This is a genomic window from Streptomyces sp. NPDC045431 (assembly GCF_040646655.1).
Classification (GTDB): Bacteria; Actinomycetota; Actinomycetes; order Streptomycetales; family Streptomycetaceae; genus Streptomyces.
Genome location: NZ_JBEZAQ010000001.1, coordinates 115343 through 227973, shown reverse-complemented (window position 1 = coordinate 227973; position 112631 = coordinate 115343). Strand labels below are relative to the sequence as shown.

At 72.1% G+C, this 112631-nt stretch carries 107 protein-coding genes and 2 tRNA genes (2 of these 109 running past the window's edge); 30 read left to right on the top strand and 79 right to left on the bottom strand.

Going from position 1 to position 112631, the window contains the following annotated elements:
- Nucleotides 1-1240, bottom strand: the 5' portion of a protein-coding gene (locus AB0A69_RS00975; RefSeq protein ID WP_361415128.1) for an ABC transporter ATP-binding protein. It extends 494 nt beyond the left edge of the window; 1240 of the gene's 1734 nt are visible here — the first part of the coding sequence; it begins with the start codon at nt 1238-1240; its stop codon lies beyond the left edge, outside the window.
- A gap of 14 nt (nt 1241-1254) precedes the next feature.
- A complete protein-coding gene (locus AB0A69_RS00970) occupies nt 1255-1848 on the bottom strand; it encodes an NAD(P)H-dependent oxidoreductase (RefSeq protein WP_361413831.1) in 594 nt (197 codons plus the stop codon).
- A 246-nt stretch (nt 1849-2094) separates the two neighbouring features.
- Between AB0A69_RS00970 and AB0A69_RS00965 the strand changes: the two genes are divergently transcribed.
- Together AB0A69_RS00965 and AB0A69_RS00960 are read left to right on the top strand one after the other, a co-directional pair.
- Nucleotides 2095-2757: a hypothetical protein gene (locus AB0A69_RS00965; RefSeq protein ID WP_361413828.1), complete on the top strand. Its 663-nt coding sequence runs from the start codon at nt 2095-2097 to the stop codon at nt 2755-2757.
- Nucleotides 2758-2859: 102 nt separating this feature from the next.
- Nucleotides 2860-3597 (top strand): class F sortase, encoded by a 738-nt coding sequence (locus AB0A69_RS00960; protein WP_361413825.1) that lies wholly within the window; start codon nt 2860-2862, stop codon nt 3595-3597.
- Here the strand turns inward: AB0A69_RS00960 and AB0A69_RS00955 are convergent.
- The 4 genes from AB0A69_RS00955 to AB0A69_RS00940 all read right to left on the bottom strand — a co-directional run bounded on the left by AB0A69_RS00955 (nt 3581) and on the right by AB0A69_RS00940 (nt 6138).
- The gene (locus tag AB0A69_RS00955) at nt 3581-4171 is read right to left on the bottom strand and encodes a dihydrofolate reductase family protein (protein ID WP_361413822.1); all 591 of its coding nucleotides are present in this window, start codon (nt 4169-4171) and stop codon (nt 3581-3583) included. The genes AB0A69_RS00960 and AB0A69_RS00955 overlap by 17 nt on opposite strands.
- A 148-nt stretch (nt 4172-4319) precedes the next feature.
- On the bottom strand, nt 4320-4814 hold the full coding sequence (locus AB0A69_RS00950; RefSeq protein ID WP_361413819.1) for a DUF1772 domain-containing protein: 495 nt from the start codon (nt 4812-4814) through the stop codon (nt 4320-4322).
- Nucleotides 4811-5212 (bottom strand): VOC family protein, encoded by a 402-nt coding sequence (locus tag AB0A69_RS00945; RefSeq protein WP_361413816.1) that lies wholly within the window; start codon nt 5210-5212, stop codon nt 4811-4813. Before AB0A69_RS00945 ends, AB0A69_RS00950 begins: the two co-directional genes overlap by 4 nt.
- Nucleotides 5213-5355: 143 nt before the next feature.
- Nucleotides 5356-6138, bottom strand: coding sequence for a TSUP family transporter (locus AB0A69_RS00940; protein WP_361413814.1), 783 nt, complete (start codon nt 6136-6138; stop codon nt 5356-5358).
- A 217-nt stretch (nt 6139-6355) separates the two neighbouring features.
- Between AB0A69_RS00940 and AB0A69_RS00935 the strand changes: the two genes are divergently transcribed.
- From AB0A69_RS00935 to AB0A69_RS00915, 5 genes are all read left to right on the top strand, one after another.
- Nucleotides 6356-7537 (top strand): FAD-dependent oxidoreductase, encoded by a 1182-nt coding sequence (locus tag AB0A69_RS00935; protein WP_361413811.1) that lies wholly within the window; start codon nt 6356-6358, stop codon nt 7535-7537.
- A 1-nt stretch (nt 7538) separates the two neighbouring features.
- Nucleotides 7539-10061, top strand: a complete 2523-nt coding sequence (gene nirB, locus AB0A69_RS00930; RefSeq protein ID WP_361413808.1) for a nitrite reductase large subunit NirB — start codon at nt 7539-7541, stop codon at nt 10059-10061.
- Nucleotides 10058-10399: a nitrite reductase small subunit NirD gene (nirD, locus tag AB0A69_RS00925; protein ID WP_361413805.1), complete on the top strand. Its 342-nt coding sequence runs from the start codon at nt 10058-10060 to the stop codon at nt 10397-10399. The genes nirB and nirD overlap by 4 nt, the downstream gene beginning before the upstream one ends.
- A gap of 33 nt (nt 10400-10432) precedes the next feature.
- Nucleotides 10433-11017: a TetR family transcriptional regulator gene (locus AB0A69_RS00920; RefSeq protein ID WP_361413802.1), complete on the top strand. Its 585-nt coding sequence runs from the start codon at nt 10433-10435 to the stop codon at nt 11015-11017.
- 122 nt (nt 11018-11139) lie between these two features.
- Entirely contained in the window at nt 11140-11898 is a 759-nt protein-coding gene (locus tag AB0A69_RS00915; RefSeq protein WP_361413799.1) for an SDR family oxidoreductase, read from the top strand.
- Between the two features lie 16 nt (nt 11899-11914).
- On the opposite strand, the gene AB0A69_RS00910 is transcribed toward AB0A69_RS00915, so the two are convergent.
- Entirely contained in the window at nt 11915-12319 is a 405-nt protein-coding gene (locus tag AB0A69_RS00910; protein WP_361413796.1) for a VOC family protein, read from the bottom strand.
- Between the two features lie 183 nt (nt 12320-12502).
- Here AB0A69_RS00910 and AB0A69_RS00905 point away from each other — a divergent pair, with 183 nt between their 5' ends.
- Together AB0A69_RS00905 and AB0A69_RS00900 are read left to right on the top strand one after the other, a co-directional pair.
- Nucleotides 12503-13087 carry a hypothetical protein gene (locus AB0A69_RS00905; protein ID WP_361413793.1) on the top strand — a complete coding sequence of 195 codons (585 nt, stop codon included), beginning with the start codon at nt 12503-12505 and terminating at the stop codon, nt 13085-13087.
- 296 nt (nt 13088-13383) lie between these two features.
- Nucleotides 13384-14544, top strand: a complete 1161-nt coding sequence (locus AB0A69_RS00900; protein WP_361413790.1) for an alkaline phosphatase PhoX — start codon at nt 13384-13386, stop codon at nt 14542-14544.
- Here the strand turns inward: AB0A69_RS00900 and AB0A69_RS00895 are convergent.
- The 6 genes from AB0A69_RS00895 to AB0A69_RS00870 form a co-directional block, all read right to left on the bottom strand.
- Nucleotides 14514-15569 carry a winged helix-turn-helix domain-containing protein gene (locus AB0A69_RS00895; protein ID WP_361413787.1) on the bottom strand — a complete coding sequence of 352 codons (1056 nt, stop codon included), beginning with the start codon at nt 15567-15569 and terminating at the stop codon, nt 14514-14516. The two genes, AB0A69_RS00900 and AB0A69_RS00895, sit on opposite strands and share 31 nt — an antisense overlap.
- Before the next feature lie 675 nt (nt 15570-16244).
- On the bottom strand, nt 16245-18956 hold the full coding sequence (gene ppdK, locus AB0A69_RS00890) for a pyruvate, phosphate dikinase (protein WP_361413784.1): 2712 nt from the start codon (nt 18954-18956) through the stop codon (nt 16245-16247).
- A gap of 669 nt (nt 18957-19625) precedes the next feature.
- Complete coding sequence (dusB, locus tag AB0A69_RS00885; RefSeq protein WP_361413781.1) at nt 19626-20765, bottom strand: tRNA dihydrouridine synthase DusB; 1140 nt, start codon at nt 20763-20765, stop codon at nt 19626-19628.
- Between the two features lie 194 nt (nt 20766-20959).
- Nucleotides 20960-21139, bottom strand: coding sequence for a DUF6243 family protein (locus tag AB0A69_RS00880; protein ID WP_355355851.1), 180 nt, complete (start codon nt 21137-21139; stop codon nt 20960-20962).
- A 113-nt stretch (nt 21140-21252) separates the two neighbouring features.
- Entirely contained in the window at nt 21253-23397 is a 2145-nt protein-coding gene (mrdA, locus tag AB0A69_RS00875) for a penicillin-binding protein 2 (RefSeq protein WP_361413777.1), read from the bottom strand.
- A 160-nt stretch (nt 23398-23557) separates the two neighbouring features.
- Nucleotides 23558-24940, bottom strand: a complete 1383-nt coding sequence (locus AB0A69_RS00870) for a glycine--tRNA ligase (protein ID WP_361413774.1) — start codon at nt 24938-24940, stop codon at nt 23558-23560.
- A gap of 143 nt (nt 24941-25083) precedes the next feature.
- On the opposite strand from AB0A69_RS00870, the gene AB0A69_RS00865 reads away from it, so the two are divergent.
- From AB0A69_RS00865 to AB0A69_RS00850, 4 genes are all read left to right on the top strand, one after another.
- Nucleotides 25084-26079, top strand: coding sequence for a metal ABC transporter substrate-binding protein (locus AB0A69_RS00865; RefSeq protein ID WP_361413771.1), 996 nt, complete (start codon nt 25084-25086; stop codon nt 26077-26079).
- Between the two features lie 37 nt (nt 26080-26116).
- Nucleotides 26117-26923, top strand: coding sequence for a metal ABC transporter ATP-binding protein (locus tag AB0A69_RS00860; RefSeq protein WP_361413768.1), 807 nt, complete (start codon nt 26117-26119; stop codon nt 26921-26923).
- Nucleotides 26920-27828 carry a metal ABC transporter permease gene (locus AB0A69_RS00855; protein WP_361415126.1) on the top strand — a complete coding sequence of 303 codons (909 nt, stop codon included), beginning with the start codon at nt 26920-26922 and terminating at the stop codon, nt 27826-27828. Before AB0A69_RS00860 ends, AB0A69_RS00855 begins: the two co-directional genes overlap by 4 nt.
- A gap of 91 nt (nt 27829-27919) precedes the next feature.
- The gene (locus AB0A69_RS00850) at nt 27920-28348 is read left to right on the top strand and encodes a transcriptional repressor (RefSeq protein WP_361413765.1); all 429 of its coding nucleotides are present in this window, start codon (nt 27920-27922) and stop codon (nt 28346-28348) included.
- A gap of 75 nt (nt 28349-28423) precedes the next feature.
- Here AB0A69_RS00850 and AB0A69_RS00845 read toward each other — a convergent pair whose 3' ends face one another.
- From AB0A69_RS00845 to AB0A69_RS00810, 8 genes are all read right to left on the bottom strand, one after another.
- A complete protein-coding gene (locus AB0A69_RS00845; protein ID WP_361413762.1) occupies nt 28424-28762 on the bottom strand; it encodes a hypothetical protein in 339 nt (112 codons plus the stop codon).
- Nucleotides 28759-29619, bottom strand: coding sequence for an isoprenyl transferase (locus AB0A69_RS00840; RefSeq protein WP_361413759.1), 861 nt, complete (start codon nt 29617-29619; stop codon nt 28759-28761). Before AB0A69_RS00840 ends, AB0A69_RS00845 begins: the two co-directional genes overlap by 4 nt.
- Nucleotides 29620-29644: 25 nt before the next feature.
- Nucleotides 29645-30391: a DNA repair protein RecO gene (recO, locus tag AB0A69_RS00835; protein ID WP_361413756.1), complete on the bottom strand. Its 747-nt coding sequence runs from the start codon at nt 30389-30391 to the stop codon at nt 29645-29647.
- A gap of 100 nt (nt 30392-30491) precedes the next feature.
- The gene (locus AB0A69_RS00830; RefSeq protein ID WP_361413752.1) at nt 30492-30707 is read right to left on the bottom strand and encodes a hypothetical protein; all 216 of its coding nucleotides are present in this window, start codon (nt 30705-30707) and stop codon (nt 30492-30494) included.
- Between the two features lie 342 nt (nt 30708-31049).
- Nucleotides 31050-31328: an SDR family oxidoreductase gene (locus AB0A69_RS00825; protein WP_361413750.1), complete on the bottom strand. Its 279-nt coding sequence runs from the start codon at nt 31326-31328 to the stop codon at nt 31050-31052.
- The gene (locus tag AB0A69_RS00820) at nt 31217-31498 is read right to left on the bottom strand and encodes a hypothetical protein (protein WP_361415124.1); all 282 of its coding nucleotides are present in this window, start codon (nt 31496-31498) and stop codon (nt 31217-31219) included. The genes AB0A69_RS00825 and AB0A69_RS00820 overlap by 112 nt, the downstream gene beginning before the upstream one ends.
- A 47-nt stretch (nt 31499-31545) precedes the next feature.
- The gene (locus AB0A69_RS00815) at nt 31546-32550 is read right to left on the bottom strand and encodes an alpha/beta hydrolase (protein ID WP_361413747.1); all 1005 of its coding nucleotides are present in this window, start codon (nt 32548-32550) and stop codon (nt 31546-31548) included.
- Nucleotides 32547-33467, bottom strand: coding sequence for a zinc-binding dehydrogenase (locus AB0A69_RS00810; protein ID WP_361413744.1), 921 nt, complete (start codon nt 33465-33467; stop codon nt 32547-32549). The genes AB0A69_RS00815 and AB0A69_RS00810 overlap by 4 nt, the downstream gene beginning before the upstream one ends.
- Nucleotides 33468-33556: 89 nt before the next feature.
- Between AB0A69_RS00810 and AB0A69_RS00805 the strand changes: the two genes are divergently transcribed.
- The gene (locus AB0A69_RS00805; protein ID WP_361413741.1) at nt 33557-34486 is read left to right on the top strand and encodes a LysR family transcriptional regulator; all 930 of its coding nucleotides are present in this window, start codon (nt 33557-33559) and stop codon (nt 34484-34486) included.
- A gap of 90 nt (nt 34487-34576) precedes the next feature.
- Here AB0A69_RS00805 and map read toward each other — a convergent pair whose 3' ends face one another.
- A complete protein-coding gene (gene map, locus AB0A69_RS00800) occupies nt 34577-35344 on the bottom strand; it encodes a type I methionyl aminopeptidase (RefSeq protein ID WP_361413739.1) in 768 nt (255 codons plus the stop codon).
- Nucleotides 35345-35394: 50 nt separating this feature from the next.
- Between map and AB0A69_RS00795 the strand changes: the two genes are divergently transcribed.
- Nucleotides 35395-35679 (top strand): helix-turn-helix transcriptional regulator, encoded by a 285-nt coding sequence (locus AB0A69_RS00795; RefSeq protein WP_361413735.1) that lies wholly within the window; start codon nt 35395-35397, stop codon nt 35677-35679.
- 27 nt (nt 35680-35706) lie between these two features.
- Here the strand turns inward: AB0A69_RS00795 and AB0A69_RS00790 are convergent, their stop codons facing one another.
- Nucleotides 35707-36498, bottom strand: coding sequence for a hypothetical protein (locus AB0A69_RS00790; RefSeq protein ID WP_361413732.1), 792 nt, complete (start codon nt 36496-36498; stop codon nt 35707-35709).
- Nucleotides 36499-36670: 172 nt separating this feature from the next.
- On the opposite strand from AB0A69_RS00790, the gene AB0A69_RS00785 reads away from it, so the two are divergent.
- On the top strand, nt 36671-38032 hold the full coding sequence (locus AB0A69_RS00785; RefSeq protein ID WP_361413729.1) for an FAD-dependent oxidoreductase: 1362 nt from the start codon (nt 36671-36673) through the stop codon (nt 38030-38032).
- A 58-nt stretch (nt 38033-38090) separates the two neighbouring features.
- Here AB0A69_RS00785 and AB0A69_RS00780 read toward each other — a convergent pair whose 3' ends face one another.
- The 3 genes from AB0A69_RS00780 to AB0A69_RS00770 all read right to left on the bottom strand — a co-directional run bounded on the left by AB0A69_RS00780 (nt 38091) and on the right by AB0A69_RS00770 (nt 41665).
- Entirely contained in the window at nt 38091-38927 is an 837-nt protein-coding gene (locus tag AB0A69_RS00780) for a nitroreductase/quinone reductase family protein (RefSeq protein ID WP_361413726.1), read from the bottom strand.
- Between the two features lie 211 nt (nt 38928-39138).
- Nucleotides 39139-40248, bottom strand: coding sequence for an ornithine cyclodeaminase family protein (locus AB0A69_RS00775; protein WP_361413723.1), 1110 nt, complete (start codon nt 40246-40248; stop codon nt 39139-39141).
- 79 nt (nt 40249-40327) lie between these two features.
- A complete protein-coding gene (locus tag AB0A69_RS00770; RefSeq protein ID WP_361413720.1) occupies nt 40328-41665 on the bottom strand; it encodes a penicillin-binding transpeptidase domain-containing protein in 1338 nt (445 codons plus the stop codon).
- A gap of 183 nt (nt 41666-41848) precedes the next feature.
- Here AB0A69_RS00770 and AB0A69_RS00765 point away from each other — a divergent pair, with 183 nt between their 5' ends.
- Nucleotides 41849-42343 carry an SUKH-3 domain-containing protein gene (locus AB0A69_RS00765; protein ID WP_361413717.1) on the top strand — a complete coding sequence of 165 codons (495 nt, stop codon included), beginning with the start codon at nt 41849-41851 and terminating at the stop codon, nt 42341-42343.
- A gap of 26 nt (nt 42344-42369) precedes the next feature.
- On the opposite strand, the gene AB0A69_RS00760 is transcribed toward AB0A69_RS00765, so the two are convergent.
- Nucleotides 42370-43065 carry a TerB family tellurite resistance protein gene (locus tag AB0A69_RS00760; protein ID WP_361413715.1) on the bottom strand — a complete coding sequence of 232 codons (696 nt, stop codon included), beginning with the start codon at nt 43063-43065 and terminating at the stop codon, nt 42370-42372.
- A gap of 160 nt (nt 43066-43225) precedes the next feature.
- Nucleotides 43226-44998, bottom strand: a complete 1773-nt coding sequence (gene leuA, locus AB0A69_RS00755) for a 2-isopropylmalate synthase (RefSeq protein ID WP_361413712.1) — start codon at nt 44996-44998, stop codon at nt 43226-43228.
- A gap of 324 nt (nt 44999-45322) precedes the next feature.
- On the opposite strand from leuA, the gene AB0A69_RS00750 reads away from it, so the two are divergent.
- Both AB0A69_RS00750 and AB0A69_RS00745 read left to right on the top strand, forming a co-directional pair.
- Complete coding sequence (locus AB0A69_RS00750) at nt 45323-46423, top strand: M4 family metallopeptidase (RefSeq protein WP_361413709.1); 1101 nt, start codon at nt 45323-45325, stop codon at nt 46421-46423.
- Between the two features lie 9 nt (nt 46424-46432).
- Nucleotides 46433-46699 carry a protealysin inhibitor emfourin gene (locus AB0A69_RS00745; RefSeq protein ID WP_361413706.1) on the top strand — a complete coding sequence of 89 codons (267 nt, stop codon included), beginning with the start codon at nt 46433-46435 and terminating at the stop codon, nt 46697-46699.
- Here the strand turns inward: AB0A69_RS00745 and AB0A69_RS00740 are convergent.
- Nucleotides 46683-47339, bottom strand: a complete 657-nt coding sequence (locus AB0A69_RS00740) for a TetR/AcrR family transcriptional regulator (RefSeq protein WP_361413703.1) — start codon at nt 47337-47339, stop codon at nt 46683-46685. The two genes, AB0A69_RS00745 and AB0A69_RS00740, sit on opposite strands and share 17 nt — an antisense overlap.
- A gap of 37 nt (nt 47340-47376) precedes the next feature.
- On the opposite strand from AB0A69_RS00740, the gene AB0A69_RS00735 reads away from it, so the two are divergent.
- Entirely contained in the window at nt 47377-48171 is a 795-nt protein-coding gene (locus tag AB0A69_RS00735) for an SGNH/GDSL hydrolase family protein (protein ID WP_361413701.1), read from the top strand.
- Between the two features lie 78 nt (nt 48172-48249).
- Here the strand turns inward: AB0A69_RS00735 and era are convergent, their stop codons facing one another.
- From era to AB0A69_RS00690, 9 genes are all read right to left on the bottom strand, one after another.
- Nucleotides 48250-49191 carry a GTPase Era gene (gene era, locus AB0A69_RS00730; protein WP_361413698.1) on the bottom strand — a complete coding sequence of 314 codons (942 nt, stop codon included), beginning with the start codon at nt 49189-49191 and terminating at the stop codon, nt 48250-48252.
- A gap of 29 nt (nt 49192-49220) precedes the next feature.
- Nucleotides 49221-49631 (bottom strand): hypothetical protein, encoded by a 411-nt coding sequence (locus AB0A69_RS00725; protein ID WP_361413695.1) that lies wholly within the window; start codon nt 49629-49631, stop codon nt 49221-49223.
- A complete protein-coding gene (locus AB0A69_RS00720; RefSeq protein ID WP_361413693.1) occupies nt 49631-49987 on the bottom strand; it encodes a cytidine deaminase in 357 nt (118 codons plus the stop codon). Before AB0A69_RS00720 ends, AB0A69_RS00725 begins: the two co-directional genes overlap by 1 nt.
- A gap of 27 nt (nt 49988-50014) precedes the next feature.
- Nucleotides 50015-50740 carry a hypothetical protein gene (locus AB0A69_RS00715; protein WP_361413690.1) on the bottom strand — a complete coding sequence of 242 codons (726 nt, stop codon included), beginning with the start codon at nt 50738-50740 and terminating at the stop codon, nt 50015-50017.
- Nucleotides 50741-50884: 144 nt separating this feature from the next.
- A complete protein-coding gene (locus AB0A69_RS00710; RefSeq protein ID WP_361413688.1) occupies nt 50885-51238 on the bottom strand; it encodes an MmcQ/YjbR family DNA-binding protein in 354 nt (117 codons plus the stop codon).
- Nucleotides 51235-52533, bottom strand: a complete 1299-nt coding sequence (locus tag AB0A69_RS00705; protein ID WP_361413685.1) for a hemolysin family protein — start codon at nt 52531-52533, stop codon at nt 51235-51237. Before AB0A69_RS00705 ends, AB0A69_RS00710 begins: the two co-directional genes overlap by 4 nt.
- On the bottom strand, nt 52530-53027 hold the full coding sequence (gene ybeY, locus AB0A69_RS00700) for an rRNA maturation RNase YbeY (RefSeq protein ID WP_361413683.1): 498 nt from the start codon (nt 53025-53027) through the stop codon (nt 52530-52532). Before ybeY ends, AB0A69_RS00705 begins: the two co-directional genes overlap by 4 nt.
- Nucleotides 53028-53039: 12 nt before the next feature.
- Nucleotides 53040-54041, bottom strand: coding sequence for a PhoH family protein (locus AB0A69_RS00695; protein ID WP_361413680.1), 1002 nt, complete (start codon nt 54039-54041; stop codon nt 53040-53042).
- Nucleotides 54042-54228: 187 nt separating this feature from the next.
- Nucleotides 54229-55356 carry a PfkB family carbohydrate kinase gene (locus AB0A69_RS00690; RefSeq protein ID WP_361413678.1) on the bottom strand — a complete coding sequence of 376 codons (1128 nt, stop codon included), beginning with the start codon at nt 55354-55356 and terminating at the stop codon, nt 54229-54231.
- Nucleotides 55357-55701: 345 nt separating this feature from the next.
- Between AB0A69_RS00690 and AB0A69_RS00685 the strand changes: the two genes are divergently transcribed.
- Nucleotides 55702-57075 carry an MFS transporter gene (locus AB0A69_RS00685; protein WP_361413675.1) on the top strand — a complete coding sequence of 458 codons (1374 nt, stop codon included), beginning with the start codon at nt 55702-55704 and terminating at the stop codon, nt 57073-57075.
- Here the strand turns inward: AB0A69_RS00685 and AB0A69_RS00680 are convergent.
- The 11 genes from AB0A69_RS00680 to hrcA all read right to left on the bottom strand — a co-directional run bounded on the left by AB0A69_RS00680 (nt 57000) and on the right by hrcA (nt 66418).
- Nucleotides 57000-58034 (bottom strand): adenosine deaminase, encoded by a 1035-nt coding sequence (locus AB0A69_RS00680; RefSeq protein WP_361413672.1) that lies wholly within the window; start codon nt 58032-58034, stop codon nt 57000-57002. The two genes, AB0A69_RS00685 and AB0A69_RS00680, sit on opposite strands and share 76 nt — an antisense overlap.
- Before the next feature lie 285 nt (nt 58035-58319).
- Nucleotides 58320-58985 (bottom strand): hypothetical protein, encoded by a 666-nt coding sequence (locus AB0A69_RS00675; RefSeq protein WP_361413669.1) that lies wholly within the window; start codon nt 58983-58985, stop codon nt 58320-58322.
- Nucleotides 58982-59323 carry a hypothetical protein gene (locus AB0A69_RS00670; RefSeq protein WP_361413667.1) on the bottom strand — a complete coding sequence of 114 codons (342 nt, stop codon included), beginning with the start codon at nt 59321-59323 and terminating at the stop codon, nt 58982-58984. The genes AB0A69_RS00675 and AB0A69_RS00670 overlap by 4 nt, the downstream gene beginning before the upstream one ends.
- Complete coding sequence (locus AB0A69_RS00665) at nt 59299-59787, bottom strand: hypothetical protein (protein ID WP_361413665.1); 489 nt, start codon at nt 59785-59787, stop codon at nt 59299-59301. The genes AB0A69_RS00670 and AB0A69_RS00665 overlap by 25 nt, the downstream gene beginning before the upstream one ends.
- Nucleotides 59784-60359 (bottom strand): ATP-binding cassette domain-containing protein, encoded by a 576-nt coding sequence (locus AB0A69_RS00660; RefSeq protein WP_361415122.1) that lies wholly within the window; start codon nt 60357-60359, stop codon nt 59784-59786. The genes AB0A69_RS00665 and AB0A69_RS00660 overlap by 4 nt, the downstream gene beginning before the upstream one ends.
- 512 nt (nt 60360-60871) lie before the next feature.
- Nucleotides 60872-61774, bottom strand: coding sequence for a ribonuclease Z (locus tag AB0A69_RS00655; RefSeq protein ID WP_361413662.1), 903 nt, complete (start codon nt 61772-61774; stop codon nt 60872-60874).
- 9 nt (nt 61775-61783) lie between these two features.
- Nucleotides 61784-62143 carry a histidine triad nucleotide-binding protein gene (locus AB0A69_RS00650; protein WP_361413659.1) on the bottom strand — a complete coding sequence of 120 codons (360 nt, stop codon included), beginning with the start codon at nt 62141-62143 and terminating at the stop codon, nt 61784-61786.
- 71 nt (nt 62144-62214) lie between these two features.
- Nucleotides 62215-62958 (bottom strand): 16S rRNA (uracil(1498)-N(3))-methyltransferase, encoded by a 744-nt coding sequence (locus AB0A69_RS00645; protein WP_361413656.1) that lies wholly within the window; start codon nt 62956-62958, stop codon nt 62215-62217.
- The gene (locus AB0A69_RS00640) at nt 62955-64028 is read right to left on the bottom strand and encodes a nitronate monooxygenase (RefSeq protein ID WP_361413653.1); all 1074 of its coding nucleotides are present in this window, start codon (nt 64026-64028) and stop codon (nt 62955-62957) included. The genes AB0A69_RS00645 and AB0A69_RS00640 overlap by 4 nt, the downstream gene beginning before the upstream one ends.
- 234 nt (nt 64029-64262) lie before the next feature.
- Entirely contained in the window at nt 64263-65402 is a 1140-nt protein-coding gene (gene dnaJ / locus AB0A69_RS00635) for a molecular chaperone DnaJ (RefSeq protein WP_361413650.1), read from the bottom strand.
- Entirely contained in the window at nt 65402-66418 is a 1017-nt protein-coding gene (hrcA, locus tag AB0A69_RS00630; protein WP_361413647.1) for a heat-inducible transcriptional repressor HrcA, read from the bottom strand. The genes dnaJ and hrcA overlap by 1 nt, the downstream gene beginning before the upstream one ends.
- 145 nt (nt 66419-66563) lie before the next feature.
- Here hrcA and AB0A69_RS00625 point away from each other — a divergent pair, with 145 nt between their 5' ends.
- Nucleotides 66564-67289 (top strand): MBL fold metallo-hydrolase, encoded by a 726-nt coding sequence (locus tag AB0A69_RS00625; protein WP_361413644.1) that lies wholly within the window; start codon nt 66564-66566, stop codon nt 67287-67289.
- 10 nt (nt 67290-67299) lie between these two features.
- The gene (locus AB0A69_RS00620) at nt 67300-68106 is read left to right on the top strand and encodes a DUF3097 domain-containing protein (protein WP_361413642.1); all 807 of its coding nucleotides are present in this window, start codon (nt 67300-67302) and stop codon (nt 68104-68106) included.
- A 25-nt stretch (nt 68107-68131) separates the two neighbouring features.
- On the opposite strand, the gene hemW is transcribed toward AB0A69_RS00620, so the two are convergent.
- The 3 genes from hemW to AB0A69_RS00605 all read right to left on the bottom strand — a co-directional run bounded on the left by hemW (nt 68132) and on the right by AB0A69_RS00605 (nt 72236).
- Entirely contained in the window at nt 68132-69364 is a 1233-nt protein-coding gene (gene hemW / locus AB0A69_RS00615) for a radical SAM family heme chaperone HemW (protein ID WP_361413639.1), read from the bottom strand.
- A 15-nt stretch (nt 69365-69379) separates the two neighbouring features.
- Nucleotides 69380-71281, bottom strand: a complete 1902-nt coding sequence (locus AB0A69_RS00610) for an ATP-binding SpoIIE family protein phosphatase (RefSeq protein WP_361415120.1) — start codon at nt 71279-71281, stop codon at nt 69380-69382.
- 319 nt (nt 71282-71600) lie between these two features.
- On the bottom strand, nt 71601-72236 hold the full coding sequence (locus AB0A69_RS00605) for a TetR/AcrR family transcriptional regulator (protein ID WP_361413637.1): 636 nt from the start codon (nt 72234-72236) through the stop codon (nt 71601-71603).
- A 155-nt stretch (nt 72237-72391) separates the two neighbouring features.
- On the opposite strand from AB0A69_RS00605, the gene AB0A69_RS00600 reads away from it, so the two are divergent.
- Complete coding sequence (locus AB0A69_RS00600) at nt 72392-73888, top strand: amidase (RefSeq protein ID WP_361413635.1); 1497 nt, start codon at nt 72392-72394, stop codon at nt 73886-73888.
- Nucleotides 73889-73964: 76 nt separating this feature from the next.
- On the opposite strand, the gene AB0A69_RS00595 is transcribed toward AB0A69_RS00600, so the two are convergent.
- The gene (locus tag AB0A69_RS00595) at nt 73965-75854 is read right to left on the bottom strand and encodes a long-chain fatty acid--CoA ligase (protein WP_361413632.1); all 1890 of its coding nucleotides are present in this window, start codon (nt 75852-75854) and stop codon (nt 73965-73967) included.
- 257 nt (nt 75855-76111) lie between these two features.
- Nucleotides 76112-77983, bottom strand: a complete 1872-nt coding sequence (gene lepA, locus AB0A69_RS00590; protein WP_361413629.1) for a translation elongation factor 4 — start codon at nt 77981-77983, stop codon at nt 76112-76114.
- Nucleotides 77984-78190: 207 nt separating this feature from the next.
- Between lepA and rpsT the strand changes: the two genes are divergently transcribed.
- Nucleotides 78191-78457 (top strand): 30S ribosomal protein S20, encoded by a 267-nt coding sequence (gene rpsT / locus AB0A69_RS00585; protein ID WP_355355943.1) that lies wholly within the window; start codon nt 78191-78193, stop codon nt 78455-78457.
- Nucleotides 78458-78707: 250 nt separating this feature from the next.
- Here the strand turns inward: rpsT and AB0A69_RS00580 are convergent, their stop codons facing one another.
- Entirely contained in the window at nt 78708-79370 is a 663-nt protein-coding gene (locus tag AB0A69_RS00580) for a response regulator transcription factor (RefSeq protein ID WP_361413626.1), read from the bottom strand.
- Nucleotides 79367-80518: a sensor histidine kinase gene (locus AB0A69_RS00575; RefSeq protein ID WP_361413623.1), complete on the bottom strand. Its 1152-nt coding sequence runs from the start codon at nt 80516-80518 to the stop codon at nt 79367-79369. The genes AB0A69_RS00580 and AB0A69_RS00575 overlap by 4 nt, the downstream gene beginning before the upstream one ends.
- 217 nt (nt 80519-80735) lie before the next feature.
- On the opposite strand from AB0A69_RS00575, the gene AB0A69_RS00570 reads away from it, so the two are divergent.
- Nucleotides 80736-81176, top strand: coding sequence for a DUF6223 family protein (locus tag AB0A69_RS00570; RefSeq protein ID WP_361413620.1), 441 nt, complete (start codon nt 80736-80738; stop codon nt 81174-81176).
- Between the two features lie 34 nt (nt 81177-81210).
- On the opposite strand, the gene holA is transcribed toward AB0A69_RS00570, so the two are convergent.
- The 7 genes from holA to leuS all read right to left on the bottom strand — a co-directional run bounded on the left by holA (nt 81211) and on the right by leuS (nt 91050).
- The gene (gene holA / locus AB0A69_RS00565) at nt 81211-82203 is read right to left on the bottom strand and encodes a DNA polymerase III subunit delta (RefSeq protein WP_361413618.1); all 993 of its coding nucleotides are present in this window, start codon (nt 82201-82203) and stop codon (nt 81211-81213) included.
- A 124-nt stretch (nt 82204-82327) separates the two neighbouring features.
- Nucleotides 82328-82573, bottom strand: coding sequence for a hypothetical protein (locus AB0A69_RS00560; RefSeq protein WP_361413614.1), 246 nt, complete (start codon nt 82571-82573; stop codon nt 82328-82330).
- 11 nt (nt 82574-82584) lie between these two features.
- On the bottom strand, nt 82585-85095 hold the full coding sequence (locus AB0A69_RS00555; protein ID WP_361413611.1) for a ComEC/Rec2 family competence protein: 2511 nt from the start codon (nt 85093-85095) through the stop codon (nt 82585-82587).
- Nucleotides 85092-86120, bottom strand: a complete 1029-nt coding sequence (locus AB0A69_RS00550; RefSeq protein WP_361413609.1) for a ComEA family DNA-binding protein — start codon at nt 86118-86120, stop codon at nt 85092-85094. Before AB0A69_RS00550 ends, AB0A69_RS00555 begins: the two co-directional genes overlap by 4 nt.
- Nucleotides 86121-86295: 175 nt before the next feature.
- Complete coding sequence (locus AB0A69_RS00545) at nt 86296-87141, bottom strand: DegV family protein (RefSeq protein ID WP_361413606.1); 846 nt, start codon at nt 87139-87141, stop codon at nt 86296-86298.
- A 67-nt stretch (nt 87142-87208) separates the two neighbouring features.
- On the bottom strand, nt 87209-88000 hold the full coding sequence (locus AB0A69_RS00540) for a hypothetical protein (protein WP_361413603.1): 792 nt from the start codon (nt 87998-88000) through the stop codon (nt 87209-87211).
- A gap of 137 nt (nt 88001-88137) precedes the next feature.
- Nucleotides 88138-91050 (bottom strand): leucine--tRNA ligase, encoded by a 2913-nt coding sequence (gene leuS / locus AB0A69_RS00535; RefSeq protein ID WP_361413600.1) that lies wholly within the window; start codon nt 91048-91050, stop codon nt 88138-88140.
- A gap of 650 nt (nt 91051-91700) precedes the next feature.
- Here leuS and AB0A69_RS00530 point away from each other — a divergent pair.
- A complete protein-coding gene (locus AB0A69_RS00530) occupies nt 91701-93041 on the top strand; it encodes a hypothetical protein (protein WP_361413597.1) in 1341 nt (446 codons plus the stop codon).
- The gene (locus AB0A69_RS00525) at nt 93038-94630 is read left to right on the top strand and encodes an NADH-ubiquinone oxidoreductase-F iron-sulfur binding region domain-containing protein (protein ID WP_361413593.1); all 1593 of its coding nucleotides are present in this window, start codon (nt 93038-93040) and stop codon (nt 94628-94630) included. The genes AB0A69_RS00530 and AB0A69_RS00525 overlap by 4 nt, the downstream gene beginning before the upstream one ends.
- Nucleotides 94631-94683: 53 nt before the next feature.
- Here AB0A69_RS00525 and AB0A69_RS00520 read toward each other — a convergent pair.
- Nucleotides 94684-94756, bottom strand: a tRNA-Ala gene (locus AB0A69_RS00520).
- A gap of 134 nt (nt 94757-94890) precedes the next feature.
- Here AB0A69_RS00520 and AB0A69_RS00515 point away from each other — a divergent pair.
- Nucleotides 94891-96174 (top strand): glycosyltransferase 87 family protein, encoded by a 1284-nt coding sequence (locus AB0A69_RS00515; protein WP_361413591.1) that lies wholly within the window; start codon nt 94891-94893, stop codon nt 96172-96174.
- Here AB0A69_RS00515 and AB0A69_RS00510 read toward each other — a convergent pair.
- From AB0A69_RS00510 to AB0A69_RS00480, 7 genes are all read right to left on the bottom strand, one after another.
- Nucleotides 96153-96386 (bottom strand): hypothetical protein, encoded by a 234-nt coding sequence (locus tag AB0A69_RS00510; protein WP_010468484.1) that lies wholly within the window; start codon nt 96384-96386, stop codon nt 96153-96155. The genes AB0A69_RS00515 and AB0A69_RS00510 overlap by 22 nt on opposite strands.
- Before the next feature lie 574 nt (nt 96387-96960).
- A tRNA-Ala gene (locus tag AB0A69_RS00505) sits at nt 96961-97033 on the bottom strand.
- Nucleotides 97034-97151: 118 nt separating this feature from the next.
- Entirely contained in the window at nt 97152-97805 is a 654-nt protein-coding gene (locus AB0A69_RS00500) for a histidine phosphatase family protein (protein ID WP_361415118.1), read from the bottom strand.
- Nucleotides 97802-98239, bottom strand: coding sequence for a ribosome silencing factor (rsfS, locus tag AB0A69_RS00495; RefSeq protein WP_361413588.1), 438 nt, complete (start codon nt 98237-98239; stop codon nt 97802-97804). The genes AB0A69_RS00500 and rsfS overlap by 4 nt, the downstream gene beginning before the upstream one ends.
- An 82-nt stretch (nt 98240-98321) precedes the next feature.
- Nucleotides 98322-100079: an LCP family protein gene (locus AB0A69_RS00490; RefSeq protein WP_361413585.1), complete on the bottom strand. Its 1758-nt coding sequence runs from the start codon at nt 100077-100079 to the stop codon at nt 98322-98324.
- Between the two features lie 19 nt (nt 100080-100098).
- Nucleotides 100099-100719 carry a nicotinate-nucleotide adenylyltransferase gene (gene nadD, locus AB0A69_RS00485; RefSeq protein ID WP_361413582.1) on the bottom strand — a complete coding sequence of 207 codons (621 nt, stop codon included), beginning with the start codon at nt 100717-100719 and terminating at the stop codon, nt 100099-100101.
- A 52-nt stretch (nt 100720-100771) separates the two neighbouring features.
- Nucleotides 100772-100933 carry a hypothetical protein gene (locus AB0A69_RS00480; RefSeq protein WP_361413579.1) on the bottom strand — a complete coding sequence of 54 codons (162 nt, stop codon included), beginning with the start codon at nt 100931-100933 and terminating at the stop codon, nt 100772-100774.
- A gap of 224 nt (nt 100934-101157) precedes the next feature.
- On the opposite strand from AB0A69_RS00480, the gene AB0A69_RS00475 reads away from it, so the two are divergent.
- The gene (locus AB0A69_RS00475; protein WP_361413577.1) at nt 101158-102255 is read left to right on the top strand and encodes a M48 family metallopeptidase; all 1098 of its coding nucleotides are present in this window, start codon (nt 101158-101160) and stop codon (nt 102253-102255) included.
- A 14-nt stretch (nt 102256-102269) separates the two neighbouring features.
- Here AB0A69_RS00475 and AB0A69_RS00470 read toward each other — a convergent pair whose 3' ends face one another.
- The 8 genes from AB0A69_RS00470 to AB0A69_RS00435 form a co-directional block, all read right to left on the bottom strand.
- Nucleotides 102270-103343: a hypothetical protein gene (locus tag AB0A69_RS00470; RefSeq protein WP_361413575.1), complete on the bottom strand. Its 1074-nt coding sequence runs from the start codon at nt 103341-103343 to the stop codon at nt 102270-102272.
- Between the two features lie 63 nt (nt 103344-103406).
- Nucleotides 103407-104000, bottom strand: coding sequence for a hypothetical protein (locus AB0A69_RS00465; RefSeq protein ID WP_361413572.1), 594 nt, complete (start codon nt 103998-104000; stop codon nt 103407-103409).
- Between the two features lie 68 nt (nt 104001-104068).
- On the bottom strand, nt 104069-105373 hold the full coding sequence (locus tag AB0A69_RS00460) for a glutamate-5-semialdehyde dehydrogenase (protein WP_361413569.1): 1305 nt from the start codon (nt 105371-105373) through the stop codon (nt 104069-104071).
- Nucleotides 105374-105635: 262 nt separating this feature from the next.
- Nucleotides 105636-106139: a hypothetical protein gene (locus AB0A69_RS00455; protein WP_361413567.1), complete on the bottom strand. Its 504-nt coding sequence runs from the start codon at nt 106137-106139 to the stop codon at nt 105636-105638.
- Between the two features lie 123 nt (nt 106140-106262).
- On the bottom strand, nt 106263-107456 hold the full coding sequence (gene proB, locus AB0A69_RS00450) for a glutamate 5-kinase (RefSeq protein WP_361413564.1): 1194 nt from the start codon (nt 107454-107456) through the stop codon (nt 106263-106265).
- A gap of 371 nt (nt 107457-107827) precedes the next feature.
- Nucleotides 107828-109111 (bottom strand): glycosyltransferase family 2 protein, encoded by a 1284-nt coding sequence (locus tag AB0A69_RS00445; protein WP_361413561.1) that lies wholly within the window; start codon nt 109109-109111, stop codon nt 107828-107830.
- Between the two features lie 240 nt (nt 109112-109351).
- Complete coding sequence (locus tag AB0A69_RS00440) at nt 109352-111502, bottom strand: hypothetical protein (protein WP_361413559.1); 2151 nt, start codon at nt 111500-111502, stop codon at nt 109352-109354.
- Between the two features lie 213 nt (nt 111503-111715).
- Nucleotides 111716-112631, bottom strand: partial view of a bifunctional cytidylyltransferase/SDR family oxidoreductase gene (locus AB0A69_RS00435; protein WP_361413556.1) — the 3' portion only. The gene runs 584 nt beyond the window's last position; the window shows 916 of its 1500 coding nt (coding positions 585-1500); its start codon lies beyond the right edge, outside the window — the gene reads right to left on this strand; it ends in the stop codon at nt 111716-111718.

The window sequence follows — 112631 nt, the reverse complement described above, 5'->3', positions numbered from 1 at the left end:
CGAGCCCGACCGTCCGCGCCAGCGCCTCGGGATCCAGGTCGCGGACGTCGACGCCGCCGACGCGGACTTCGCCGCCGGTCGCGTCGAAGAGCCGGGGCACCAGGTTGAGCAGGGTGCTCTTGCCGCTGCCGGTGGAGCCGATGACGGCGGTGGTACGGCCCGGCCGGGCGACCAGGTCCACGCCGCGCAGCACCGGTTCCTCGGCGCCCGGGTAGCTGAAGTCGGCCGCGCGGATGTCGAGATGGGCGGGGCCGCGCAGCGCGTGGACGGGTGCGAGGGGCGGGGCGACGGACGGGGCGGTGGCGAGCACCTCCTGGATGCGTTCGGCGCTGACCTCGGCGCGCGGCAGCTGCATCATCAGGAACATCGTCATCATCACGGCCATCAGGATCTGCATCAGGTAGCCGAGGAAGGCGATCAGCGAACCGGCCTGCAGGGAGCCTGAGTCGAGTCGCAGCCCGCCGAACCAGATGACGGCCACGGTGGCCGCCTCCCAGACCAGCAGCACCGTCGGGAACATCAGCGCCATGAGCCGCCCGGCGCGCAGCGCGACGTTCATCAGCTCGGCGTTGGCGCCGGCGAAGCGGTACTGCTCGTGCCGGTCGCGGACGAAGGCGCGGATGACGCGGGTGCCGGTGATCTGCTCGCGCAACACCCGGTTCACCGTGTCCAGCCGTTCCTGCAGGCTGCGGAACAGCGGCGGCAGGCGGCGGACGATGAGCCCGACGGAGCCGCCGAGCAGCGGTACGAAGAGGAGTAGGAGCAGCGCGAGCGGTACGTCCTGGCCGACGGCCATCGCGATGCCGCCGAGGCACATCAGGGGCGCGGCGACGAGCAGGGTGAGGGCGAGGACGGTGAACGTCTGCACCTGCGTGACGTCGTTGGTGGTGCGGGTGATCAGGGACGAGGCGCCGAAGCGCCCCATCTCCCGTACGGAGAAGTCCTGTACGCGGCGGAAGACGGCGGACCGCAGGTCGCGGCCGACGCCCATGGCGACGCGGGCGGCGCAGTACACGGCGGCGGCCGCGGCCGCGACCTGGAGCAGGGTGACGGCGAGCATGACGCCGCCGGTGGACAGGATGCGGTCGGTCTCGCCGCGCAGGACGCCGTTGTTGACGATGTCGGCGTTGAGGGTGGGCAGGTAGAGGGTGGCGAGGGACTGGGTCAGCTGGAGGAGGACGAGCAGCGCGATCGTCCGCCGGTACGGGCGCAGGCGGGCGCGCAGCAGTCGGGTCAGCACCATGGGGGCGCGCCTCAGCCGGCGTACGGGCGGACGGACTTGGCGTCGCGCAGGGCGTGGGCCCACCAGGCGAGCTGGTCGAGCATCGTCTTCGCGGCGGCGTCGGGGCCGGTGGGGTCCTTGTGCCGGCCGGTCTCGTCGAAGTGGCCGTGGGCGTTGTGGAAGGAGACGGTGTCGCGGATGGTGACGGCGTGCATCTCGGCGAAGACCTGGCGCAGTTGCTCGACGGCGCGCAGGCCGCCGGACATGCCGCCGTAGGAGATGAAGCCGACGGGCTTGGCCTGCCACTCGGTGAAGTGCCAGTCGATGAGGCTCTTGAGGGCGGCGGGGAAGGAGTGGTTGTACTCGGGGGTGAGGACGACGAACGCGTCGGCGTCGGCGAGCTTGGGGCTGACCTCGGCGAGTGCGGCGCGGGCCGCCGGGCCGGGTTCGCGGGAGAGGGCGGTGGGCAGGTCGGTGGCGGCGAGGTCGACGACGTCGACGGTGAAGTCGTCGCGCTCGGCGGTCCGGGAGAGGAACCAGTCGGCGATGACGGGCCCGAAGCGGCCCTCGCGGTTGCTGGCGATGATGACGGCGAGCTTCAGCGGCGTGGCGTTGGTGATGTCCATGCCGAGGAGCCTCCTACCTCAACCAAACTTGAGGTCAAGCCTCTCTTTCGCCGGTCGGGGTCACCCGTTCGGTGCGCGCGGCGCGGGCCGCGCCTCCTTCCCCCTCGGTGCCGTCCCGACCTGCGGAAACGCCCGTACGAAGTCGGCGCGGCGACCGGTAACCGAGCCGTCATCGGCATGCGGGCGCGGGGGTCGCGGCCTTACCCATGGGACAAGGACACCGCCCGCTCGCTCGGAGGACCCCTCATGCGCACCACCATCCGCCCGCTGACCGGTACCGTGCTGGCGGTCGCCTCGCTCGGCGGCATCGCCGTGGCCTCGCCGACCGCGTACGCCGGAGACCTCGGGCGGCTGGAGGTCTACCCGTCGAGCGCCGCACCGGGCCAGACCGTCACCGTCAACACCACCGCCTGCGGCAAGAACGGCAAGGGCGTCGGCGACGCGGGCTCCCTGGGCGCAGGCGAGTTCAAGCTGGCGCCCGGCACCCACCAAGAAGTGGTGATCGGGCAGTTCCGGGTGCCCGCGCACGCCAAGCCGGGCACGTACGCCATCAGCGTGGCGTGCCAGAACGGCAAGACGGCCACCGGCGACCTGACCGTCACGCAGGCCGCCGGCGGCGGCACCGGCGGCACAGGCGGGACCGACATCGGCGGCAAGGAGACCGGCGGCCACGCGCAGGAGCAGCCGCCGCAGCAGCAGCTGCCGGAACAGCCGCGGGAGCAGGCGCAGGAACAAGGGCACGCCAGCGGTGTCGGCCACGTTCCGAGCGGACCCGTCAAGACCGGTGTCGGGGGCAGCGTCGGCCCCGACACCGCCCAGATCGCGGCGGGTGCGGCCGTCCTGGCCGCGGCCGCCGTCGGCGGGGTCTGGCTCCTGCGCCGCCGGGCGAGCGGCGCGCAGGGCCACTGACCCGCCGCTCCGCTCCCCGCCCCCCCGCCGCGCGCGCCCCGAGGCCGCGGTGCGGGCGGGGAGCACCACGGGCACGCACGGCACAGGAGGCGGGAAAGCCCCATGAGCGCAGGCGGCAGCGGCGGCTATGGCTTCGGCTCCGGCAACGGCAGCGGCAGCGGCAGCGGCAGCTATGGCTTCGGCTCCGGCAGCTATGGCTCCGGCTCCGGCTCCGGCAGCGGGAGCCGCAGCGGCAAGGGATGGGGGGTGGTGATCGCCGCCGTCGTCGGCGTGTGGCTCGTCCAGAACGGCTCCGCCGACGTCACGCCGCCCGCGCCCTCCGCCGCCGAAGCCTTCGCCGCCGGCGGCCCGCACCAGCACACCGAGGCCGCCGCCGGCCCCCTGCCGCCCTCCGCACCCGTCCGCGTGCGCATCCCCGACATCGGCGTGGACGCACCCGTCATGCGCCTGGGCCTCGCCCCCGACCGCAGCCTGGAGGTCCCGCCCGTCGGCGACCCGAACATCGCCGGCTGGTTCCAGCACGGCACCCCGCCCGGGGCCAAGGGCACCGCGATCATCGCCGGTCACGTCGACAACGCCGACGGCCCCGCCGTCTTCTACGCCCTCGGCGCGCTCAGGAAGGGCCATCGCGTCGAGGTCACCCGCCTCGACGGCCGCACCGCCGTCTTCGCGGTCGACGCGGTCGAGGTGTACGACAACGACGACTTCCCCGACCACAAGGTCTACGGCGCCGCCCACCGCGCCGAACTCCGCCTGATCACCTGCGGGGGCGAGTTCGACGCGAGGGCCGGCTACCAGGGCAACGTCGTCGCGTACGCGCACCTCATCGGTCGTAGGTGAGGAAGAAGGCGCCGTTCTCCAGTGCGGTGTGGTCGGTGAGCTTCCAGCCCCGCGGGTCGAAGGCGGTGTCGCGGGAGAAGAGCGGGATGCCGTTGCCGATGGTGAGGGGGCTGAGCTTGACGATCAGCCGGTCGATCTCGGGGTAGAGGGCACCGGCCAACCCCGCGCCGCCGATCAGCCAGATGTCCTTGCCGCCGCTCTCCTGCTTCAGCTCCCGGACCTTCGCGGCGGGGTCGCCTGCGACGAGTTCCACGGCCGGGGCCGGCACCTCGGTGAGGGTGGTGGAGAAGACGAGGTGGCGCAGGTGCGGGTAGGCGTCCGGGACTCCGGCCGCCAGGCCGATCTCGTAACTCTTGCGGCCCTCGAGGACGGTGTCGAAGTGCGTGCCCTCGGCCGTGATGCCCAGCGCCTCGCGGGCCGGGCCGGGGAGGGTCTCGGGGTAGGTGGCGGACATGTGCTGGATGTAGTCCGGCGTGATCGGCCAGAAACCGTCGGGGCCCGTGGGGTCGGTGCCGTCGGGGCCGGCGATGAAGCCGTCGAGGGTGGAGGCGATGTAGTAGACGAGCTTGCGCATGGAGACCCTTCGTGGAGCGGACGTCGGTGGAGCGGATGACGCTGAAACGGAAGCCGGCGAGCAGATGGCGGCGGAGCAGATGACGGTGCGGACTGCGGTGGGGAGCGGATGACGGCCGCGGGGCCCGGGGCGGCAGGAGGCGGTTCGGTCAGCCGTGCAGGTGCAGGGCCCAGGCCGTGCAGCCGAAGGCCGCGGTGTGCAGGAGGGCTCGTACGGTGTTCCACCTGACCCACGCCTCCTCGAACGCGGCGCGGGCGGCGGCGAGTCGGTCGTGGTCGGCGGCGAGGGCGGCCACCTTGTCGAGCGCCTCGTTGAGCGGGACGTTCTGCGTCCCGGTGACGAAGAAGGCGGCGGCGTACAGCACGAGCGCCGCGATGACCCAGAGGCGGACGGCGCCGGCGTTCGGCCCGCCCCCGGCGAGGAAGGCCGCGAGGAGCAGCAGGGGCAGCGGCAGCAGGAAGGGGATCAGGAACCAGACGTTGATGATGGCCCGGTTGATGTTCTGCATGACCTGGACGAACGCGTGGTCGTCCGAGCGCGCCAGACCGGGCATCACGGCGTAGGCGAAAGCCGCGAACAGCCCTGCCATCAGCCCGGCCGCGAGCGTGGACGTCGTCAGGGCGACGGTCTGGAGCACTCTCATACGCCACCTTCCTCGGTCGCCGCGGCCCACTCCACGAACTGGACGACCACGCCGTTGGGGTCGGTGATCTGGAAGAGCCGCTCTCCCCACGGTTCTTCGCGCAGCGGCATGGTGATCTCGACGCCCTCGGCCCGGAGCCTGGCCTCCTCCTCCGCGATGCCGCCCTCGAGGGTGAACGCGAGGATCAGTCCACCGGCGTGCCGGTCGCGCTGGTCGGCCGGCAGGACCTCGGTGCCGCGGCGCAGCAGGACGACGTCGGCCGCGGCGTCGGGGCGGCCGAGCGAGGCGAAGCCGTCGGCGGCCATCCGCTCCTCGTATCCGAGGTGTGCGGTGAAGAAGGCAGAGGATGCGGCGACGTCGTCGACGGTGAGCGAGACGGCGGATGCGGTGATCTGCACGTGGGTCCTTTGCTCGAAGCGGACGGAGGAGCGAGCCACGCCCCCGCCACCGCAAAATTGCGACGGACGCAAACTTAGATCCGCCGCACGCGGCATGTCAACATAAATTTGCCATGGAAGTAAATTTATCTCCAGCATCCTGTTCAGTACCACTGATCGAACGCGAGCTTGGCCACCAACGAGAAGACGACCACCAGCAGCACCCCCCGCACGAAGCCCGCGCCCTTGCTGAGCGCCGTACGCGCGCCCAGCATGCCGCCCGCCAGGTTGAACACCGCCATGACGGCGGCCAGCCGCCACAGCACGTTCCCCTGGTACGCGAACATCGCCAGCGCACCCGCGTTGGTGCACACGTTGACGATCTTCGCGGTCGCGGACGCGGTCACCAGGTCCAGATGGAGCACCGCGGTGAGGGCCAGCACCAGGAACGTCCCCGTCCCCGGACCGAACAGCCCGTCGTAGAAGCCGATCCCGCCGCCGACGAGCACGATCGCCGTCACGACGCGGGCGCGGGTCACCGGGCCCCTGTCCCCGACGGTCCCGAACGACGGCCGCAGCATCACGAACGCCGCCACCCCCAGCAGCACCACCATGATCACCGGCCGCAGGGCCTCATCGTCGATCCCGTCCGCGAAGAACGCCCCGCCCATGGAGCCGGCGAGGGCCGCCAGCCCGACCCGCGCCGCCGTCCGTACCGACACCCGCACCGGCGCCCGGCGGACGTACGTCACGGCCGCACCCGTCGTGCCGACGATGGCCACCGCCTTGTTCGTGCCGAGGACCTGGGGGGCCGGTACGTGCGGAACTCCGAGGAGCAACGCGGGCAGGAGCAGCAGACCACCACCACCCACCACGGCGTCGATCCAGCCCGCCACGAGAGCGGCCGCACAGAGAAAGACCAGGGTGGTCAGCGATATGTCGGGCATGACCATGACCCTAGGGGACGAGATAGGTGCCCCGTCCATGAATGCGTGAGACTTGAGGTTCCTCTGAGGTCACCCGCTCTCTCCTGCCGCCCTTGCCGCCCCCCGCTCCCGTCCCTCACAGCCTCACCGCCCCCGCCCCCACCCGCTGAGGTCAGCTTTCCGCGCGCGAAACAAACGGGATGCGGCCGGGAAACACCGCCGACGCACGCTGCTGAGCATGAGTTCACGGATCGTGGTGATCGGCGGAGGCACGGCGGGCGCACGCCTCGCCGAGCGGCTGCCCGTCACCCTGCTCGGCGAGGAGCCGCACGCCCCGTACAACCGGGTGCTGCTCGCGGACGTCCTCGCCGGGCGGTACGGGCCCGAGGTCATCGCCCTGCCTACGCCGCGCGACGAGGGGTCGCGGCACGAGGTGCGGGTGACCGCCATCGACCGCGCCGCGCGGGTGGTGCACTGCGCGGGCGGCGAGGCGTTCGCGTACGACCGGCTGGTGCTGGCCACCGGCTCGAACCCGGTGCTCCCGCCGCTGCGCGGCCTCGGCGGCGACCGGCTGCCTTCCGGGGTGCACGCCTTCCGCACCCTCGACGACTGCATGGCGCTGGACGCGGTGGTCGGCCCCGGGGTCCGGGCGGTGGTGATCGGTGGCGGCCTGCTGGGCGTGTCGGCGGCCCGCGCCCTGGCCGCCCGGGGCGCCGAGGTGGTGCTGGCCCAGCAGGGCGAGCACCTGATGGAGCGCCAGCTGGACGCGGAGGCAGCGCGGCTGCTGCGCCGCCATCTGGAGGCGGACCTGAGCGTGGAGGTCCACACCGAGTGCCGCGTCCGCGGCCTGCGGTGCGAGGACGGCGCCGTCGAGGCCGTCGAACTCGCCGACGGCTTCGTGCTCGACGCGGACGTCGTCGTCATCGCCTGCGGCGTACGGCCGCGCGTCGGGCTCGCCCTGGAGGCGGGTCTCGACGTGCGGCGCGGCATCGTCGTGGACGACCAGCTGCGCACCTCCGACCCGTACATCCACGCCGTCGGGGACTGCGCCGAGCACGACGGCCGGCTCTACGGCCTGGCCGGCGCCGCGCTGGAGCAGGCCGATGTCCTCGCGGACGTCCTCCTGCACGGCACCGGCGCCTACCGCGGCACCCGCGCGCTGACCCGGCTCAGCATGGACGCCCTCGAACTGGCGGCGTTCGGCGAGGCGACGCCGCTGCCCGGTGACGACACCGTGCGGCTGGCCGACGCGACCAGCGGCGCGTACCGGAAGGTCGTCGTCCGCGGCGACCGGCTCGTCGGCGGGGTCCTGCTCGGCGATCTCGGCGCGGTCGGGGCGCTCGCCCGGGCCTGGGAGGGCGATGAGGCCCTTCCGGAAGCGCCCCTGCTCCACCTGCTCACCCATGACGGAGGCTCATAACATGGCCCACCAGCCCACCATCGTCCTCATCGGCCACGGCATGGTCGGCCAGCGCTTCCTGGAGGCCCTCGCCGAGCGGGGCGTCACCGAGCGGGCCCGGATCGTCGTCTTCTGCGAGGAGCCGCGCCCCGCGTACGACCGGGTCCGGCTCACCTCGTACTTCGACGGCAGGACGCCCGACGACCTCTCCATGGTCGAGGACGGCTTCATGACGCGGCACGGCATCGAGCTGCACCTGGACGACCCGGCCGAGACCATCGACCGCGAGGCGCGGACGGTCACCTCCCGCGCCGGCCGCGTGATCGCGTACGACACGCTCGTCCTGGCGACGGGCTCGTACCCCTTCGTGCCGCCCGTTCCGGGCAAGGACGCGACCGGCTGCTTCGTCTACCGCACGATCGAGGACCTCCTCGCCATCGAGGAGTACGCGAAGACGGCGCGGACCGGCGCGGTGGTCGGCGGCGGGCTGCTCGGCCTGGAGGCGGCGGGCGCACTCAAGGGCCTGGGCCTGGAGACGCACATCGTGGAGTTCGCGCCGCGCCTGATGCCGGTGCAGGTGGACGAGGGCGGCGGTGCGGCCCTGCTGCGCACCATCGAGAACATGGGCCTCATCGTCCACACCGGAACCGGTACGCAGGAGGTCCTCACGGAGGACGGCTCCGTGACCGGCATGGCGCTGTCGGACGGCTCCACGATCGGCACCGACCTGGTGGTCTTCTCGGCGGGCGTACGCCCCCGGGACCAGCTGGCCCGCGACTGCGGCCTGGCGGTCGGCGAGCGCGGCGGCATCGCCGTCGACGAGCGGTGCCGTACGTCGGACCCGGCGGTGTACGCGATCGGCGAGTGCGCCCTGGCGGCCGACGGCCGGGTGTACGGGCTGGTGGCGCCCGGTTACGAGATGGCGCTGACGGCGGCCGCGGCGATCGCCGACGAGTCCGCCGAGGCGGCCTTCACGGGCGCCGACACCTCCACCAAGCTGAAGCTGCTCGGCGTGGACGTGGCCTCCTTCGGCGACGCGCACGGCACGGCCGAGGGCTGCCTCGACGTCGTCTACTCCGACTCGCGCGCCGGCGTCTACAAGAAGCTCGTCGTGGACGCGGACGGCGTGCTCCTCGGCGGTGTGCTCGTCGGCGACGCCGAGTCGTACGGCATGCTGCGGCCGATGACCGGCACCAAGCCGCCCGTCGCGCCCGAGCAGCTGGTGCTGCCGGCGGGCGCGGGGGCGCCGGTGACGCTCGGCCCGTCCGCCCTCCCCGACGACGCGATCATCTGCTCCTGCCACAACGTCACCAAGGGCGCCATCTGCGCCTGTTCCTCGCTGCCCGAGGTGAAGAAGTGCACCAAGGCGGGCACGGGCTGCGGCAGCTGCGTGAAGGTGATCCAGCAGCTGCTGCCGAAGCCCGCCGACAGCGGCATGTGCGGCTGCTTCTCGTACACCCGCAGCGAGCTGTTCGAGATCGTCCGGACCATGCGCTTCACGTCGTACGGGCAGCTGCTCGACTCGCACGGGCGGGAGGAGGCGCGCGGCGGCGAGGGCTGCGAGATCTGCAAGCCGGCCGTCGCGTCGATCCTGGCGAGCCTGCACAACGAGTACATCCTCGACGGCGAGCGGGCCGCGCTGCAGGACACCAACGACCACTTCCTGGCGAACATGCAGCGCAACGGCTCGTACTCGATCGTGCCGCGCATCCCGGGCGGGGAGATCACCCCGGAGAAGCTGATCGTGATCGGCGAGGTGGCCCGCGACTTCGGCCTCTACACCAAGATCACGGGCGGTCAGCGGATCGACCTGTTCGGTGCCCGGGTCGACCAGCTGCCGGCGATCTGGGCGCGACTGGTGGACGCGGGCTTCGAGTCGGGGCACGCGTACGGCAAGTCGCTGCGCACGGTGAAGTCCTGCGTGGGCCAGACCTGGTGCCGCTACGGCGTGCAGGACTCGGTGAAGATGGCCATCGACCTGGAGCTGCGCTACCGGGGCCTGCGCGCCCCGCACAAGCTCAAGTCCGCCGTCTCCGGCTGCGCGCGTGAGTGCGCCGAGGCCCAGTCGAAGGACTTCGGCGTGATCGCCACCGCCAACGGCTGGAACCTGTACGTCGGCGGCAACGGCGGCGCCACGCCCCGCCACGCGGACCTGCTCGCCCAGGACCTGTCGGACGCGGAGCTGATCCGGCTGATCGACCGGTTCCTGATGTTCTACATCCGCACCGCCGACCGGCTGGAGCGCACCGCGACCTGGCTGGAGCGGCTGGAGGGCGGCCTCGACCACCTCCGCGACGTGATCGTGCACGACAGGCTCGGCCTCTGCGACGAGCTTGAGGCGCAGATGGCCGCGCATGTCGCGAGCTACCACGACGAGTGGGCCGAGACCCTGAACGACCCCGAGCGGCTGCGCCGGTTCGTCTCCTTCGTCAACGCCCCGGACGCGCCGGACCCGTCGGTGAAGTTCGTACCGGAGCGCGGCCAGATCAAGCCCGACCTGACGATCCTGACGCTGGAACCCCTGGAAGGAGCTTCCGCCCGATGATGCTCGAACTCTCCTACGACGACGCCTGGCTGCCGATCTGCGAGGCCTCGGCGCTGACCCCAGGGCGCGGCATGGCGGCGCTGCTGCCCGACGGACGCCAGGTGGCGCTGTTCCAGGACCGGGCGGGCCGCTGGTACGCGATCGACAACCGCGACCCCTTCACCGGCGCCCAGGTGCTGGCGCGCGGGCTTCTCGGCTCGGCGGGCGGGCGGCCGTTCGTGGCGTCGCCGCTGCTGAAGCAGCGCTTCGACCTGGAGACGGGGCGGTGCCTGGACGACGAGGAGGTCGCGGTGGCGGTCTTCCCGGTGCGTACGCGGAAGCTGGCCACGGTTTCTTGACCGTACGTTCCAGTTTGATCTAGGGTCCTGTCCGTGGCCAGGACCAAGGAATTCGATCCGGACGCCGCGCTCCAGTCGGCCCTCGAGCTGTTCTGGGAGCGCGGCTACGAGGCGACGTCGATGGCGGACCTCGTGGACCGCCTCGGCATCGGCCGCGCCAGCATCTACGCGACCTTCGGCAGCAAGCACGAGCTGTACCTGAAGGCCATGGACCGGTACGCGGAGGCCCGCGAACCGCGCCTGATGGACGAGCTGTCCCGGCCGGGTCCGGCGCTGCCGGCCGTCCGGGCGGTGGTGCGGCGGTTCGCCGCCGAGGCGTCCTCCGACGCGGAGCGGCTGACCGGCTGCTTCTTCACCAATACGGCGGCCGAACTGGCCCCGCGCGACCGGGCCGCGACCCGCCGCGTGGAGATCGCTTGGGAGCACATCGAGACGATGCTGCACTCCGCACTGGTGCGGGCGCGGGCCCAGGGGGAGCTGGCGGCCGACCGCGATCCGCGCGCGCTGGCCCGGATGCTGCTGGTGCTGATGCAGGGTCTGCGCGTCGTGGGCAAGGCGTCCGGCGATCCCGCACGGGTGCGCGACGCGGCCGAGCAGGCCCTGACGCTGCTGGACTGACCACACGCCGGCCACAACAGACCGGCCACAACGGCTCGACGAGGGGTGCCCGAGGCACGGGCGCCCTTCTTTTCCGCCCTCAAATTGGAACGTTCGGTCAAAAATTAATGGAGGGGACGATCATGTCCGCACGCTTCACCGGCACCACCGCTCTCGTCACCGGCGCGGGCTCCGGCCTCGGCCGGGCCATCGCGCTCGCCTTCGCCGCCGAGGGCGCCTCGGTCGCCGTGGCCGGGCGCACCGCCGCGACCCTCGACGAGACCGTCGCCCTGATCGAGAAGGAGGGCGGCACGGCGGCCGCCTTCACCGCCGACGTGAGCCGCGCCGACGACGTACGCGCCCTGGTGCGGCGCACCGTCGAGCGCTTCGGCGGGCTGGACGTGGCGGTCAACAACGCCGCCGTGCTGCGTGGCGAGGGCAGCCCGGTCGCCGACCTCGGCCCGGCGGACTGGCAGGCGATGCTCGACATCAACGTCACCGGAGTGCTGTACGCGCTCCAGGCCGAGATCGCCCACATGCGGGCGAACGGCGGCGGGGCGATCGTCAACGTCGGCTCGACCCTGGGCGCGCACGTCCGCCTGCCCGGTATGGGCGGGTACACGGCCGGCAAGGCGGCGGTCGCCGCGCTGACCCGCGCCGCCGCCCTGGACCACATCGGGGACGGCATCCGGATCAACCTGGTCAGCCCCGGCGCCTCGGACGCCCCGATGTCCCTGCGGCCGGGCGAGACGCACGAGGAGCGCGCGGCCAGGTTCACCACGCCGCTCGGCCGGCTGACATCCGCCGAGGAGGTCGCCGCGGCGGTGCTGTACCTGGCCTCACCGGACGCGGGATCGACGGTCGGCACCGATCTGGTGGTGGACGGCGGCGCCGCGGCGTAACGGACCGACCCGCGTCTCAGCCCTGGACGGCCGACGGGTCCATCCACATGACCTCCCACAGGTGGTGGTCGGGGTCCTGGAAGGAGCGGCCGTACATCATGCCGTAGTCCTGGGGGTCGTTGGCCGGGGAGCCACCGGCCGCCAGGGCGGCGTCGGCCAGCTCGTCCACCTTCTCCCGGCTGTCGGCGCTCAGCGCGATGATCGCCTCCGTCGACGTCCGCGCGTCGGCGATCTCCTTCTTCGTGAAGTCCTTGAAGCGCTGCTCGGTGAGGAGCATCGCGAAGATGGTGTCGCTGAACACCAGGCAGGCGGCGTTCTCGTCGGTGAACTGCTCGTTGAAGGAGTAGCCGAGCTTGCCCCAGAAGGCCTTGGAGACCTCCAGGTCCTTGACGGGCAGGTTCACGAAGATCATCTGAGGCATGTCATCCATCCGTTCGGTGCGGTTGCCGTGCGGCGTGTGGCGTGCGCCGTGTGCCGTGGCGCCGTGTGCTTTCGAAGGGGTAGACCCGGCACTCCTCGGAAACTCATCGCTCCCTCGGAACACCTCTCGAAAAAAATCTCCCTCACCTTGCGGGCCCGCGCACCCCCACCTAGCGTCGGCCTCATGAGCCCCGCGAGCTCCCCGGGCCGGCGGATCACACAGAAGCTGTCGGGCGACGCCCTGGCCGCCGCCACCGGCAAGGACTGGGACGGCTGGTTCGCCCTGCTCGACGCCTGGGGCGCCGCGACCGGGCGCTCCCACACCGAGATCGCCCGCCACCTCGTCGAGGCGTACGGGGTGCCGGGCTGGCACGCCCAGTCGATCACCGTCGGGTACGAGCAGGAGCGGGGCCTGCGGCAGGTCGGCCAGTCCAGCGCGGGCGACTGGCAGGTGTCCGTCAGCAAGACGGTGAGCGTCCCGCCGGAGCAGGTCTCCGAGGCGTTCGCCGACCCGGAGCTGCGCCGGCGCTGGCTTCCGGACGTCCCGGAGGGGGACTTCGCGCTGCGGATGCACCGCCCGGGCCGGTCGCTGACCGCCGACTGGGGCGGCGCGACGAGCCGTGTCGCGGTCCGACTGACCCCGAAGGGCGAGGGCGGGACGCAGATCGGCCTGGGGCACACGAAACTGCCGGACGCGGACGCGGTCGCCGCGTACAGGAGCTTCTGGCGGGAGCGGCTGGCGGAGCTGAAGCGACTGCTGGAGAGCTGAGGCCGGGCGACACCGGCCGGGCCCGGCCGAGTCCCCCGCACGGTGGGCGAGCCCACCCCAACCGAGCCCCCGAGCAAGTCCGACCGACTTCGATCGAGTTCGCACGAGCAGGACCGAGCCTGACCGTAAAAGGCCGAAAGTCGACCACCGGCCCGGCCTCCCGCCGCTTCCCCTTCACCGGTTGTTGATGCACCGTCAATGCAGGACCCATGCCGGAGTTCTAGGTTCCTCCAAGCGCGCGACCCCGCCGGCCGTCCGGCCGCGCGGCAGTCTCACACCCCCTCCTGGAGTGACAAGTGGAACGTCGCAGTTTCCTGCGCGGAGCGGTCATCGGCGGCTCGGCCGCCGCCTTCGGCTTCACCCTGATGCGCGGCGCGGCCTACGCGGCGCCCGCACAGCCGGGCCCGGGCCCGTACGGGGCGCTCGGCGCGGCGGACGCCAACGGCATCCGGCTGCCCAGCGGCTTCACCAGCCGGGTGATAGCCCGGTCCGGCCAGAAGGTCGGCTCCACCTCGTACACGTGGCACAACGCGCCGGACGGCGGCGCCTGTTTCGCGGACGGCACGGGCTGGATCTACGTCTCCAACTCCGAGATCTCCTCCACGGGCGGCGCGAGCGCGATCAAATTCTCCGCGACCGGCGCCATCACCGGCGCGTACCGCATCCTCTCCAACACCAACCGCAACTGCGCGGGCGGCGCGACGCCGTGGAACACCTGGCTGTCCTGCGAGGAGGTGGACACGGGGTACGTCTACGAGACCGACCCCTGGGGCGTGAAGGCGGCCGTCCGCCACCCCGCCATGGGCCGTTTCAACCACGAGGCCGCGGCCGCCGACCCGGTCCGCAGGGTGATCTACCTGACCGAGGACAAGTCGGACGGCTGCTTCTACCGCTTCGTCCCCTCCACCTGGGGCAACCTGTCCTCCGGCACCCTCCAGGTGCTGGTGGCGTCCACGGCCACCTCGGGCTCCTTCACCTGGCAGAACGTCCCGGACCCGGACGGCTCTCCCACCGCCACCCGCAGCCAGGTCTCCGGCGCGAAGAAGTTCAACGGCGGCGAGGGCTGCTACTACGCCAACGACACCGTCTGGTTCACCACCAAGGGCGACGGCCGCCTCTGGCAGCTGAACCTCACCACCCACACCTACGAGCTGGCCTACGACGACTCGCTCGTCACCAGCGGCACCGCCCCGCTGACCGGCGTGGACAACGTCACCGGCGCGTCCTCCGGCGACCTGTACATCGCGGAGGACGGCGGCTCGATGGACCTCTGCATCGTCACGCCGGACGACGTCGTGGCGCCGTTCCTGCGCATCGAGGGCCAGTCCGGTTCGGAGATCTGCGGGCCGGCCTTCTCGCCCGACGGCAAGCGGCTGTACTTCTCCAGCCAGCGCGGTACGACGGGCAGCTCCTCGGGCGGCATCACCTACGAGGTGACGGGTCCGTTCCGGGCGTAACTCCGCCGCCGCTGCTGCTGCGGGATCCGGCCGTACTGGGCGCCGCCGTGCAGGAGGGCGGCGCCCAGCGGCGTCAGCGTGTGCAGGACGGAGCTGCCCTGGCGCAGCGTGACCACCAGGCCCGCCTCGCGGAGCACGCCCGCGTGCTGGCTGGCGGAGGCGAGCGACACCCCGGCCCGGCGGGCCAGTTCGCTGGTCGTGCCGCCGTGGCCGATGGCCTTGAGGACGGCGGAGCGGGTGTGCCCGACGAGCCGGCCGAGTGAGGACGACGCGGCGCCGCCGCCGGCCGGCTCGCCGGCCGCCGGGGCGTCGGAGTGCGTCACCGGGTACACCAGCACGGGCGGCAGCTCGGGGTCGCGGTAGACGACCGGGGTGCCCCGGCAGAAGAACGACGGCTGCAGCAGCAGTCCCCGCCCGTCGAGGTGCAGGTCCCGGTCGACCGGGTAGTCCGCCTCCAGCACGGGCGAGCGCCAGCGCAGCGTCGGCGGCAGGGAGGCCAGCAGTTCGTCGGCGCCGCCGTCGAGCAGCGCCCGGCCGCGCACGGCGCGGTCGGCCTCCACACGGGACTGGATGTACGTCCAGTAGGGCTCGATGGCCGCGCGGTGGTAGCCGCGCAGCGCCCCCAGCAGCCGGCTGAACGGCTCGGGGCGGCCCTCCCGGAGTCCGGCGGCCCAACCGGGCAGCGGCGCCGCGCCGGGCCGCGAGGCGGCGAGCAGGGCCAGCTCGGTGCCGATCCGGGCGGGCGGGGTCTCCCGTACGGCCTCCAGAGCCGTGTCGAGGCCGCCGAGCCCCTCGGGGGGCGTCAGGAAGTCCGGGAAATAGCCCCGCTGCGGGACGAGTGCCCCCAGCAACCGTGTTTCACCGTTCAACCGCGTGCGGGTTTCCGAGCGCCATTCTCCGTAGACGAGGGCACCGCGCCGGTCCCGCAATCGGTGAAAGCTGAGGACGGTTTCCCACAACACATCCGGCCGGGCCGCCATCCGAACCCCGGCAAGGTCGGCCCCGGTGAAATGTATACGCAGCACTGAACCCCCACCTGTTGCATCCGCAATCACCCCCCACCACTGAGTATGCACGCCATCACAGGACGTCACCACGGCATTTCAGCCACAGTTGAAACGCATCGCGGAGGCAGGGTGTAAACCGAAAAGCTGTACGCCGTCGGACGGGAAACCGTCAGGACCGAGGTGACGTGGTGAAGACCGTGGGGGGCTTCTCGCGTCCGGCGGCGGTCCTGACAGGTTGCGGCTCTCCTGTCCGGCAGGGGTAATGGGGCGCGGTCGGCGGGTGGGGATCCGGTGGCCGCGCTCCGCCCATTGTTTGCGGGGCGAATGGCGCAATTCGAGCGGGCACCTGAAGTCCGCTCTTCAACAGCCCGGAATTCAACCGCCCGTAACGCCGCGGGAATACACCTCGGCACCTGAACGAAATACCCGGACGAAATACGACGGGGCGGACACCTCCGCACAAGGTGTCCGCCCCGTCTCTCTTGCGACCCGGAGCCGCCGCCGATCGGTGAGGGTCGGGGACCAACGGCGGCTCCGGTGACTCGGAGCCCGACCGTCCGGGCCGGGCGGGGCCAGGGGACGGTCGGACAGGACCCGGCCTCAGCGGCCGGGCGAGGCCCGGCGTCAGGGCCGGACTGGACCCGGCCTCAGGGCCGGGCTGGACCCGGCCTCAGCGGCCGGGCACGGCTCGGCTCAGCGGCTGTCGCTGCCCGACGACTGCGCCGCCGCGCGGCCCGCCTCCAGGCGCGCCACCGGGATCCGGAAGGGCGAGCAGGAGACGTAGTCGAGACCCACCTCGTGGAAGAAGTGCACCGACTCGGGGTCGCCGCCGTGCTCACCGCAGACACCGAGCTTGATGTCGGGGCGGGTGGCCCGGCCCGACTCGACCGCGCTGCGCACGAGCGCGCCGACGCCGTCCTTGTCGATCGTCTCGAACGGGCTGACGCCGAAGATGCCCTTCTCCAGGTACGCCGTGAAGAAGCTCGCCTCCACGTCGTCGCGGGAGAAGCCCCACACGGTCTGGGTGAGGTCGTTCGTACCGAAGGAGAAGAACTCCGCGCACTCGGCGATCTGACCGGCGGTCACCGCGGCGCGCGGCAGCTCGATCATCGTGCCGAGCGCGAGCTTCAGCTCGACGCCGGTCTGGGCCTGCACCTCGGCGATGACCTGCTCGGCCTCGTCGCGGACGAGCTCCAGCTCCTGCACGGTGCCGACGAGCGGGATCATGATCTCCGCGCGCGGGTCGCCCTTCGCCTCGATGCGCTGGGCCGCGGCCTCGGCGATGGCCCGCACCTGCATGGTGAACAGGCCGGGGATGACCAGGCCGAGGCGTACGCCGCGCAGACCCAGCATCGGGTTCTGCTCGTGCAGCCGGTGCACGGCCTGGAGCAGGCGCAGCTCGTTCTCGTGCGGCTCCTTGCGGGCCTCGGCGAGGGCGACGCGCACCGACAGCTCGGTGATGTCGGGCAGGAACTCGTGCAGCGGCGGGTCGAGGAGGCGGACCGTGACCGGCAGGCCGTCCATCGCCTCGAACAGCTCGACGAAGTCCTGCTTCTGCAGCGGCAGCAGGGCCTTGAGGGCGTCGTCGCGCTCGGCGTCCGTGTCGGCGAGGATCAGGCGCTCGACGTACTCGCGGCGCTCACCGAGGAACATGTGCTCGGTGCGGCACAGGCCGATGCCCTGCGCGCCGAATCGGCGGGCGCGCAGCGCGTCCTCGGCGTTGTCGGCGTTGGCGCGTACGCGCAGCCGGCGTACCCGGTCCGCGTAGGCCATGATCCGGTGCACGGCCTGGACCAGCTCGTCGGCGTCGTCGGCGCCCGCGTGCATGCGGCCCTCGAAGTACTCGACGACCGGCGACGGCACGACCGGGACCTCACCGAGGTACACCTTGCCGGTGGAGCCGTCGATCGAGACGACGTCGCCCTCCTCGACGACGTGCCCGCCGGGCACGGTCATACGGCGGCGCTTGGTGTCGACCTCGAGCTCCTCGGCGCCGCAGACACAGGTCTTGCCCATGCCGCGCGCGACGACGGCCGCGTGGGAGGTCTTGCCGCCGCGCGAGGTGAGGATGCCTTCGGCGGCGATCATGCCGTCCAGGTCGTCCGGGTTGGTCTCACGGCGGATCAGGATGACCTTCTCGCCGGACCGGGACCACTTGACGGCGGTGTACGAGTCGAAGACGGCCTTGCCGACGGCCGCGCCCGGGGAGGCGGCGATGCCGCGGCCGACCTGCTGGACCTCGGCCTTCTCGTCGAAGCGCGGGAACATCAGCTGCGCGAGCTGGGCGCCGTTGACGCGCTGGAGCGCCTCGGCCTCGTCAATGAGGCCCTGGTCGACGAGCTGCGTCGCGATGCGGAAGGCGGCACCGGCGGTGCGCTTGCCGACGCGGGTCTGGAGCATCCACAGCTGGCCGCGCTCGATGGTGAACTCGATGTCGCAGAGATCCTTGTAGTGGTTCTCCAGCGTCTCCATGATCTGCATCAGCTGGTCGTACGACTTCTTGTCGATCGACTCGAGGTCGGCCAGCGGCACGGTGTTGCGGATGCCGGCGACGACGTCCTCGCCCTGGGCGTTCTGGAGGTAGTCGCCGTAGACGCCCTGGTGGCCGGAGGCGGGGTCGCGGGTGAAGGCGACGCCGGTGCCGGAGTCGGGGCCGAGGTTGCCGAAGACCATGGAGCAGACGTTGACCGCGGTGCCGAGGTCGTGCGGGATGCGCTCCTGGCGGCGGTACAGCTTCGCGCGGTCGCCGTTCCAGGAGTCGAAGACGGCCTTGATGGCGAGGTCCATCTGCTCGCGCGGGTCCTGCGGGAAGTCGCGCCCGGCCTCGGCCTTGACGATCTTCTTGAACTGCTTGACCAGCTTCTTCAGGTCGCCCGCGTCGAGGTCGGTGTCGACGGTGATCTTCTTGGCGGCCTTGGCCTCTTCGAGGGCCTCCTCGAAGAGCTCGCCGTCCACGCCGAGGACGGTCTTGCCGAACATCTGGATCAGACGGCGGTACGAGTCCCACGCGAAGCGCTCGTCGCCGGCCTGCTTGGCGAGGCCCTCGACGGACTTGTCGGAGAGTCCGATGTTGAGGACGGTGTCCATCATGCCGGGCATCGAGAACTTCGCGCCGGAGCGGACCGAGACGAGGAGGGGGTTGTCGGCCTGGCCGAGCTTCTTGCCCATCTTCTTCTCGAGGGCGTCGAGGTGCGCGGTGACCTCGTCCCTCAGCTCGACCGGCTCGTCGCCGCTCTCGAGGTACACCTTGCAGGCCTCGGTGGTGATGGTGAAGCCCGGAGGGACGGGGAGACCAAGGTTGGTCATCTCGGCGAGGTTGGCACCTTTTCCGCCGAGCAGGTCCTTGAGGTCCTTGTTGCCCTCGGTGAAGTCGTACACGAACTTCTGATCTTTGATTTCCGACACGGGTCTCGACTCCTCGAGGACTCGGTGGCTGCCCTGACGGCGAGGAACATACCCAGATCGAAGGCTTCTGGGTACGTCCACTTACCCGTCATGCGGCCTTAACCACCCGTCCGCCACCAGATCGCAGGCAACTCGCGAGTAACAAGGTGAGGGTCCATTCCTTCAACACCTGAATGCCGGTTGACCAAAACCTGAGCTGAAGTGCTCATCTGAGCGAGCCGTAAGCCAAGTGAGTTCAACTCTTGAACGCAAGAAAGGTGGCACTGGGTGCCACCCTTTGAAAAGTACAGTCGCACCGCATGCGCTCATCTGAGCGCAACCCCTATCAGGGGTGGCGAGAATCACGCGCGCTGATCACCGGAAATTCCAGCATCCGGACCGCGGTAGGGCAGGTGGAGGCGCCTCCGCGCGCAGGCACCTCCCCGCGCAGACCCTTCCCCGCGCACTCGGCACCACCGGCACGGATGGCACGGGGTGCGGGGTGGGGGCGGGGTGGGGCGGGTGGTGCCGACGGGAAACACAGGCCCGGCTGCGGGCCGGGCGCACCCCGCCCGGCCCGCAGCCGAACAGCGCAGGTGGGCGGGGGTACGGCCGGCGACAGCACAGGCAGGCTGGGGTACGACCGGCGACAACGGCGCCAGAGCGGGCGGCGGCGACGGCGACGGCCGGTCAGCCCCCCGAGGTGTCCAGTTCGGCTTCCGCGCCCACGACCGCCGAGCAGTCGTACGGGTCCTTGAGCCAGCCGTCCGGCAGGACGACCCGGTTGTTGCCGGACGTCCGCCCGCGCGGCCCGTCCGCGCCCAGCGGCCACGCCTGCTCCAGGTCCAGCTCGCTCAACTGAGCGCGCAGCTCGTCCAGCGACGACGTCACCGCCAGCCGCTTGCGCATCTCCGAGCCCACCGCGAAGCCCTTCAGGTACCAGGCCACGTGCTTGCGGAAGTCGATGACGCCCCGCGTCTCGTCCCCGATCCACTCCCCCAGCAGCTGCGCGTGCCGCACCATGACGTCCGCGACCTCGCGCAGCGTGGGCGCCGCCGAGGCCCCCGTACCCTCAAAGGCGCCGACCAGGTCGCCGAAGAGCCACGGGCGGCCCAGGCAGCCGCGCCCGACCACGACGCCGTCGCAGCCGGTCTCGCGCATCATGCGCAGCGCGTCCTCGGCGCACCAGATGTCGCCGTTGCCGAGCACGGGGATCTCCGGCACGTGCTCCTTCAGCCGGGCGATGGCGTCCCAGTCCGCCGTGCCGCCGTAGTGCTGGGCGGCCGTGCGGCCGTGCAGGGCGATCGCGGTGACGCCCTCCTCGACGGCTATGCGCCCCGCGTCCAGGTACGTGATGTGGTCGTCGTCGATGCCCTTGCGCATCTTCATGGTGACCGGCAGGTCGCCGGCGCCTGTGACGGCCTCGTTCAGGATCGCCCGCAGCAGCGGGCGCTTGTAGGGGAGGGCGGAGCCGCCGCCCTTGCGGGTGACCTTCGGGACCGGGCAGCCGAAGTTCAGGTCGATGTGATCGGCGAGGTCCTCGTCGACGATCATCCGGACCGCCTTGCCGACCGTCACCGGGTCGACTCCGTACAGCTGGATCGACCGGGGCGTCTCGCTCGCGTCGAAGTGGATCAGCTGCATGGTCTTCTCGTTGCGCTCGACCAGCGCCCGCGTGGTGATCATCTCGCTCACGAACAGCCCCTTTCCGCCGCTGAACTCGCGGCACAGGGTGCGGAACGGAGCATTCGTGATGCCGGCCATCGGCGCGAGCACCACCGGCGGCTGCACGACGTGCGGCCCGATGGAGAGAGGACTGAACGCGGTCATGCCCCCCATTGTCACCCACCCGCGCACACGCCCCGCCGGACGCCCTGAGCCCGGCATCCCTGGACGGCGGCACACGGAAGGGCCCGGGCGACAATCCGCCCGAGCCCTTCCGTCCCCCGTACGCGCAGTCCCCCGTACGCTCCCCCGTACGCGCGTCCCCGTACGCGCAGTCCCCCGTACGTGCGGGGCGGGCGTCAGCTCTCCTGCTGCTTGCCCTCCGCCCGCTCGCGCATCTTGCGCAGCAGCTCCTGCTTCTGGTCGGCGGCCGCCCTGCGGTCGGCGGCGCGCGCCGGCGCGGAGCCCTGCTGGTCGGCGCGGGACAGCTTCTTGCGCTGTCCGCCGACGCCGAGAAGGTTGTTACGGCTCTTGGCCACGGTGTCTCCCAACGTGGTGAGAAGTGATCGGAACGTCGTATCTGGGGGATCTCACTCGTAGATCTGGAAGAACCACATGCCGTCGACGGTAGCCCCCGGCACCCCGCCGCGCATCAGCTTTTCGGCTTGGCCGCCGCCCCGGACGGCCTGGCCGGCCTGTACGGCTGGACGGGCGGCGCGTCGATCGTGCCGTCCGGCTGGATCTTCGGCAGCGTCGTCTGCGGCTGGGGCAGCAGGGCGCGCCCCAGGTCCTGGTTGCCCTGCTTGTCGAGGCCGTAGAGGGCGTCGTAGATGTTGCGCACGGCGGGTCCGGACGCGCCGGAGCCCGTACCGCCCTGGGAGATCGTCATGACGATCGAGTAGTCCTTGGTGTACGTGGCGAACCACGACGTCGTCTGCTTGCCGTAGACCTCGGCCGTACCCGTCTTGGCGTGCATCGGGATCTTGTCCTGCGGCCAGCCGCCGAACCGCCAGGCGGCGGTGCCGCGCGTGGCGACTCCGGCGAGGGCGTCGCCCATCTGCTCCAGCAGCTTCTTGTCGACGGGCAGCTTGCCGTGCGCCTTGGGCTTGATCTCCTGGACCGCGCGGCCGTCGGGGCTGACGATCGCCTTGCCGACGCTCGGGGTGTAGAGGGTGCCACCGTTGGAGAGCGCGGCGTAGATGCTGGCCATCTGGATCGGCGTGACGAGGGTGTCGCCCTGCCCGATGGAGTAGTTCACGGAGTCGCCGGCGCGCAGGTCCTTGAAGGAGACGCAGTTCTCGTACGCGATCTGCTGCGTGTACGAGCCGTTCTTCCTGCCCTGCTTGCACCAGGCGTCCTTGTTGGCCTCCCAGTACTCCTGCTTCCACCGGCGGTCCGGGACGCGGCCCTTGACCTCGTTGGGGAGGTCGATGCCGGTCTCCTTGCCGAGCCCGTACTGGCGGGCGGTGGTGTAGAGGATGTCCTTGGCGTTCTTCTTCGGCTTGGTGCCGCCGTCCTTGCGCCACTCCTCGTGCGCCAGCCGGTAGTACACGGTGTCGCAGGAGACTTCGAGGGCGCGGCCGAGGTCGATCATGCCGTAGCCCTTGGACTCGAAGTTCGAGAAGGACCGGTCGCCGATGGAGTACGAACTGGAGCAGTCGTAGCGGCCGTTGAACGGGTATCCGGCGTTGACGGCGGCGGTGGTCGGGATGACCTTGAAGACGGAGCCGGGCGCCGACTGGCCCTGGATGGCCCGGTTGAGCAGCGGGAAGTTGGACTTCTCGCCGGTGAGCTTGGCGTAGTCCTTCGCGGATATGCCGCCGACCCAGGCGTTGGGGTCGTAGTCCGGCAGGGAGGCCATGGCCACGATGCGGCCGGTCTTGGCCTCCATGACCACGACGGCGCCGGAGTCGGCCTCGTACTTCCGCTTGGTGTTGCGGTCGAACTCCTTGCGGGCCGCCTTCATCGCCTCGTTGAGCTCGTACTCGGCGACCGCCTGCACGCGCGCGTCGATGGAGGTGACGACGTTGGAGCCGGGGCGGGCCGGGTCGCGCCGGGCCTCGCCGAGGACGCGGCCCAGGTGGTCGACCTCGTACCGGGTGATGCCGGCCTTGCCGCGCAGCGCCTTGTCGTACGTGCGCTCCAGGCCGGAGCGGCCGACCATGTCGGAGCGGAGGAACGGCGAGTCGGTGTGCTTCGCCTTCTCGATCTCCTGGTCGGTGACCGGCGACAGATAGCCGAGGACCTGGGCGGTACGGGCTCCGCCGGGCGCGGTGTAGCGGCGTACGGCGGCGGGTTCGGCGGTGATGCCCGGGAAGTCCTCGGCGCGCTCGCGGATCTGGAGCGCCTGCTTCGGGGTGGCCTCGTCGGTGACGGGGATCGGCTGGTACGGGGAGCCGTTCCAGCACGGCTGCGGGGTGTCGGAGTCACAGAGGCGGACCTTGTCCATGACGTCCTTCGGTGCCATGCCCAGCACCCCCGCGAGCCGCGTGAGGACGCCCTTGCCGTCGTCCTTCATCTTCATCAGCTCGGTACGCGAGGCCGACACCACCAGCCGCGTCTCGTTGTCGGCGAGCGGTACGCCGCGCGCGTCGAGTATCGAGCCGCGCACGGCGGGCTGGACGACCTGCTGCACGCGGTTGCGGGACGCCTCCTCGGCGTACTCCTGGCCGTTGCGGATCTGCATGTACCAGAGGCGGCCGCCGAGGGTCAGGAGCAGGGAGATCACCAGCACCTGGAGGACGACGAGTCGTATCCGCACGCGCGGAGTGCGCCCGGTCTCCGGAATGTTGGTCACGTGTTCCGCTCCCCCCTGCACAGCCCTGCTGCCGCCCTGTGTCCCGAGCTTAGGTGACGGCAAGATCCATCCGTGAACCGGTCCCGCTGACGCCTGCGTACGCGACGGGCGCCCGCCCCCGTGAGGGAGCGGACGCCCGAGGCCGTGTGCGGCGGGTGCGTCAGCAGCCGATGAGGCGGCTCGCGAGGTAGCCCTGGATCTGGTCCAGGGAGACGCGCTCCTGCTTCATCGTGTCGCGCTCGCGCACGGTCACCGCGTTGTCGTCGAGGGTGTCGAAGTCGACGGTGACGCAGAACGGGGTGCCGATCTCGTCCTGGCGGCGGTAACGGCGGCCGATGGCGCCGGCGTCGTCGAAGTCGATGTTCCAGTTCTGGCGCAGGTCCGCCGCGAGGCCCTTGGCCTTCGGGGAGAGCTGCGCGTTGCGGGACAGCGGCAGCACGGCGACCTTGACCGGCGCGATGCGGTGGTCGAGGCGCATCACGGTGCGCTTCTCCATGACGCCCTTGGCGTTCGGGGCCTCGTCCTCGATGTACGCGTCGAGCAGGAAGGCCAGCATGGTGCGGCCGACACCGGCGGCGGGCTCGATGACGTACGGGGTCCAGCGCTCCTGGGCCTCCTGGTCGAAGTAGAGCAGGTCGTTGCCGGACGCCTTGGAGTGGGCCTTCAGGTCGTAGTCGGTGCGGTTGGCGACGCCCTCGAGCTCGCCCCACTCGCTGCCGCCGAACTGGAAGCGGTACTCGATGTCGGCGGTGCGCTTGGAGTAGTGGGAGAGCTTCTCCTTGGGGTGCTCGTACCAGCGCATGTTCTCCTCACGGAGACCCAGGCCCGTGTACCAGTTCCAGCGCTGCTCCATCCAGTACTCGTGCCACTGCTCGTCCTCGCCCGGCTTGACGAAGAACTCCATCTCCATCTGCTCGAACTCGCGGGTGCGGAAGATGAAGTTGCCCGGAGTGATCTCGTTCCGGAAGGACTTGCCCATCTGCGCGATGCCGAACGGCGGCTTCTTGCGCGAGGTCTGCAGCACCTGCCCGAAGTTGGTGAAGATGCCCTGCGCCGTCTCGGGGCGCAGGTAGGCGACGGAGCCGGAGTCCTGGGTCGGGCCGAGGTGCGTGGAGAGCAGGCCGGAGAACTGCTTGGGCTCGGTGAAGGTGCCCTTGTTGCCGCAGTTGGGGCAGTTGAGGCCGGCGAGGCCGTTCTCGGGGAGGCGGCCGTGCTTCTCCTCGTACGCCTCCTCCAGGTGGTCGGCGCGGAAGCGCTTATGGCAGGAGGTGCACTCGGTGAGCGGGTCGGTGAAGGTGGCGACGTGGCCGGAGGCCTCCCAGACCTCGGGGGCCAGGATCACCGACGAGTCGAGACCGACGACGTCCTCACGCGAGGTGACCATGTAACGCCACCACTGGCGCTTGATGTTCTCCTTCAGCTCGACACCCAGCGGCCCGTAGTCCCAGGCGGCCCGCTGACCGCCGTAGATCTCGCTGCAGGGGTAGACGAAGCCACGGCGCTTGCTCAGGCTGACGATGGTGTCGATCTTGTCGGCGGCCACGGTGCTCTCTTCAGTACGACGATGAGGAAGGGCGAATGCTTCAGATTAGCGGCGCGCGGGGGCCTTGGATCAAATCGGGGGTGGGCTGGGCCACATACCACGTTTGTTGACAATCGTTTCCACTTTTGATGAAAATGAATCCCATGAACGTACGACGCCGCCTCATACCCACCACCGCCGTCACCGGAGCCGTGATCCTGGGCCTGGTCACGCTGTCCGCCTGCTCGGACGCGTCGGGCGCCGCGGGCAAGGGGAAGGAGAACGGCGGCAAGCTGGACGTGGTGGCGTCCTTCTACCCCATGCAGTTCCTGGCCGAGCAGATAGGCGGCGACCACGTCACCGTCAACACGCTCACCAAGCCGGGCGTCGAGCCGCACGACCTGGAGCTCAAGGCGAGCCAGGTCCGCGAGCTCGGCCAGGCCGACTACATCCTGTACCTCAAGGGCATCCAGCCCGCCGTCGACGACGCGATCCAGCAGGCGGGCGTCGAGAACACGCTCGACGCGGCCACCCTCACCAAGCTGGAGGCGCACTCCACCTCCACCGGCGGCCACGACCACGGCCACGAAGGCGAAGAAGAGCACCACGGCGAGGAAGAGCACCACGGCGAGGAGGCCGGAGCCGACCCGCACATCTGGCTGGACCCGGTGAAGTACGCCGAGGTCGCCAAGGGCGTCGGCGCCTCCCTGGAGAAGGCCGACCCGGCCCACGCCGCCGACTACAAGAAGAACACCGCCGAGCTGGTGAAGAAGCTCGACGCCCTGCACAAGAAGTTCGACGAGGGCCTGAAGAACACCTCCACGCGCACCTTCATCACCACCCACTCCGCCTTCGGCTACCTCGCCGAGCGGTACAAGCTGGACCAGGAGGGCATCTCCGGCATGGACCCCGAGTCCGAGCCGAGCCCCGCCCGGATCAAGGAGCTGCGCGAGGTCGCGAAGGCGGAGAAGGTCACGACCGTCTTCTTCGAGACGCTCGCCAGCGACAAGACCGCGAAGACCCTCGCGAAGGACGCCGGCCTCACGACGGACGTCCTGGACCCGCTGGAGGGAATCACGGACAAGTCCAAGGGCGCTGACTACATCGAGGTGATGGAGTCCAACCTCGCCGCGCTGCGGAAGGCCCTCGGCAGCAAGTGACATCCTCGCACGTCAAGCACGCAACGGAGGCAGCGACGTGAGCAGCGAGCCCGCCGTATCCGAGCCGGTCGTAGACCCGGTCATATCCGAGCCCGTCATATCCGTCCGCGCGGCCACCGCCACGCTGGGCGCCCGCCCCGTGCTGCGCGGCGTCGACCTCACCGTCCACCGCGGTGAGGTCGTCGCCCTGCTCGGCGCGAACGGCTCCGGCAAGTCGACCGCCGTCCGCTCGGTCATCGGCCAGGTCCCGCTCACCGGCGGGTCCGTCGCCCTCTTCGGTACGGAGCTGAAGCGTTTCCGCGACTGGGCGCGCGTCGGCTACGTACCGCAGCGCACGACCGCCGCGAGCGGTGTGCCCGCCACCGTCCGCGAGGTGGTCTCCTCCGGCCGCCTGTCGCGTACGAGGCTGAGGTGGCCGTCCAGGGCCGACAAGGCGGCCGTGGAGCGGGCCATCGCGCTCGTGGGCCTCGCCGACCGCGCCAAGGACTCCGTCGGCGCCCTCTCCGGGGGCCAGCACCAGCGGGTGCTGATCGCCCGGGCGCTCGCCTCCGAGCCCGACCTGCTGATCATGGACGAGCCGATGGCGGGCGTCGACCTGACCAGCCAGGAGGTGCTCGCCTCGACCCTGCGCGAGCAGGTCGCGGCCGGTACGACCGTGCTGCTCGTGCTGCACGAGCTGGGCCCGCTGGAGCCGCTGATCGACCGCGCGGTCGTGCTGCGCGACGGGTGCGTCGTCCACGACGGACCGCCGCCGCGGGCCGTCGGCCAGCACGCGCTGCCCGGCCACGACCACGTACATCCGCACGCGGCCGACGAGCCGCTCCGCACGGGACTGCTGACCTGATCATGGACCTCCTGCACGACACCTTCATGCAACGGGCGCTCCTCGCGGCCGTCCTGGTCGGCATCACCGCGCCCGCCGTCGGCATCCACCTGGTGCAGCGCCGCCAGGCCCTGATGGGCGACGGCATCGGCCACGTCGCCATGACCGGCGTCGGCCTCGGCTTCCTGATGTCCGCGAACCCGGTGTGGATGGCCACGCTGGTGGCGGTCGTCGGCGCCGTCACGATGGAGCTGATCCGGACGTACGGGCGCACGCGCGGCGACATCGCGCTGGCGCTGCTCTTCTACGGCGGCATGGCCGGCGGCGTCATGCTGATCAACCTCTCCCCGACCGGCTCGAACGCCAACCTCGTCTCGTACCTCTTCGGCTCCCTGTCGACCGTGTCGGACGAGGACGTCGTCGCGATGTGCGTGCTGGCGGCCTTCGTGCTGCTGGTCACGCTGGGCCTGCGGCGCCAGCTGTTCGCGATCAGCCAGGACGAGGAGTTCGCGCGGGTCACCGGCCTGCCGGTGCGCACGCTGAACCTGCTGGTCGCGATCACCGCCGCCGTGACCGTGACGGTCGCCATGCGGGTGGTCGGCCTGCTGCTGGTCAGCGCGCTGATGGTGGTCCCCGTGGCGGCGGCGCAGCAGCTGTCGCGCAGCTTCCGTACGACGTTCGCGGTGGCGGTGCTCATCGGTACGGGCGTGACGCTGGCCGGCACGGTCACGACGTACTACAACGACGTGCCGCCGGGAGCGACCATCGTCCTGATGGCCATCGCGGTGTTCGTGGTCCTGACCGCCCTGGCCGCCCCGCTGGCCAGGCGCCGCGCCCGGGCGGCGGAGCGCCCCGAGCCGGAGGTCTGCGACCTCGACGTCGCCCCCGCGGACGCCGCGGACGACGTCAAGGCGGCGAAGGGCTGAGTACGGTCTGCCGGGCCCCGCGGGACGGCCTGGCAGAATGGCCCGACGGACTTCACGACTTTCCGAGCGGGCCGAGGCTAAGGAGGCACCTGTGGCGACGGCTGGACCTACCGGCGTACGCGGCCGGTCGACCCGACAGCGAGCCGCCGTTTCGGCGGCGCTGAACGAGGTGGACGAGTTCCGCAGCGCGCAGGAGCTGCATGACATGCTCAAGCACCGCGGCGACTCCGTGGGCCTGACGACGGTCTACCGCACCCTGCAGTCGCTCGCCGACGCGGGGGAGGTGGACGTGCTGCGCACCAGCGACGGCGAGGCCGTCTACCGCCGCTGCTCCTCGGGCGAGCACCACCACCACCTGGTGTGCCGCGTCTGCGGCAAGGCGGTCGAGGTCGAGGGCCCGGCGGTCGAGCAGTGGGCGGAGACGATCGCGGCGGAGCACGGCTTCGTGAACGTGGCGCACACGGTGGAGATCTTCGGCACGTGCACGGAGTGCGCGGCGTCGCTGAAGAACGACGCCTGACGCAACCCCCTCGCACATGGATGACGCCTTTGGCCGCGCCCGCGGCCAAAGGCGTCATCCATGTCACCTCGACCCTCAGAGGTCGTAGCAGGTGTACGTGCCGTCGTCACCGCGTCCCACGCTGTTGTGGTTCCAGCAGTGCAGCACCGGCCCCAGCGTGTACACCCGCCACGCCAGCAGCAGGACCACGCAGGCGGTTGCGGCCTGGGCCAGGCGGGAGCGGTACCCCGCCAGCACCAGTGCGGCGCCGGCCACCACGACCGCGAAGACGCCCATGACGATCACGGCGAACGTGTCGTTCTGCCGCAGCCCGGGGAACGACTCCATCTCGACGGTCCCCATGAAGCTGAAGCTCATCACCACCAGGGCGAACAGGTACAGCGCGAGCGCGACGATCCTGTGGAACCACGTCACGCCTGCGGGCCCCGCTCGCCGCCCTCGTCCTGCCGGCCCTGCATCGCCAGCAGCTCCTCGTTGGGGATGGCCCCGCCGAAGCGGCGGTCGCGCTGGGCGTACTCCAGGCAGGCCCGCCACAGGTCGCGGCGGTCGAAGTCGGGCCACAGCACGTCCTGGAAGACCATCTCGGCGTACGCGCTCTGCCAGATCAGGTAGTTGGAGGTGCGCTGCTCGCCGCTGGGCCGCAGGAACAGGTCCACGTCCGGCATGTCCGGGTAGTACAGGTACTTCTGGATCGTCTTCTCGCTGACCTTCGACGGGTCGAGCCTGCCCGCCTTGACGTCCTCGGCGATCCGCTGCGCCGCGTCCGCGATCTCGGCGCGGCCGCCGTAGTTCATGCAGAAGTACAGCGTGAGGCGGTCGTTGCCCTTGGTCTGCTCCTGGGCGATCTGGAGCTCCTGGGCCACCGACTTCCACAGCTTGGGCATCCGGCCCACCCAGCGGACCCGGATGCCGAGCTCGTCGAGCTGGTCGCGGGTCTTGCGGATGAAGTCCCGGTTGAAGTTCATCAGGAAGCGCACCTCGTCCGGGGAGCGCTTCCAGTTCTCGGTGGAGAAGGCGTACAGGGAGATGGCGTCGACGCCCATCTCGATGGCCCCCTGGAGCACGTCCAGCACCCGCTCGGCCCCGACCTTGTGGCCCTCGGTGCGCGGCAGGCCGCGGTCCTTCGCCCAGCGCCCGTTGCCGTCCATGACGATCGCCACGTGCTTGGGCACCAGCTCGCCGGGGAACTTCGGCGGGCGCGCGCCCGACGGGTGCGGCTCGGGGTCCTTGTAGTCGCGGCGGGACCGGCCCAGGAATCCGCGTCGTGCCATGCGCTCCATCTCCTACTTCCTCTTGTCACTTCTCCACGTACCGGAGGGAGCGCAGCCCCCGCTCCAGATGCCAGTGCAGATACGCGGACACCAGTCCGCTCCCCTCCCTGACGTGGCGCGGCTCGCACGCGTCCGCCGTCTCCCAGTCGCCGGTCAGCAGCGCGCTGAGCAGGCCCACGGCCTCCGCAGAGGGTACGACGCTGCCGGGGACCCGGCAGTCGCCGCAGATGACCCCGCCCGCGGCGACCGAGAAGAATCGGTTCGGCCCGGGGAGTCCGCACCGGGCGCAGTCCTCGAACGACGGCGCGTAGCCGTTGACGGCGAGGGAGCGGAGCAGGAAGGCGTCGAGGATCAGGTTCGGCGCGTGCTCGCCGCGCGAGAGGGTCCGCAGCCCGCCGATGAGCAGCAGGTACTGCTGCACGGCGGGCTCGCCCTCGTGGTCCGTGAACCGCTCGGCGGTCTCCAGCATGGCCGTCCCGGCGGTGTAGCGGGCGTAGTCGGTGACGATGCCGCTGCCGTACGGGGCGATCGTCTCACTCTGCGTACACAGCGGCAGCCCGCGGCCGACGAGCTCACTGCCCCGCGCGAAGAACTGCACGTCCACGTGGCTGAAGGGCTCCAGCCGCGCCCCGAACTTGGACTTCGTCCGCCGTACGCCGCGCGCGACGGCGCGCACGCGTCCGTGGCCGCGCGTGAGGATCGTGATGATGCGATCCGCCTCGCCCAGCTTCTGGGTGCGCAGCACGATGCCGTCGTCGCGGAACAGGGTCATGGAGTCATTGTCCCGTACGCGGCGGGGCGCCGGGCCCGGGGCCGAACCCGGACCGGGGCCCGGGGGCGGGCCTCATGGGCGGCCGGTCACACCGGCGGGGTCACGGCACCTCGCCGCGGCTGCGGGCGTTCGCGTACGCGGTCGCCGCGCTGAGCCGCTCCGCGTCCGTCGCGGGCCGCACCTCCTCCGGGGGACACTCCCACTCACGTCCGCCCCCGTACGGTCTCAGCTGGAGGCACGGGCCCGCGTGCCCCATCACACGCCCCACACGCCCCGTACTGATCTCCACGACGTACGACCCCACGGGCACGCTCATTCCCGGATCCCTTCCCCCGACATCGCGGCGGTCCGCCGGTACGCCGCTTCGTGCCGCGCGCGATTCGGCCACCGCCTCCACGGCCGATTCCACAGCCGTCTCCATGGCCGGTCCCATGGCCGGTCCCACAGCCGTTTCCATGGCCGTTTCCATGGCCCCGGCGGTCTCGGTTCCCACCATCGACGGCCGCTTCACTTCTTCCATCGCCAACCCCGTCCTTTCCCCGTCTATTTCCCGCTTTCTGCCCTCGCGGTGACGGCCCATCCGTTACATCGGCAGAAGCGGGCTCGAGGCAAAGGCCCACCCCTCCGGGGGAGTTAATCCATGGCCAATGCCAGGGCGTCAGGCGGGTACGGCGCCGACCAGGCCGCCGTCGACGACCAGGTCCTGGCCGTTGACGTGGGACGCGTCGGACGAGGCGAGGAAGGCCACGGCCGCCGCGACCTCCTCCGGACGTCCGAAGCGGCCCGCGACGATCCTGCCCGTCAGCGCCGCTGCCTCCGTCGCGCTCAGTGCGGCGTAGGGGTACATCGGGGTGTCGATGTACCCGGGGCTGATGGAGTTGACGCGGATGCCGCGTGGGGCGAGCGCGGCGGCGAGGGTCCGGGCCAGGTTGTGCACGGCGGCCTTGGTCGCCGAGTACAGGCGCCCAGGTCCGCGGTGTCGGCGACGACCCCCGAGGCGCGGGGGCCGAGCTGCCGGACGGCGGCGTCCACCCGGGCGCGGGTGCGGCCGGTGACGACGACGTGGGCGCCTTCGGCGAGGAGGCGGTGTGCGGTCGCCAGGCCCATGCCGCTGGTGCCACCGGGGATGAGGACGGTCTTCCCGGTGAAGCGGTTCATGCCGGTGCTCCCCTCAGGGTGTGCGTGAGGTGGTCGGTGAGGTGGTCCGTGAGGTGCGGCAGCCAGTCGGGCCGTGCGTTGCCGAGGAGGTGGTCACCGTGGGGGACGGACAGGTATGTACCGCGCGGCGCCAGACGGGCCAGGGCCTCGCCGTTCGTCACGCCGGGAATGACATCCTCGCCTCCGTCCACGACAAGGAGCGGGGCCGCGATGCGCGGCGCCAGGGCGGCGAGGGCGACCTGGCGGGCGAAGTCGCGGGCGGCATCGGCCCCTCCGGCGCGCCGGGCCATGATGTCCCGTACGGGCGGGGGCAGTTGCTCCCAGTCCAGCTGGAAGGGGCCGCTGACGGTCGCGACCGCCGCAACGCGCGGCTCCAGCGCCGAGGTCCGGGCCGCGAAATAGCCGCCCAGGCTGAGGCCGACGAGTCCGATGCGTGCGACGCCGAGGGCGTCGATGACCCGGCCGACGACCTGCTCGTAGTCCGGCCTGAGGGTGGTGGTGGCCGCGAGCACGCCCTGCCCGGGGCCGTCCATCGCGAACACCGCCAGGCCCCTGGCCAGCAGCGCGGACACCAGCCCGAGGAACTCCTCCTTGGCCGAGTCCAGGCCGGGGACGACGACCACGGTGCCGGGGGCGTCGGAGGGCCCGCGCAACCACCCGGTGAACCCCTCACCGCTCACGCGCCGCGCGGTGGGCTCCAGCGCGTTGAGCGCCCGGCTCAGGGCCCGGTCCGCCTCGGCGGCGGCACGGCCCGCCTCCGCGTACGGTGCCAGCGTGGCGAGGTGGAACCAGCGGGCCGCCGTCAGGAGGTGCTCCCCCGCGGAGGCGGGTGATCCGGCGTTCTCGGCGCGCCGGAGGTAGGCGTGTCCGGTGCGGACGAAGGCCGGCCCCCAGTCGGCGACGGAGCCGAGGCCGTCGGTGACGCGCCGGTACTCGTGGGGGTCGACGCCCGCGCCGGTGGCACGTGACCACTGGGCGGCGGCGAACTCGGGGGCCTTCACCGTGTTCCTCCCGTCAGCAGGACGGCCTTGCCGCGTATCCGGCGCTCCCGCAGGTCGACCAGTACGTCGGCGGTCTCCGTCCAGTCGGCGATCCGGCCGATCTCCGGGTGCAGCCGGTCGCGCTCCACCAGGCGCACCAGTGCCGCGAGGTCGGGGGCGTAGGGAGCGCCGGCGTAGTGGAAGTGCTGGATCGTGACGCGTTCGGGCCCGCCGAGCAGCTGGAAGAAGTCGAGGGTCACCGGGGTACGGCTCGCCTGGCCGAACCAGACGAGCGTGCCGCCCGGGCGCACCTTCGCGAGGGCCACCGGGAGGTCCGGCCCGCCCGTGGACTCCAGCACCACATCGAACGGCCCTTGTGCCGCCGCCACCCCGTGCACCACCTCCGCGCCCAGCTCCACGAGTCGTTCGCCGCGCACCGGCGTGGCCGTCACCGCGGTCAGCTCGGCTCCGGCCCCGACGGCCAGCTCGGTGACGTAGTGGCCGACCCCGCCCGAGGCGCCGGTCAGCAGCACGCGCCTGCCGGCCAGCGAACCGGCCGTACGCAGCAGCCGCAGAGCGGTGATCCCGGCGAGGGGCAGGGCTGCCGCGCGTGAGCTTTCGATGCCGTCCGGGAGCACCGCGAGGGAGTGCGTGGGCACGGCCGCGTACTCGGCCCAGCCGCCCTGCGCCGGATGCCCGACCACGCGGGTGCCGATGCCGGGGCCCGAGCCGTCGGCTGCCGCCTGGACGACGAGTCCCGCGATGTCCTTGCCGGGCAGCAGCCCCGGCCGAGGGCGTTCGAGGAGGAACGTCTCCCCCCGGTTCGGTGCGAACGCCTCCACCTTGACCAGTGCCTCACCGGGCTCCGGGATGGGCTGGGGGACCTGGGCGAAGGCGACCGGACGCGCCGCTTCCCCCGTGGGAATCAGTCTCTGCATGCCGAGCATGCAACCTCCGCGGCTGCCCCGCGATCCAACAACGACCAGGCGAGGCCGACAACTTCCGGTTGTCGCCTATGGTGAGGGCCATGGATCTCGACCTGGCGCAGGTACGTGCCTTCGTGCGCGCCGCCGAGGAACTGCATTTCGGGCGGGCGGCGGGGACGCTCGCCCTCTCGCAGCAGGCGCTGTCCAAGAGGGTCGCGCGTCTGGAGTCCCTGCTCGGCACCGCGCTGTTCCTGCGCGGCGGCACCGGGGTACGCCTCACCGATGCCGGACAGCGTTTCCTCTCACCGGCCCGGCAGGCCTTGGCCGCGGCCGACGCCGCGGTCGCGGCGGCGGTCGGGAAGGACCGTCCGCTGCATGTGGACGTCTGGGGGCACCTCTACGCGCCGATGCGGACGCTGGCCCAGGTCGCCGGACGGGCCGGAGAGCTGGTGTTGGGGCACGGGCGGGATCTGCGGTCGGTGACGGCGGCACTGCTGCACGGCGACATCGACGCGGCCTTCGGCCGGGTCCACCCCCCGCTGCACCCCGGGCTGGCGCACCGCCTCGTCCGCCTCGAGCCGGTGGACGCCGTACTCGGCGCGGACCATCCGCTCGCGGCCGAACCAGCGCTGCGGCCCGACCAGCTGAGCGGCAGCGTGCTGTGGGCACCCGGGGAGCTGGACCGGCTCGACTTCCTCCGCCGGTTCGCCAACCGGTTCGGCATCCGGACCAGCGCCACGAGCGTCAACCTGGGCCTCGCCCACTTCCTCGCCGAGGTGGCGGAAGGGCCGCGGCGCTTCTCGCTGCTGCCCGCCGACGTGCCCCTGCCGGACGTCCCCGGGGTGCGCTCCGTCCCCCTGGTGAGCCCCACGCCGCTGTACGCCTGGTCGCTGCTGTGGCGCACCGGCAACGGGCACCCGGGGCTGCGCGACCTCACCGCCGCCTGCGCGGCGCAAGCCGGGCGAAGCCGATGGCTGGAGTACGACCCGGCGCGCGACTGGCTGCCCGAACCGGGACCTTCGCCGCTTTGATCGAGTAGTTCGCGGCAGTACGCGACCTAGGGAGTGCCCGCAAAGTCCCGTCTGCCCGGCGGGCGGACGACGCTACTTTGCGGACACTCCCTAGGGCAGGGTCAGGACGCGCGGCCCCGCGTCCGTGATGGCGACCGTGTGTTCGATGTGCGCCGCGCGGCTGCCGTCCGTCGTGTGGAGGGTCCAGCCGTCCTCGCCGGTGCGGTAGTCGTCGCCGCCTCCGGCCATGAGCATCGGCTCGATGGCGAGGACCAGGCCGTGGCGCAGCGGGAAGCCGCGGCCCGGGCGGCCCCGGTTGGGGACGTGCGGGTCCTCGTGCATGGTGCGGCCGATGCCGTGGCCGCCGAAGTCCGCGGGCATGCCGCAGCGGGCCGCGCGGGCGACGGCGCCGATGGCGTGGCCGATGTCGCCGACGCGGTTGCCCGGGACGGCCGCGGCGATACCGGCGTCGAGGGCGCGCCGGGTGGCGTCGATGAGGGCCACGTCGGCGGGGCGGGGCGTGCCGACGGTGAAGCTGATCGCGGCGTCGCCGGTCCAGCCGTCGAGGACCGCGCCGCAGTCGACGCTGACGAGGTCGCCGTCGCGCAGGCGGTAGTCGGTGGGCACGCCGTGGACGACGGCGTCGTTGACCGACGTACAGATGACCGCCGGGAACGGCGTGGGCGCGAAGGACGGCTGGTAGCCGAGGAAGGGCGAGCGGGCGCCGGCCTCGGCGAGGACCGCGCGGGCCGCCTCGTCCAGTTCCCGCAGGCACACCCCGATGTCCGCCGCTTCCCGTACGGCGGCGAGGGCGTGCGCCACGACGCGCCCGGCCTCCCGCATCGCGTCCAGGGCCGCGTCGCTCTTGATCTCGACCATGTTCCGGTGTCCCCTCTCCCCATTCTTATACCGGTATTAGTATCACGGGCATGGTGAGAACTCCCTTGACCCCGTGGGAACGGCAGCGCGGAGAGCGGTTCGGCGCGCTGCTGCGCGAGGCGCGCGGCGACCGCAGCATGGTGGAGATCGCGGCAGCGGCCGGGGTGTCCGCGGAGACGCTGCGGAAGATCGAGACGGGCCGGGCGCCGACACCCTCCTTCTTCACCGTGGCGGCGCTGGCGAGAGCGCTGGGGCTGTCCCTGGACGAGCTGGTGGTGGCGTGCGCGTACGGCGACGAGGGCGAAGGCGAGGAGCGGCAGGCGCTCTCGGCCTGACCCTCGCTCGCCGCGCGTTGGCCCGCGCTACCTCAGCTCGTGCCGCTCACCCTCCCGCTCCTCGATCACGACCTCCGCCCTGAGCGCCCGCGCCAGCACCACCCCGATCACCATCAGCGCGACCGCGAACCACCTCGGCGCCGCGCCGAAGACCAGCACGAGCACGCCCATCGGGATCAGCAGCCCCACGAAGGGCATCAGCAGGCTCGACACGCGCGGCCTCGGCTCGGTCGCGGGGGCGAGGCGGGCGCGCACCAACGCGGGGTACCACTCGGTGAAGCGCGCGGCGGTGACGAGCGCCGCGAGCTGGACGATCCAGCCGGTCCACAGGTTCTCGGGGTTGTGCAGCAGCAGGTCGCCGACCCCGCCCGCGAGGGCCGCGACCAGGAAGGCGAGGCCCCACGCCGCCGTGAGGACGACGTTGATGCGCAGGAAGTCCGGCGTGCGCCAGAACTCCCGGGGCACTTTCCGGCGCGCGTACGGAGTCGTCAGCGGCGCCCGCACCGCGAGCGAGCCGGCCGCGAGGGCGACGAGGGTGAGGTTGGCGAACTCGTCCGCGTACGTCTCCAGCCAGCGCAGCGTGGGCGGCAGGACGATCATGCCGATGACCGTGAGGGCGGCGAAGAGGACGAGACCGGCCACTTCGAGGAAGGCGGGCCGTTGCCGTACGAGGACGAGCGCGAGCGCCACCGCGGCGGCGAGCGCGGCGGCCAGGACGTAACGGCCGGGGCCGGCCAGCAGCGAGAAGAGCATCCACGGGGACATCCCGGTGATGGAGCTGTTCATCAGTCTGGTGCCCCAGCCCGCTCCACCGTTCATACCTCCAGCGTGGCGCGATTCATGCACGGAGGCGAGAGGCCCCATAAGGCAGCCTTATGGGGTCATAGGCGGGGGGCGGGTACCGAGGTGAGGTGAGCCTTACTTAGAGTGCGGTGAGCAGTGGTGTCACGAAGCCACAGCTCAGACCACCCACCGCTCGAAGGGAATCCTCATGCCTCGCCCCCTGCGGGTCGCGATCGTCGGCGCCGGCCCCGCCGGTATCTACGCCGCGGACGCGCTGCTGAAGTCCGAGGCCGCCACCGACCCGGGCGTCTCCATCGACCTCTTCGAGCGGATGCCGGCGCCGTTCGGCCTGATCCGGTACGGCGTCGCCCCGGACCACCCGCGGATCAAGGGCATCATCACCGCCCTCCACCAGGTGCTCGACAAGCCGCAGATACGTCTCTTCGGCAACGTCGACTACCCCTCCGACATCACCCTGGACGACCTGCGCGCCTTCTACGACGCGGTGGTCTTCTCGACCGGCGCCACGGCGGACCGCGAGCTGGCCATCCCGGGCGTCGGGCTCGACGGCTCGTACGGCGCCGCCGACTTCGTCTCCTGGTACGACGGCCACCCGGACGTGCCGCGCACCTGGCCGCTGGAGGCCGAGAAGGTCGCGGTCCTCGGCGTGGGCAACGTGGCGCTGGACGTGGCGCGCATCCTCGCCAAGACCGCCGACGAGCTGCTCCCGACCGAGATCCCGCCGAACGTCTACGACGGCCTCAAGGCCAACCGCGCCAAGGAGATCCACGTCTTCGGGCGCCGCGGCCCGGCGCAGGCGAAGTTCAGCCCCATGGAGCTGCGGGAGCTGGACCACTCCCCGAACATCGAGGTCATCGTCAACCCCGAGGACATCGACTACGACGGCGGCTCGATCGAGGCCCGGCGCTCCAACAAGCAGGTCGACATGGTCGCCAAGACGCTGGAGAACTGGGCGATCCGCGACATCGGCGACCGGCCGCACAAGCTGTTCCTGCACTTCTTCGAGTCACCGACCGAGATCGTCGGCGAGGACGGCAAGGTCACCGGCCTGCGCACCGAGCGCACGGAGCTGGACGGCACGGGCAACGTGAAGGGCACGGGCGAGTTCACCACCTGGGACGTCCAGGCGGTCTACCGCGCGGTCGGCTACCTCTCCGACGAGCTGCCCAAGCTGCCGTGGGACGCCGTCTCCGGCACCGTCCCGGACGAGGGCGGCCGCGTCGTCCAGGGCGACGCGCCGATGCCGTCGACGTACGTCACCGGCTGGATCCGCCGCGGCCCCATCGGCCTCATCGGCCACACCAAGGGCGACGCCAACGAGACGGTCGCCAACCTGCTGGAGGACCACCGCGAGGGCCGCCTGCTCACCCCGGAGGCGCCGGGCGAGGACGCCGTCGTGGACTTCCTGCGCGGCAAGGGCGTCGAGTACACGACGTGGGAGGGCTGGTACCGGCTGGACGCCGCCGAGCGCGCGCTGGGCGAGGCCGAGGGCCGTGAGCGCGTGAAGATCGTCGAGCGCGAGGGCATGCTGCGCGCGAGCGCCGAGTAGGCCGTACGTGCCGCAGGGCGGTGGCCCGGGTCCGCGGGGACCCGGGCCACCGCCCTGTTCACGCCTCCAGCAGCGGAATCAGCTGCTCCTCCTCGTACCGGAGGTGCTCCTCCAGTTCCTCGATGAGCCGCTCGACCTCCGCGAGGACCCCGGGCCCGTCCGCCTCCTCGTCGGAGACGGCGTCCCGCAACGCGGCGAGCAGCACGGCGATCCGCTCGTGCTCCCGCTTCAGCCGGTCCATCACCGGCGCGAGGTCCGCATGACGGTCGGCGAGCATCGGGAAGAGCATCGTGTCCTCCCCGGTGTGGTGGTTGTGCAGCCCCTGGCAGAGGGTGAGGCAGTTGACGCGCAGCTGGGTGCCGAGGCCGCCGGCGGTCCCGGATTCCGCCATCTCCTTGCGGATGAGGCCCAGTTCCCGCCGGAACGCGTCGTGGACGACCTTGATGGCCTCCCCGAGGGACGTCGCGTTGATGTTCGGCGGGCCGGGGACCTCATCGAGGGCGACGACGGGGATGACCCGTTCCGTCCTGGCCTGGTAGTCGGCCCACCCGGCGTCGGCCTCCACGGCGCGGGCGAAGGCCCGGTCGCGTGCGTCACCCGTCAGGACGGTGGCGTCGGCCTCGTACGTGAAGACGCCGCTCTCGACGGTCACACGGGGGTTGGCCAGAAGGTTGTGGTACCAGGCGGGGTGCCGGGGGGAGCCGCCGGCCGAGGCGATGACCAGGACGCGGCCGTCGCCGTCGGGGTAGTAGCCGACGGGGGTGGTGTGGGGCTTGCCGGACCGGGCGCCGGTCGTGGTCAGCAGGAGGAGCCGGGCTCCCTCGAACATCCCGCCGACGCGGCCGTGGTTGGCCCGGAACTCGTCGATGACGGGCTGGTTGAAATCGTTGGGCAAGAGTGTGGTCTCTGCTTTCTGCTCCGGAGAAGACGCATGGGTACGCGGAGGAGGAACACAGAGACGGCGGGGATCTGCCCCGCCCCGGCGTCACGCGGAGGCCGGGTGCCCTACTCGTGTGTGGCCCATGGCCGACCCGGCAGTCACCGCGTCAACGTACCGGCACACTCTCACCCGTCGCAACGACGAAAACCGGCCGGCAGACCGGGCTTCAGCCCAGGTCGATCCGGTCCCCGACCGACCGCTCCCGCGCCGCGTCCACCACGAGTGCCGCGGCCACCGCGTCCTGGACGGCGACGCCGACCGACTTGTAGAGGGTGATCTGGTCGGCCGACGTACGTCCCGGCCTGCTGCCCTCGACCAGCTCGCCGAGCTCGGCGTGGATGTGGTCCGGGGTGATGACACCGTCCCGGATCGGGTAGAGCAGGTCGTTGCTCCCGGCGGGGAACGGCGCCAGCGCGGCCCGCCGCGACTCGACGCAGACGAGCGCGTCGGCGACGGTGGCGTCGTCGACCTCGCGGCCGGCCCGGCTGAACCCGACGGACGCGATGTGCACGCCGGGGGTGAGCCATTCCCGGCGTACCACCGGGTCGACGGGGTGGGTGGCGGCGACGACGAGGTCCGCGCCGTCGAGCGCGGCGGCGTAGTGGGGCGCGGCGACGACGTCCACGCCGAGCTCCGCCGACAGCTCCTCGGCCAGCACCCCGGCCCGTACCGGGTCCCGCCCGGCCACCCGGATCTCCCGGACCGGCCGCACCCTGCACATGGCCCGGGCGTGGGTACGCGCCTGCACTCCGGTGCCGAGGAGCGCGAGGACCGCCGCGTCGTCCCGCGCCAGCAGCCGCGCCGACAGCGCCGAACCGGCGGCCGTGCGCGCGGCGGTGATGGCGGTCCCGTCCAGCAGAGCGGTCGGCTCGCCGGTCGCCGGGTCGAAGACCACGATCAGCGCCTGGTGCGTCGGCAGCGGCTTCCCGGCGACACCGCCTGCACCCCCGGCACCGCCCGCACCGCCTGCACCTCCGGCACCGCCCGCACCGCCTGCACCTCCGGCCCCGGCCCTGCCTGCCTTCCCGGCCCTCCCCGCCGCTCTCCCGGTGTTGTGCGGGAACACCGACACCAGCTTGCTCAGCAGGATTCCGGCCGACGGCACGAACCCCGGCATGGCGGCGAGGAAGGCGTCCTGCTCGGGCACGACGGCCGCCACCCGGTCGGGCACCGAGGCCCGCCCCGCGCTGAGGTCCACCATCGCCGGGGCGAGCCTGTCGATCAGCGCGTCCATGTCGAGCAGCGCCTCGACCTGCGACCGTCCCAGTAGCAGCATCCGTCCAGCGTCTGTCAGTCCCGTGCCCGGCGGGGAGGCGACACGCCGAAATCGGCCCGGCGCGCGGGCGGCGGACCCCTCAGGAACCCGTGCGCGCCGCGGCGGCCCGGCTCAGCCGCTCGGCGACGCGCACGGCCGGCGCCGCGCCGTCGGAGCCCTCGACGCACACGGCGATCGCCAGGAGGCCGCCCTCACCGGTGCGGGCGTACGACACGGACCACGCGGCCGCCCCGGCCCCGTCCCCGTCTCCGTCGTCCGCCGCCGCCGCGACCCACGCCGTCCGGGACGCCGAGGGCCCCAGCGCCGAGCGCAGCTGGTCGGCGGTGGCCTGTGCGACGACCCGGCCCGGGGCGCCTTCGGCTGCGGGCCGTTGGATGCTCCCGTCCGCCCGGACCACGTGGTCGACCATCGTCGGACGGACCTGACCGCCTCCTCCGGCGAGGACCGCCATGACCGTCGCCATCTGCACCGGCGTGGCGGTCACTCCGCCGAGTCCGTTGCCGGTCGCCGCGAGGTCCGCCTCACCGTCCGCACCGCGCGGGTAGGTGCTCGTGACGGCCCGCACGGGCACGTCGAGGCGGTCGTCGTTGAAGCCGAACGCCTCGGCGGCCTGGGCCAGGGTGCCCTCGCCCAGGTCGGTCGCGATGCGGGCGAAGACGTTGTCGCAGGAGAACCGCAGGGCGGTCCGCAGCGACGCGCTCTCGCAGCGGGCGGGGACGCCGGGGGTGAGGGGGCTGCGGGTCGGGGCGTCCACGGAGCTGTAGAGGTCCTGCTCGACGGCCGCCGCCGCGACGACGAGGTGGAAGGTGTCGCCCGGTGCCACCGCCTGTCGCAGCGCGCGGTTGAGCTTCGGATCGTCCTCGTCGCTCTCCAGCTCCTCCCACGCCTCGGCGTCCTCGGGCATGTTCCCGCTGAAGGTGGCGGGATCGAAGGACGGAGCACTGACCAGGGCCTCAATCCTGCCGCTCTTCACGTCCAGGGCGACCGCGGCGCCCTTGCGCCCGCCCAGCCCGTCGGCGGCGGCCTTCTGCAGCGCCGGGTCGATGGTCGTCACCACATCGCCGGGCGCGCGTCCACCGTGACGGGCGGCCGGCCCGAGGACGTCCTCGTAGACCGCTTCCAGACCGTTCTGCGCGTAGGTCGTCGACCGGTACCCGGTGACGGCGGCGTACAACTCCCCGTCGGTGTACGTGCGCTGATAGGGCGCCTTCTCCAGCCCGGTCGGCTTCGCCCCCGTGACGGCCCGGCCCGCGACGATGATGTCGCCGAGTCCCTTCGGCTGCCCGGCAGCCGGTTTCCCCTCTCCCGCCCCCGCAGGGGGCCGGGGCTGTTTGTCGGCCGTGCATCCCGACAGGGCGGCGGGGAGCAGCGCGACGAGGACGGCGAGCGCGGCCGTACGCCGGAGAACCGAAGACATGTTGATCATCCTACGTGCGCCGACTTCCCTGCGGACAGGGCCGGCGACGGAAAGGGATGGCGGCGGAAGGGGCGGGCGGCGGAAAGGGCGGCGGCGAGGAATCCCGTAAAGGCCTGCGGGGAATCCCGTAAACCGTGCATCCGTTGATCACCGCAACGGCACACACAGGGAGCGAGAGCAACGATGCCGATACTCTCCACACCGCAAGAGGTCGACGCGTGGCTGAGGGAGGCGGGCTGGCACCCGGGCCGCGACGTCGGGGAACAGGCGGCCGAGGCGATCGCGACGGTGGTCGAGCGGTACCGGACCTACGGCGTGGACATCCAGCCCTCCATGCCCGCTCTCGCCTTCATCCGGGAGCATGCGTTCCTCAGAGCCGTCATCGACACGGCGCCGGAGAATCGCGTGGTGTTCACCCCGCACCTCGTCTTCAAGGGAGACGCCGAGGAGATCGACGAACTGGCGGGAGAGCTGGGCACCAGGCTCTTCCCCATCGGTTACGACACATACGATGGGGCGACCATTCTCATGGATGAGACCGGCCGGTTCTTCTTTTCCCATGACACGGGCGCGTATTACCTGGGCTGCGAAAAGTACGAGGCCTTGATGAAACTGACGAGCAGCGAAATGGAAGACGCGGAGGACCACTTCGTCCGATCCGCGCATGCGCCGAGCTGACGCGCCCCCGAGAGCCTAGGGGGTGCCTAGAACGGCGCCCGCGCCGCCTCCATCAGGCGGGCGGTGTCGTCCGCGCACAGCCGCAGCGCGCTGCCGACGGTCGTCAGCACCTCGCGCTCGGCCTGGGTGTACGCGCCGTCCGCGAGCGCGATCCGCGCCCCCTGGAGCAGGATCGACTCGCGGCCCGCCGGGGCGAGGTGCGGGGTGAGCGGCTCCAGCGCCTCGTGGAGCTCGATGGCGAGTGCGGCGCCGCAGGGGCCGTCGGTGTCGGTCACGAAGCGGCCCGTGTCGGCTTCGAGGGCCTCGATGAGCGAGGTGAGGCTGTCGGCGGTGCAGTCCTCGTACCCGGCGGCGCGGACCGTGGAGACGGCGGTCTGCAGGACCGTACGGGATGAGACGCCGCCCGCCGCGAGGACGGCGAGGGCGACGGTGTGGACGGCGTCGCGCAGCATCGCCGAGAAGCGGGCGGTCGTCGGGTGGTCGAGGGCGTCCAGGCCGAAGTGCGCGTGGCAGGCCGCGCACTCGACGACGGGCCCGGCGATGCCCCGCGGCAGCAGCGGAACACCGAAAAGAGTGAACCGGCGGCGGCCTGTGCGGCGCCGGTAGTTGCGGTCGCCGCCGCAGCCGGGGCAGAAGAACTCGCCGTCACCGATGGTGTTCCACGTGGTGGAGATGGAGCAGATGCGCAATTTCCGGCCGCGTGATCCTCGTGCTGGCAGCACGTCGCACCTCCATCTAGCCTCGGCCACCTTGCCGCGTGGGCGTGATGTTAGCCACATCGGTGATGCCGCGTCAGTACCTCGTCCAGAGAACGCCACCGGACATGGCCGAACCCCGCCCGCTGTCGGCGGGCGGGGTTCGGCGTACGGAAGGGTGCGGGGGTCAGCGCGCGGCGCGGTTGACGGCCGAGATGACCGCCTTCAGCGAGGCGCGGGTGGTGTTGGCGTCGATGCCGATACCCCACAGGACCTTGCCGTCAATGGCGCATTCGATGTACGAGGCGGCCTGCGCGGAGGCGCCCTCGCTCATCGTGTGCTCCTGGTAGTCCAGCAGTCGTACGTCGATGCCGATGGACTGCAGCGCGTCGAAGAAGGCCGAGATCGGACCGTTGCCGGAACCGGTCAGGACGACGTCCTGGCCGTCGACGACCGCCTCGACGGTCAGCGTGTCCGTGCCGTCCTTGTCGGTCGTGGTCTGGCCGGAGCGCAGCTGGATGCGGCCCCAGCGAGCGGCGGCGTCGTCCGCGTTGGGCAGGTACTCGTCCTGGAAGACGGCCCAGATGTCCTTCGGCGTGACCTCGCCGCCCTCGGCGTCGGTCTTCGCCTGGATGATCTTCGAGAACTCGATCTGCATGCGGCGCGGCAGGTCCAGCTTGTGGTCGTTCTTCAGGACGTACGCGATGCCGCCCTTGCCGGACTGCGAGTTGACGCGGATGACCGCCTCGTACGACCGGCCGACGTCCTTGGGGTCGATCGGCAGGTACGGCACGGCCCACTCGATCTCGTCGACGGTCTTGCCGGCCGCGGCGGCGGTGGCCTCCATCGCGTCGAAGCCCTTCTTGATGGCGTCCTGGTGGGAGCCGGAGAAGGCGGTGTAGACCAGGTCGCCCGCGTAGGGGTGGCGGGGGTGGACCTCCATCTGGTTGCAGTACTCGGAGGTGCGGCGCACCTCGTCGATCTGCGAGAAGTCGATCTGCGGGTCGACACCCTGCGAGAACAGGTTCATGCCCAGGGTGACCAGGTCGACGTTGCCGGTGCGCTCGCCCTGCCCGAACAGGCAGCCCTCGATGCGGTCGGCGCCCGCCATGATGGCCAGCTCGGCCGCCGCCACCGCCGTACCGCGGTCGTTGTGCGGGTGGACGGAGAGGCAGACGAACTCGCGGCGCGACAGGTTGCGCGACATCCACTCGAACCGGTCCGCGTGCGTGGAGGGCGTGGAGCGCTCCACCGTGGCGGGCAGGTTCAGGATGATCTCACGGCCCTCCTCGGGCTGCCAGACGTCCATGACCGCCTCGCAGACCTCCAGGGCGAAGTCCAGCTCGGTGTCGGTGAAGATCTCCGGGCTGTACTGGTAGCCGAAGGTGGTCTCGTCGCCCAGGATCTTGTCGGCGTACTCCATCACCAGCCGGGTGCCGTCGACCGCGATCCGCTTGACGTCCTCCTTGGAACCGCGGAAGACGACCCGGCGGAAGACGGGCGCGGTGGCGTTGTACAGGTGCACGGTGGCGCGGTGGGCGCCGCGCAGTGACTCGACGGTCCGCTCGATCAGGTCTTCACGCGCCTGCGTCAGGACGGAGATCGTCACGTCCTCGGGGATCGCGCCCTCTTCGATGATGGAGCGTACGAACGCGAAGTCGGTCTCGCCGGAGGACGGGAAGCCGACCTCGATCTCCTTGTAGCCCATGCGCACGAGCAGGTCGAACATCTCCCGCTTGCGGGCGGGGGACATCGGGTCGATCAGCGCCTGGTTGCCGTCCCGCAGGTCGGTCGACAGCCAGCGCGGGGCCTTGGTGATGCGCTGGTCCGGCCAGGTGCGGTCGGGGATGTCGACGGCGTCGTACGGGCGGTACTTGTGGATGGGCATCCCGGACGCCTTCTGGGTGTGCGTCGCGTTGGTGATGGGCGTGGGACGGCCGATCCACTGGGACTGGGACATTGCGTAGGGCTCCTGGGGTGTCCTGATCTGGGGGTCCCCCATGTCCGAAGGGCTATGGGGGAGGCCGACAGGGTCGAACGCAGCACCAGACTCCGCGGGGAGGGGGTCGGCCTACGACTACAGGCCCTCGCCGCGGCAGCTAAGGAGAAGCAGCCCGAAACGCATGATGCGAAGCAGCCTAGCCGAGGGGCACGGTGGGCGGGGGGTCTGTTTCAGTATGCGGGATTCCGCGCGGTAATCACGGAAGCGTGAGGAATCACTCCTTTTCAGGAATCGCCGTCGCACCCCGTGACAGGCGCGTGACGCACTGCGACATTGCGGAACATGACCACCGCACCTGCCACGCGCACCTCCGATCCCTTCACCCGCTGCTCACCGGCGTTCTGCTCGGTCGTCCCGCCGCACCTGCTGGACCGGCTGAGCCGCTCCGCCGACCCGCTGATCGCCGCGGCCGCCCGCCGCACCCTCGTCACGGACGCCGCCAACCGCACCGCGCGCCGCCTGACCACGGTCACCGGGGCCGCCGCCGTACCCCGGGCGGCCGACGCGCCCGCCGGCAAACCGCGGCGCACGATCTACGACGCCGAGCACAAGACCGCGCTGCCGGGCAAGAAGGTGCGCGCAGAGGGCCAGCAGCCGACGGGTGACGCGACCGTCAACCGCGCGTACGCCGGTCTCGGCGCGACCTTCGAGCTGTTCCGGGACGCGTACGAGCGCGACTCGATCAACGGGTCGGGCCTGCCGCTGGACGCGACGGTCCACTACAGCCGGGACTACAACAACGCCTTCTGGAACGGCGAGCAGATGGTCTTCGGCGACGGCGACGGCCGGATCTTCCTCGACTTCACCCTCGCGGTGGACGTCATCGGCCACGAGCTGGCGCACGGCGTCACGCAGTACACGGCGAACTTGGCGTACTTCGGCCAGCCGGGCGCCCTCAACGAGTCGATGTCGGACGTCTTCGGCTCGCTGGTCAAGCAGTACGCGCTCAAGCAGACGGCCGAGCAGGCGGACTGGCTCATCGGGGCGGGGCTGTTGGCCCCGGACGTCGAGGGCGTGGCGCTGCGTTCGATGAAGGCGCCCGGCACGGCGTACGACGACGACGTCCTCGGCAAGGACCCGCAGCCCGCGACGATGGACGACTACGTGCACACGGGTTCCGACAACGGCGGCGTCCACATCAACTCCGGCATCCCGAACCACGCCTTCTACCTGGTCGCCACCCGGCTCGGCGGCAACCCCTGGGAGCGGGCCGGGCGGATCTGGTACGACGTGCTGACCGGCGGCGAGCTGGCGGTGGACGCGGAGTTCGCGGACTTCGCCAAACTGACGGTGGCCGCGGCGAGCGCGCGGTACGGCGCGGGGGGCGCGGAGCACGACGCGGTGACCAAGGCCTGGTCGACGGTGGGGGTGCCGACGGAGTAGACAGGGCCCATGCGGATTCGGGTCACACGCACGGGCGGTTTCGCGGGCATCGAGCGGCGGGCCGAGGTGGACACCTCGGTCCGCCGCGACGCTGCCGAATGGCACACCCTGGCAGAGGCCGCACTGGCCACGGACCGGGGGACGCCGCCGTCCGGGGTGCCGGACGGCTTCCAGTACGAGATCAGCGTGGACGGCCGTACGGTGCGCTGCGCGGACCCGCACCTGTCGGACGCGCAGCGCGAGCTGGTGAGCCGGGTGCTCAGGGAAGGCGCCTGAGTCCGGTCGCGACGGAGCTCCGCGCGGCTTCCGGGCGGTCCCCGGCGGCCACGGCGAAGTCGCGCAGGGCGCCGGTGAGGATCTGGTCCGGGGTGTAGCCGCCCATGAGGTAGCCCGCGCGGGTGAGGTGGGCGATGCCGTGCATCTGGGTGAAGAGCTGGCGGACCAGGAGGTCGGGGTCCGCGTCGGCGCGGAAGCGCCCGGCGGCGACGGCGCGGCGGATGGCGTCGCGCGGGAAGCGGAGCATGGACACGCCCATGCGGCGGTCGTCGTCGGTCAGCTCGAAGCCGGCGAGCTCGGAGCCGCCGAAGAGCACGGCGTAGACGTGCGGTTCGGCGGCGGCGAAGTCCTGGTAGCAGCGGCAGAGGGCGGCGATGTCGGCCACCGGGTCGGCGGGGTTCATGACGAGGGCTTCGGCGCGGGCGCGGAAGCGGTCGTAACCCTCGCGCATCAGGGCGCGGACGAGTTCCGGCATGGACCCGAAGTGGGTGTAGACGGCCATGGTCGAGGCACCGACGGCCTTGACGAGCCGGCGGGCGCTGAGGGCGGCGGGCCCCTGTTCGGCGAGGACGCGGGCGGCTTCGTCGAGAAGTCGGCGGCGGATGGACTCTCCCGCCTCGCCTGATGCGGGTGTTGACACGGCAGCAGCATAACGCTGTTATGGGTATAACACTGTTATGGCGAGCGACGGGGGGTACGGCGTGCTGCTGACGAAGCGGGTGCTGCGCACACGGGTGGTCCGGCTGCCGGAGGCGGAGGGCGACAGCGGTACGACACACGGCACCGGCCCCGCCCTGCGGCTGCTGGTACTGGGCGACTCCACCGCGGCGGGCGTGGGCGCGGCCCGGCACAGCGAGGCGCTGGCGGGTCACCTGGCCACGGCGGTGACCGCGTTGACCGGGCGGGGCGTGGACTGGCGGGTCGCGGCGAGGTCGGGCGCGACGGTCCGAACCGTACGGCGGGACCTGCTGAACCGGCTCACCGAGCCCACCCGCCGCTGGTCGCCCGACCTGATCGTGGTCACCGCCGGGATGAACGACGCCCTGCGGCGGCGGCGCCCGCGTGCCTTCCGCGCGGACGTCCTGCGGCTGGTGCGGGACATCGGGCTGCGGCTCGACGGCGAGGTGCCGGTGGTCCTGGTGGGGCTGCCGGACACGGACCGGCTGGCGGCGCTGCCCCGCGCGCTCCGGGCGCCGCTGGGTGTTTACGTACGGCTGCTCGACCGCCAGCTGCGCGTGGTGGCCCGCCGTGCTCCGCACGTCGTCCACCTGCCGTCGGGCGGCCCGCCGCACGTCCCCGGCGACTGGATCTCCCGGGACCGCTTCCACCCCTCGCCGACGGGCTACCGCGCCTGGGCGCGCATCGTGGCGGCGGGGGTGGCGACGGTGATCGACGCGACCAGGACGTCGCGACCGGCGGGGACGGGCGGGACGGGCGGGACGACGCTGAACGCGCCGCGCATCGCCCCATGACACCCGGCCGGGCGGGTGTGGACGGGGGTCTCACCCGCCCGGCCGGGCCCCTCGGCCGTCTGCTGTGGTCTTCTTACGTCAGAAGCCGAGCTTGCGGAGCTGCTTGGGGTCGCGCTGCCAGTCCTTGGCGACCTTCACGTGCAGGTCGAGGAAGACCGGCGTACCGAGCAGCGCCTCGATGTGCTTGCGGGACTTGGTGCCGACTTCCTTCAGGCGCTGGCCCTTGGGGCCGATGATGATGCCCTTCTGGCTGGGGCGCTCGATGTAGACGTTGGCGTGGATGTCCAGCAGCGGCTTGTCCGCCGGGCGGTTCTCGCGCGGGATCATCTCCTCGACGACGACCGCGATGGAGTGCGGCAGCTCGTCCCGTACGCCTTCCAGCGCGGCCTCGCGGATCAGCTCGGCCACCATGACCTGCTCCGGCTCGTCCGTGAGGTCACCCTCGGGGTAGAGCGGCGGGGACTCGGGCAGCAGCGGGACCAGCAGGTCGGCCACGAGCTGGACCTGCTTGCCGCCGACCGCCGACACCGGGATGATCTCCTGCCACTCCATGCCCAGCTCCGCGCCGAGCCGGTCGATCGCGATGAGCTGCTCGGCGAGCGTCTTGGAGTCGACCAGGTCCGTCTTGGTGACGATCGCCACCTTCGGGGTCTTCTTGATCTCGGCGAGCTCCTTGGCGATGAACCGGTCGCCGGGGCCGAGCTTCTCGTTCGCCGGGAGGCAGAAGCCGATGACGTCGACCTCGGCCCAGGTGGTGCGGACGACGTCGTTGAGCCGCTCGCCCAGCAGGGTGCGCGGCTTGTGCAGCCCCGGGGTGTCGACCAGGACCAGCTGCGCGTCCGGGCGGTGCACGATGCCGCGCACGGTGTGGCGGGTGGTCTGCGGCCGGTTGGAGGTGATCGCCACCTTCTGTCCGACCAGAGCGTTCGTGAGGGTGGACTTGCCCGCGTTGGGACGGCCGACGAAGCAGGCGAAACCGGCCCTGTGGGTGGTTTCGGTTTCTGGATTACGAGCGCTCATAGGGGCCATTCTCCCCGATGCGGGCACCCTCACGTACCGCTGCCCTTCCGCATGGCCAGCGCGGAGGCCATCGCGACCGCGTAGAGGATCACCAGCACGCCCACGATCAGGTCCAGCCAGGCGAACGTTTCACCGCGTGCGGCCGCCGCGGCGGCCGGGACGCCGACGGCGAGGCCGGCCGCGAACAGCACCACCCCGGCGGTCCCCCGCATCGCCCGGGCGGCGGTCGGCCGGCGCTCCTTCAGCAGGTCGCCAGCCGCCCACAGCACGAGCAGCAGCGGGAACACGTCGTAGGGCTGCGGCCGGCCGTCCCCGACGAACCAGTCGGCGACGTTGATGCCGACGCCGATGGCGCCGACCCCCAGTACGAGCCAGGGGTAGGTCAGGCCCCCGGTCTTCTCGCCGGTCTTCTCGCCGGCGTTCTCCCCCGTGCCCGCCATCAGCCGGCGCTCACCGTGGCGCGCAGCTCGCCGTCGGGGCCGGCCACCAGCACGGGCGTGGCCGGGCCGCCGAGGTCACGGACGGCGGCGCGGTCCGCGTCCGAGGCGGCGTCGGCCTCGGTGACGACGGCCGCGGCCTCCAGCGACTTCGCGCCGCTGGCCACGGCCATCGCGACCGCCGTCTGGAGCGCGCTGAGGTTCAGCGACTCCAGCGCGACGGTCCCGGCGACGTACGTACGCCCCGTCTCGTCCCGCACGGCCGCGCCCTCGGGCACACCGTTGCGGGCACGGGCGCTGCGCGCCAACGTGATGATCTTGCGGTCCTCGGGGCCGAGGTCGGATGTCGTCTGCGTCATGCCCCGAGGATAAGTCCGCGATCAGATTCAGCCCTGGGCGGCCTTGGCGAACTTGTCGCCGGCGAGCTTGGCGAGGTCGTTGACGCTCTTGCCGGCGTTCGCGACGCCGGGCAGGTACATGACCCGGCTCACGCCCGCGCCCTGACGGGCGACGACCACGTTGATCGTGAGCGCCATCTCGCCGCCGAGGTCCATGCTCAGGGCGACGCCGTGGGTCTCCTCGCCGCTCTTCGGCGCGTCCAGCTTCGCGACCTTGATCGCCATGGGCGTGCCCTCCAGGTCCGAGCTGAAGGAGGTGCACTTGTCCGCGGCGGTGCCGACGGACTTCATGAAGTCCGCGGCGCCGGTGCCGGAGAAGGTCATGACCTGGTGGTTGAGCTGGCTCGCGCCGTTGTCACCGCGGAAGTCCTCTTCGGCGCCGACGGTCGCACCGGCGACCTTCTTCTGCAGCATGTCGGTGAGAGGCTGGCACTCGGACTTGTCGACCTTGTACGGGGAGCTGCCGGACTCGGTCGGGGCGTCGGCCCAGCCCTTGGGCAGGTCCGCCACGGCCAGCACGCCCGCCTTCATCTGCTCGGCGGTCAGCGGCTTCGCCGCGGCCTCCGCCGGCTTCTCCGCGGACTTGCCGGGCGCCTCGGAGGACTTGGCCTTGTCGGAGCCGCCCTTGTCGGCGGAGCCACCGCACGCGGCGGTGAAGGTGAGCGCGGAAACGGTGAGCGCGACGGCAGCGCCGCGACGAATGCGGGTACGCATGAAGATGTGTTCTCCCCTTGGGATTTGGATGTTCCTGGGGAGCACGGTTCCCCCCTCCCCGCCGGTGATCGGCCGGGCTGAGGATACACACATCGGAGGCAAAGGCTCCGCCTATTTACGAACGGCCTTTCGAAAGAACCCACTTCACGGGTGGCCGAGGCGCAGCCGGGTGGCACGGGGAAGGCCCGCGACGACGAGGTCGTACGAGTCCTCGATGAGCTCGCGGAGGAGGCGGTCGGGCAGGCCGGAGACCGTGACGGTGTTCCAGTGGCGCTTGTTCATGTGCCAGCCCGGAACGATCGCGGGGTGCTCCGCGCGCAGCCGCACAGCGATCTCCGGGTCGCACTTGAGGTTCACGGTCAGCGGACGGGCGTCCAGGGCTGCGAGGGCGAACATCTTGCCCTCGACCTTGAAGACCGAGGTGTCCGGCCCGAAGGGGAAGTCCTCCACCGCGGCGTTGAAGGAGAGGCAGAAGGCCCTCAGCCGCTCCGGAGTCATGCCGCCTCCCGGTCCGGTTCCGGCTCTGGGGCCGGTTCCGCGAGGACCGTGACGATCTTGTTGCGGCGGCCCGCCGGGGACTCGGCCGTCAGCCGCAGGGCGCGGCCGTCCGGCAGGTCGACCACGGCGCTCGCCCCGGCGATGGGGACGCGGCCGAGGGCCTTGGCGAGCAGCCCGCCGACCGTCTCGACGTCCTCGTCGTCGTACGCGTCGAGACCGAAGAGCTCTCCGAGGTCGCCGATGTCGAGGCGGGCGGTGACGCGGTAGCGGCCGTCGCCGAGCGGTTCGACGGGGGGCAGTTCGCGGTCGTACTCGTCGGTGATCTCGCCGACGATCTCCTCCAGGATGTCCTCGATGGTGACGATGCCGGCGGTGCCGCCGTACTCGTCGATCACCACCGCGCAGTGGTTGCGCTCCTTCTGCATCTCGCGCAGCAGGTCACCGGCGTTCTTGGTGTCGGGGACGAAGGCGGCGGGCCGCATGGCCGTGGAGACGAGGTCGCTCTCGGCGTCGCGGTTGATGTGGGTGCGGCGGACGAGGTCCTTGAGGTAGACGATGCCGACGATGTCGTCCTCGTTCTCGCCGGTCACGGGGATGCGGGAGAAGCCGGAGCGCAGCGCCAGCGTCAGGGCCTGGCGGATGGTCTTGAAGCGCTCGATGGAGACGAGGTCGGTGCGCGGGACCATCACCTCGCGGACGAGGGTGTCGCCGAGCTCGAAGACGGAGTGGACCATGCGCCGCTCGTCGTCCTCGATGAGGGACTCCTGCTCGGCGAGGTCGACCATGGCGCGCAGCTCGGCCTCGGAGGCGAAGGGGCCCTTGCGGAAGCCCTTGCCGGGGGTGAGGGCGTTGCCGATGAGGATCAGCAGCTGCGGGACGGGGCCCATGACGCGGGCCAGCGGCAGCAGGACGTACGCGGCGGCGGTGGCGGTGTTCAGCGGGTGCTGGCGGCCGATGGTGCGGGGCGACACGCCGACGGCGACGTACGACACGAGCACCATCACGCCTATCGCGACCAGCAGCGCGGACCAGGTCTCGGCGAACTCGTTCAGGCAGACGTACGTGACGAGGGCGCCGGCCGCCACCTCGCAGGCGACGCGTACCAGCAGCGCCACGTTCAGGTACCGGACCGGGTCGGAGGCGACCTGGGCCAGCTTGGCCGCGCCGCGCCGCCCGGCCCGTACCGCCTCGGCGGCGCGGAAGCTGGACACGCGCGCGATGCCGGCCTCCGCGCAGGCGGCGAGCCACGCGACCACGACCAGCGCGACCGCGCCGAGGAGCAGTTGGGCGGTCATGAGACGGTCGGCGCCGGGGAGGGGCCGGTCAGGCCCTTCTCCGCCCGCCAGCCGTCGATGATCGCCGCCTGGAGCCCGAACATCTCCACCTTCTCGTCCGGCTCCTCATGGTCGTAACCGAGCAGGTGCAGCACGCCGTGGACGGTGAGCAGCTGGAGCTCCTCGTCCATGGAGTGCTGCGTGGGGGCGTCCTGGCCCTGCTTGGTGGCGACCTCGGGGCAGAGCACGATGTCGCCGAGGAGCCCCTGCGGGGGCTCCTCGTCGTCCTTGGACGGCGGGCGCAGCTCGTCCATCGGGAAGGACATCACATCGGTCGGGCCCGGCAGGTCCATCCACTGGATGTGGAGCTGCTCCATCGCCTCGGCGTCCACCAGGATCACCGAGAGCTCGGAGAGCGGGTGGATGCGCATGCGGCCCAGGGCGTAGCGGGCGACGTCGAGGATCGCCTGCTCGTCGACCTCGGTGCCGGACTCGTTGTTGACGTCGATCGACATGGTGCTGGTGTGCTACTTCCCGTTTTGGTTGTCGTACTTCTCGTACGCGTCGACGATACGGCCGACGAGCTTGTGCCGGACGACGTCGTTCGACGTGAGCATCGAGAAGTGGACGTCGTCGACCCCGTCCAGGATCTCCCGGACCTGGCGGAGACCGCTCTTGGTGCCGCCCGGAAGGTCGATCTGGGTGATGTCACCGGTGATGACGATCTTGGAGTCGAAGCCGAGCCGGGTGAGGAACATCTTCATCTGCTCGGGGTTCGTGTTCTGCGCCTCGTCGAGGATGATGAACGCGTCGTTGAGCGTCCGGCCGCGCATGTACGCCAGCGGCGCGACCTCGATCGTGCCCGCCGCCATCAGGCGGGGGATCGAGTCGGGGTCGAGCATGTCGTGCAGCGCGTCGTACAGCGGGCGCAGGTACGGGTCGATCTTCTCGTAGAGCGTGCCGGGCAGGAATCCGAGGCGCTCTCCCGCCTCGACGGCCGGCCGGGTCAGGATGATCCGGGTGACCTGCTTGGACTGCAGGGCCTGGACGGCCTTCGCCATGGCCAGGTACGTCTTGCCGGTGCCCGCCGGGCCGATGCCGAAGACCACGGTGTGCTTGTCGATGGCGTCGACGTACCGCTTCTGGTTGAGCGTCTTGGGGCGGATGGTACGGCCGCGGCTGGAGAGGATGTTCTGGGTGAGGACTTCCGACGGCGTCTCGACGCCCCGTCCCCCCGTCTCCTCCTTGAGCATGGCGATGGAGCGTTCCACTGCGTCCTCCGTCATCGGCTGCCCGGTGCGGAGCACCAGCATCATCTCGTCGAACAGGCGCTGGATCAGGGCGACTTCCGTCGCGTCGCCGACCGCGCTGATCTGGTTGCCCCGGACGTGGATGTCGGCCGCCGGGAACGCCTTCTCGATGACGCGCAGCAGCGCGTCGCCGGAACCGAGCACCGTCACCATGGGGTGCTTGGCAGGCACGGTGAAGTGGGCTCGGACCTGGTCCTGGTCTGTGGGTGTGTGAGTCATGGGCCGGCTCTCTGGCCTGCACATACCTCCTGCTGAAGGGTTCTCGCCGATCGAGACCCTCTGGACTGTCCAGCGTACGTCGTGCGACTGACAGGTCCGAAGGCTTTTCCCGTAACCCCGTCCCCGCTCCGACCCCACGCTGTCCCTGCCCCGTCCCCCGCCCGCCATTCCCGTCCCCCGCCGCCGTTCAGGTCGGGCGGCGGAAGCCGATCGTCGGCACGGCCCGCCGCAGCGGCCAGGGCCGGATCGGGGCGGGGAGCAGGGACTCCAGGAACGCGTACCGGCGCAGCGCCTCGGGGTCCTGGTCGCCGCACTCCTGTACGTACTCCCACCAGGCCGCCACCTCCACCCAGCCCGGCGCGGAGAGCGACCCGCCGAACTCCTGCACCGACAGGGCGGCGGTCAGCCCGGCGAAGGCCAGCCGGTCGGCGAGCGGCCAGCCGGCGAGCGTGCCGGTCACGAACCCGGCGACGAAGACGTCTCCGGCGCCGGTCGGGTCGAGCGCCTCCACCTCGATGGCCGGCACCTCGGCGGTCTCCCCGGTGCCGGAGTCCACGGCGTACGCGCCCTCCGCGCCGAGGGTGACGACCGCGAGCGGCACCTTGTCGGCGAGCGCGCGGGCGGCGGCGCGGGGGCAGGAGGTGCGGGTGTAGCGCATCGCCTCCTCGGCGTTGGGCAGGAACGCCTCGCAGTGCTCCAGGCCGGGGAGGGCCGCGAGGTCCCAGCGGCCGGTCTCGTCCCAGCCGACGTCGGCGAAGATCCGGGTGGCGTGGCGGGCCGCTTCGGCGACCCACGGCTCGGGGCGGCCGGGTACGAGCGAGGCGACGGCGGCACGCGCGCGGGGCGGGTACTCCGGCAGGTGCCCGAAAGCGGCCTCCGGGGGCGGGGCCTCGTGGCCGTGGGAGACCATGGTCCGCTCGCCCTCGTACGCCATGGAGACGGTGACCGGGGAGTGCCAGCCGGGGACGGTGCGCGACCGGGAGAGGTCGATGCCCTCGCCCTGTTCCAGGGCGTCCCAGCAGTAGTCGCCGTAGTGGTCGTCGCCGAAGGCGGCGGCGAGGGAGGTGCGCAGACCGAGGCGGGCGAGGGCGGTCGCCATGTTGGCGACGCCGCCGGGGCTGGAGCCCATGCCGCGGGCCCAGGTCTCGGTGCCGCGCACGGGGGCGGAGTCGAGGCCGGTGAAGATGATGTCGAGGAAGACCGTGCCGGTGAGGAAGACGTCGCACGCGGGATCGCCGGGGGCGCGCAGGGGGGCCAAGGGGTCGACGCCAGCCGTGTGTTGTAGTTGCTGCTGCTCTCCTCTGGGTGTGGTCACTGCGGGCTCCCCGGTCGCGGTACGGACGTGGCCAGTGTGCCTGAACCCGGGCGGTCGGCGGGGGCGAAAGACGCGCCGAGGACCACCCCCCTTACCCGGCCTCCCGACTCCCAAACAGCTTGTGACGCAGATCACATATGTACGGCTTCTCGCCCGCGTCGCCCGCTTGATACAAATTGGCGCGCGTTCCCGTGCGCGTTCCGCTTCCCCGCGACGTTTCGTACGACGTCCCCCTGCGACGTTTCCGTGCGACGTCCGCTTCCGTGAACCCGTGGACAGACACGAGCGCTCTCCCCTCGTTTCGCTCCCCCTCCCCCTCCCGCCTTTCTGTCCGCTGGAACGCCCATGCCCTCGCGCCCGCGCGCCCCGTGGCCCCTCGTCGCGCTCTTCACCGCCGGCTACCTCGCCTCGTACCTCCTGCCGACCGTCGTCGGCCGCCTCTCCGCCGGACTCGGCCTCTCCCCCGCCGAAGCCGGGCTCGTCGGCTCGACGCTGCTGCTGTGCTCCGCCACCGCCGGGTTCACGCTCGCGTCCCGCGTGGAGCGATACGGGCCCCGGCGCCTCGCCCGGGCCGGCCTGGCCCTGGCGGTGGCCGGCTACGGCGGCGCGGCCCTCACCTCGTACGTCCCGCTCGTCGTGGCGGGCGCCGCGGTCGGCGGCTTCGGTTCCGGTACGGCCCTGGCGGTCGCCGCGGCCGGGATCGCGGGCCGACCCGACCCGCACCGCACGTCCACGCTGGGCCTGCTGTCGGTCTCGGCGACGGCGGGCGCGCTGTACCTGACGCTGCCGCACCTGGGCGGCGGGCACGTGCTGCCGTTCGCGTCGCTCGCGCTCGCCGCGGCGGCGGTGTGGCCCGCGACGTCCCGGCTGGAGGCCGGCCACGACACCGGTGAGGTACGCGAGGAGAGCGCGCCGCTGCCGCGCCTGCGGGCCGGGGTGGTGCTGGCGGCCGCGATGGTGTGCTGGTCGATGGCGCAGAACGCCCTGTGGGGTGTCAGCGGCCGCATCGGCCTCACCCAGGCGGGCCTGAGCGAGGTCACGGTGGGCGCGGTCTTCGCGGCCGCCCTCGGCGCCGGGCTGCTGGGCGTCACGACGGCCGGGGCGCTCGGCTCCCGGCTCGGCCGGGCGGTGCCGATCGGCCTGGGCACGGTCGCCATCGCGGGCTGCATCGCGCTGAGCTCCTCCGCCGAGGGGCTGGCGTCCTTCGCGACCGGCGAGATCCTGTGGAACGCCTGCTACCCGGTCGTCCTGTCGTACGTGATCGGCCTGGCCGCCTCGCTGGACCCGCGCGGCCGCTGGGCGGTGCTCGTCGGCTCGGCGTCCTCGCTGGGCACGGCATGCGGCCCGGTCACCGGGAGCCTCCTGTCGGAGGCGGCGGGCTACCCGGTCATGGGCCTGGCCCTGGGCGGGCTCCTGCTGCTGCTCGCCGTGCCGATGACCGCCGTGGCCCTGCACACCTCGGGCCGCCCGCTGGTGCCGGGCGCGATCCGGCGGCGGGGCGGCGCGCCCGCGGCCGTGGTCGCGGCCACCGCGGCGCCCACGGCGCTGGCGCCCCAGGTCGGCGCCCCGGAGCAGCCGGTCGCGGAGATCCCGGTCGCCGACCTGGCCGACCTCCGCGGACCGGCCGCCGCGACGCAGCGGGCCTACGGCCTCGCGGAGTCGACCGCGTCGGCCGATTCGGGCGAGCCGAAGTCGTACGCCTCGACCTCGGCGAGGTAACGCGCCCTGCGTTCCTCGTCGTGGTCGAGGAAGGACGCCGTGAAGGAGTTGCGGGCCAGCTCGCGCAGCTGCTCCTGGTCCAGGCCGAGGGCTTCGTGGACCGCGTGGAAGGTGTCGCCGACGTAGCCGCCGAAGTAGGCGGGGTCGTCGGAGTTGACGGTGACCAGGAGCCCGGCCTCCAGCATCTGCTTCAGCGGGTGCTGCTCCAGGATGTCGATGGCGCGCAGCCGTACGTTCGACAGGGGGCACAGCGTCAGCGGCACCCGCTCCCGCGCCAGCCGCTCCATCAGCTCCGGGTCCTCCACCGCGCGCAGCCCGTGGTCGATCCGCTCGACGCCGAGCACGTCCAGGGCCTCACTGATGTACGCCGGCGGGCCCTCCTCGCCCGCGTGCGCGACCTTCCGCAGCCCGAGCGCGGCGGCCGCCTCGTACACCTCGGCGAACTTCGACGGCGGGTGGCCCACCTCCGCCGAGTCCAGCCCGACGCCCGCGATCCGGCTCAGGTACGGCTTCGCCGCCTGGAGCGTCTCCATCGCGGACTCGGCCGGCAGGTCGCGCAGGAAGCACATGATGAGCTGCGTGGAGATGCCGTGCCGCTCCTCGCTGTGGTCCAGGGCCCTGGCCAGCCCCTCCACCACCGTGCCGAGGGGGATGCCGCGGTTGGTGTGCGCCTGCGGATCGAAGAAGATCTCGGCGTGGCGCACGCCCTGCGCGGCGGCGCGCGCCAGGTAGGCGTCGGCGAGCTCGGCGAAGTCGTCGGCGGTGCGGAGCACGGCCATCAGCCCGTAGTACAGGTCCAGGAAGGACTGCAGATCGCTGAAGAGGTACGCCTTGCGCAGCTCCTCGGTGTCGGCGTAGGGCAGGGTGACGCCGTTGCGGGCGGCGAGGGCGAAAGCGAGCTCGGGTTCGAGGGTGCCTTCGATGTGGAGGTGGAGTTCCGCTTTGGGGAGGGGTGCCATGGTGCCTGCCTGCCTGCCTCGATCACTTTCCGGGAGTCTGCGCAGCGTAACGCGCGGCAGGTCACGCATCGTGCTCGTCGGCGTACTCCATGAGCGGGTGGGCGAGGCTGAAGCAGGCCTCGTACGTGTCGGCGCCACGCTATCCGCGTCGCCTCCTCTGCATCCGGCGGAGCTTGATGAAGAGCAGAGCCGCGAGGAAGCCCGCGATGTTGACCGCGACGAGTGCCGCGATGATCGACCAGAGTTGGTTCATGGATCCCCCGGTGGTTGGCGGTCTCGAGTGGCTCACCCGTCTCCGGGCCGTGCGGGTGCCGGACCGGCGTGAAGCCGGGAGTGGCGGCCGATGTAGCCGACCGTGAGTGGACGGCACGTGTAGACGACCGCGGCACCCAGGAACAGGCCGGTGGCCACTGCCCACTGACCCGGCGTCACGGTCTCCTCCATGATGGCGGCCCACCAGTAATAGCGAGGCTCTGAAGGCGGGTAGCCGAAGACCATGCTGGCGAGGGTCAGTGCGACGGGTGGCACCCAGGCCATCGCCGGACCGGCCAGACCGACCGTGACGACGGCCAGCGCCGCATGCAGCAGAAGGTTGCGCACGCCGGCTTGCCAGGTGATCGCTGGAGCCACGAGCTGACCGGCGCTGACCGCGAGGCAGCCGGCAGTGGTCAGAGCCAGAAGCCAACCGAGCCGCGCGGGCAGCAACCGCCGGGGTTCCGGCAGGGGAACGCCGATGGCGCTGCTCGTGCCGACGCCGACGGCGATCCCTGCGATGACGGGTACGAGCAACAGCAGCGATACGGGCGTCTCGAACAGCAGAAAACCCAGGCTCTCGATCAGCGCCTGCGCCCCGAGGAGTGAGAGCAGGCCACTGATCAGGAGGAGTACCGCGGCGGGACGGGTCGGATGGACCCCGGCCCAGGCGCGTACGAGGTCTGCACGAGCGCTCATGCGCCTTCCAGCTCGCAGTCGGCGTAGTCGTTCATGATCTTCTCGGTTTCGGCGGGCGTCAGGAGGCGCGGCTGCACGGGGAACTCGGCGGGGTCGACCTTGATTCCGGCGGCGTGCATGAGCGTGAAATAGAGGGAGAACTCGCGTTCCCAGTACTTCTGTCCGGGGCCGGGCTCCTTGTACATCGCTGTGCAGTGCAGCGGCCGGATCAGGTTCGAGGCGACGTCCTGGATGGACACCGTTCCGGATGCGTAGGCCTCCGCGGGGATTTCCAGGCCGACCCGGCCGGAGTCCGACACCTGGTACGTCCGGCTCAGCTCGTCGATGCGCTGGGGCACGAGCGCGGTGTGGCCGGCTTTGCCGGCGGCCTCGGTGAGGGTGCGCACGTGCAGCAGACCGCCAGGCACTGCACGACGACCGCGCCGATCAGCCCGGCCCACTGCGGGGTGCCGTGCAGGCCGCTGATGACGAGTCCCACGGCGATGACGAGAACGTGCACCGCCAGCACGGGGACGATGCACCAGGCTGCGGCGCGAAGGTAGGGGCGATGCGGATGTCGCACGGCAAGCACCAGATGGATGCTGCCCGTCTTCGACAGTCGCGCGGCGTCGACCGCCGCCGCGCCGGCGAGGAGCGGGCCCACGATGAACAGGGAGATGGCGAACCAATCCACCGTCCACAGCGGCTCCCCTCGCCAGGGCATGCCGCGCTGGAAGAGATTGACCACTTCCAAGGCGATGACGGGGAGTACGACCCAGGGGCCGATGAGCGTCTTGAGGGCATAACGAAGCCGGAGCGTCATTCCGGAGCCCCCATCAGAGTCGCGATAGCACGTTCCAGATCGGTGTCCCCGGGCGCTTCGGGGTCCGATTCACCTTCGAGAGTCGGTACGTCGCCGTCGAAGACGACCGTGCCGCCGTGCAGGATGATGACGCGGTCGGCCAGCCCGCGAATGTCTTCGACCAGGTGGGTGGAGACGATGACGACGCGCCCGGCGGCGAGAGAGGAGATCGTCTCCCGGAGCGCGATGCGCTGACGCGGGTCGAGTCCCACCGTGGGCTCGTCCAGGAGCAGCATCACCGGATCGTGGATCAGCGCCTGAGCGATCCCCAACCGCCGCGCCATACCACCCGAAAGAGTGCGGATCTTGCTTGTTCTGCGTTCAGTGAGGTTGGTCTGGGCGAGGACCTCGCGCACAGCCTCGTGCCGCCGCTTCGCAGGGATCTCGTGGACCCAGGCGACGTAGTACAGGAACTCCTCACACGTTGCCCCCGGAGGCATCTCGGGCTCCTGGGGAAGGTAGCCCAACGCCGGGGCACGCTCGGTGTCACCGCCTGCCTGCAAGGTCACCGTGCCGGCCATGGGCTTCTCCAGGCCGGCCGCAAGTCAAAGAACGTCGACTTTCCCGCGCCGTTCGGCCCCACCAGGCATGTCACCCCGTCAGTGACGTCCAGGGACAAAGGACCCAACTGGAAGCTGCCCCCATGGTCTTTGACCAACTCGTCACAGCTCAAGCGATGAAGACTCACTGCTCTCCCGTTTCTCCCGTAGCCCGTCAACGGGCCATGACACACCTCTCCGCCCGCCTCGACACCCGGCGCGAGTCTTCGGCGCGTGCGGCAGCGGCGTGTTCCAGGTGTCGGTCCTGCCGAGACCGGTCTGGGCCGGCCCTGCGCAGAGGACCGGCCCAGACCACGACGGATCAGTACTTGTCGCCGCCGTCGGTGTACGACCAGCCGGTCGCAGGATCGGTACGGCACGGGGTGTCCAGACGGGCGCGGACCTTGCCGCGCGCGTAGTCGGCGTCGCCCGACACGCCCGTCGAAGCCGTAGCGTCCGCCCGCCCGCAGGGCGGGCCGTCAGGCGGACGGGCGTGAGCGGACACCCTAGCGCTTGGGCAGGGGCACCCGGATGAGGTCGTGGGCGACGGTCAGCTCGCCGTCGAAGCCGGCCGCGCGGGCCTGGGGGGCGAAGACGGCCGGGTCGCCGTAGCGCTGGGAGAAGTGCGTGAGGACGAGGTGGCGTACACCCGCCTCGCGCGCCACCGAGGCCGCCTGGCCGACGGTGAGGTGGCCGTGTTCGATGGCGAGGGACTCGTCCTCGTCGAGGAACGTCGACTCGATGACGAGCAGGTCGCAGCCCTCGGCGAGCGCGTACACGCCGTCGCACAGCCGGGTGTCCATGACGAACGCGAACTTCTGCCCGCGCCGCACCTCGCTGACGTCCTCCAGGCGTACGCCGCCGAGCCGGCCGTCGCGCTGGAGGCGGCCCACGTCGGGGCCCTTGATGCCGTGCTCGGCGAGCTTGGCGGGCAGCATGCGGCGGCCGTCGGGCTCGGTCAGCCGGTAGCCGAAGGACTCGACGGGGTGCGAGAGGCGGCGCGCCTCGAGGGTGAAGGCGCGGGTCTCGGCGAGCACGCCGTCGTCGGCGACCGGTGCCTCCGTCAGCCGCACGGTCTCCCGGTAGGCGGTGGCGTACCGCAGGCGGTCGAAGAAGCGCTGCCCGCTCGCCGGGTAGTGCGCGGTGACCGGATGCGGGACCTTGTCGAGGTTGATGCGCTGGATGACGCCGGCGAGTCCGAGGGAATGGTCGCCGTGGAAGTGGGTCACGCAGATCCGGTTGATGTCGTGCGCGGCGACCCCGGCGCGCAGCATCTGGCGCTGGGTGCCCTCGCCGGGGTCGAAGAGCAGGCCCTCGCCGTCCCAGCGCAGGAAGTAGCCGTTGTGGTTGCGGTGGCGGGTGGGCACCTGGCTGGCGGTGCCCAGCACCACGAGTTCACGGACCGACATCGGTATCGACTACCCGGGGGGCCAGTTGAGGCCGCGGCCGCCGAGGACGTGCGCGTGGGCGTGCCAGACGGTCTGCCCGGCGCCGGTGCCGGTGTTGAAGACGATGCGGTAGCCGGTGGAGTCGATCTTCTCCTCCGCGGCGACCTCACCGGCCTCACGCAGCACGTCGGCGGCGATCTCGGGCGCGGCGGCCGCGAGCGCGGCGGCGTCGCGGTGGTGCGCCTTGGGGATCACCAGGACATGCGTGGGCGCCTGCGGGTTGATGTCGCGGAAGGCGACGGTGGTCTCGGTCTCACGGACGATCGTGGCCGGGACGTCCCCCGACACGATCTTGCAGAACAGACAGTCGTCCTGCGGCTCTCCGGCCATGCTCCGGCCCCTTCTCGAATCGGATCATCTCGAATCGGATCATCACTACGGACGCAGCTTATCCGTGACGATCACGACCAGCGCCCGGTCCTCCCCAGCAGCAGGGCGGTGGCGGCCGTCCCCGCGGTGGAGGTGCGCAGCACGCTGCGCCCCAGCCGGTACGGCCGTGCGCCCGCCTCCGCGAAGGCGGTCAGCTCCTCGGGCGACACACCGCCCTCGGGCCCGACCACCAGGACGATCTCGCCGGTCGCGGGCAGGTCGGCGGTGGCCAGCGGCTCGGCGCCCTCCTCGTGCAGGACGGCGGCGAAGTCGGCGGCGGCGAGCAGCTGCGCGACCTGCTTGATGGAGGCGGCTTCGGCGACGTCCGGGAAGCGCAGGCGGCGGGACTGCTTGCCGGCCTCGCGGGCGGTGGCACGCCACTTGGCGAGGGACTTGGCGCCCCGGTCGCCCTTCCACTGGGTGATGCAGCGGGACGCGGCCCACGGCACGATCGCGTCGACGCCGGTCTCGGTCATGGTCTCGACCGCGAGCTCGCCGCGGTCGCCCTTGGGCAGGGCCTGCACGACGGTGATCCGGGGGCTCGGCCCGGGCTCGGCCCGCACCTCGCTCACGGCCACGTCGAGACGGTCCTTGCCCTCGACGGCGGCGACGGTGCCGTACGCGCCGGTGCCGGCGCCGTCCGTCAGGACGATCTCCTCCCCGACGCGCAGGCGGCGTACGGAGACGGCGTGCCGCCCCTCGGGTCCGTCGAGGGTCACGGTGCTCCCGCCGGTGACCCGGTCCAGGTGCTCGACGACGAACACGGGCGCGGTCATGCGGCCCCCCGCAGCGCGAGCGTGGCCGCCGCGGCCCGCAGTTCGGTGGTGAGCACCTCGACGAGCTGGGCGGCGGGCAGCTCGCGGGCGAGCCGGTGCCCCTGGCCCGCCCACAGCGCCATGCCCTGCGGGTCGCCCGCGGCGGCCGCGGCCTTCCGCAGGCCGCTGGTGAGGTGGTGCACCTCGGGGTACGCGGCCGGGGCGTACGGCCCGTGTTCCCGCATGAACCGGTTCACCAGACCGCGCGCGGGCCGCCCCGAGAAGGCCCGGGTCAGCTCGGTGCGCGTGAACAGCGGGTTGGTCATGGCCTGCTTGTGCAGGGTGTGCGCGCCCGACTCGGGGCAGACCAGGAACGCCGTGCCGAGCTGCGCGGCCTGCGCGCCCGCCGCGAGGACGGCCGCGATCTGGCTGCCGCGCATCAGCCCGCCGGCGGCGATCATCGGTATCTGGACGGCCTCGCGGACCTGCGCGATGAGCGCGAGCAGCCCGGTGCCGCACGCGTCCGTCCCCGGATCGTCGCGGTGCGTCCCCTGGTGGCCGCCGGCCTCGACGCCCTGGACGCAGACGGCGTCGGCGCCCGCGAGCTGCGCGGCCAGCGCCTCCTCGGCCGAGGTGACGGTGACAACGGTGTACGTGCCGACGCGGGCGAACGCGTCGAGGGTCTCGCGGGTGGGGCAGCCGAAGGTGAACGACACCACCGGCACCGGGTCGTCGAGCAGGATCGCCAGCTTGGCCTCGTAGCCGTCGTCGCGTCCGGCGTCCGGGTCGCCGAGCGGTGTGTCGTACCAGTTGGCCTCCCCGGCCAGCTGGTGCCGGTACACGTCGACGGCGGCGGCGTCGGCGTGCCCGGGCTGCGGCATGAAGAGGTTCACCCCGAAGGCCCGCGAGGTCAGCCCCCGGACCTGTGTGACCTCCTGGTACATGCCGTCGGCCGTTTTGTAGCCGGCGGCGAGGAAACCGAGCGCGCCCGCCTCGGACACGGCGGCGACGAGCTGCGGGCAGGAGGCACCACCCGCCATGGGTGCCTGCACGATCGGGTACCGGCAGAGATCGGTCAGTGCGGAGGACATGCACGCATGGTGTCACGCCACGGGTCCGCCTCCGAATCCCGCCCGCCCCCGGTTCCGCCCCCTGGTCCGCTGGGGTGCCTCCCGGGGGCTCGCCCCCTCCGGAACGCCCCGGAACACCCCCCGGAAGGCGCCCGGACCACCGGGGCCCGGAACGCAGCCGACCGGGGGCGCAGGCCCCCGGTCAGCACCGGTCAGCATCGATCACCGCTGGATCCACCCGCGGATCACCGACGGCTAGCGTCCGTTGAACGCGTCCTTCAGGCGCGAGAAGAGCCCCTGCTGCCCCGGCTGGAACTGACCCGTCGGCCGCTCCTCGCCCCGCAGCTTCGCCAGCTCACGCAGCAGCCGCTCCTGCTCGGCGTCGAGCTTCGACGGCGTCTGGACCTCGACGTGCACGATGAGGTCGCCGCGTCCGCCGCCCCGCAGGTGGGTGACGCCCCGCCCGTGCAGCGGGATCGACTGACCCGACTGCGTACCGGGCCGGATGTCGACCTCCTCCATCCCGTCCAGCGTCTCCAGCGGGCACTTCGTGCCCAGCGCGGCCGCCGTCATCGGGATGGTCACCGTGCAGTGCAGGTCGTCCCCGCGCCGCTGGAAGACGGCGTGCGGCAGCTCGTGGATCTCGACGTACAGGTCGCCGGCGGGGCCGCCGCCCGGGCCGACCTCTCCCTCGCCGGCCAGCTGGATGCGGGTGCCGTTGTCGACACCGGCCGGGATCTTGACCGTGAGCGTACGACGGGACCGTACGCGCCCGTCGCCGGCGCACTCCGGGCACGGCGTCGGCACCACGGTGCCGAAGCCCTGGCACTGGGGGCAGGGGCGGGACGTCATGACCTGGCCCAGGAAGGACCGGGTCACCTGGGAGACCTCGCCGCGGCCGCGGCACATGTCACAGGTCTGCGCCGACGTACCGGGCGCGGCGCCCTCACCGGAACACGTCGTACAGACGACGGCGGTGTCGACCTGGATGTCCTTCGTCGTACCGAAGGCGGCCTCGTTGAGGTCCACCTCCAGCCGGATCATCGCGTCCTGGCCGCGCCGGGTCCGCGAACGCGGGCCGCGCTGGGACGCCGTACCGAAGAAGGCGTCCATGATGTCGGAGAAGTTGCCGAAGCCGCCGGCGCCGAAGCCTGCGCCCGCTCCCGCGCCGCCGGAGGCGGACAGGGGGTCGCCGCCGAGGTCGTAGACCTGCTTCTTCTGCGGGTCCGACAGCACCTCGTAGGCGGCGTTGATCTCCTTGAACCGCTCCTGCGTCTTCGGATCGGGATTGACGTCCGGGTGCAGCTCGCGCGCGAGCCGCCGGAACGCCTTCTTGATCTCGTCCTGGGACGCGTCGCGGCGTACGCCGAGTACGGCGTAATAGTCCGTGGCCACTACGACTCCGCCAGGATCTGTCCGACGTAACGTGCCACTGCGCGTACCGCTCCCATCGTTCCGGGGTAGTCCATGCGGGTCGGTCCGACCACGCCGAGTTTGGCGACTGCCTCGTCGCCCGAACCGTAGCCGACCGCGACGACGGACGTGGAGTTCAGCCCCTCATGGGCGTTCTCGTGCCCGATGCGTACGGTCATCGCCGAGTCCTTGGCCTCGCCGAGCAGCTTCAGGAGCACCACCTGCTCCTCCAGCGCCTCCAGCACCGGCCGGATCGTCAGCGGGAAGTCGTGCCCGAAGCGCGTCAGATTGGCGGTGCCGCCGATCATCAGCCGCTCCTCGGTCTCCTCCACCAGCGTCTCCAGCAGCGTGGCCAGCACCGTGGAGACGGTCCCGCGGTCCTCCGTCTCGAACGACTCGGGGAGGTCCTGCACCAGCTGCGGCACATCGGTGAAGCGCCGCCCCACGACACGGCTGTTCAGCCGCGCCCGCAGGTCGGCCACGGACTGCTCGCCGAACGGCGCGGGGCAGTCCACCATGCGCTGCTCCACCCGGCCCGTGTCCGTGATCAGCACCAGCATCAACCGGGCCGGGGCCAGCGACAGCAGCTCCACGTGTCGCACGGTGGAGCGCGTGAGGGACGGGTACTGGACGACCGCGACCTGCCGGGTCAGCTGCGCCAGCAGCCGCACCGTACGGCCGACGACGTCGTCCAGGTCCACCGCGCCGTCCAGGAAGTTCTGGATCGCGCGGCGCTCGGGAGTCGACAGCGGCTTGACGCCCGCGAGCTTGTCCACGAAGAGCCGGTAGCCCTTGTCCGTGGGGATGCGGCCCGCGCTGGTGTGGGGCTGGGCGATGAAGCCCTCCTCCTCCAGCACCGCCATGTCGTTGCGCACGGTGGCCGGCGAGACGCCGAGGTTGTGGCGCTCCGTGAGCGCCTTGGAGCCGACGGGCTCCTCGGTGCCGACGTAGTCCTGGACGATGGCGCGCAGCACCTCGAGTCTGCGTTCGCTGAGCATCGCGCGCACCTCCAGCTGGCTTCGGTTACTCGGTGTCCATTGGCACTCGACGGGTCCGAGTGCCAGGTATCACCCGGCCAGTGTACGGCGCCGGGGTACGCCCCTAGCAAGGGCGGCGGCCACGCTACCGCGCTAGCGTCACGGTATGGACGTCAGCTGGGAGGACTTCGGATGGGAGCGGCTCGCCGACGGTGTGGGCCGTCGGCGGCTGCCCGTCTGGGACGCCACCACCGCCCTGGTGGCCGGTGAGGACGCGGCTCTGCTCTTCGACACGGGGGCCACGCTCCGCGAGGGGGCGGAGATCCGGGGGCAGGCGCAGAAGCTGCTCGGCGAGGGGCGGAGGGTGACGCATATCGCACTCAGCCACCCCCATTTCGATCATGTGCTGGGTACGGCGGCGTTCGCGGGGGCGGAGGTGTTCGGCGCGGTCGGCGTCGACACGCTGCTGGCCCGTGAGCGGGACGATCTGCGGGCGGACGCGGTCCGGCACGGGGTGGCCGCCGCGGAGGCCGTCGAGGCGGTGGACGTGCTGGTCAGGCCGCACCACCTGGTGACCGGCGAGTGGACGCTCGACCTGGGTGGGCGGCAGGTGCTGCTGGCCAACGTGGGGCCGGGTCACACCGGCCACGACCTGGTGCTGCTGGTGCCCGGCGCCCCGGAGGTCGTCTTCTGCGGGGACCTGGTGGAGGAGTCGGGCGACCCCCAGGCGGGCCGGGACGCGATCCCGTCGCGCTGGCCGGCCGCGCTGGACCGGCTCCTGGAGCTGGGCGGGGAGGACGCGCTGTACGTGCCGGGGCACGGCGCGGTGGTCGACGCCGCCTTCGTACGCGCCCAACGCGATGAGCTGGCCCGGCGGTTCGGGGTGTCGTAGCGTCTGCCGAATGCGCAGTTACGACCCTGATCTGACGCCCTCGTGGAAGCGGCCGCCGGCCCCGGTGCCGGAGGTGCCCGCCGAGCCGGATCTGGTGGTGGAGGAGGTGGGGACCGGTTTCTGCGGGGCGGTGATCCGCTGCGAGGCGGGGACGGTGACCCTGGAGGACCGGTTCGGCAAGCACCGGGTGTTCCCGCTGGCCCCGCGCGGGTTCCTGCTGGAGGGCCGCCCGGTCACCCTGGTCCGCCCGTCCTCCGCCGCTCCGGTACGGCCCACCCGTACCGCCTCGGGTTCGATCGCCGTCCCCGGCGCACGCGCGCGGGTGGCCCGCGCGGGGCGCATCTATGTGGAGGGCCGCCACGACGCGGAGCTCGTGGAGCGGGTGTGGGGCGACGACCTCCGCGTCGAGGGCGTGGTCGTCGAGTACCTGGAGGGCGTCGACGACCTGCCCGCGATCGTCCGCGACTTCGCGCCCGGCCCGGACGCCCGCCTCGGGGTCCTGGTGGACCACCTGGTGCCGGGCTCCAAGGAGTCACGCATCGCGGCACAGGTCACGGACGCCCACACGCTGGTCGTGGGGCACCCGTACATCGACATCTGGGAGGCCGTGAAGCCGTCGGCGGTGGGCATCCCGGCGTGGCCCGCTGTCCCGCGGGGCCAGGACTGGAAGACGGGCGTGTGCCGCGCCCTGGGGTGGCCGGAGAACACGGGAGCGGCGTGGCGGCACATCCTGTCCCGGGTGCGGGACTGGAAGGACCTGGAGCCGGAGCTGCTGGGGCGGGTGGAGGAGCTGATCGACTTCGTCACGGCGCCGTAGGGCCGCCGCGGCTCTCCCCGGGGGCTCAGTCCACCAGGTCCCGCACCACCGCGTCCGCCAGCAGCCGTCCGCGCAGCGTCAGTACGGCACGCCCCTCGGCGTAAGGACCGGGGTCCAGGAGACCGTCCCTTACCGCGCGCTCGGCGGCGAGCAGGCCCGCGGGCTTGAGGAGCTCCAGGCCGCAGCCCTCGCGGAGCCGCAGCTCCAGCAGCACCCGCTCGACCCGACGGTCCTCCTCCGAGAGGAGCTCGCGGCCCGCGCCCGGCGAGCGGCCGGCGGCCAGGGCGGCGGCGTACGCGCCCGGGTGCTTGACGTTCCACCAGCGCACGCCGCCGACGTGGCTGTGCGCACCGGGGCCCGCGCCCCACCAGTCGGCGCCACGCCAGTACAGCTCGTTGTGCAGGCACCGCCCGGCCGGCGAGGTGGCCCAGTTCGACACCTCGTACCACGCGAACCCGGCCCCGGACAGGACGTCCTCCGCGATCAGGTACCGGTCGGCGTGGACGTCGTCGTCGGTCATCGGCACCTCGCCGCGCCGGATGCGCCGCGCCAGCTGCGTACCCTCCTCCACGATCAGGGCGTACGCCGAGACGTGGTCGGGGCCCGCGCCGATCGCCGCGTCGAGGGAGGCGCGCCAGTCGTCGTCGCTCTCACCGGGCGTGCCGTAGATCAGGTCGAGGTTGACGTGGTCGAAGCCCGCCGCCCGCGCCTCCGCGACGCACGCCTCGGGCCGCCCGGGGGTGTGCGTGCGGTCGAGCACCTTCAGGACGTGCTGCCGGGCGCTCTGCATGCCGAAGGAGATCCGGTTGAAGCCGCCCTCCCGCAGCTCCGCGAGGTACGCGGGGCCGACGGACTCCGGGTTGGCCTCAGTCGTGATCTCGGCGTCGTCCGCGAGCCCGAACTCGTCGCGGATGGCGCCCAGCATGCGGACGAGGTCGGCGGCGGCGAGCAGGGTCGGCGTACCGCCGCCGACGAAGACGGTCCGCACGGGGCGGGGGTCGTCGCCCAGCACCTTCCGCGCGAGGCGCACCTCGTCGACGAGGGTCTCGGCGTAGTTGTCGCGCGAGGCGAGCACGCCGCCGGAGCCGCGCAGCTCGGTGGCGGTGTACGTGTTGAAGTCGCAGTAGCCGCAGCGGGTCGCGCAGTAGGGCACGTGCAGATAGAACCCGAGCGGCCGCTCACCGGCCCCGAGCAGGGCGGACGCGGGCAGCGCCCCGTCCTCGGGCATGGGCTCGCCATCGGGCAGTACGGAAGGCATACCGCCCATTGTCCGTCACTCGCGTGGTTCCCCGGCCTGGAGGACGAGGAGGGCGAGGTCGTCGGAGACCGGCCCCTCGCCGAACGTGTGCACGGCCTGCCGGATCCGGTCGGCGACGCCCTGGGCGGTGAGCCCGGCGCAGCCGGCGAGCGTCCGGGCGAGGCCGTCCTCGTCGTCGAACATCCGGCCGGCGCGGGAGCGCCGCTCGGTGACGCCGTCGGTGACGCACAGCAGGGTGTCGCCGGGCGCGAGGTGGAAGGTGTGGGTCTCGTACGCGACGTCGTCGATGACGCCGAGGAGCACCTGCGGCACGGCGACGGGCGACACGGTGCCGTCGGGGCGCAGGAGCAGCGGGAGCGGGTGCCCGGCGCAGGCGAGGGTGCAGCGGGCGCCGCCGCCCTCCTCCGGCGAGAGCGGCGCGAGCTCGCCGTACAGGAGGGACAGGAACCGCGACTGGGTGGGGCTGACCGGCTGGGCGTCGGGGCCCCCGGCGGCGGCGACGACCAGCGCGGCGGCCTCGGCGGCTTCGGTGGCGTCGTCGAGGAGGAGCCGGTTGAGCCGGTCGAGGACCTCGCCGACGCGGTGGCCCTCGCGAGCGAGGAGCCGCAGCCAGGGGCGGGCCAGGCCGGTGACGACGGCGGCCTCCGGGCCGCTGCCCTGGACGTCACCGAGCATGAAGCACCAGCGACCCGCCGCCTGGAAGACGTCGTAGAAGTCGCCGCCCGCGAGCCCGTCGTCGCTGGGCTCGTACACGACGTGGCTGGCGACGCCCGGGATCTGGGCGACCTTGCTGGGCAGCAGTCCGCGCTGGAGGACGCGGCTGATGGTGGCCTGGCGCGTGTACCGGCGGGCGGCGCCGATGGCGAGCGCCACGCGGCGCGCGAAGTCCTCGATGAGGGCGGTGACCGCGTCCGGGATGCGGCTGGTGCCGCGCCGCCCGATCATCAGGGTGCCGAGCCCGCGGCCGCCCACCACGAGGCACAGGGCGAGCGCGGTGCCGTGGCCGTCGCCCGACGGGTCGGGCCACGGGACGGGCACGGGGGCGGTGTGGGCGGGGCCGGGAAGCTTCGGCGGCTCCATCTGGAGGACCGCGCGCAGCGGCTCGATGGCGGACTCGTCGGCGTGCCAGACGCGCGCGAGGCGGGGCACGGCGGCCGCGCCGCCCTCGCCGCCGTCGCCCTCCAGCCAGAAGGCGCACCAGTCCGCGAGCCGCGGTACCAGCAGCTGACCGGCGAGCGCGGCGACGAGGTCCTCGTCGAGCTGGCCCGCGAGGAGGTCGGACGCCTCGGCGAGGAAGGTGAGCGCGCCGCTGCCGATCCACTCCTGGTCGTCGCGGACGGCGCGGCGGGGCGCGGGGGCGAGGATCTCGGCGGCGCGCAGGCCGCGCTGGATGGCCGGCTCGGGGCCGGGCACGGGGCAGGTGTTCCAGCCGTCGAGGGGGAGGCGGGCCCAGACGGTCTTGAGGCCGGGGCGGTAGGTGATGCCCCAGCACTCGGCGAGGGCGGCGACGAGCTGGAGCCCGCGACCGTACTCCTCGGGTCCGCCCTCCTCGTGGGCGGGGTGTTCGTTGCGGACGGTGCGGGCGGGGTGGTGGTCGGAGACTTCGAGGACCAGGGCGGCGGGCTGGTCGGCGTCGGGCTCCTCCAGCCGGAAGAGGAGCTCGACGGTGGTGCCCGCGTGGACGACGGCGTTCGTGACGAGTTCGGCGACGACGAGCACGGCGTCGTCCGCGACGCGGTCGGTGATCGCGGCGGTGGCGGGCAGCGCCAGGCCGGTCCAGTCGGCGAGCGCGGCCCGTACGAAGCGGCGTGCGGCGCCGGGGGCGAGCGGGTTGCCGGGCAGGCTGGTGCGGGCCACGGAGTGGTGGGGTGGCGGCTGCCGGGGTGGCAGATGGTCCTGCGACTCCGCGCACGCCATCGAGGCCATGGAGGCCATGGCATCCATGGGCTGGAGCGGATCCATGGGCGGGTCCATGGGCTCGAGTGCGTCCTTGGGCTCGAGTGCATCCATGGGCTGGAGCGCCTGCGGCCGCTGTGACCGCTGTGCTGGAAAGGACCCCACGTGCTCTCCTCGTCGGCTCCCGGTTCGGACACCGACAGAGTGACAGATCGAGCTCGCCCATAAGCGCCGAGTCATCGAAGTGGGCGTGGGAAGGACACGAAAAGCGGCCCCCGGCTCGGGAGGCGACCTGTCCGGCGAGCTGTCCGGCGACCTTTCGGGAGCGCTACTTCGAGCGCTACTCCGGGGCGGTGCCGAGGGCGGCCCACGCGTCGATGAGGAGTTCCACCGCGTCGACGACCACCTCGGCGCTGATCCGGTCGGGGGTCAGGAGCCGCTGGATCAGCAGGCCGTCCTCCAGGGCGTGGACGATCAGGGCGAGCGAGGCCGGGTCCGCGGGCGGGGTGGCGACGCCGCGCCGGACCAGTTCCTGCCGGATGCCTTCCCCGATGGCGCCCCGGGCGAGCTCTTCGCGCTCGGCGAGGGGCCGGCGGAGGTCGGGGTTGCGCACCGCGTGGAGGAGAAGCTCCAGGCGGAGTGTCAGCCAGGAGGGGAGGTGTTCGGCGCGGGCCCTGTTCCAGGCGCGGAGCCGGTCCAGCACCTCGGCGAAGGAGGCGGCGTCGGCGGCCATGGCCTGCACCTCGCGCAGTTCGGCCTGGGTGCGGCGCAGGAGCAGTTCGCGTACGAGCTCGTTCTTGTCGCCGAAATTGCCGTAGAACGCGCCGCGGCTGAAGCCGGCTCGTTCGGCGATCTGCTCGACGGACGTGCCGTTGACGCCGCGTTCGGTGAACAGCTCGGCCGCGGCCTCCAGCAGTCGATCCCGCGTCTGCTTCCTGGTCTCCTCGCGCGTCAGGCGTCGCTTGGGGGGTGCCATGCCGTGACCTGCCCTCCGCCGTCGGCCACCCGTCGCCCGTCACCCGTCACCGCTCGCCCTTCGCGAGGGGCGGGAAAACCCGATGGCGCTCTTCACATACAGACCTGTATCCGTATACGGGATTGTATCTCTGTGAGCAGCCGAGGAGCCGTCGCATGGATCAGGAACTGTGGCACTGGAACGCCTCCGCGTTGGCGGATGCCGTCGCGGGCGGCGAGGTCCCCGCCGTGGACGTCGTCGAGGCCCATCTCGCACGTATCGACGCGGCCAACCCCGAGGTGAACGCGGTCACCCAGGTCCTCGCCACCGGCGCCCGCGCCGCGGCTCGGGACACCGACCGCCGCCGGGCCGCGGGTGAGCCGCTCGGCCCGCTGGCCGGCGTGCCGTTCACGGTGAAGGAGAACATCCACGTCGCCGGTTCGGCCACGACCTTCGGCGTGCCCCGGTTCCGCGGTCTCGTACCCGCCGAGGACGCGCCGCCGGTGCGCCGGCTGCGCCGGGCCGGGGCGATACCCGTCGGCCGGACCAACCTGCCCGACATGACCATCGCCGGCATGCACACCGTCAGCACGCTGTACGGCGCCACCCGCAACCCCTGGGACCCGGCCCGGACACCCGGGGGAACCAGCGGAGGTGACGGGGTCGCGGTCGCCACGGGCATGGCGCCGCTCGGGCTCGGCAACGACTCGGGCGGGTCGATCTGCGTTCCGGCGGCGTTCAACGGCGTGGCCGCGCTGAAGCCCTCGTACGGCAGGTTCGCGCTCGACCACCGGATCGGTCCGCAGGACCCGACGCTGTCCTCCCAGCTGTTCCCCGTCGACGCCCCGCTCGCGCGCTCGGTCGCGGACCTGCGGCTGGTGTACGAGGTCCTCGCGGGCGCCGATCCGCAGGACCCGCGCGCGGCGCCGGTCCCGCTCGACGGGCCGCCCCTCGCGCCCGGCCGCCCGGTCCGGGTCGGCGTCGTCACCGACCCGGGCGGGAGCGGCGTCCACCCGCACGTGCGGGCCGGGGTGGAGGCGGCGGCCGCGGCGCTGGAGGACGCAGGGTACGCACTGGAGGAGGTCGAGGTGCCGAGGCTGGACGAGGCCGTCGACGCCTACCACGGGCTGATCTTCACGGAGTTCGCCCTGATGTGGCCGGCGGTGCGGGACCTGCTCACCGAGGACAGCCGGCGGCATGTGGAGTACACCCTCCAGGAGCACCCGCCCGTCGACCTCGCGGAGTACCTCCGGCTCACCGGTGTCCGCCTGGGCGTCCAGCGCGACTGGGCCCGGCTCTTCGAGCGGTTCCCGCTCGTGCTGGGGCCGGTGTCGACCGAGCCGGCGCCCTTCCCCGACACCATGCACGGCACCGTGGAGGACAACGCCCGCACGATGGCGGCGCTCCGGTTGTGCAGGGCGAACACGTTCGTCGGTACGCCGTCGGTGACGGTGCCCGTGGGCGTCGCCGACGGGCTGCCGCAGGGCGTGCAGATCATCGGCGGGATGTACCGGGAGGACCTGTGCCTGCGGGCCGCGGCGGCGATCGAGCGGCGGCGGGGGACGTTCACACCGGTCACTCCGGTGACCGGTGTCACCGGAATCACCGAAGTCACCGAAGTCACCGAAGTCACGTCTGCCCCGCCGGTCACGCGAGTCACGCCTCGGCCGTAGCCCGCGCCCGCCGGAGCGGGCCCGGGCCAGCGGGGCGGGGCGAACGGACGGGCCGGCCGGTGAGCCCGGCAGCCGCTCACGCCTCCCTGGCGCCCTCGTACATCTCCTCGATCAGGTGCTTGTACTCGCGCTCCACGACCGGCCGCTTCAGCTTGAGGCTCGGCGTGAGCTCGCCGTGCTCGATGTCCAGGTCGCGAGGGAGCAGCCGGAACTTCTTGATGGTCTGCCAGCGCTGCAGCCCGTCGTTGAGCCGGTCCACGTACCCCTGCACGAGCTGGTTCACCTCGGGCCTGGCCACGAGGTCGGCGTACGACGTGCCGCTCAGGCCGTGCTCCTCGGCCCAGCCGAGGAGGGCGGGCTCGTCGAGGGCGATCAGCGCCGTGCAGTAGTTCCGGTCGGCGCCGTGGACGAGGATGTTCGAGACGTACGGGCAGACCGCCTTGAACTGGCCCTCCACCTCGGCGGGCGCGATGTACTTGCCGCCGGACGTCTTGATGAGGTCCTTCTTGCGGTCGGTGATGCGCAGGTAGCCGTCGACCGACAGTTCGCCGATGTCCCCGGTGTGCAGCCAGCCGTCGGGCTCCAGCACCTCCGCGGTCTTCTCCGGCAGCCCGTGGTAACCCGCCATGATGCCGGGGCCGCGCAGCAGGATCTCGCCGTCGTCGGCGATGCGGACCTCGGTGCCGGGCAGCGGCTTGCCGACCGTACCGGTGCGGTACGCCTCGCCGGGGTTGACGAAGCTGGCCGCGCTGGACTCCGTCAGGCCGTACCCCTCCAGGATGTGGACGCCGGCGCCGGAGAAGAAGTAGCCGATCTCGGGCGCGAGGGCGGCCGAGCCGGAGATGGCGGCGCGCAGCCGGCCGCCGAAGGCGTCGCGGAGCTTGGAGTAGACGAGCGCGTCGGCGACCTTGTGCTTGGCGGTGAGGCCGAAGGGGGCGCTCGCCGTGCCGGTGCGGCGGAAGTTGTCCTGGGTGACCTTGGCGTACTCGCGCGCGACCCCGGCCGCCCACGTGAAGATCTTGTACTTGGCGCCGCCACCCGCCCGCGCCTTGGCCACGACCCCGTTGTAGACCTTCTCGAAGATGCGGGGCACGGCGGCCATGTAGGTGGGCTGGACGACCGGCAGGTTCTCGATGATCTTGTCGACGCGGCCGTCGACGGCGGTGACGTGCCCGACCTCGATCTGGCCGGAGGTCAGCACCTTGCCGAAGACGTGCGCGAGCGGCAGCCACAGGTACTGCACGTCGTCCGCCGTGATGAGGCCGGTCGCGGCGATGGCCTTGGCCATGTACGACCAGTTGTCGTGCGGCAGCCGTACGCCCTTGGGGCGGCCGGTGGTGCCGGAGGTGTAGATGAGGGTGGCGAGCTGGTCGGCGGTGATCGCGGAGACCCGCTCCTTGACGGCGTCCGGGTGCTTGGCGAGGTACGCCCTGCCGCGCTCTTCGAGCTCGGCGAGGGAGAGGACCCAACCCTCCGGGTCGGCCTCGTCCGCCTCCACCGCGCCGGCGTCGATGACGACGACGTGGGCGAGGTGGGGCAGGTCGGCGCGCTTGGCGCGGGCCTTGGCGAGCTGGGCGGCGTCCTCGGCGATCAGCACGCGGCTGTCGGAGTCGGCGAGGATGTACGCGGACTCGTCGGCGTTGGTCTGCGGGTAGACGGTGGTCGTGGCCGCGCCGGCGCACATCACGCCGAGGTCGGCGAGGATCCACTCGACGCGGGTGGCGGAGGCGAGCGCGACGCGCTCCTCCGGCTGGACGCCCAGGTCGACGAGGCCGGCGGCGACGGCGTACACGCGGTCGGCGGCCTGCTGCCAGCTGAGCGACTTCCAGTCGTCGGGGCCCTGTCCGGAGGCCGCGGGGACGGGGTAGCGGTAGGCCTCGGCGTCCGGGGTCTTCGCGACGCGCTCAAGGAAGAGGGACGCCACGGAGGGCGGCCGGTTCTCGATCAGGGTCTTGGTGTCGCTCACGGCGTCCTCCGGGCGGCGGCTTGCGGCAGGGCTGCACGACGGGGTGGTTGTTTAACTGGCGAGTAACCCTCGGGCGGGATCAGGTTAGAGCGCCGTCGTCCGCCATGTAAGGGGCTACGGCCAGGCGCTTGATACCCGGTTCATAACGACTGTGCAGTACCTGTGCGGTCCGTGGGCACGCAAAAGCGCCCGTCCGTGAACCGAACGGGCGCTTTGGCGCACGTACCCGCGCGGGGCTGCTTCTTCGCTGCTCCCGGCTACTTCTTGGTCTTGCCGCCCGCGGACTCGTCGCTCGACAGCACCGCGATGAAGGCCTCCTGCGGCACCTCGACGGAGCCGACCATCTTCATCCGCTTCTTGCCTTCCTTCTGCTTCTCCAGCAGCTTCCGCTTACGGGAGATGTCACCGCCGTAGCACTTGGCGAGGACGTCCTTGCGGATGGCGCGGATCGTCTCGCGGGCGATGACACGGGAGCCGATGGCCGCCTGGATCGGCACCTCGAAGGCCTGCCGCGGGATGAGCTCGCGCAGCTTGGCGACGAGCCGGACGCCGTACGCGTACGCCGCGTCCTTGTGCGTGATGGCGGAGAAGGCGTCGACCTTGTCGCCGTGCAGCAGGATGTCGACCTTCACGAGGCTGGAGGCCTGCTCGCCGGTGGGCTCGTAGTCGAGGGAGGCGTACCCGCGCGTCTTGGACTTCAGCTGGTCGAAGAAGTCGAAGACGATCTCGGCGAGGGGAAGGGTGTAGCGGATCTCGACCCGGTCCTCGGAGAGGTAGTCCATGCCGAGGAGGGTGCCGCGGCGGGTCTGGCACAGCTCCATGATCGAGCCGATGAACTCGCTGGGGGCGAGGATCGTGGCGCGTACGACCGGCTCGTACACCTCGCTGATCTTGCCCTCGGGGAACTCGCTCGGGTTGGTGACCGTGTGCTCGCTGCCGTCCTCCATGAGGACGCGGTAGACCACGTTGGGCGCGGTGGCGATGAGGTCGAGGCCGAACTCGCGCTCCAGCCGCTCGCGGATCACGTCGAGGTGGAGCAGGCCCAGGAAGCCGACGCGGAAGCCGAAGCCGAGCGCGGCGGACGTCTCCGGCTCGTAGACGAGCGCGGCGTCGTTGAGCTGCAGCTTGTCGAGGGCGTCGCGCAGCTCGGGGTAGTCGGAGCCGTCCAGCGGATACAGGCCCGAGAAGACCATCGGCTTCGGGTCCTTGTAACCGCCGAGGGCCTCGGTGGCGCCCTTGTGCAGGGTGGTGATGGTGTCACCGACCTTGGACTGCCGGACGTCCTTCACACCCGTGATCAGGTAGCCGACCTCGCCGACGCCGAGCCCGTCCGCCGGGAGCATCTCGGGCGAGTTCGTACCGATCTCCAGCAGCTCGTGGGTCGCGTTGGTGGACATCATGCGGATGCGCTCGCGCTTGTTGAGCTGTCCGTCGATGACACGGACGTACGTCACGACGCCGCGGTACGAGTCGTAGACCGAGTCGAAGATCATCGCGCGGGCGGGGGCGTCGGCGACGCCGACCGGCGCCGGGACGTCCTTGACCACGCGGTCGAGCAGCGCCTCGACGCCGAGACCGGTCTTGGCGGACACCCGCAGGACGTCGTCGGGCTCGCAGCCGACCAGGTTCGCCAGCTCCTCGGCGAACTTCTCCGGCTGGGCGGCCGGGAGGTCGATCTTGTTGAGCACCGGGACGATGGTGAGGTCGTTCTCCATCGCCAGGTAGAGGTTGGCGAGGGTCTGCGCCTCGATGCCCTGGGCGGCGTCGACGAGCAGGACGGTGCCCTCGCAGGCGGCCAGGGACCGCGACACCTCGTACGTGAAGTCGACGTGGCCGGGGGTGTCGATCATGTTGAGGATGTGGGTGCTGCCCTGACCGGGGCCCGTGGTCGGGGCCCACGGCAGACGCACAGCCTGGGACTTGATCGTGATGCCGCGCTCGCGCTCGATGTCCATGCGGTCGAGGTACTGAGCGCGCATCTGCCGCTGCTCGACCACACCGGTCAGCTGGAGCATCCGGTCGGCAAGGGTCGACTTGCCGTGGTCGATGTGCGCGATGATGCAGAAGTTGCGGATCAGCGCCGGGTCGGTACGGCTCGGCTCGGGCACGTGGGTAGGGGTCGCGGGCACGCAGGGTCCTGATTCTCGAGACGCTGGCGTCTCTGCTCGGGTCGACGTCGGATCGATACGTAGGTTCCATGGTCCCACGGACGGGGGCGGGCGCTCGGTTTGGGCCGCTCGCAGCGCGACTGGTACCGTGGGCAGCTGTGTCTCATAGCCCTCTCAGCGTTGAGACACTCCTCTAAGAAATCCTTACGAACCTGAAAAGGCTCTTTCGTGGCGAACATCAAGTCCCAGATCAAGCGGAACAAGACGAACGAGAAGGCGCGCCTGCGCAACAAGGCCGTCAAGTCGTCGCTCAAGACCGCGATCCGCAAGGCCCGTGAGGCTGCTGCCGCGGGTGACGTCGAGAAGGCCACCGTGGCCGCTCGCGAGGCCGCCCGCAAGCTCGACAAGGCCGTCTCGAAGGGTGTCATCCACAAGAACGCCGCCGCCAACAAGAAGTCGGCGCTGGCTGCCAAGGTTGCCTCCCTCCAGGGCTGAGCTTTCTGCTCTTGATCCATCCTGATTCACCCTGATCCCACGGGATCAGCCGCCGGAAGGGACCCAAGCGGGCCCTCTCATCCGCTCCCGACCGGCACCCCGGGACCGTACGCGGCCTGCGTTCGCCACGCGGGTACGGACCCAGCATCGTGATCCGAAGGCCCCGGCCTCGGTCCTTCCCCAGGACCGCGGCCGGGGCCTTCGGCGTACCGGAGGAGGCGGGCGAGGCCGTCCGGCACGCGTGACGGTCTCAGGAGCCGCGCGGCGCCACCAGGCCGGTTTCGTAGGCGACGACCACGAGCTGGGCCCGGTCACGGGCGTGGAGCTTGGCCATGGCGCGGTTGATGTGGGTTTTCGCCGTCATGGGGCTGATCACCATGCGGCCCGCGATCTCGTCGTTGGACAGGCCCTGCGCGACCAGGGCGACGGCCTCCCGCTCCCGGCCGGTCAGCTCTTCCAGGCCCCGCACGGTGTTGGCGGGGTGCGGCTGGGTGACGTACCGGTTGATGAGCTTGCGCGTGATGGACGGGGCCAGCAGGGCGTCGCCGCGCGCCGCGACACGGACGGCGTGCAGAAAGTCCTCCGGCAGGACGTCCTTGACGAGGAACCCGGCGGCGCCGGCGCGCAGTGCGTCGAAGACGTATTCGTCCAGGCCGTAGTTGGTCAGGATGACGACGTGCACCTGGGAGAGAGCCGGGTCGGCGGCGATGCGCCGGGTCGCCTCGATGCCGTCGACGACCGGCATCCGGATGTCGATGAGCGCGACGTCAGGCAGGTGCTTCCCGGCCAGCTCCACACCCTCCCGCCCGTCGGCGGCCTCGGCCACCACCTCGATGTCGTCCTCGAGGTCGAGGAGTGCGCGGAAGCCGCTGCGGATGAGCGGCTGGTCGTCGATGAGGAGGACTCGGATCATGACGTCTTCTCCACGGGGAGTTCGGCCTGGACGGTGAAGCCGCCGTCGCCGCGTGGTTCCGCGCGCAGGCGGCCGCCGAGGGCGGTGACGCGTTCCCGCATGCCGAGCAGGCCGAGACCGGGGGTGGGGGCGGTGTCCGGTGTCGCTCGGCCGTCGTCATCGACGCGTATGGCGAGGGTGTCCGGTCGGCAGTCGATCCGCACCGACGCCGTGGCGGCGTCCGCGTGACGGGCGATGTTGGTGAGCGACTCCTGGACGATCCGGTAGACGGTCCGGTCCACCGCCGTCGGCACGCGCACGCCGTCCTGTCGCCCCTCGATCGTCAGCGTCGCGTCCAGGCCGATGGCACGAGCCCGCTCCACCAGTTCCGTTACGTCGTCGAGCCCACGCGGCGGGGCCGTGTCGTCGTCGCGCAGCGCCTCCAGAGTCGCCCGCAACTCCCTGGCCGCCTCGCGTCCGGCTTCCTGGATTGCCAGCAGGGCGGGCGGTACGTCCTCGCCGCGCCTGCGGGCCACGTGTACGGCGACCTCGGCCTGCACCTTGATGACCGAGATCTGGTGGGTGAGCGAGTCATGCAGCTCGCGCGCGATACGCAGCCGTTCCTCGTCGGCGCGGCGCCGCGCGGTCTCCTCCCGCGTGCGCTCGGCCTCGTCCGCCCGCCGCTCGGCCTGCCGCAGCGCCTCACCCGCGGCGCCGGCCGCGACGAGCCAGGCGATTTCGAGGGCGCCTCGGGCCTGCGCGAACGCCTGGCCCGTGTCGTGCAGGCCCGAGGCCAGGGCAGCGAGCGGGAGGAGGGCGAGCAAGGCCACGCTGGTCACCACCGTGACGGTCCGGTGTCCTGCCCGCACGGCCGCGTATACGGCGAACAGGTACCCGACGGCGGGCACATCGAAGCCTGCCGCCTGGTAGCCCGCCGCGCACAGCCCGGTGACGGCCAGGACGGCGACCGGTGCCCGGCGGCGTACGGCAAGGGCCAGCCCGCCGACCGCCAGCAGGGCGTACCCGAGTACGTCAACGGTCACGGCGGAACGCTGCCCGGCCGGCCCGGTGAGGCCGGAGAGCCCGGTCGTCAGCAGCGCCGCCGCCACGCCGACGGCGATACCCCAGTCTCCTACGCGGGCCCGGACACCGGGCTCACCAGCACTCATGCGCGCACCCTAGCCTCCGCCGGCTACGGGCGAGTCGGCCCTGCGGACCAGCGGCCACTACCGCACGCGCGGTACCTCCGCGCCTGCTGCGGCGCCTGCGGTAGCCGGACACGGTGGCGGCGGCAGTGCGAATTGCCTGCGCGGGGCGGACGACCGGGGACGGGGCGGGCGGGGATGCTCGGGCGACACCGGTCGTAGGAAGAGAAGGAGCACCTCGATGTCCGTTCGCCGCTTGCTTACCGCCACCCCGCTTCCCCCGCTCGCGGCCACCGTGCTCATGGGCACCGTGCTCACGACACCGGCGGCCGCGCATTCCTCGGCCCAGTCGGTGGTGGCCGCCGATGTCCACGACTTCAGCCTCGGGCGACTCGGAGCCGCCACGGGAGCCCTGCTGGGGCTGGCCGGCCTGGTCATCGCCTGGCTGGCCCTGGCCCGCCCCGCCGGGCGTCTCGGCATTGCCGGCGGACCGGTCGGGGCCGTGATGGCCATGGTGGCGGGGCTGATCGGCATGGCCCTCGGTGGGCTGGTCGCGGCCACGTCCGACGGCGGCCTCGGCACCGGCAACGGGCTGGGCGGGGCCTACGTGGCCATGCTGGTGGGCTTGATCGGCACGGCCCTCGGTGCGCTGGCCCTGGCCCGTACCCGGCGCAGCGGCTGACCGCTACGGCTGCCGACAGCCGGGGGAGGCGGCGTCAGCCGCGGCGGGAGCGGGCCGCGCGGGCGATGGCGACGACCGCTTTCTCCAGGGCGTACTCCGGGTCGTCCCCGCCGCCCTTGACCCCGGCGTCCGCCTCCGCGATCGCTCGGAGCGCCACGGCCACACCGTCCGGCGTCCAGCCGCGCATCTGCTGCCGCACGCGGTCGATCTTCCAGGGCGGCATGCCGAGCTCGCGGGCGAGGTCGGCGGGGCGGCCGCCCCGCGCCGAGGACAGCTTGCCGATGGCGCGCACGCCCTGCGCCAGGGCGCTGGTGATCAGCACGGGCGCGACGCCCGTCGCGAGGGACCACCGCAGGGCCTCCAGGGCCTCGGCCGCCCGGCCCTCCACCGCCCGGTCGGCGACGTTGAAGCTGGAGGCCTCCGCACGGCCGGTGTAGTACCGGCCGACGACCGCCTCGTCGATCGTGCCCTCGACGTCCGCGGTGAGCTGCGACACCGCGGAGGCGAGCTCCCGCAGGTCGCTGCCGATCGCGTCGACGAGCGCCTGGCACGCCTCGGGCGTCGCCGACCTGCCCAGGGCGCGGAACTCGCCGCGCACGAACGTCAGACGCTCCGCGGGCTTGGTGGTCTTCGGGCAGGCGACCTCGCGTGCCCCTGCCTTGCGTGCCGCGTCGAGCAGGCCCTTGCCCTTGGCGCCGCCGGCGTGGACCAGAACGAGGGTGATGTCCTCCTCGACGGGCGCCCCGAGGTAGGTCTTGACGTCCTTGACGGAGTCGGCGGAGAGGTCGTGCGCGTTCCGCACGATCAACACCTTGCGCTCGGCGAAGAGCGACGGGCTCGTCAGCTCGGCGAGCATGCCCGGCTGGAGCTGGTCGGCGGTGAGGTCGCGGACGTCCGTGTCGGCGTCGGCGGCGCGGGCGGCCGCCACCACCTGCTGCACCGCGCGGTCCAGGAGCAGTTCCTCCTGGCCCACGGCCAGGGTGACGGGGGCGAGGGGGTCGTCGGTCGCGTTCTTTCTGGTGGCCATCGCGAACCAGGATCGCACGCGCCACCGACAACCCGTCCCCGCCCGGCCCCTCCCGCGGCCGCGCCTACGGCTTCCTCTGCAGCTCCGTCTCCGGCCCCGTCTCCGGCCCCCTCAACAGCTCTGTCTACGGCTCCTCGCGCCAGCCGTCCCACTCGGCCGCGAACTCGTCCAGCTCGGCCGCAGCGAGCCGGGCCTCCGGGTCCTCGACGACCACCAGCCACTGCGCGTCCTCGGCGTCGTCCTCGCCGGCCAGCGCGTCCCGTACCAACTGCGGCTCCTCGTCGAGCCCGAACCGGTCGCCGAGGGCCTCGGCCACCTCCTCCGCGGCATCCCGGTCGGGCAGCACCAGCACATGTCTCACATCGTTCACAGGACCATTGTTCAATGCCGGTTCCGGGCCGTGGCCCGCAGGTCCCGCCCGGTGCCGGTGACCGCGATCGGGCCGTCCCGGTCGGTGCGCAGCACCACCGCTCCCCCGTCGCGCAGGGCGGCGACCGTACGCGGTGACGGATGGCCGTAGTCGTTGTCACGGCCTGCCGACACCAAGGCGAGCCGGGGCCGGACGCGGTCCATCAGACCTGGGTCCTGATGGGACGAGCCATGGTGGGCCACCTTGAGCACGTCGACCGGCGGCAGGTCGGGGTGGGCCCGCAAAAGGCCCCGCTGCGCGGGCGGTTCGAGGTCGCCGAGGAGAAGAAGCGTCACCCGGGAACCTCCTGTCCCGGCGCGGACGAGCAGCGTGACGCTGGCGTCGTTCGGCCCCTCGGGGTCCGGGCCGGGCCGGGCTCCCGGCCACAGCACGCGCCATTCCAGGGCGCCGGTCCGGCGCCGCTCCCCCGGTGCCGCGGGTATGACGGGCACCCCGGCGGCGCGGGCCGTCCGGTAGACGAACGCGGCCTGGCCCGCCGGTTCCCGGAGGCTCGTCGTCTGGACGGCACCGACCTCGCGCCCCCGCAGCACCCCGGGCAGTCCGGCGACATGGTCGGCGTGGAAGTGGGTGAGCACCACGAGCGGTACGCGGCTCACAGCGAGGTCGCGCAGGCACCGGTCCACGGGCCGCGGGTCGGGCCCCGCGTCCACCACCACGCCCGCGCCCGGACCGGCCGCGAGCACCATCGCATCGCCTTGCCCGACGTCGCACATCGCATAGAGCCATCCCGGCGGCGGCCATCCGGTGACGAGCCGGGCCAGCGGGGGCGGCCGCACCACCGCGACCAGCAGCAGCGCCGCGCAGGCGGCGGCCACGAGCGAGCGGTACGGCATCCGCCGGGCCAGCAGCAGGGCCGCACCGGTGGCGGCGGCGAGCAGCAGACCACCCCGCCAGCCGCCCGGCCAGCCGGCCTCCGCCCCGGGCAGCGCGGCCCCGGCGCGGGCGACGGAGGCGATCCACCCGGCCGGCCACCCCGCGCACTCGGCGAGCAGCCGGGCCGCCGGCATCGCCACGGGTGCCGCGGCGAGCGCGGCGAAGCCGAGGACGGTCGCCGGGGCCACCGCGAGCTCGGCGAGCAGGTTGCAGGGGATCGCCACCAGGCTGACCCGGGCCGCGAAGACCACCACCACGGGCGCGCACACGGCCTGGGCCGCCGCGGTCGCGGCCAGCGCCTCCGCGATGCGGGGCGGCACCCGGCGCCGCCGCAGCGCGGTGCTCCAGCGCGGGGCGAGGGTGAGCAGGGACCCGGTCGCCAGCACGGACAGCAGGAAGCCGTAACTGCGCGCCAGCCACGGGTCGTACAGCACCAGCAGCAGCACCGCGGCGGCCAGCGCGGGGATGAGGGATCTGCGGCGCCCGGTCCCGATGGCGAGCAGCGTGATCAGTCCGCAGGCGGCGGCGCGCAGCACGCTCGGGTCGGGCCGGCACACCACGACGAAGGCGAGCGTGAGCGCCCCGCCGATGAGCGCGGTCGCCCGCAGCCCGAGCCCCAGCCGGGGTGCCAGCCCGCCGCGCTCCGCCCGCAGCGCCGAGCCCGGCCTGCCGATGAGCAGCAGCAGCGCGACGCTGAGGTTGCTGCCGGACACGGCGAGCAGGTGCGTGAGGTCGGTCGCCCGGAAGGCGTCGTACAGCTCGGGCGGGATGCGGGAGGTGTCGCCGACGACCAGCCCGGGCAGCAGCGCGCGGGCGTCGGGCGCCAGCCCGTCCGTCGCCGTGCGCAGGCCCGCGCGCAGCTTTCCGGCGGTGCGCTGGAGCGCGTTCGGCGGCCCGGTCACGCGCGGTGGCCCGGTGCCGACGCGTACGACGGCCGCGAACCGGTCCGCCGTGCGCTGCGGCGGGGCCAGCCGCGCGGCCACGCGCACCCCGGTGGAGGGCAGCAGCCGCTGCCACCCGGCTTCGACGGGCGCGATCAGCAGCACGGGGGTGCGGATCCTGGTGGCGCCGCCGCGGGTCACCGCGACGCGTGTCGCCTCGCCGTCGAGGACGACCGAGCCTGTCCCGGCCGGGCCGCCGTCCCGCCGCACCGGGCGCGGGTCGGAGGTGACCGTGACGTCGAGGGTGACGCGCGCGTACTCCCGCGCCAGCCCCGGCAGTGGCCCCCGCCGCAGATCGGCCCCGTGAAGTCCGGCCGATGCCGCGCCCGCGGCGCCGCACAGCAGGACGGCGGCGCACGCGGTGACGTTCGCACGCCACCGCCCACCGGGCGACGAGCGCGCGCGCCGCCGCCGCCGTACCGTCACGCGGGCGAGCAGCCCGAGCGCCGCCGCGACGCCGACGGCCACTCCCGCGACGGTCCACCATCCCGGCGCGCCGACCGCGAGGGCCGCCGCCCCCCACGCGGCCAGGGCCGGAGGCACGAGCCGCAGGTCGGCAGGCCCTTCCTGGCGCGGGTCGGCGGCACCGAGCGGGTGGCCGGACGCGGCGTGGACCGGTGCACGGGCCGGGGCGGTCCCGGGGGTCATGGCCGTACCAGGGGCTGGAGGTCCGAGAACCGGCGGTCGCCGATCCCGTTGACCTCGCGGAGCTCATCGACCGACCGGAAGCCCCCGTGCCGGGTGCGGTAGTCGACGATGTGCTGGGCCAGTACGGGCCCGACGCCGGGCAGCGCGTCCAGCTGTTCGACGGTGGCGGTGTTGAGGCTCACGGGCCCCGCACCCGCCGCACCCGCTTGACCGGACGCACCGCCCGGGCCTGAACCGGAGACCGGCCCGGCCGGCGCGGGGGTGACGCCCACGAGCACCTGCTCGCCGTCCATCAGCACGCGCGCCCGGTTGAGGCCGGAGACGTCCGTGCCCGGCCGGACACCGCCCGCCGCGTGCAGCGCGTCGGCGACCCGCGACCCGGCGGGCAGCCGCAGTACGCCGGGCCGCCGCACCTTGCCGCTCACGTCGACGACCACGGCCGGGGGCGAGGCGGTCGGCACCGGCGGGCCGGCCGTTCCAGGCGTCGGGGCGGCCGCCGGCTCCGCCGCCCCGACGACTTCGGGAGCGTGCACGGCCTCCGGCCGCCCGGCCCAGAAGTACCGTCCGGCCACGAGGGCCGCCACGACCAGTACCACCGCGAGCGCGGCGAGCGCCCTGGGCTCGACCCCGCACCGCAGCTGCAGCCACAGCGGTAAGCGGTCGCGCAGCGCGGGCCACCACCGCTCGCGGGCTCCTCGCGGTTCCGCCGACGCCGTCCCCGTCTCCGTCCCCGTCTCCGGTGCGGCCGGTCCGGCCGCGGCGGGGGCCGCACCCGGAGGCGGCGGCATCGCGTACGCCGCCGTACCGTCGAAGGCCTCGAAGGCCCCCGTACCGTCGAAGAGCGCCTCCGCACGTCGGCGGGGTGCCGTGGCCGCATGCCCGTCGTGGGCCTGTCGCCGTACCCGGCCGCGGGCGCGGGCGTGGACACGAGCGCGGGCGCGGGCACGGCTCCGTCCGTCTGATCCCGGCATCCGCCCGGGCCCGCTCGTCGCGAAACTCGTCACTGTGCGTGTTCGGTTCGTCATGGCGCAACACGGTACGCACATACGCCCGAACCTGCCGAGCAGCCCCAAAATTGGTGGATAACCCAGGAGTTGTGGAAAAACCGCTCACCCGAACGAGCGACGTCCGAGCCTGCTCGCCGTCACCGCAACGCCGTCACCGCAACGCCGTCAGCACGACGCCATCACCACGACGCCGTCACCACGACGAGACGACCACGCCCAGCAGCCCCGGCCCGGTGTGCGCACCGATCACCGCGCCCACCTCGCTGACATGCAGCTCGGCGAGGTCGGGGATCCGACGGCGCAGCCGGTCCGCCAGTGCGGCGGCCCGTTCCGGGGCCGCCAGATGGTGAACGGCGATGTCCACCCGGCTCGCGCCCGCCCGGTCGGCGGCGATCTCCTCCAACCTGGCGATGGCCTTCGACGCCGTGCGCACCTTCTCGCGCAGCTCGATCCGGCCGCCCTCCAGCTCCAGCAGCGGCTTGACGGCGAGCGCCGAGCCCAGCAGCGCCTGGGCCGCGCCGATGCGGCCGCCCCGGCGCAGGTAGTCGAGGGTGTCGACGTAGAAGTAGGCGGAGGTCCCGGCGGCCCGCTTCTCGGCGGCCGCGACCGCGTCGTCCAGCGTGCCGCCCGCCTCCGCCGCCTCGGCGGCCGCGAGTGCGCAGAAGCCGAGCGCCATGGCGACCATGCCGGTGTCGACCACCCGCACCGGCACCGGGGCGTCCTTCGCGGCCAGGACGGCCGCGTCGTACGTGCCCGAGAACTCGGCCGACAGGTGCAGGGAGACGATTCCGTCGGCGCCTCGCTCGGCGGCCGCCCGGTACGCTGCCGCGAACGTCTCGGGGCTCGGCCGAGAGGTGGTCACGGAGCGCCGCTTCTGCAGGGCGAGGGCGAGGGAGCGGGCCGAGATCTCGGTGCCCTCCTCGAGGGCCTGGTCGCCGAGTACGACGGTCAGCGGCACCGCTGCGATGCCGTGCCGCTCCATCGTCTGCGGCGGCAGGTAGGCCGTGGAATCGGTGACGATAGCGACATGGCGGGACATGAGCGGGAGGTTACCCGCAGGCGGGCGTCCCATGGCAGTCCGCCCCCGCCGCCGTGCTCGGTTCGGGTCAGTTCGTGGTCTCGGGTCGGGTGGACTTCTGCCATGAATAGGGGTGCGGCTGCCGGGGGTCGCGCGCCGTGATCGCCGGCCGCTCGCCCTGGCCCGACGCAGCGCCTCCGTTCGCCTGCGCCGGGGGCGCCTCCGGCCACGTCAGGTCGTCGCCACCGTCCGCACCGTCACCGGCGCCCCGGCCGTCCCGGCGGTCCGCACCGCGCCCGGTCTGCGCCGACGACGACTCCGCCGTCACCGGGGGCTCCGCCGACCAGTGCCGCAGCGCGCCCGCCTCGATGTCGATCTGGGCGCTCAGCGTCTCCAGCTCGTCGTCGGCGAACCTCCGCGCCCGGTCCCGGGCCGCCCACCGCAGGGAGTCGGCCGAGTCCGTGATCCGCTGCGTGCGCTCCCGCAGGCCCGGCAGCTGCTCCGCGACCCTGGACCGGTCCGGGTCCCGCTCCATGCGCCGCAGGTCCTCGTCCAGCTCGTGCCCGTGCGCGCTGAGCCGCCGGAACAGCTCCAGCGACTCCTTGACCGAGGCGTCCTCCCGCGCGGTCGCCTCCAGCGCCTCCTGGGTGGCACGCATCGAGGTGCGCAGCTTCAGCCGCAGCTGCGCCAGCTCGCCCACGACGCCGCCCTGCCCGTAGCTCTTGGCGCGCAGGGTGGTGTCCTCGACGGTGCGCCGCGCCTGGGTGATCGTGCGGTCGACGCCGCGCTTGACGCCCTTGACCACCTTGACGGACACGTACACGCCCAGCGCGACGAAGGCGACGAAGAGCAGCGCCAGGATCAGGATCGCGGCTTCCATGAAGTCCCCTCGGTTTCGGTGCCGGACGCTCGCGCCCGTGTTCCTCCACGGTAAACGGAACAGGCAGGTCGGGGGTTCCATCGAAACCCCCAACCTGCCCGTAAGGGAAACCACCCAGGCGTTATGCCCGGAACGCGCTACGCCGGGACGATGTTCACCAGCTTCGGCGCCCGCGCGATCACCTTGCGGATGTCCGCGCCGCCCAGCGCAGCGACGACCGCCGGGTCGGCCAGGGCCAGCGCCTCCAGCTCGGCGTCGGTGATCGACGGGGAGACCTCCAGCCGCGCCTTGACCTTGCCCTTGATCTGGACGACGCAGGTGACGGTCTCGTCCACGACGTACGCCGGGTCGGCCACCGGGAAGTCCTGGTGGACCACGGAGTCGGTGTGGCCCAGCCGGTGCCACAGCTCCTCGGCGATGTGCGGCGCCAGCGGGGCGACCAGCAGCACCAGCCGCTCGGCGACGGAACGCGACACCGGGGCGCCCGACTTGGTCAGGTGGTTGTTCAGCTCGGTGACCTTGGCGATCGCCGTGTTGAACCGCATCGCGGCCATGTCCTGGGACACGCCGTCGATGGCCTTGTGCAGGGCGCGCAGCGTGTCCTCGTCGGGCTCGGCGTCGACGACGGTGACCTCGCCGGTCGCCTCGTCCACGATGTTGCGCCACAGCCGCTGCAGCAGCCGGTACTGGCCCACCACCGCGCGCGTGTCCCAGGGGCGGGAGACGTCCAGCGGGCCCATGGCCATCTCGTACAGGCGCAGGGTGTCGGCGCCGTACTCGGCGCAGATCTCGTCCGGAGTGACGGCGTTCTTCAGGGACTTGCCCATCTTGCCCAGGACGCGGCTGACCTTCTCGCCCTGGTACCAGAAGGCGCCGTCCCGCTCCTCGACCTCGGCGGCCGGTACGGCGATGCCGCGCGCGTCCCGGTAGACGAAAGCCTGGATCATGCCCTGGTTGTACAGCTTGTGGAAGGGCTCGGCCGACGAGACGTGGCCCAGGTCGTACAGCACCTTGGACCAGAACCGCGCGTACAGCAGGTGCAGTACGGCGTGCTCGGCGCCGCCCACGTACAGGTCGACACCGCCGTGCGGCTGTCCCTCGCGCGGGCCCATCCAGTACTGCTCGATCGCCGGGTCGACCAGCGCCGAGTCGTTGTGCGGGTCCAGGTAGCGCAGCTCGTACCAGCAGGAACCGGCCCAGTTGGGCATGGTGTTGGTCTCGCGGCGGTACTTCTTCGGGCCGTCGCCCAGGTCCAGGGTGACGTTGACCCAGTCCTCGTTGCGCGACAGGGGCGTCTCGGGCTGCGTGTCGGCGTCGTCCGGGTCGAAGGTGCGCGGCGAGTAGTCGTCGACCTCGGGCAGCTCCAGCGGCAGCATCGACTCGGGCAGCGCGTGCGCCACGCCGTCCTCGTCGTAGACGATCGGGAAGGGCTCGCCCCAGTACCGCTGACGGCTGAACAGCCAGTCGCGCAGCCGGAAGTTGACGGTGCCCTCGCCGATGCCCTTCTCGGACAGCCACTCGGTGATGCGGGCCTTGGCCTCGACGACGCCCAGGCCGTCCAGCGAGACGTCGTCGTTCGACGAGTTGACGATCTTCGCGTCGTACGAGTCGAAGGCGTCGTCCCACGTGGACGGGTCGGTGCCGCGCTCGTCGGAGGGCTGGACGACACAGCGCATGGGCAGGTCGAAGGCGCGTGCGAAGGCGAAGTCACGGCTGTCGTGCGCCGGGACGGCCATGATGGCGCCGGTTCCGTAGCCCATCAGGACGTAGTCGGCGATGAAGACGGGGACCTGCTCGCCACTGACCGGGTTGGTGGCGTACGCGCCGGTGAAGACGCCGGTCTTCTCCTTGGCCTCGGCCTGGCGCTCGACGTCGGACTTGGCGGCGGCCTGCTTGCGGTAGGCGTCGACGGCCAGGGCCGGGGTCGCGTGACCGCCCGTCCACAGGGCGTGGGTGCCGGCCGGCCAGGCCTCCGGGACGATCTTGCCGACCAGCTCGTGCTCGGGCGCCAGCACCATGTAGGTGGCGCCGAACAGGGTGTCCGGGCGGGTGGTGAAGACGGTGATGGCGTCGTCGCCGACGGCGAAGTCGACGCGCGCGCCCTCGGAGCGGCCGATCCAGTTGCGCTGCTGCAGCTTGATGGCCTCGGGCCAGTCCAGGGCGTCCAGGTCGTCCAGCAGCCGGTCGGCGTAGGCGGTGATGCGCATGTTCCACTGGCGCAGCTTCGCCTTGAAGACCGGATAGTTGCCGCGCTCGGAGCGGCCGTCGGCCGTCACCTCCTCATTGGCCAGGACCGTGCCCAGGCCGGGGCACCAGTTGACCGGCGCGTCGGAGGCGTACGCCAGCCGGTAGCCGCTCAGGACGTCGGCGCGCTCGGCGGCGGTCAGCTCGCTCCACGATGGGGGTACCTCCCGCGCCGCCAGGCGCAGGGGGAGCGTGGAGCCGGGGACGGAGCCCGGTACGGCGCGCTCGCCGCTCTCGAACTGGGCGACCAGGTCGGCGATCGGGCGGGCCTTCTTCGCCTCCTCGTCGTACCAGGAGTTGAAGATCTGCAGGAAGATCCACTGGGTCCACTTGTAGTAGTCCGGGTCGATCGTCGCGAAGGACCGGCGCTTGTCGTGGCCCAGGCCCAGCCGGCGCAGCTGGACCTTCATGTTCTCGATGTTCGCCTCGGTCGACACACGCGGGTGGGTGCCGGTCTGGACGGCGTACTGCTCGGCCGGCAGGCCGAAGGCGTCGAAGCCCAGCGTGTGCAGGACGTTGTGACCGGTCATGCGCTGGTGGCGGGCGTAGACGTCGGTGGCGATGTAGCCCAGGGGGTGCCCGACGTGCAGGCCCGCGCCCGAGGGGTACGGGAACATGTCCATGATGAACTTCTTGGGGCGGGCGACGACGGCCGGGTCACCGGCCAGGTCCCCGCTCGGGTTCGGCGCCTCGTACGTGCCCTCGGCGTCCCAGAAGTCCTGCCAGCGTGCCTCGATGTCGGCGGCCATGGCCGCCGTGTAACGATGCGGGGCCGCCGCCTCGGCGGCGGAATTCGTCTCGCTCATGATCCTTAAAGCTCCATCGATCGTCTCTGCCACGAAATGAAAAATCCCCTCGCACAGGAGGGGACGCCGCGCCGATTCCGACCGGATTCATCAACCGTCGGGACTGATCAGCGCGGCTCGCTAAGCAGAAGGCGTACGGCACGCATGGCGCCAGGGTACCGCAGGGCCCGGACGGGCCGCACCGAGGTTCCGCCGTGTGGGCCCGTGCCCGGCGCGTGCCGCGCGGATGTCACGTGCGGTGGCGTACGGAGCCGTGCGCGTGCCGCACCGTGCCCCGCCCGTGCCGGGTGGGCGCCGCGTGGGTGCCGCACCCTGGCGGCCGTGCGCGTGCCGCACGGATCTCACGTGCGCTGCCGTACGGGTGCCGCGCGCGTGCCGCGTGGATCGTGCCGTACGGGTGCCGCGCGCGTGTCGTGAATGCCGCGGCCCGGCCACGGGAGCCGCTCCGGTTACTCCGCGTATCGACCCTATCCAGGGCAACCCCAGAGTCAGTTGCCGGTGATCCGAGCCATAAAGGCCCAAACCTCGTACTGGTTGGTATGCGTCGACCTAGCATGCGGCTCCGGGACCTCTTTTCCGCACCACTGGAGTCGCTCCCCATGAACCCTCATCGCAAAATCCGCTCATCGCCGCCCACACTGAAGGGCGGCATGAGCCGGCCGGTGCAGGGCGGGTTGTCCGTGGCGGCCGTGGTGCTCATACCCCTGCTCGCGGTGGGCGGCAGCGACAGCTTCCGCGCCGCGCTGGACTTCACCACGGGCGTGCTGTCCCTGGTGTCGCTCACCGCTTCCGTCGCATGGGGTCTGATCGCCACCGACCGGTTGCTCCTGTCCACCCGTCACCGGCTGCTCGCGCAGGCCGTCCACCGGAGCACCGCGGTCGCCTCCCTCGGCTTCCTCCTCCTGCACGCCACCGTCAAGGTCTCCCTGGGCCACACGCAGCTCATCGGGGCCCTCATCCCCTTCGGGCTCGGGCTGTCCGGCACGGCCGGGCTCATCGGCTTCGGGTCCCTGGCGGGCCTGCTGATGGTGATCGCCGCGTCCACCGGCGCCGCCCGGAGCGCCCTCGCCGGACGCGGCAGCATCGCGGCCCGCTGGCGGCCGCTGCACATGCTGGCGTACCCGGCCTGGTGCGCGGCGCTGATCCACGGCCTGTACGCGGGCCGCCCGGCAGCTTCCTGGGTGGTCACCATGTACTGCCTGGCGCTCGCGGGCGTCGCCGCGGCCGTGTCCGTACGGCTGCTGCCCCGGCCCGTGCAGGACCGCCTGGCGGCCCGCCTGCTGGCGCTGATAGGACCGGGCGCCGCGCAGCGGGACGCGGAGCCCGCCCGGCGCGACCTGTCGGTGTCGCCGCTGCCCGGCGCGGCGCCCGCCCCCGAACCGTCTCCTTCTCCGTCCCCCTCCCCGTTCCCCTCGCCCTCCCCGTCCTTCTCCCCCTCCGAACGCCCCTCCGTACGGCCTTCGGAACGCCTCTCCGACCGGCCCTTCGGCGGGCGACGCCGCGCGCAGCCGTCGCCCGCCTTCGACCCGCCGCCGTCCCGGGCTCCCCTTTACGACCCGGTCGCCGCGGAACGGCCGGCCGCGGGGGCCGGTCTCTCCGCCGGTTACCGCGCGGTCTCCCGCGGCAACGCGAGCGCCCCGGGTGCCCCGGCCGCCGCCCCTGATGTCCCGGGTATCCCAGGTATCCCGGATTTCGTCCCCGGCTTCTCCACCCAGGAGATCCCGCTGGCCGAGCGCATCCCCATGACGGAGGAACTGCCCGTCGTCCCCGACGAGCCCGCGACCCGCCCCGGGTACTGGCCCACCCCGTCGCCTCCGCCGCCCGCCCAGTCCCCCACCCCGCCCTCGTACCCCTCCCCCGCCCCCTCCTCCGTCTCGTACCCCTCCTCCCCCTCCCCCTCGTACAACAGCCCCACCGACCCCGCTCCCGGCCCGTTCCAGTACCCGCCGGCCGGTGAACCGTGGTCCGCACCCGCAGGAGACCGCCCGTGAACGCCCCGCTCCCCGACGTCCCCGAAGTCCGCGTCGTCGGCCTCCCGCACCTGACCCAGGGCTTCGACCTGGTCGAGCGGCTGGACCTGCAGATGCACCTCAAGGTGCACGGCCCGCTCGAACCGATACCCGGGGAGCGGCTGGCCCAGCTCGCCGAGGAGATCTCCCTGCGAGGACGGGGCGGCGCGGGCTTCCCGTTCGGCAAGAAGCTGCGCGCGGTCGCCAAGGCGGCGATACGGCGCGGGGTGCGGCCCGTCGTGGTGGTGAACGGCAGCGAGGGCGAACCGGCCTGCCGCAAGGACACGGTCCTGCTCAACCGCGCCCCGCACCTCATCCTGGACGGCGCCCTGCTGGCCGCCGAGGCGCTCGGCGCGCGCACCCTGATCGTCGCCGTGACCCGCAACTCCACGGAGATCTCCATCCGGGCCGCACTGGCGGAGCGCGGCCTGTCCGACCGGCGCGGACAGCAGCTGCGCGCGCGGGTGGTGCGTACTCCGGAACGGATGGTCTCCGGCGAGGCGTCCTCCGTGATCCGCGCGGCGGGCGGTGGTCCGGCGATCCCGCCGGGCCGCCGCGAGCGGGCCGCCGAGTCCGGGGTGGGCGGCGCGCCGACGCTGCTGTCGAACGCGGAGACGTTCGCGCAGCTGGCCGTCGCGGGGCGGATCGGCGCCCGCCGCTACGGCCACACCGGTCTGGAGAGCGAGCCCGGCACGGTGATGCTGACGATCTCCGGCGCGGTCGCCCGTCCCATGGTGGTGGAGGTCCCGACGGGTGTCCCGCTGCGGTACGTCCTGGAGCTGGCCGGTGCCCCTCCGCAGCCCCAGGGCGTCCTCACGGGCGGCTACCACGGCAACTGGATCGACGCGATGGCCGTGCACAACGCCGTCGTCTCACGCGAGTCCCTGGCGGCCGTGGGCGGCTCCCTCGGGGCGGGCGCGATCCTGCCGATCGGCCCGGAGACGTGTCCGCTGGGTGAGGCGCAGCGGGTGGCGAACTGGCTGGCGGCGGAGACGGCCGGCCAGTGCGGCCCGTGCCGACTGGGCCTGCCGGCCGCGGCGGGGGGCCTGTCGGACGTGCTGAACGGCGGCGGACCGGCCGCTCTGGAGGCGCTGCGCGAGGTGACACAGGCGGTGAAGGGCCGGGGCGTGTGCAAGCACCCCGACGGGTCGGCGCGCTTCTTCGGCTCGACGCTGTCGGCGTTCACGGACGATCTCGCCGCGCACGTGCTGCACGGCGGCTGCGGGCGTCCGACGATCGGCGTGCTGCCGCTGCCGGAGCCGGGCTACCAGGAGGCCGAGGAGTCCATCCCGAGCGGCGAGAAGCTGGCCGTGGACTGGACCCTGTGCAAGGGGCACGGGCTGTGCGCGGACATCGTGCCGGAGCTGATCCGGATGGGCCGGGACGGCTACCCGGTGCTCGCGGACGCGTCCGTGCCCGTGCACCTGCGCACGCGCGCGCAGCTGGCCGTACGCCGCTGTCCCGAACTGGCGCTGCGCCTGGAACGCTCCGAGGAGGACCGCGTCGGCCGTCAGGGCCGTCCGGCGCTGCCGAGCGCCGCCCGCAAGGCCCTGGGCAGCGGGCGGGGTTGACCGGAGACAGAGAAGCGGGCCATCCGATCCGGATGGCCCGCCTCTGGTGCTTGTGGAGCTAAGGAGAATTGAACTCCTGACCTCTTGCATGCCATGCAAGCGCTCTACCAACTGAGCTATAGCCCCTTGCGGTGTGTCGTTCGCTCCGTTTCCCTTGCGGGTTTCCCTCGCGGCGACACAGAGAACATTACACGGTCCCCCCGGTGGTTCACCAAATCCGTTTACGGCCGGAAGGGCTCCGGCCGGTAGCGTCGCCCCTCGTGACCGTGACCCTGAACTTGCGCGCCCGTCTGCGGGGCCTGCCCCTCCCCGCCGCGGTGGCGGCCTGCCTGCTGTCCTTCGTGGCCTTCTGGGTGGCGCAGCGCGCCGCCAACGTCACGATGCTGGACCTGTCGGTCTACCGGGCGGAGGGCGAGACCGTACTCGCGGGCGGCGACCTCTATGCGATGCGCGCCACATCGGCGAACCTGCCGACGACGTACCCGCCCTTCGCGGCGCTGCTGTTCACGCCGCTGACGCTGCTCGGCGTCCCGGAGATGCGCACCCTCGCCACCGCGGGGAACCTGCTCCTGCTGCTGGCCCTGGTGCGGCTGTCGCTGCGCCTGGTGGGCCGGGACCGGCCGGAGACGGCGCTGTGGGCGGCCGCGGTGCTGGTGTGGTGCGAGCCGGTGTGGACGACGCTGCGGTACGGGCAGATCAACCTGCTCATCGCGGTGGCGGTGCTGTGGGACCTGACCCGGCGGGAGAACAACCGGTGGGCCGGTGTGGGCATAGGCCTGGCCACGGCCGTCAAGCTGACGCCGGGGCTCTTCGTCGCCTTCCTGCTGCTGGTGGGGGTGGCACGCGCGCGTGCGCACGGCTGGGCGTGGAACGCGTGGCTGCGGCAGGCGGCGACGGCGACGGGGGTGTTCGCCGTGGTGACCGTGGCGTCCGCCGTGATCCTCCCGTACGACTCGCGCCGCTTCTGGACCGAGATGATCTTCGAGACCAGCCGGGTGGGGCGTAAGGAGGAGACGGCCAACCAGTCCCTGAGCGGGGTGCTGGCCCGGCTGCTGCACACCACCGACCCCGGGCACTGGTGGCTGGCCGCCGCGGTCCTGGTGGGGGTCGCCGGTCTGGCTGTGGCGGTGCTGGCCGCGCTGCGCGGGGACCGGCCGATGGCGGTGGTGGCGTGCGCGACGACGGCGCTGCTGGTGAGCCCGATCTCCTGGTCGCACCACTGGGTGTGGTGCGTGCCGATGCTGATCCTGCTGGCGACCCGCGTGAGTACGGCGTGGACGGCCGCCGTCGGGCTGGTCTTCGCGTCCTTCGCCCTGTGGTGGGTGCCTCACCAGCCCGCCCCCGTACGGCTCGAACTGCACCAGAACGCCGGGCAGATGCTGCTGTCCGGGCTCTACACCCTGGTGGGGCTGGGGCTGTTGGCGGCCTTCGCGGTACGCCTGGGCCTCGGCCGTCGCCGTCAGGCCGGCCAACCAGGCCGAGACGTCCGGGCTGTCCAGGCCGTGCAGCCGGTTCAGGCCGGTCAGGCCGTGGCGAAGGAGTAGAACCGCTTGAGGGTGCAGTGCTCGTCGAGCAGGCGCCCGTAGATGGGCTCCCCTTCGAGTTCCCGGTAGGTCTCGATGGGGTCGCCTTTTATGATCAGGGCCCGCGCGCACTCCTCGCACCAGTACTGGTACGCGGGGTTGACCGGGTCCATGTCGCGAACGATCGGCGTGCCGCTGCCGCACCAGTCGCATTTCCGCCTGTGCGCACCCATCAGTCAGCTCCAGCTGTGGCCGCAGGACGTGCACACATAGGACACTCCGCCGTTGTCACCGAGCATCTGGGCGACGTGGGAGGAGCCGCACGAGGGGCAACTGAGGCCAACGTTCGTCTGCGACGACGCGGCGAGCCGGGCAGTCGGTTCCTCGAAACTGCTAGCGGCCATCGCGCACTCCCTCCCGTCCGGACGTCGTCCCCCTCCGGCCGTCCGATTCTGCCATGGCCCCGCAAGGGGGGCAGCGGGGTCGGCGGACCGGGCCGGCGGCCGCTCCCATGATCGACGCGGTGGCCAGCGCCAGGGCGCATACCCACAGCGCCTCGGCTGACGCGTACGCCCCCGGCGCAGGGAAGCGGCTGAGGAAGAGTGTGCCAAAGGTCGCGACGCCGATCAGCCGTCCCAGGGGCGCCGAGGACCAGCAGCACCAATCCGTGAGCGAGATACGGATGACCTCGGTAGCGCTGTCGATCAACGGGACCGGGCGAGCGAGAAGCTGCGCGCATGGGCCGCCAGAGGAAGGCCCCGAAACGCAGGATCCCGCCCCCCAGGTGGGGACGGGATCCGGTGCTTGTGGAGCTAAGGAGAATTGAACTCCTGACCTCCTGCATGCCATGCAGGCGCTCTACCAACTGAGCTATAGCCCCTCGTGTTCTTCGCGCTCCGCGCTGCGAACAAGAAGAACTTTAGCCTGCCACCTGCCGGAAAGTGAAATCCGGGTCCGTGAGCGCCGTCGGGACCGCGTCGCGACTTCGTGGGCCGTCGTCAGTCGTCGTCGCCGAGGACCGGCTCGGGGAGCGTTCCGGCGTTGTGCTCCAGGAGCCGCCAGCCGCGGGCTCCCTCGCCCAGGACCGACCAGCAGCAGTTGGAGAGACCGCCGAGGCTCTCCCAGTGGCGCGCCTCCAGGCCGAGGAGCCGGCCGATGGTCGTGCGGATCGTGCCGCCGTGGCTGACCACGACGAGCGTGCCGTCCGTGGGCAGCTTCTCGACGTGCTCCAGGACCACCGGAGCGGCCCGGTCGGCGACCTCGGTCTCGAGCTCGCCGCCGCCGCGCCGCACCGGCTCGCCCCGCTTCCACGCGGCGTACTGCTCGCCGTACCGCCCGACGATCTCGTCGTGCGTCAGGCCCTGCCACTCGCCCGCGTACGTCTCACGGAGCGCGGAGTAGTGGCTGACCTGGTGGCCGGTGATCGCGGACAGCTCGCCGGCCGTGGCGGCCGCGCGCTTCAGGTCGGAGGCGATGATCGCGTCCGGCTGCAGCGCGGCGAGCAGCCTGGCGGCCCGGCGCGCCTGGGCGACGCCGGTCTCGGTGAGCTCGATGTCCGTGGAGCCCTGGAAGCGGCGTTCCAGGTTCCACGAGGTCTGGCCATGGCGCCAGAGGACTATGCGGCGGCCCCTGCCGCCCTTGGTGCCGCTCAGCTCAGCTCACCGTCCGCGCCCTCGGCGCCCATGAGCCGGGCGTGCTCCTCGGCCTTGCCGCGGGTCTTCACGGCGTCCTCGGGCAGCGGCAGCTCGGGGCAGTCCTTCCACAGCCGCTCCAGGGCGTAGAAGACCCGCTCCTCGCTGTGCTGTACGTGGACGACGATGTCGACGTAGTCGAGCAGGACCCAGCGGGCCTCGCGGTCGCCCTCACGGCGGACGGGCTTGGCGCCCAGCTCCTTGTTGAGCCGCTCCTCGATCTCGTCGACGATCGACTTGACCTGGCGGTCGTTGGGCGCGGAGGCGAGCAGGAAGGCGTCGGTGATCGACAGGACGTCGCTCACGTCGTAGGCGATGATGTCGTGCGCGAGCCGGTCGGCCGCCGCCTGGGCGGCGGTCGTCACGAGCTCGATGGAACGGTCAGTGGCGGTCACAAGCAGGCTTTCGTCGGCGGTCGGGAACACCCCCAGGGTCTCACGTACCGCCGACAGCCCGGCAAACGATTAGCTCACGCGCTCACTCGTAGTCCCGGCCGAGGACGACCGTGACGTCCGCGTTCGCCGCTGTCGTGCCCTTCTCGACCGCCTCGGCGGGCAGGCCCAGGGTCTTGGCGACCTCCACGGCCTTCGCCTTCTGGGCCGCATCACCGTAGATGACCTGCGAGGACGACACGGAGTCGGCCTTGCCGCCGTCGATGACGGCGTAGCCGCCGTTGACCAGGGCGATCCGGGCGCTCTCGGTGGCGTCCTCGTCACCCGACGCGTTCTTGACGCCCACGCGCACGGCGGAACCCTGTGCGGGTGCGGTGACCGAGCCGCCGAGGACGTCCTTGACCACGCTCCGCGCGGCCTCCTCGCTGAGCGTGCCGTCCTGCTGGACGGGGAGCAGCTCCGTCTTGTAGTCGCCGCCTTTGGCGTGCTCGGCGAGCTTGGCCAGCGAGGCGCCCAGGTCCTTCTCGGGCAGGGAGGGGTCGAGGATCTGCGCGAGCGTCTCCACGGTGACGGTGGCGGCCCGCGGGTCGTCCGACATCTTGCGCAGGACGCCGTACACGACCTGGCCGAACCGCTGGAGCTGCGCCGCCTCCGCCTCTCCCGCGCCGCGGTAGGTGGCGTACGCGACGGCCATGCGCCCGTTGAGCGTCTGGTTCTCGCCCTTCGGCACGAGGGGCGCTTCGCCCTTCTTGGCGGCGGGTACCTCGGTGTCGGTGGTGAGGTCGACGCCGCCGACGAGCTCGACGAGGTTCTCCAGGTAGGGCGTGTCGAGACGCCACGTACCGGAGATCTCCGTGCCGAGCAGCGCGCCGATGGCCTCGCGGGTACCGGCCGAGCCGTCTTCGTCGACGGACTTCGCGAGGGTGGTGGTGGTGCCGTCGTCGTGGGCGACGGAGAGGGCGTTCGGCAGCAGGACCGTGGTCCCCTGCTTGGTGGTGGCGTTGTCGACCAGGAGCGCGGTGGAGGTGTCGTCGCTCTTGGTGTTGTGCAGGTGGACGACGATCACGTCGCGCTTCTGCGGGCCGCCGCCGGCGGCGGTGCCGCCCTGCTTGGCCTCCTCGCCCCCGAGGCCGGGCAGGTTGCCCGAGGCCCAGAGGTAGCCCACGCCGCCGATGAGGGCGACGGTCAGGACGACGACCAGGGCGATGACCCGGTTGCGGCCCCGGCGACGGGCCTCCTCACGCCGCTCGGAGCGGCTCTCGGTGAACTTGAGCCAGTCGATGACGTCTTCGGAGTCCTCGTCCGGATCCTCGACGAAGGCGAACTGCTCGGTGCGGTACTCGCGGTCGGCCTCCCGCTCACCCTCCCGGTCGGGCGCGGGCGGCACCGGCCGGCGCGTGCCGGGTACGGAGGAGGGCGACGCGGTCGCCGCACGCTCCGGCCCGGGCTGCGGCTCGGGCGGGGACACCGGCTGGGGCTGGGGTTGGGGCTCGGCCTGCTGGGGGATCCACTGCCGGCCGGCGTCGTAACCGGTGCCGGTGTAGCCGTCGTACCCGTACCCCTGGGGTGCCTGGGGCATCTGGGCCGCCTGGTCCTGCGAGTAGCCCTGCGGGTAGCCGTCGTAGGACTCGTACCCGTAGCCCTGGCCCTGCGGCTGTCCCTGCTGCTGATACCCCTGCTGGTACTGCTGCTGCGGCACCTGCCCCTGCGCCTGCTGCTGCTGCGCGTAAGGGTCGTACTGCTGCTGGGCCTGCTGGTACACCGGCTGCCCGTACTCGTCGTAGCCGACGATCTGCGGCTGCGGCGGGTAGTACGGGTCGTACGGGTTCTGCTGGTCGTTCACCGGTGCCCCTCTCCGTGGCTCACTCGCCGCGGTACAACTGGCGCTTGTCGATGTAGCGCACCACGCCGTCGGGCACCAGGTACCAGACCGGATCGCCCGCCGCGACCCTCGCCCGGCAGTCCGAGGACGAGATGGCCAGCGCCGGCACCTCGACCAGGGTCACGCCGCCCTTGGGCAGCCCGTCGTCCGACAGGTCGTGGCCCGGGCGCGTCACCCCGATGAAGTGGGCGAGGGAGAAGAGCTCCTCGGCGTTGCGCCATCCCGGCATGATCTGGGAGAGCGCGTCCGCCCCGGTGATGAAGAAGAGGTCGGTGTCCTCGTTGAGGGCACGCAGTTCCCGCAGGGTGTCGATGGTGTACGTCGGTCCCGACCGGTCGATGTCGAGGCGGCTGACCGAGAACTGCGGGTTGGACGCCGTGGCGATGACCGTCATCAGATAGCGGTCCTCCGCCGGGGACACCGTCTTGTGGGTCTTCTGCCACGGCTGTCCGGTCGGTACGAACACCACCTCGTCCAGGTGGAACCGCGCGGCCACCTCGCTGGCGGCCACCAGGTGTCCGTGATGGATCGGGTCGAACGTCCCGCCCATCACGCCGAGTCGGCGTTTGCCGGGACTGGTAGGCACTTCCTGGTCTCCCATGCGTGCAGAGCCTACTGGCACGGCGGCGCACCCCGTCCCGGCGGCCCGGGGCTCAGCGGTCGCGGTTGAAACGCGTGGTGATCCACAGCAGCAGGAGGAGCGCGACGAGGGCACCGATACCGGTGAGGTAGGGGCTGAGGCTTTCGTGGTTGCCGCCGTGCTCGGAGCCCTCGGCGAGCGTGACGAGGGAGGCGGCGGTGCTGGCGATGCTCATCTTCGGAAGGCCTATCCATCGGGAATCGGAGCGGAGACTTCGCGCACATCGTATGCGGGCGCTGCGGGCACGCTCACGCCGACTCAGGCGTTGTCATCTTCCGGGCCGTCCCCCGCGTCTGAGTTCACAGTTATCCACAGGCCGCCTGCCCGAGGGCGCCAGCACCTACTCTGGGGTGCGTCAGGGGGACGAGGCGGGGCTCGTACGAAGAGGGGGCATCATCCATGGCAGACAGCAGTGCCGAAAACGTGCCGAGCAGGCAGCGCACGCGCTTTCCGGGCATCTCCTCGCGCGCATACGAACATCCGGCGGACCGCTCGGCGCTCGTCGCGCTGCGCAAGCTCAGCGGCTTCGACACCGTCTTCAAGGCCCTGAGCGGCCTGCTCCCGGAGCGCAGTCTGCGGCTGCTCTTCCTCTCCGACTCCGTGCGGGTGAGCGACGCGCAGTTCGCCCACCTCCACGCGATGCTGCGCGACGCCTGCTACATCCTGGACCTGGAGAAGGTCCCGTCGATGTACGTCACGCAGGACCCGAAGCCCAACGCCATGTGCATCGGCCTCGACGAGCCGATCATCGTGGTCACCACCGGGCTGGTGGAGCTCCTGGACGAGGAGGAGATGCGGGCGGTCATCGGCCACGAGGTGGGCCACGCCCTGTCGGGCCACTCGGTGTACCGCACGGTGCTGCTGTTCCTCACCGGCCTCGCGGTCAAGGTCGCCTGGATACCCCTGGGGAACGTGGCGATCATGGCGATCGTGACGGCGCTGCGGGAGTGGTTCCGCAAGTCGGAGCTCTCGGCGGACCGGGCCGGGCTGCTGGTCGGGCAGGACCTGCGGGCGTCGATGCGCGGCCTGATGAAGATCGCGGGTGGTAACCACCTGCACGAGATGAACGTGGACGCGTTCCTGGAGCAGGCCGAGGAGTACGAGGCCGGGGGCGATCTGCGCGACTCGGTGCTGAAGATCCTCAACGTGCTGCCGCGCTCCCACCCGTTCACCACGGTCCGGGCGGCCGAGCTGAAGAAGTGGGCGGAGAGCCGCGACTACCAGCGGATCATGGACGGGCACTACCCGCGGCGCGCGGACGACAAGGACACCTCCGTCACGGACTCCTTCCGCGAGTCGGCGTCCCACTACGCCGAGTCGGTGCGCACCAGCAAGGACCCGCTGATGAAGCTGGTCGGGGACATAGCCGGCGGCGCCGGTGACCTGGGCGGGAAGCTCCGCGACCGGTTCACCGGCGGAAATGGCGGCAACGGAGCCGATGGCGGCAGCGCGGGAAGCGGCGGGGGTACGGCGGGCGGCGAGCGCGGCGGCGCCTGAGCCGGCCGCCGGGTTCAGCCGGTCGGCTGGGCGTGGGGGGCCAGGGTGCCGCAGAGCGGGGTGGCGGCGCGGTCCCTGGCGTACGGATCGGTGACCGCGGGGCCCTCCGTGGTGGCGCTCCGGCCGGCCAGCAGCGGTCGCATCGCGCCCGCCGCGTCGGCCGAGCAGGACTGCGGTCCCGCCAGCACGTGGCTGCTCACCAGCTCGGTGCGGTGCATCCGCAGGTCCTCGCGGTCGAAGCGGAAGCGCAGCTCGCGCCGGACGGTGAAGAGGGAGGCGGCGGCCGTGTCGCCGTCCGCCGCGGCCGGGCGGAGCGCGTAGACGAAGGTGTGGTCCGTCGTCACCTCCAGGGCGTCGGACAGCCCCTCGGTCACGCGGATGGTGCCGCGTGCGCGTACGGCGGTGGTCGCCAGGGCCACCTCGTCCGGGTCGAACCGCACCAGCCAGCCGGTCGCCGCGTGCCGCCCATCGTCGGCCGGCGACGTGACGCTGCGGTCGAACTGCGCCAGCTGGTCGGGGTCGAGCAGCAGCCGCACCGGCCGGACGGAGCCTCCTGTCAGGACGTCCGGGGTGAGCGCCGACCGCACCAGGTAGTCCTGCACAGTGTGCAGCGCGGCCACCACCTGGCTCTCCGTGAAGTGGGTGGTACGCCGCGCCGAGGGCAGGGCGACACCGGCGGCGCCGGTGTGGAACGCGGCGGCGGGGCTGCGCGCGTACAGGTCGTCGGGGTCGCCGCCCGGGACCGCGCCCCGCGGGGCCAGCGGGACGATCGTGCTGCGCAGGGGCTCGGCGGGCCGGTCGGGCAGTGGCTGGAAGGGGCGGGCGCCCGCGTAGATGGCGGCGGCGAAGGCCAGGGCGACGACCAGGACGAGGGCGAGCGCGCCGGGGCGGGAGCCGCCGCGTGGCCGCCAGGCGGGGCGGCGGCGTACGGCCTCGGTGTGCTCGGCCAGGCGCTCCCGCGCGGAGTACTCCTGGAGTCGGGCAGCGCGGACGAACGACTCGTCGAAGACGACGGATCGGTACTCGTCCTCGCCACCGCCAGGGAGCCCCTCGGGCGCCCCCTCGGGCGGGTCGCCACTCCGTGCCATACCTTCAGGGTAGGTCGGCGGGACCTCCCGTAAACGCGCCCCGGGAGGGCGCTCAGGGCGGTTTCAGGGCGTGTGCGGTGCCGCCGGGAGAGGTGCCGGGGCGGTGCGGGCGGCGGAGGCCGACGGGGCGGACGCGGTCGCGTGCGGCTCGTCGGAGCCGGTCCTCCCGGTCACGCCGGTCGCGCCGGTCGTCGCCGGGGCCGGGACCTGGTCGTCGCGGCTGCCGGAGGCGCCCCGGTACACGGCCGCGAAGGCGAGGGCGACCATGCCGACGCCCAGGAGCACGGCCAGGACCCAGGCCACCGGGCGGTGCCAGCGGGCGCTGGGCCGGTAGGGGCGCAGGGTGCCGCCGTGCGGGCCGTACGGTCCCTGGCAGTGGCCCCGGCAGCGGTCGTCGCCGTCGCCGTACTCGCCTTCGCAGCCGCAGGCGGGGGCGGGCCCGTACGCGCCGTCGGCGTTGCCGTCGGTGTCAGTGGAGGCGGCACGGGCTTGGGCGGCGGCCAAGAGCCGCTCGACGGCGGTCGGTTCGTGGAATGCGGCGGCCCGTACGAAGTCCTCGTCGAACACCACGGAGGCGAAGTCCTGGTCCGCGCCCCCGCGGTCGTCGTCGGGCTCCCAGCCGTCCTGGAACGGCTTGCCCCCCACGTCGTCCGGCACGCCTTCAGGGTAGTCGCGGGAGGGCGGTTTGGGCAGGGAGAGTGCGAAACCTCCCTGCCCTCGCACCACTACCGGGTGTGGCCGTCGCCCGTGACGATGTACTTCGTCGACGTCAGCTCCGGCAGGCCCATGGGGCCGCGGGCGTGCAGCTTCTGCGTCGAGATGCCGATCTCGGCGCCGAAGCCGAACTGACCGCCGTCCGTGAAGCGCGTGGAGGCGTTCACGGCGACCGTCGTCGAGTCCACCAGCTGGGTGAAGCGGCGGGCCGCGGCCTGCGAGGTGGTGACGATCGCCTCGGTGTGACCGGAGGACCAGAGCCGGATGTGCGCCACGGCGGCCTCCAGCGAGTCGACGACGGCCGCGGCGATGTCGTACGAGAGGTACTCGGTCTCCCAGTCCTCCGGCGTGGCCGCCACGACGGTGGCCTTGGAGCCGTCGCCGTACGAGACGACCCGCTCGTCGCCGTGGACGGTGACGCCCGCCTCGGCGAGGGCCTCCAGGGCGCGCGGCAGGAAGGCGTCGGCGATGTCGCGGTGGACGAGGAGCGTCTCGGCGGCGTTGCAGACGCTGGGCCGCTGCGCCTTGGAGTTGATCAGGATGTCGACGGCCATGTCGAGGTCGGCCTGGGCGTCGACGTAGACGTGGCAGTTGCCGGTGCCGGTCTCGATGACCGGGACGGTGGACTCCTCGACGACGGTGCGGATCAGCGAGGCGCCGCCGCGCGGGATCAGGACGTCGACCAGGCCGCGGGCGCGCATCAGCTCCCGTACCGAGTCGCGCGACTCGCCGGGCACCAGCTGCACGGCGTCGGCGGGGAGCCCGGCGCCGCCGACGGCGTCGCGCAGGACGCGGACGAGGGCGGTGTTCGAGGAGTACGCGGAGGAGGAGCCGCGCAGCAGTACGGCGTTGCCGGACTTCAGGCACAGGGCCGCGGCGTCGACGGTCACGTTGGGCCGGGCCTCGTAGATGATGCCGACGACGCCGAGCGGGACGCGGACCTGGCGCAGGTCGATGCCGTTGGGGAGGGTCGAGCCGCGCACCACCTCGCCGACCGGGTCGGGCAGCGCGGCGACGTCGCGGACGTCCGCGGCGATGGCCCGGACGCGCTCCGGGGTGAGCGTGAGCCGGTCGATGATCGACTCGCTGGTCCCGGCCTCGCGGGCGCGCGCCACGTCCTCGGCGTTCGCCTCGACGATCTCGTTGGTGCGGACCTCCAGCGCGTCCGCCATGGCGAGCAGCGCGTCGTCCTTCGTCGCGCGCGGCAGCGGCGCGATGTCGGCGGCGGCCGCGCGGGCCCGGTAGGCGGCGCGGACGACCGGCGACATGTCGTCGAACGGCGTGATGGAGGGGGTGGGGGCGGAGTGCGAGGTCATGCCCGCAGGGTAATGCGCGGAGGGCGGGCATCCGTCACATATCCCGCACTGCGAGACGCCCGTCTCGGAATCGTCCCCCGGCGAACCGGCGCGCGCGAACCGGCGCGCGTCGACCAGCCGGCCCGCAGCAACCGGCGACAGGCGGCGACAGGCCCACGGCGACCATCCAGCGGTCGGCCACGGCGACCACCCCGCAGCAGCCGGCCCGCAGCGACCGGCCCACGGCGACCGCCCCTCGGGACCGGCCCGCCGCGAGCACCGGTCAGTACGGGTGGACGCCGACGGGAGCCGCCGGTGGCGGGCCGTACCCCTCCGCGATCCGCAGGTGGTAGGTCTCCCGGTCGATGACCTCGAGGCCGACGATCTCCCAGGGCGGCAGCTTGGCGCTCTGCCGGTGCTCACCCCACAGCCGCAGGGCCACCGCGGCGGCGTCGTGCAGGTCGCGGGCCTCTTCCCAGTACCGGATCTCGGCGTGGTCGTTGGCGTATCTGCTGGTCAGCAGGAACGGGTGGTCGTGCGCGAGCTGCTCCAGGGCCCGCCTGACCTCCGCCAGTGGCGCCTCCTGGCCCGAGACGCTGAGGGTGATGTGCCAGAGCTTCGACACCTGGCGGTCCCGGGGCTGCCGGTCGGGCTCGCGGACGGCCTCCGCGTCGCTGACGGCGGCGTCACCGAGCCCGGCGTCGGCGAAATCGGCCCCGGCCTCGACACTCGTCAGGGCGCGTTCGGTCGTCCCTCGGGGCAGTGCCCCCGGGCGCGCTCGTCTCACCGGCGGCCTCCTGTTGATGCGTTCTCGTGCTGTCACCCCGCTTACCCCCCGACACAAAGTTGACCAGTCCTGAGCGGAACGTGGGGCTGTTTTGGTGAAGGTCTCCGGCGGATGGCGGGACTTTCAGCCGTTCTGGGGCTGGAGGACGACCAGATCGTCCCTGTGTACGACTTCTCTCTCGTATGCCGGACCCAGCTCCTTCGCGAGCTCTCGGGTGGAACGTCCCAGCAGCTGCGGCATCTCCTTGGCGTCGAAGTTCACCAGCCCGCGGGCGACGGCCCGGCCCGCGGCGTCGCGGAGCTCGACGGGGTCGCCGGCCGCGAAGTCGCCCTCGAAGCCCGCGATACCGGCCGGGAGCAGCGACTTCTTGCCCTGCACCACGGCGCGTACGGCGCCCTCGTCGAGGAGCAGCGCACCCTGCGGGGTCGAGGCGTGGGCGAGCCACAGCAGCCGGTTCGCCGAGCGCCGGCCGGTGCGCCGGAAGTACGTGCCGGTGTCGCGGCCCGCGAGGGCGTCGGCGGCCCGGCTGGCGGAGGTCAGAACGACGGGGATGCCCGCGGCGGCGGCGATCCGGGCCGCCTCCACCTTGGTCACCATGCCGCCGGTGCCGACGCCCGCCTTGCCCGCGGAACCGATCTCCACGCCTTCCAGGTCCTCCGGTCCGCGCACCTCCTCGATCCGCGAGGTTCCGGGCTTCGACGGATCACCGTCGTACAGCCCGTCCACGTCGGAGAGCAGGACCAGCAGGTCGGCGCGGACGAGGTGGGCGACGAGCGCGGCGAGGCGGTCGTTGTCGCCGAACCGGATCTCGTCCGTGGCGACGGTGTCGTTCTCGTTGACGACCGGTACGGCACCCATCGCGAGGAGCTGGTCCAGGGTGCGGTAGGCGTTGCGGTAGTGGGCGCGGCGGCTGGTGTCGTCGGTGGTGAGCAGCACCTGGCCGACGCGTACGCCGTAGCGGGCGAAGGAGGCGGTGTAGCGGGCGACGAGCAGGCCCTGTCCGACGCTGGCGGCGGCCTGCTGGCGGGCCAGGTCCTTGGGGCGGCGGGCGAGGCCGAGGGGTGCGAGGCCGGCGGCGATGGCGCCGGAGGAGACCAGGACGATCTCCTTTTCGCCCACCCGTCGCCCACCACCACCCTCAACCGAGGCCCTTCGGGCCGCCCCTCTTGATTCGCTGCGGACCTTGGCGAGTACGTCGACGAGGGCGTCGACGCGGTCGGCGTCGAGGCCGCCGGACGCGGTGGTCAGGGACGAGGAGCCGACCTTGACGACGATCCTGCGGGCTTCCGTTACGTACTGCCTTGCCACTGCTGTCACGTGGGGAAATCTATGCCAGGGGCGGTGGTCGGCGCGCGCGTGTTTCAGCGCGTGGACAGCGCACTGGACACGCCGCCGCCGCACCGGGCCCTTCTCCGTGCGGGCACCCGACCCCGCCGGGGGCGGGCGCGCGGGCCCCTCTCCGCGCGGGCGCGCGGGCGCTGCTGGGGCGCCGGGCTCGAGCCGGCGCGAAAGCGGCCGAATCCGATCCCCTCGGCGTACGCGTCACCCGCGCGCGTGCCCCCGCGCAGCCGAACCCCTCCGCCCGATGGCCGCCCGCCCGCCCGCCCGGCCGCCGCGCCCAAGCGCCGCGCGCAGCCGGGTCCCGCGCGTGGCCGCCCGCCCGTCCGCTCCCCGCCCGCGCCCGGCCGTCACGCCACCTCTCGGGCCGCCTCTCCGGGAGTCGCCGTGCGCGGCGTACCGGTGGTGGCGCGCGGGCCGCGCAGGTGCAGGCGGCGCAGGGCGGTGCCCGCGAGGCGCCGGGTCCGGCGGTAGGCGCGGCGCAGGATGCGGCGGGCGGCCGCGTGGACGGCGGCGCGCGGGCCCCCGGCGCCGCGAAGCTCGTACGCGGCGTCGGGGATGCCCGCCACCGGGTCGCGGAAGTGCGGGTACGCCAGGTACGCGCGGCCCCAGCGGCGCACGCGCTCCGGAGGCGTGCCCGCCTTCAGGTACGCGACCACCTCCCGCAGCGCCTCCGGCTTGTTCAGCGCCACGCAGGTCAGCCGCAGCCGGTCCTCGGGTTTGAGCCGGCGCGCGACACCCGGTGTCCAGTACGCGGCCATCAGCGGCGCCGCCAGCTCCATCTTGTGGCGCAGCACCTCGGGCGACTGCTTGAGCAGCACCGGTCCGAACTGCGGCAGCAGCGTGACGATGAACGGTCGCAGCATCAGCAGGTCGCGCTTCCGGCCCTTCGGCACCAGCCGGGCGATCAGCTCCATCAGGGCCTTCGCCGAGTCGAAGCGCAGGGTGTAACTCCCGCTCTTCGTCACGTGCTTGCCGTCCTCGCGGCCCACCAGGTAGTAGCAGACGTAGTCGGCGACCACCGAGACGCCGTTGCCGCGCAGGTACGCCTCCAGCGTGAACAGCGCGTCCTCGCCCGTACGCAGCGACTCGTCGAAGCGCATACCGTGGCGCATCAGCAGTTCCCGCCGGAAGAGTTTCTGGGCGCTGAGCGTGTACTTGACGTTGGAGGTGAAGATGTCGGCGCGTTCGACGGTACGGCCCCACATCGACTTGGCGGCGTTGCGGTTGACTCCGACGGTCTTGCCGAGCACCACGTCCGTGCCCGCCCTGTCGGCCATCGCGACGAGCCGCTCCAGGGCCTCCTCGCCGAGGTAGTCGTCGGCGTCGAGGAAGAAGACGTACCGGCCGCGGGCCAGTTTCAGCCCGGTGTTGCGCGGGCCGCTGGGGCCACCGGAGTTGGCCTGCCGGACGACCCTCGTCGGCACGGCCGACCGGGCGGCGAACTCCTCCAGGTACTCGCCGGTGCCGTCCGTCGAGCCGTCGTCGACGGCGATGATCTCCATGCGCTCCGGGCCGATGGTCTGCGCCTCGGCCGAGTCCAGGCACTTGACCAGGTACGGCATGGCTTCGTAGGCCCCGATGATCACGCTGACATCGGGGGTGACGGAAGCGTCGGGAGTGGTCTCAGGCATCGGCACCCACTACGGCGGTAAGCGGTGAACGGTAAACGGACGACGGCCGTCCGTCAGTGCGTCATGGTGCCCCCGAGCCGTGTCGCGCATGTGTCGGCACGCACAACGGCCCGCAAGTCCCCTTCGTACGAGGGACTTACGGGCCGTTGTGTGTACGCGGGCGTCTACCGCGGTGTACGGCGAGTACGGCGGAGTACGGCGATGTACGGGCGGAGTACGGCGATGTACGTCCGCGCCGCGTCAGGTCGCGACGGGGGCGGCCGCCTCCTCCGTGGTCTCCTCCGCGCCCTTCTCGGCCACGGTGTCGGTCACCACGTCCGCTCCCGCCGTGGCCTCCGCGTCCAGCTCGCCGATCCGCTGGCCGCCCAGCCGCTGCGCCACGCCGCGGTTGCGGGCCTCCGCCTTGGTGGCGAGGGCGCGGACCGCCGCGTTGAACCGCTCCATGGAGGTCGGCTCGTCCGGGCCCAGCAGGTACCGCTTGAGCCGCCGCCGCTCCGCCGCGAGGAGGTCGGCGGCCGGGTCGGCCACGGCCGCCAGCAGCTCGTCCAGCTCGGCGGCGCTGTTGGAGAGGATCACGGCGGCACGGACCGCGGTGTTCTGGCGCTTGAACTCGTCGACACCGAGCTCGGCGGAGTCGGTCACGGCGTACGGCTTGCCGCTCGCGATGAAGTCCGACACGACACTGGAGATGTCGGAGACCATGCCGTCGGACTCGTTGAAGCAGTCGTAGAGCTTCGGCTCGGGGCCGGTGACGACGCGGTGCTCCCACCAGCCGAAGGAACGCCAGTACGCGTCGTTCCACTGCGCGCGCAGCCGCTTGATCTCGGCGAGGCGGTGCGGATCGGCGAGCGAGACGCGCGACTCCTCGGCCTCGTCGCCGCCCTTGCGGCCGGGGCGGCAGAGCTCGGCGATCCGGGCCTCGATACGGGTGAGCTCGGCGCGCGCCGCGCTCTGCGACGCCTGCGCGGCGGCGATCTCCTTCGCCCAGCGCGGGTCGGCGGCGCGGGCGGCGTTGGCGGCGGCGACCATCTTCTGCAGCCGCTCGTCGACGGCCTTGGCCTTCTTGTTGACCAGGCCGGTGAAGGGGTGCGGCTTGTAGATCACGCGGACCGGGCTCGGCGCGTTGAGCAGCCGCTTCATGATGTTCTCGCCGGCCAGCAGCAGCGAGGTGTTGCCCGGGTTGTTGTCCCAGCCCTCCCAGGTGGGGGCGTACAGGATGGTCGGGATCGGGTTCTTCGGCGTGCCCGTCCAGGTCGTGATCGGCGCGAGCTGCGGGCGGCCGACCTCGACGATGTCCTCGTCGCGGACGCCGACGTCGGCGAGCGCGTACCGGTCGCGGCCCGCCTGGCCGGCGGTCCAGACCTCGTCGTACACCTTGGAGAAGGGGTTGACGCTGGCGAGCTTGTCGCTGTCGCCGTGCCCGATGAAGACGTGCTTCATCGTCGGGACGCGCAGCATGTGGATGTTCTTGCCGACGTTGGCCGCGTAGAGCGTGACGCGGATCGAGGAGAAGTCCATCGCCATCAGGTGCTGCCCGCCGGGCACGCACAGGACCGGCACGGACGTCGGGTTGAGCTTCTTGACCAGGTTGCGCTCGCGCATGATGACGATCGGCCGGCCGTCGGCCTGCTCCATCGTCTCCAGCCACATGTTGACCTGGTACGCGGAGTCGTCGGAGCCCGAGAAGTACAGCGCCACGGTCGGCTGGTACTCGCCGAGCCAGGTGCCGACGGCCTTGAGGACCGCGCCCGCGGCCGGCACGCGGCGGCCGCGGCGCAGGTACGGGACGAGGACGAGGGTGTAGAGCAGGCCCAGCGCGAGGGTGGCGGCGACACCGGCGTACGCGACGGTGTTGGCGCCGGTGGCGGCGGCGATGATGACGCCCGCGACGGCCGGGATGTCGAGGTGCAGCATCTTCTCGGCGGACCGATTCAGCAGGGCGCGCGGCGGGGCGTCCGGGATGCGCACGGCGTGCAGGTCGATGTTGCGGGTGACGACCGGCATGGTGCGCCGCAGCCGGATGAGGGTGGCGAGGGCGCCCTGCGGGGCCTGGAGGCCGTAGAAGAGCAGGAAGCAGGCGACGGCGGCGTAGAAGACCGGCTGCTCGGCGAGGTTCTCGCGGGCGAGCAGCAGGATCAGCAGCAGCTGGCGCAGCAGGAAGCGGATCGGCAGGCCGGCTCTGACCTTGCTCAGCCGGTTGATCAAGTAGCTCTTCTTCTGGTGCAGATACCAGTCCGCGACATAGGTCACGGCACCGGCGGCCGCGAAGAACCAGAGGTTCGGGATGAGCGCGGCGAGCATGACGCACGGATAGCCCAGTCCCATCAGGACTGCCGCGGCCAGCTCCGACGCGCTGCCCACGCGTACCAGGCGAATGGCGGTCGAAATCACGAAGAACCTGCTCCAGAGGGGGGTGCCGGTTTATTCATTGCGATGCGGGGGGGTTCAGGAGCCACGGGCCCATGAACCGGTGGTTCATGAACTCGAGGCCCGTGAACCCGGGGGTTCACGAACTCGGGCCCCTGTATTCGCGGTGAGGCGACACAGAGGCCCGAATTGCACATCAAGCGATCCAGATCATGAGATTCTGCGATCCGCCGAGTATTACACATCTCCCTGACGGTCCAGAACGGACGCCAGGGCCTGCTCGAAGCCCGACGCCTCGCTCGCGCCGGCGGTCGGGTCCTGCTGTCGTACGTCGATGACGTGGCCGGTGAGCTCGGACAACAGCACGTCCAGCGAGGTCCGCGCCACGGCCTCGGAGGACAGCAGCGAGCCGGCCGGCTCCTGGCCGAACGCCTTCGTACGCATGGGGGTCGCGGTGCGCTCGGGGTTGACGCAATTCACCCGGATTCCATCGCCGGCCCATTCGTCGGCGAGGGCCTGGGTGAGATTCACCATGGCGGCCTTGGTCGAGGAGTAAAGGCTGTACTCGGCGCGGCCGCGGGTGTAGCTGGAGGAGGTGTAGAGCAGCAGCTGCCCCTTGGTCTCGACCAGGTATTTGTACGACGCGCGGGCGATGTGCACCGGCGCGAGGTAATTGACGTTGAGCGCTTCCTGAATGGTGGCACTGTCGGTCTCGGCGAGCTTGCCGATGCGCAGCACACCCGCGGTGTTGATCACGTAGTCGATGCGGCCGCTCTCGGCGTACGCCTTGGCCAGCGCGGCGTCGACGTGGTCGGGGTTCTCCACGTGGGTGCCGGTGGTGGAGCGACCCAGCGCGTACACCGTGGCACCGTAGCGCTCGGCGAGGGCGGCGATGTCGGCGCCGATGCCGTACGAGCCGCCGAAGACGACGACGGTCTTGCCGGAGAGCTGCTCACGGTAGGCGGCCTCGTCGGCCTGGCGGGGCGCGGCGGTGGAGGCCAGCTGGAAGAGCTTGTCGGCGATGAAGACGTCGACCGGCTGGGTCACCTTCATGTTGTACTCGTCGCCCGGCACGACGTGGATCGGCACGTCGGGCAGGTACTTCAGCACGACGGAGCAGTCGTCGGTGGCCTGGAAGTTCGGGTCGCCGGCG

Bases quoted from the DNA above. Each gene is read 5' to 3' on its own strand.
- AB0A69_RS00970 (WP_361413831.1), bottom strand. From the start codon at position 1,848: ATGGACATCACCAACGCCACGCCGCTGAAGCTCGCCGTCATCATCGCC.
- AB0A69_RS00965 (WP_361413828.1), top strand. From the start codon at position 2,095: ATGCGCACCACCATCCGCCCGCTGACCGGTACCGTGCTGGCGGTCGCC.
- AB0A69_RS00960 (WP_361413825.1), top strand. From the start codon at position 2,860: ATGAGCGCAGGCGGCAGCGGCGGCTATGGCTTCGGCTCCGGCAACGGC.
- AB0A69_RS00955 (WP_361413822.1), bottom strand. From the start codon at position 4,171: ATGCGCAAGCTCGTCTACTACATCGCCTCCACCCTCGACGGCTTCATC.
- AB0A69_RS00950 (WP_361413819.1), bottom strand. From the start codon at position 4,814: ATGAGAGTGCTCCAGACCGTCGCCCTGACGACGTCCACGCTCGCGGCC.
- AB0A69_RS00940 (WP_361413814.1), bottom strand. From the start codon at position 6,138: ATGCCCGACATATCGCTGACCACCCTGGTCTTTCTCTGTGCGGCCGCT.
- AB0A69_RS00935 (WP_361413811.1), top strand. From the start codon at position 6,356: ATGAGTTCACGGATCGTGGTGATCGGCGGAGGCACGGCGGGCGCACGC.
- nirB (WP_361413808.1), top strand. From the start codon at position 7,539: ATGGCCCACCAGCCCACCATCGTCCTCATCGGCCACGGCATGGTCGGC.
- nirD (WP_361413805.1), top strand. From the start codon at position 10,058: ATGATGCTCGAACTCTCCTACGACGACGCCTGGCTGCCGATCTGCGAG.
- AB0A69_RS00915 (WP_361413799.1), top strand. From the start codon at position 11,140: ATGTCCGCACGCTTCACCGGCACCACCGCTCTCGTCACCGGCGCGGGC.
- AB0A69_RS00910 (WP_361413796.1), bottom strand. From the start codon at position 12,319: ATGCCTCAGATGATCTTCGTGAACCTGCCCGTCAAGGACCTGGAGGTC.
- AB0A69_RS00905 (WP_361413793.1), top strand. From the start codon at position 12,503: ATGAGCCCCGCGAGCTCCCCGGGCCGGCGGATCACACAGAAGCTGTCG.
- dusB (WP_361413781.1), bottom strand. From the start codon at position 20,765: ATGACCGCGTTCAGTCCTCTCTCCATCGGGCCGCACGTCGTGCAGCCG.
- AB0A69_RS00865 (WP_361413771.1), top strand. From the start codon at position 25,084: ATGAACGTACGACGCCGCCTCATACCCACCACCGCCGTCACCGGAGCC.
- AB0A69_RS00840 (WP_361413759.1), bottom strand. From the start codon at position 29,619: ATGGCACGACGCGGATTCCTGGGCCGGTCCCGCCGCGACTACAAGGAC.
- recO (WP_361413756.1), bottom strand. From the start codon at position 30,391: ATGACCCTGTTCCGCGACGACGGCATCGTGCTGCGCACCCAGAAGCTG.
- AB0A69_RS00830 (WP_361413752.1), bottom strand. From the start codon at position 30,707: ATGAGCGTGCCCGTGGGGTCGTACGTCGTGGAGATCAGTACGGGGCGT.
- AB0A69_RS00820 (WP_361415124.1), bottom strand. From the start codon at position 31,498: ATGGGCCTGGCGACCGCACACCGCCTCCTCGCCGAAGGCGCCCACGTC.
- AB0A69_RS00810 (WP_361413744.1), bottom strand. From the start codon at position 33,467: ATGCAGAGACTGATTCCCACGGGGGAAGCGGCGCGTCCGGTCGCCTTC.
- AB0A69_RS00805 (WP_361413741.1), top strand. From the start codon at position 33,557: ATGGATCTCGACCTGGCGCAGGTACGTGCCTTCGTGCGCGCCGCCGAG.
- map (WP_361413739.1), bottom strand. From the start codon at position 35,344: ATGGTCGAGATCAAGAGCGACGCGGCCCTGGACGCGATGCGGGAGGCC.
- AB0A69_RS00795 (WP_361413735.1), top strand. From the start codon at position 35,395: ATGGTGAGAACTCCCTTGACCCCGTGGGAACGGCAGCGCGGAGAGCGG.
- AB0A69_RS00790 (WP_361413732.1), bottom strand. From the start codon at position 36,498: ATGAACGGTGGAGCGGGCTGGGGCACCAGACTGATGAACAGCTCCATC.
- AB0A69_RS00785 (WP_361413729.1), top strand. From the start codon at position 36,671: ATGCCTCGCCCCCTGCGGGTCGCGATCGTCGGCGCCGGCCCCGCCGGT.
- AB0A69_RS00775 (WP_361413723.1), bottom strand. From the start codon at position 40,248: ATGCTGCTACTGGGACGGTCGCAGGTCGAGGCGCTGCTCGACATGGAC.
- AB0A69_RS00770 (WP_361413720.1), bottom strand. From the start codon at position 41,665: ATGTCTTCGGTTCTCCGGCGTACGGCCGCGCTCGCCGTCCTCGTCGCG.
- AB0A69_RS00765 (WP_361413717.1), top strand. From the start codon at position 41,849: ATGCCGATACTCTCCACACCGCAAGAGGTCGACGCGTGGCTGAGGGAG.
- leuA (WP_361413712.1), bottom strand. From the start codon at position 44,998: ATGTCCCAGTCCCAGTGGATCGGCCGTCCCACGCCCATCACCAACGCG.
- AB0A69_RS00750 (WP_361413709.1), top strand. From the start codon at position 45,323: ATGACCACCGCACCTGCCACGCGCACCTCCGATCCCTTCACCCGCTGC.
- AB0A69_RS00745 (WP_361413706.1), top strand. From the start codon at position 46,433: ATGCGGATTCGGGTCACACGCACGGGCGGTTTCGCGGGCATCGAGCGG.
- AB0A69_RS00735 (WP_361413701.1), top strand. From the start codon at position 47,377: ATGGCGAGCGACGGGGGGTACGGCGTGCTGCTGACGAAGCGGGTGCTG.
- era (WP_361413698.1), bottom strand. From the start codon at position 49,191: ATGAGCGCTCGTAATCCAGAAACCGAAACCACCCACAGGGCCGGTTTC.
- AB0A69_RS00725 (WP_361413695.1), bottom strand. From the start codon at position 49,631: ATGGCGGGCACGGGGGAGAACGCCGGCGAGAAGACCGGCGAGAAGACC.
- AB0A69_RS00720 (WP_361413693.1), bottom strand. From the start codon at position 49,987: ATGACGCAGACGACATCCGACCTCGGCCCCGAGGACCGCAAGATCATC.
- AB0A69_RS00715 (WP_361413690.1), bottom strand. From the start codon at position 50,740: ATGCGTACCCGCATTCGTCGCGGCGCTGCCGTCGCGCTCACCGTTTCC.
- AB0A69_RS00710 (WP_361413688.1), bottom strand. From the start codon at position 51,238: ATGACTCCGGAGCGGCTGAGGGCCTTCTGCCTCTCCTTCAACGCCGCG.
- AB0A69_RS00705 (WP_361413685.1), bottom strand. From the start codon at position 52,533: ATGACCGCCCAACTGCTCCTCGGCGCGGTCGCGCTGGTCGTGGTCGCG.
- ybeY (WP_361413683.1), bottom strand. From the start codon at position 53,027: ATGTCGATCGACGTCAACAACGAGTCCGGCACCGAGGTCGACGAGCAG.
- AB0A69_RS00695 (WP_361413680.1), bottom strand. From the start codon at position 54,041: ATGACTCACACACCCACAGACCAGGACCAGGTCCGAGCCCACTTCACC.
- AB0A69_RS00685 (WP_361413675.1), top strand. From the start codon at position 55,702: ATGCCCTCGCGCCCGCGCGCCCCGTGGCCCCTCGTCGCGCTCTTCACC.
- AB0A69_RS00680 (WP_361413672.1), bottom strand. From the start codon at position 58,034: ATGGCACCCCTCCCCAAAGCGGAACTCCACCTCCACATCGAAGGCACC.
- AB0A69_RS00675 (WP_361413669.1), bottom strand. From the start codon at position 58,985: ATGAGCGCTCGTGCAGACCTCGTACGCGCCTGGGCCGGGGTCCATCCG.
- AB0A69_RS00665 (WP_361413665.1), bottom strand. From the start codon at position 59,787: ATGACGCTCCGGCTTCGTTATGCCCTCAAGACGCTCATCGGCCCCTGG.
- AB0A69_RS00655 (WP_361413662.1), bottom strand. From the start codon at position 61,774: ATGTCGGTCCGTGAACTCGTGGTGCTGGGCACCGCCAGCCAGGTGCCC.
- AB0A69_RS00650 (WP_361413659.1), bottom strand. From the start codon at position 62,143: ATGGCCGGAGAGCCGCAGGACGACTGTCTGTTCTGCAAGATCGTGTCG.
- AB0A69_RS00645 (WP_361413656.1), bottom strand. From the start codon at position 62,958: ATGACCGCGCCCGTGTTCGTCGTCGAGCACCTGGACCGGGTCACCGGC.
- AB0A69_RS00640 (WP_361413653.1), bottom strand. From the start codon at position 64,028: ATGTCCTCCGCACTGACCGATCTCTGCCGGTACCCGATCGTGCAGGCA.
- hrcA (WP_361413647.1), bottom strand. From the start codon at position 66,418: ATGCTCAGCGAACGCAGACTCGAGGTGCTGCGCGCCATCGTCCAGGAC.
- AB0A69_RS00625 (WP_361413644.1), top strand. From the start codon at position 66,564: ATGGACGTCAGCTGGGAGGACTTCGGATGGGAGCGGCTCGCCGACGGT.
- AB0A69_RS00620 (WP_361413642.1), top strand. From the start codon at position 67,300: ATGCGCAGTTACGACCCTGATCTGACGCCCTCGTGGAAGCGGCCGCCG.
- hemW (WP_361413639.1), bottom strand. From the start codon at position 69,364: ATGCCTTCCGTACTGCCCGATGGCGAGCCCATGCCCGAGGACGGGGCG.
- AB0A69_RS00610 (WP_361415120.1), bottom strand. From the start codon at position 71,281: ATGGCGTGCGCGGAGTCGCAGGACCATCTGCCACCCCGGCAGCCGCCA.
- AB0A69_RS00605 (WP_361413637.1), bottom strand. From the start codon at position 72,236: ATGGCACCCCCCAAGCGACGCCTGACGCGCGAGGAGACCAGGAAGCAG.
- AB0A69_RS00600 (WP_361413635.1), top strand. From the start codon at position 72,392: ATGGATCAGGAACTGTGGCACTGGAACGCCTCCGCGTTGGCGGATGCC.
- AB0A69_RS00580 (WP_361413626.1), bottom strand. From the start codon at position 79,370: ATGATCCGAGTCCTCCTCATCGACGACCAGCCGCTCATCCGCAGCGGC.
- AB0A69_RS00575 (WP_361413623.1), bottom strand. From the start codon at position 80,518: ATGAGTGCTGGTGAGCCCGGTGTCCGGGCCCGCGTAGGAGACTGGGGT.
- AB0A69_RS00570 (WP_361413620.1), top strand. From the start codon at position 80,736: ATGTCCGTTCGCCGCTTGCTTACCGCCACCCCGCTTCCCCCGCTCGCG.
- holA (WP_361413618.1), bottom strand. From the start codon at position 82,203: ATGGCCACCAGAAAGAACGCGACCGACGACCCCCTCGCCCCCGTCACC.
- AB0A69_RS00555 (WP_361413611.1), bottom strand. From the start codon at position 85,095: ATGACCCCCGGGACCGCCCCGGCCCGTGCACCGGTCCACGCCGCGTCC.
- AB0A69_RS00550 (WP_361413609.1), bottom strand. From the start codon at position 86,120: ATGACGAACCGAACACGCACAGTGACGAGTTTCGCGACGAGCGGGCCC.
- AB0A69_RS00545 (WP_361413606.1), bottom strand. From the start codon at position 87,141: ATGTCCCGCCATGTCGCTATCGTCACCGATTCCACGGCCTACCTGCCG.
- AB0A69_RS00540 (WP_361413603.1), bottom strand. From the start codon at position 88,000: ATGGAAGCCGCGATCCTGATCCTGGCGCTGCTCTTCGTCGCCTTCGTC.
- leuS (WP_361413600.1), bottom strand. From the start codon at position 91,050: ATGAGCGAGACGAATTCCGCCGCCGAGGCGGCGGCCCCGCATCGTTAC.
- AB0A69_RS00530 (WP_361413597.1), top strand. From the start codon at position 91,701: ATGAGCCGGCCGGTGCAGGGCGGGTTGTCCGTGGCGGCCGTGGTGCTC.
- AB0A69_RS00510 (WP_010468484.1), bottom strand. From the start codon at position 96,386: ATGGGTGCGCACAGGCGGAAATGCGACTGGTGCGGCAGCGGCACGCCG.
- nadD (WP_361413582.1), bottom strand. From the start codon at position 100,719: ATGGGAGACCAGGAAGTGCCTACCAGTCCCGGCAAACGCCGACTCGGC.
- AB0A69_RS00480 (WP_361413579.1), bottom strand. From the start codon at position 100,933: ATGAGCATCGCCAGCACCGCCGCCTCCCTCGTCACGCTCGCCGAGGGC.
- AB0A69_RS00475 (WP_361413577.1), top strand. From the start codon at position 101,158: ATGGCAGACAGCAGTGCCGAAAACGTGCCGAGCAGGCAGCGCACGCGC.
- AB0A69_RS00470 (WP_361413575.1), bottom strand. From the start codon at position 103,343: ATGGCACGGAGTGGCGACCCGCCCGAGGGGGCGCCCGAGGGGCTCCCT.
- AB0A69_RS00460 (WP_361413569.1), bottom strand. From the start codon at position 105,373: ATGACCTCGCACTCCGCCCCCACCCCCTCCATCACGCCGTTCGACGAC.
- AB0A69_RS00445 (WP_361413561.1), bottom strand. From the start codon at position 109,111: ATGCCTGAGACCACTCCCGACGCTTCCGTCACCCCCGATGTCAGCGTG.